We start from the raw sequence: 115,343 nt of genomic DNA on the forward strand, positions 1-115,343 counted from the left end.
TAGGTCATCGCCAGGCTCCAAATAAGAGAAAGCCCGATTCGAAAGAGTCGGGCTTTTTTGCGTTTGGAGCTGTCAGCTTTCAGCCGTCAGACGTCAGCTGAAACACAGAGATATCAGACGTCAGATGTTAGAGGTCAGTTGAACTGTGGGGTTGTTTAGTACAGTGCATCCCTCAGCAACAACCCCCGTAGGAGGCACTTCAGTGCCGAATTCAGACCATAACAAATACATTCATGGTTAAAGCCATTCCTACAAGTACACTTTGCCTAGAACCTAGAACCTAGAACCTAGAACCTAGAACCTAGAACCTAGAACCTAGAACCTAGAACCTTCGTTAGAGGAAGACGCAGCACCAAACACCCACACCGGGCGGCTGAACGCTGACGGCTGAAAGCTGATAGCTCTGTGATGTGTTGGGTTTCACTCCGCTCTACCCAACCTACGCCAGACCCTCAAACTTTACTCTTTCTAACTCGTATCTTTACCCTTTCTAACTTTCCCCTCGCTAACTCCCAAATCGTAATTCACGAACTCGCTCATCTCCCGTTCATTAAATTAACTTTGCTTTGTTTATGGCTTTGATTTAGGATCAAATCAGTTTAAAAGCAAGAACTAATGGCCTGTGTCTAGATTACTTATTTGTTTATTATTATTTTTTTCGAGTGCTTCAACTTTCGCTGTTGAGGTGACTAATTTATATCAAGATACTCTTAAAGTTGCAGACAAATCACGTGATGCTCGTTTGGCAGCAAGCCGTGAAGCACTGCTAAATGTGCTGGTGAAAGTCAGTGGTGATACAAGCGCAGATCAAAACCCTGTTGCTAAACAGCGCACTCGCGACATTTCAGATTACATGCTGAAATTCGAATATGACGAAAAAGCAGATGGTAGTTTAAATCTGGTTGTTAAGTTTGAAGCAAATAAGATTAATGCATTAATCAAAGATCTTGGCTTGCCATTGTGGGGGACACGTCGTCCTTTAGTGGCTATCTGGTTAGGCATTGAAGATAATTGGCGCCGTGAACTGGTTACCCAAGAGTCTTATCCGCAGCTTGAACAGCTTATATACGATAAAGCAGGTCGTCGTGGTTTACCTGTGGTTGTGCCATTACTTGATTTACAAGACCGCGCTATTGTTGGTATCCCAGAAGTGTGGGGTAATTTCTCTGAGCCTGTAGAGCGAGCCTCAAGTCGTTATAGTGCAGAGCGCAGTATTACTGCAAGAATGTATCAACAAGCTGATTCAGAAACCTGGATCCTTGATTGGCGATTCACTAATGCGGAATTATTCGATACAAATCGTTTGATGGGTGATAAGCAGCAAATTGTTGCAGATATGATTGACAGTTTAGCAGGTGGCTTAGCAGCAGAATATGCCATTGATCCAACAATGATTGGCCAACTTGCGACAGCTACTTTCTATCTCAAAGGTATCAATAACTTTGTTGATATTGAATTTGCTAAACGCCGTTTAGAGAGCTTAAGTGTTGTTACTCGCGCTGTGATATCTGTACGTACGCCTGATACCGTAAAATTTATAGTTAATCACACTGGCAGCATGAATGATTTTAGAAAAGCGTTAGAACTGGATAGTGCCTTTAAAGCGTATCAGGACCCGCGTGATTTTTATCAAGTGGTGAATAGCGACGAACTTGAATATCAGTGGCAGGGGCTTTAATCGAAGTGCAAGAACCAATGCAAATGGCATTGCCAGTTACTTTGCCTGATGATGAAACATTTACTTCTTATTTTGGTGGCGAAAACTCTCTTGAAGTGAGTCACCTTAAAGATGCGTTCACAAAGCTCAGTAATAAATTTCAATATACCTACTTATGCGGTTTAGGTGATTCTGGTAAATCCCACCTATTGTACGCGACCTGTATTCATGCCCAAGAGCGCGGTTTATCAACCATGTTACTTTCAATGCGTGAAGTGATTGATTTTGGTCCTGTAGTACTTGAGGGTCTGGAAAATCTTGATGTGTTATGTATCGATGACGTGCACTTAGTGGCAGGCAACGATGCATGGGAAAAAGGGTTATTTAATTTTTTCAATCGCTTTAATGAGCCGGGCAAATACCTTGTTGTCACAGCTGATTTATTACCCGACATGCTGCACATCAACTTACCGGATTTAGTATCGCGTTTGAAGTGGGGGACAACATTACAAATTCGCTCAATGAGCGATGATGATAAAGCCGAAGCCCTCGTACGCCGTGCTCATATGCGCGGCCTTGAACTAACCGATGAATGTGCGCGCTTTTTATTAACGCGATTAAGCCGCGATATGCGTGCATTATTAGACGTTTTAGACAAACTTGACCATGCCTCAATGGCTGCACAAAGAAAATTAACAATTCCTTTTATAAAATCAACGTTAAAGCTTTAGTAGGGCTAGAATCTAGTCCTTGCTTTCAGTTATCATTAGCTATTACAAAAATCCTTCTGTGAAAGACCAGGTACTCAATGAACTTAGAAAATATTTTAGCGCAAGCACTTGAGGCAGTTGCCAGTGCGAATGAAATCGCGCAACTAGAAGATATCAGGGTTAATTACCTTGGTAAAAAAGGTGAAATCACCAGCTTACTTAAAACGCTAGGCAAGATTGCCCCTGAAGAGCGTAAAGAAGCAGGTCAAGTGATTAACCAAGCAAAACAAGAAGTACAAACAGCCATTAACGAAAAGCGTGAGTTACTAGCAAGTAAGGCTCTTGAAGAGAAACTAGCTGCAGAAACGATCGACGTAACTTTACCGGGTCGTGTTATGCCAACAGGTGGCTTACACCCAGTAACTCGTACTATTGAACGTATTGAAAGCTTTTTTGGTGAGTTAGGTTTTGCGGTTAAATCAGGTCCTGAAGTTGAAGATGATTTTCATAACTTCGATGCGCTAAATATTCCTGAGCACCACCCAGCGCGAGCTGACCACGATACTTTCTATTTCAACCCTAAGCTTGTGTTACGTACGCAAACGAGTGGTGTACAAATCCGTACTATGGAAACTGAGCAGCCACCACTACGTATCATCTCTCCAGGTCGTGTTTATCGTAACGATTATGACCAAACACACACGCCAATGTTCCACCAAGTGGAAGGCTTAATGGTTGATACAGATGTAAGCTTCACTGAGTTAAAAGGTATTCTGCACGACTTCTTACGTAACTTCTTTGAAGAAGATATGGAAATTCGTTTCCGTCCTTCTTACTTCCCATTTACTGAACCATCAGCTGAGGTTGATGTTATGGGTAAAAACGGCAAGTGGTTAGAGGTATTAGGCTGTGGCATGGTTCACCCTAACGTTCTTAAATCAGTGGGTATTGATCCAGAAAAATACACAGGCTTCGCATTCGGTATGGGTGTAGAGCGCTTGACTATGTTGCGTTACGGCGTTAACGACTTACGTGCATTTTTCGAAAACGATTTAAAATTCCTAAACCAGTTCCGTTAAGAGTGAAGATATAAAATGAAATTTAGTGAAAAGTGGTTAAGAGAGTGGGTTAACCCAGCAATCGACACACAGGCTCTTTCGGAACAGTTATCAATGGCTGGTCTTGAAGTTGACGGTGTTGAGCCTGCAGCAGCAGAATTCTCTGGCGTTGTTGTTGGTGAAGTGGTTGAGTGTGGTCAACACCCTGATGCTGATAAGTTACGTGTAACTAAAGTAAACGTAGGTGGTGATGAGCTACTTGATATCGTGTGTGGTGCACCTAACTGCCGTCAAGGCATAAAAGTGGCTGTTGCCACAGTTGGCGCTGTATTACCTGGCGACTTCAAAATTAAAAAAGCCAAACTTCGTGGTCAACCTTCACACGGTATGCTGTGCGCATTCGTTGAGTTAGGTATCAGCGAAGAAGGTGATGGCATCATGGAATTACCAAGTGATGCACCAATCGGTACTGATTTACGTGAGTACTTAAGCCTAGACGACAACATTATTGATGTTGACTTAACACCTAACCGTGGTGATTGTTTAGGAATCAAAGGCCTAGCGCGTGAAGTAGGTGTACTTAACAGTGTTGATGTAAACACACTTGAAATCGCACCAGTTGCTGCAACGATTGATGACAAAGTATCGATTGAACTTGTTAATGATGAAGCGTGCCCTCGTTATTTAGGTCGTGTAATTAAAGGTATCAACCTTGATGCAGAAACACCTCTTTGGATGGTAGAGAAGCTTCGTCGCAGTGGTATTCGCTCAATTGACCCTGTTGTTGATGTAACAAACTACGTGTTATTAGAGCTAGGTCACCCAATGCACGCGTTTGATTTAAATGCGATTGAAGGTGGTATTAAAGTTCGTAGCGCAAACGCGGATGAAGAGTTAGTTCTGTTAGATGGCAACACAGCTAAACTAAACGAGTCTACGCTTGTTATTGCTGATCACAACAAAGCACTTGCTATTGCAGGTATTTTTGGTGGTGAAAAATCAGGTGTAACTGAAGCAACTTCAGACATCTTATTAGAAAGTGCGTTCTTTAACCCTGTCGCTATTGCGGGTCAAGCACGCAGCTACGGTTTACACACTGATGCGTCACACCGTTACGAGCGTGGTGTCGATTTTGCACTGCAAAAAGATGCAATGGAACGTGCGACAGCATTACTTCTTGAAATTGTTGGCGGTGAAGCAGGCCCAGTTGTTGAAGCAGTTGCAACTGACAAATTACCAAAAGTAACAGAAGTTCGTTTACGTCGTGAACGTTTAGACCGTGTAATTGGTCACCACATTGATGATGCAAAAGTAACTGATATCCTAACGCGTTTAGGTTTAGACGTGAAAATTGTTGATGGTGTATGGAGTGCTGACGTACCTAGCTATCGCTTTGATATTCGTATTGAAGAAGATTTAATTGAAGAAGTTGCGCGTGTTTACGGCTATAACAGTATTCCTAACGTTGCACCAACTGCTAAATTAAAAATGACTAACCATGACGAGTCTCATGTTGCGGTAACTAAATTCCGCAATACACTTGTAACTCGTGGTTACCAAGAAGCAATTACGTACAGCTTCGTTGATCCAAAAGCACAAGCAATTTTACACCCGCAAAGTGATGCGCTTGTATTGCCACACCCAATTTCGGTTGAAATGTCAGCAATGCGCGTGAGCTTAATGCCGGGTCTTTTAGCGTCTCTAGTTTATAACCAAAACCGTCAGCAACCACGTGTACGTTTATTTGAGCACGGCTTAAAATTCTTAAGTGACGAAAATGCTGAAAACGGTGTAAACCAAGTTGCAGTCATTGGTGGTGTAATCTCTGGTCTTGCACACGGTGAACATTGGGTTCAAGAAAAGCGTAGTGTTGATTTCTATGATTTAAAAGGTGATGTTGAAGCACTTTTAGCAATTAGTAACGATTCATCACGTTTTGAGATAAAAGCAGAGCAGTCTGATGGCTTACACCCAGGCCAATCAGCCGTTATTTATGTTGATGGTAAAAAAGTAGGTTTCTTTGGTGCAGTGCACCCACAAGTGCAAAAGTCACTAGATATCAACAACACAGCATTTGTGTTTGAAATCGAAATGTCTGCACTAGAAAAAAGAAAATTACCAGAAGCTGTGGCAGTGTCGAAATTCCCGTCAAACCGCCGTGATATCGCGATTTTAGTGGAAGATCACGTAAAATCTGGCGATATTTTAAATGTCATAGAAAAAGTTGGCGGAAATCAATTGGTTGACCTAAACTTATTCGATGTGTATAAGGGCAAAGGTATTGAGCCAAATTATAAGAGTTTGGCGATTGCTCTAACACTGCAAGCGGTTGATAGAACGCTCGAAGAGAAAGATATCAATCAAGTAGTTGATAATGTGGTGGCCGCACTGGCCGAACAATTTAACGCATCGTTGAGGGACTAGATATGGCGCTTACTAAAGCCGACATAGCTGAACACCTATTTGAAAAACTCGGGATCAATAAAAAAGATGCCAAAGATTTAGTTGAAGCGTTTTTTGAAGAAATCCGCTCAGCGCTAGAAAAAGGCGAGCAGGTTAAGCTCTCTGGATTTGGTAACTTTGATCTTCGAGATAAGAAAGAACGTCCAGGCCGCAATCCGAAAACAGGTGAAGATATTCCTATTTCGGCGCGCCGAGTTGTGACTTTTAGACCAGGTCAGAAGCTAAAAACTCGTGTAGAAGTTGGCACAAGCAAAGCAAAATAAGAAAAGGCAGCGTTAGCTGCCTTTTTTATTTGTCTGAGTACTGCACATTAGCGAGTTGGAATTATCAAAACCCGCGTGGTGATACGAAGCTTCCTTCTTGGATACTGTCGTAAGTTTTTTGTGCTAAATCATCTAAGCTGTCTAGGCTTTTGCCTGCGGCAGCGAGTTGATGCTCGATAGGTAAAATATCGACATCTTCATACCCTGACAATTGTGCTACACGTGCAAAGGTGTAGGCATGCTTATACTTTTCATGTTTGTAAAATAAGCTCACAAGAGTAGGGTAGATCTCAGGGTTGGGAGTTTCACCAGCTTTATTTAGCTCTAGCGTTTTGTAAAGCAGATCAATGGTTTTTTCATCATCAAACTTTACGTAATAGCTTGCTAAGAAAAACTGCATTTCGGCATCTTCAGTCACCCGTTTATCTTGTTTTTCTTCAAGGGCGAGTAACTTAGTTAACGCAGACTGGTCGTTATTACGTGACCAATGGAAATACAGCAAGCCTGGGTGGTCAGTGTTTTTGGTATCTTGAAAAATTCGTGTCATTTCTTTGATGCTTGTTAAATGACCCTCAACACGAGACGTGGTTTTTTCTTTTAGTTTTATATGCTCAATCTTGGCGGCAAGCGACACACATTGATCGTATTTCTCAAAATCCTTTAATAATTGGTATTTGTTTTCGTCTGTTGGTGACTTATATTCAACATAACGTTGAATGATGACCTCGGCACGTTGCTCTTTACAGTGACTATCTTTATTTAAATCACTGCAGAAGCCAGGTGTTTCGTCGCACACTTTCGCTAGTGTAAGCGGATCTTCACAGCCTGCTAATGCCAATAAACCAAGCAACACGCTTGCTCTTAATAACATTCCTTAACCTCTACTTAATTTGTACTACTTTATTCTAGCGCAATGATTTGTTCTGTAACAGTGGAGAATCGTTCGAGTTTAAATTAGAATACCCCTGCCTGAGATGTGTTGCTCTCAAATCACAACACATTTTTTAAGGCTATCCGTTCAAAATTGTTTAATTAGGTAAAAAAAATGACCTCATCTCACGAGTTAGAATACACAAGCAGCTGGCAAGAACGTCAAGATTACGCAGAAAGTATGCAACCTATCATTGGTAGACTTTACCGTAATCGTGGTATCGAAATCGCTGTATATGGCCGTCCTCTCGTTAATGCCAGTACAATCGATATCATCAAAGCGCACAAAACAGTTGCTCAGTTTGAAGGTACAAAATTACGTTTACGTGAAAGCTTCCCTTTCTTAGAAGCAATTAGCAAAATGGATTTAAACTCAGCACGTATCGATATTGGTAAACTAGCGTATGGTTATTTATTTAACGATGCTGCGAAAGGTCGCTCAGTTGAAGAATACTTAACTGACGAATTAGCAGAAATCGCAAACTCAGAGCGCAAAGAGCCACGTGATGTTGTGTTATACGGTTTCGGTCGTATCGGTCGTTTATTAGCACGTCTATTAATCGAAAAGTCAGGCCCTTATGCAGACCTACGTTTACGTGCAATCGTTGTACGTGGCGGTAAAGACGGCGACTTAGAAAAGCGTGCAAGCTTACTTCGCCGTGACTCTATCCACGGTCCATTCAATGGCTCAATCACAATTGATAAAGAGCGCAATGCGATTAAAGCTAACGGTAGCTACATTCAAGTTATCTATGCTAACTCTCCTAGCGAAGTTGATTACACAGCTTACGGCATCGAGAATGCACTTGTTGTTGATAACACTGGTATCTGGAAAGACGAAGCAGGTCTTGGTCAGCACTTAGAAGCAAAAGGCGCAGCAAAAGTATTATTAACTGCACCAGCTAAAGGCAACATCAAAAACATCGTATACGGTGTAAACAACCAAGATATCAAATCTGAAGATAAGATTGTCTGTGCAGCAAGCTGTACAACCAATGCTATTACCCCTACGTTAAAAGCACTTAACGATAAGTTTGGTATCAAGAATGGTCACGTTGAAACAGTTCACTCGTACACAAATGACCAAAACTTAATTGATAACTACCACAAAGCTGAGCGTCGTGGCCGTGCTGCTGCACTTAACATGGTTATCACTTCAACAGGTGCTGCAAAAGCGGTTTCTAAAGCTTTACCTGAGCTTGAAGGTAAACTAACTGGTAACGCTATCCGTGTTCCTACACCAAACGTATCAATGGCTATCTTGAACTTAAACCTTGAAAAAGGTACAACTGTTGAAGAACTAAATGCGTTCTTACGTGAAACAGCACTTCATTCAGACCTTCGTGATCAAATCGATTACACAGCGTCTACTGAAATCGTATCGACTGATTTAGTAGGTAGCCGTTATGCAGGTGTTGTTGATTCACAAGCGACAATCGTAGATGACAACCGCGTTGTACTTTACGTTTGGTACGATAATGAATTTGGTTATAGCTGTCAGGTAGTACGTTGTATGCGTGATATGGCTGAAGTAACTTTCCCAAGCTTACCTCGCTAATACATAAGTTATAAAGAATCTAGAAGCCAGCATTATGCTGGCTTTTTTAGTCGTGAAAGTTTTTGCAAATTTTCAGCATGTGGTAGGCTGTTAAGGGTCTACACCATATTACTAACAAAACGTTCTAACTACAGAGCGTTGACTTAATTCTTAACTAACAAGCGAATAGCTAAGAATTATTTTTAACCAATAGGTTTATAGAATGAAAATCACCAGCAATTTTGACAGTGGTAATATCAAGGTTATTGAAGCCGTTGATCCACTGAATATTCAATTAGAAATCAATAAAGACAATCAGTCTGATTTTTTCCAGTGGTTTCACTTTCGTCTTGAAACAACTGCGTTTCAAAACCATAAATTACACATTAATAACCTAGAGAACTCAGCATACCCTGATGGCTGGGAAGGTTATCATGCGGTTGCATCATACGACCGTCAAACTTGGTTCCGTGTACCATCTGAGTACGCAAACGGCACACTATCATTTGAAGTAGAGCCTGAGTGTAGCAGCATGTACTTTGCTTACTTTGCGCCATACAGCTATGACCGCCATCTAGATTTACTAGCATGGGCACAAAGCCAGCATGCTTGTGAATTAGAAACATTAGGCGAAACCCTTGATGGTCGTGACATGAGTGTTTTACGTGTGGGTATTCCTAGCAGTGAGAAGAAAAAAATCTGGATCACGGCGCGCCAGCACCCAGGCGAAACTATGGCTGAGTGGTACGTTGAAGGTTTACTTCATAAATTACTTGATGATGAAGACCCACATGCAGCGGCACTATTATCTAAAGCGGTATTCTACATTGTGCCAAATATGAACCCGGATGGCAGTGTGCGTGGTCACCTACGTACTAACGCTAAAGGCGTTAACTTGAACCGTGAATGGCAAACACCTAGCATGGAAAATAGCCCTGAAGTTTTCTTAGTGCTTAACAAAATGCGTGAGACGGGCCTTGATATGCACTTAGATATTCATGGTGACGAAGCAATTCCTTATAACTTTGTTGCGGGTAGTGAAGGTATCCCAGGCTACGATGATCGCTTAAAAGAGTTAGAAGATAGTTTTAAAGCTGCGCTTTTAACTGTAACGCCTGAGTTCCAAGACGAACATGGTTATCCAAAAGATGAGCCGGGCCAGGCTAACCTAACTGTCGGTTCTTCTGCTGTCGCGCATGAATTTAATGCATTAGCTTACACGGTAGAGATGCCATTTAAAGATAACGATGATTTACCAGATCCAGATTACGGCTGGTCAGATCGTCGCTCGTATCAATTTGGTCAAGATACGTTAGCGGCTATCGTTAACGTGGTTGATAAATTAAGATAACGAACCTTACGGGCATCAGCAAAACTGATGCCCGTAATTGTATCTGTTGACTGAAAAATGACGGTGTAGAGCAGGATGCATCAAATGTTAACGAGGTAGGTACATTTAGCATATTGAAAATTAACTGTTAACAAACTTGGTGGGTTTAAGTTAATATTCAATATGTTCAGCTGTGAAGTAACAAAATCTCATTTTTATTTCTCACAGTCATCGTGTCGCGCATTCTCACAAGCTCACGCTGAGTATCGTAACTAACAATAAAAAATATAATCATAGAGGATATCCATGGAAGCTTTAGTAAGCGCCGTTAATGACATAATTTGGAGTAGTGCACTCATTTATTTATGTCTAGGTGCAGGTCTGTTTTATTCCGTTTTAACCCGATTCGCACAAGTTAGACATTTTAAAGAAATGTGTAAATTATTGCTTAGCTCTAATAATTCAGATACGGGTATTTCTTCATTCCAAGCACTTGCTGTATCGTTATCAGGCCGTGTAGGTGTCGGTAATATTGCCGGGGTGGCTGCTGCAATCGGCTTTGGTGGCCCGGGTGCGATTTTCTGGATGTGGATAGTTGCGTTCCTTGGCGCAAGTACTGCGTATGCCGAGTCAACTCTTGGTCAGATTTATAAATCAGAAGAAGATGGTCAATATCGCGGTGGTCCAGCATTTTACTTCGACCGCTGCTTACAGCAAAAGTGGTTAGCCGTATTATTTGCAGTATCGGCGATTATTGCTTGTGGTGTGTTCCTTCCGGGCGTTCAAGCGAATGCGGTAGGTAATGCATTTACACAAGTTTTTGGTGAAGGCACATTGGTTAGCACCAGCTTTGGTGAAGTAGGTAGCTTTAAGCTTGTTGCGCTTGCAATCATCTTAATTGTGCTTGCATTTATCATCTTTGGTGGCATTAAACGTATCGCAAACTTCACACAAATCGTGGTGCCATTTATGGCGCTAGGTTACATCGTGTTAGCTTTAATCGTGGTGTTCTTGAACCTAGATAAAGTGCCAGGTATCTTCTCAATGATCTTATCTGATGCATTCACCGCGCAAGCAGGCTTTGGTGCTGCTATTGGTTGGGGTGTTAAACGTGGTATTTACTCAAACGAAGCAGGTCAAGGTACGGGTCCACATGCAGCATCAGCTGCTGAAGTTGATCACCCAGCTCAACAAGGCTTAGTGCAAGCATTTTCTGTTTATGTTGATACCATTTTTGTTTGTACAGCAACGGCGTTAATGATTCTAATCACTAAACAATACAACATTGTGGGTGAGTTACCTGCAGGTCAATTCATTGTGCAAAACGTTGATGCTGCAACAGAAGTAGGCTCTGCTGCTTTCACACAAATGGCATTATTTAGCGTATTTGGTGGCTTTGGTGAAGCATTCGTTGGTATTGCTTTATTCTTCTTCGCATTTACCACAATTCTTGCTTATTACTACATTGCTGAAACGAACGTTGCTTACTTAAACCGTTATTTCAAAGGCAATATTCCACTGGTTATTGTTAAGCTTGTCATCATGTTTATGGTGGCTTACGGCATGGTAAACAGTTCTGGTTATATCTGGAATATTGGTGATATTGGCGTAGGCTTAATGGCCTGGATCAACATTGTCGGTATTTTGGCTATTTTCTTTGTCGCAAAACCTGCTCTTAACTGCTTACGTGATTACGAAGATCAAAAGAAAGCCGGTGGCGAAATCACTTTTGATCCAGTTAAATTAGGCATTAAAAATGCGACTTTCTGGGAAAAGCGTCTAGCTGAAAAGGCGAAACAGAAACAATAAATCAGGTTTTTGAGTTTTTGTAGTGAATTTAGTTGTGCAGGTTTTCGAATCTTCACAAATGAATGAAATTCAAATAAGACATCGACTCATAAAACAAGTACAATAAAGGGCGCCTAAAGGCGCCTTTTTTATGCGTAGTATGGAGAAAGATATGGCGATTATTAGTTGCCCGCAGTGTGCAAAATCAATATCTGACAAACATAAGCAATGCCCGCATTGTGAATGCCAAGTCACCGATCTAAGCAATGAGCAATTGCAGCAAATGCAAAAAGAAACGCGCATTCGTAGACAACAAAAGTTTATGAATCAGTCTTTCCTCGCACTGATTTTATTTTTAGGGGGCTTTTTCTGTTATTACTTTATGCACCCCGAAGCAAAGTCTCTTGAGTGGTATGCCTATACATCGGCAATGGCAGTAGGTTTTGTGTGGTATCTTGTAAGCCGCATCTATTTAGTTGTTTTAAAAAAGAAAAAGTAACATGAATATTGATCACATCGTTAAAAATATCACCCCAGAAGTATTTGAACGTCTTCAGTATGGTGCCTCAACGGGTAAGTGGCCTGACGGCACGCCTTTGTCTGAAGAACAAAAACAACAAACCGTTCAACTCGTGATGCTTTATCAAGCTAAAGTTTCGCAAAGCAATGAGCAGTTTACCATTGGCGCAAATGGTGAAATGGTGCAAAAGAGCAAAGCTCAATTGCAAAAAGAATTCGCATCAGAAAATGAAATAGCTAGGTTTAGTGAAAATGATCTTTAAACACCTGTTTACTCCAAAGTGGAAGCATCCTAAAAACCAAGTGCGTTTAGCTGCGGTTGAACGTCTTGATACAGAGCGTGACCTTAGCATCTTAAATAGCATTGCCCTTGAAGACAGCTCAGCTGAGATCCGCAAAAAAGCATTAAACAAAGTGAACGATATTGTTTTATGGTGGCAAGCATACAAGCAAGACCAAGCACTTAAAGACGTTGCAGAACAGCATATAAACCAAGCGGTTTTAAATACCGATAGCCAGCTAGATGCAAATATCAAAAATGAGTTTATTGAGCGTTATGCACCTGTCAAAACTCTTGAGAAACTCGCCTTTGCAGAAAAAGAACTTCAAGTTCGCGTTAAGTTATTAAAGCGTTTAGCAAACCCAAGCCTAATTGATAAAGCTTTTAAAGAAGGCCGTGAAGAGCTGCAATTGCAGCTTGTTGAGCTTGTGATTAATCATCAACTTGCTAAATCATTATTAAAGCATGCAAAAGGTGAGGCACACACACAACTGGCGACTCATCTTGACAATGAACGCTTAGCGATAGAAATGCCTGCCAAAGTAGAAGCTGATACACGTGTGGTATTAGCAAAGCTTAATGCGCTTCGTGATAAAAATGACTTTCAGTTAGTGTCGATGCAACATGCTGAGTTATTACAGCAGTGGCAAGCTATCGAACTAAAATGGCTGAGCGATGAGCAAGTAAGCACGTTAGATAAGAAGTATTCAGCGATTACGCAAAAGCTTGAGTCTCATATTGCACTTCTAAGTAAAGAGCATGAAGCCGCGCAGCAAGCGTTAGCTGAACAACAACGTCAGGTATTAGCACTGGCAAGCCTTGAAGCAATTGGCGAAGAAATTGAAAATGCATTGCAATTAGGCTTAGAAACGCCAGAGCAAATTCAGCAAGATTGGCTCGAGGCAAAAGTTGCAGAGGCAAAAGATGCGTTAGCAGAGGCGGACTTAGCTGATAACAAAACTGTGCGTGATGTAAAGCAACATTTAACAAATTTATTTAACCAAGTTGAGCAGTTACCGCAACTGGTTAGTGCTATTGCTGAGTTTAAAGAGGCATTTGATCAATTAAACTCAGTTGCGACAACTGAAGACGAAAGCGAGTTTGACGGGCTAAAACAGCAGTTTGAGCAACAACAAAAATTAGCACGCAAAAAGCTGGCTAGTATTCCTAGTCGTTTACAAGGTCGCTTTAAAGCCAATTTAGCTGAAACAGTAAACCGCTGGCAGCAAGCGATGGCACCGCTGACCAATAAATTTGAGAAAAATCAGCAAACAGCGAAGCGTAAAGCTCGTGATGTAAAACGCTTAATTGATCAAGGTCGCTTTAATGTTGCCTTTGGTGTGTTTAAAGGCTTTGAAGAGCTATACGCAACACTTACAGACTATTATAAGCAGCCATTAAATAGCTTGAAAGCTGATTTAGAAGCGCAATTAGCAGAAGCAAAAGATTGGCAAAAATACGCATCAGCGCCAAAGCGTGATGCATTACTTGTTGAAGTAAATGAACTTGTTGCAACCGAGTGCACTGACCCTAAACAACGCGCAGAGCAAGTTAAACAGTTACGTCGTCGTTGGAATGAGTTAGGGCGTTTAGATACTGATGCAGAAAAGCAACAAGGCGAGTTATTCGATCAACAAATTGAATTACTGTTTGCGCCGTGTCGTGAGTATTTTGCAGAGCAGGAGCAGCAACGTGAACAAGCTAAAGCACAGCGCGTTGAAATAATCTCGCAAATGCAGCAGTTAACAGAGCTTGATACCTCTTCTGATGAGTTTGATTGGAAGCAGTTTGAAAGCAAGTTCAACCGTACCGCAAAAGCGTGGCGTTCTGCAGGTAACGTCGATCCTAAAACATACCGTGAACTACAAGCGCAATTTAAAGCTGCGCAATCACAAGTTCAAGGTCAACTTGCTGCATTTCATAAAGCAAATGCTGAGCAAAAAGCTGCACTTGTTGAGCAAGCAACACAGTTATCACAAAGCGATGATTTAGCTGCTGCATGCCAGGAGCTAAAAGCACTTCAACAAACATGGCAGACTATTGGCTTTGCTGGAATGAAAGCTGAAAACACTTTATGGCAGCAATTCAGACGAGTTAATGACGACACCTTTGCTAAGCGCAGTGCCGAGTTTGAACAGCAAAAGCAAGTTCAGCAACAAAATGACGAAGTTGCCGCAGAGCAATTAAGTGAGCTTGAGTCTGCACTTGAGACCGTGGTGCACCTTGCACAGCTTAAAGATTTAACAGTGAAGCTAGCAGAGCTTGAATACTCAAAAGCATTATCGGCACGCGTGACTCAGTTAGAGACAGCGATTAGCGCAAAAACAGCGCAAATCAGCAAGCAAGCAGAGCAGTCTAAATTAACGGCTTTATTTGCAGCTCTTGAGAGCCACAGTGAACTGCCTTCGCAGTTCCAAGCTTCATTAATAACTAATCTAAACGCTGCGCAGCTGTTAACTCGTATCGAAATTCTAGCGGGCGTTGAATCGGCTGATAGCCAGTTACGTATGACAGAGCAAGTTGCGATGTTAGATGATAAACACCGTGGCGAGCACGCAGATGTTTATTATTACTTAAAGCAATTACTTGCAGTCAGTGAGGGTTCAGTTTCAGCTGACACACTAGCAAGGCTTAAAGCAATATTTGCAATTTAACGAATAAAACCGCTTTTTTAAGCGGTTTTTTTCCGTGTGTTTTTGAGGAAAACAATGAGAATTTTATTACTACTTACCTGTTTATTTTTAGGGGCATGTAAAAGTACAGATCAAGGGATGTCTGTTTACTCGTTTACCAATTCTGAAATTGAAGCAGCCCTTGCTAATCAATTACCAAAACTAAGTGAACAGATTAAGCTGATGGGCTTACCAGTAGATTTTGCGGTAAACGACCTGAGTGTCAATGTTGGCCCAGATAAGCGTGATGTGGTGGTTTTAGGGGCCGATTCTAGTGCTGTTGTCAAAGCGTTTGCGCTTAAGTATCCAGTACGCTTAAAACTACAAATTGAAGGCAGCCCATTTTATGACAGCGAGAAAAAAGCGGTCTTTTTACGTAATGTAAAACTGGTTGATACAACAATCGACACCGCGGGTTTCAAGGGCAGCTTAAACTTATTAGATGATCAAGCAATGCAAGTGATTAACGGCTTTTTAGCGGTTAACCCTGTCTACAAGCTAAATATGAATGACCCTAAAGTCGCACTATTAAGTAAATTGCCATTAGATATGAAAGTATCTCAGGGTGAAATTATTTTAGTGCCCACACTGTAAAGCTATTTGATATTTTAAAGCGGCTTCTAGCCGCTTTTTTTGTAATTGCTTGTTAAGCATGTTCAACCTTGCCATAATTGCTCGTGATATTTCGCGAATTGAGTGATGGCTATGATCAAGGAATTTTTAAACGACCCCACATTACTGCTAAATGCCGTTGGTGAAGGTATTTATGGCTTCGATTTATCGGGTAATGCAGTTTTTGTAAACCCTGCTGCGGAGCGCATGACGGGCTGGAAAGCAGACGAACTCCTTGGTAAAAAAATACACCAATATCATCATCATACTCGTAAAGATGGCTCACCATACCCGGCGGATGAATGCCAAATATATTGCACTATGTTCGATGGCAAACACCGTCATGTAAACGATGAAGTATTCTGGCGTAAAGATGGAAGCTATTTTGCTGTTGAGTATACTTCAACGCCAGTTTATAAAAATGGTGCCTTGATTGGGGCAGTCGCGATTTTTCGCGATGTATCCAAACAACAGCAAACAGAAGTGGCGTTACGTGATGCCTTAGCACAAGTTCAGCACTTATCTGAGCAGCTACAAGCTGAAAATGCTTACCTTATTTCAGAGTTAAACGAAGATTGGCAAGACTCTGGTTTAGTTGGGCAAAGTCATTCATTTCAAAGTATGCTCGAGCAAATTACCTTGGTAAGCCAAACCAATAGTACGGTTTTGATTTTAGGTGAAAACGGCACGGGTAAAGAGCTAGTAGCTCGAAACCTTCATCGTTTGAGCAACCGTTCTGAGCAACCTTTCATAAAAGTAAACTGCGCGGCGTTTTCCGCCAACTTAATTGAGTCTGAGTTATTTGGTCATGAGAAAGGGGCGTTTACTGGCGCTAATGAACGCAGAAAAGGGCGTTTTGAACTGGCTGATAAAGGCACTTTATTTTTAGATGAAGTGGCAGAGCTGCCATTAGAGGCGCAAAGTAAATTACTGCGGGTCCTACAAGAGCAAGAGTTTGAGCGTGTCGGGGGCAGCCAAACCATAAAAGTCGATATTCGAGTATTGGCTGCAACAAACCGTAACTTGTGGCAAATGGTTGAGCAGGGTAGCTTTCGAATGGACTTGTATTATCGCCTAAATGTCTTTCCTATTCGTGTGCCTGCGCTTCGTGAACGCAAGGAAGATATTCCACTACTTGCAGCAAATATTATTACGCAGCTGAACAAGCGCTTAGGTAAACAGTTAAAAGGGCTTAGCAAAGCAACAATCACGAAGTTAGCTAATTACGATTGGCCTGGTAATATTCGTGAGTTACAAAATATTCTAGAACGTGAAGCTATTCTGTCTAAGCAAGCTGTATTACAGCTGTCTGCACCTTTGAGTAACGAGCAATCAAATGAGCAGGTGGTTTCTCTTGATGCTGTACAAAAGCAGCATATTTGTGAGGTGCTAAAACGCTGTAACGGGCAAATATCAGGTGAAAATGGTGCTGCAACCTTGCTGGGCCTGCCAGAAAGTACCCTTAGATCAAAGATGAAAAAGCTAGCGATAAAGCGCTAATTCGTGATATATCGCGAGTGTTCGCGATATATCGTGCTTTTGAACGTTTAAATATAAATTTAATCATTTAATATCAATAGTTTATCTTTAATTTGTGTTGGCCTGATTGTTGCTCTATCAGGTTATTACCGACACAAAAGTAAGTAGCAAAATGAAATTTGATATTAAAGAGCAAGACTTAATCATCAAGCCCTACAACCAAGAAGGGCCAATTTATATTCGTGAGCAAAAGGGGTATTTTCAACGTATCCGTCGTTACTTAGGCTGGGTGCTAATGCTGACGTTCATCGCCATTCCGTGGATCCCCTATGATGGCCGTCAAGCTGTATTACTCGACGTAGCCAGCCAAAAATTTACTTTGTTTGGCTTAACGCTATTACCACAAGATTTTATGATCTTAGCCATGTTATTTATGACAGGGGCGTTTGCTTTGTTTTTCGTCACTAACTGGTTAGGCCGTGTCTGGTGTGGTTACACTTGCCCGCAAACAATTTGGATGCTGATGTTTACTTGGGTCGAACATAAAGTGGAAGGTAACCGTAATCAGCGTATTAAACTTGATAAAGCTGATTGGTCAGTGAGTAAATGGCAAAAGAAAATCACTAAGCATGCAGCTTGGCTGGTGATCTCTTTGCTTACATCTATGTCATTTATGGCTTATTTCATCCCTGCTAAGTCTCTATACATGAGCTTATTTACCTTAGAAATGTCTGGGATCGTCAGCTTTTGGGTATTCCTGTTCGCTTTTTGTACCTATGGCAATGCGGGATTCTTACGTGAAAAAATGTGTACTGTCGCATGCCCTTATTCACGTTTTCAATCAGTAATGTTTGATAAAGACACGTTAGTTGTTACCTACGATCAAGCGCGAGGGGAGTCTCGTGGTGCGCGTAAGCGTAAAGCCGATCCTAAAGAGTTAGGCTTAGGTGACTGCGTAGACTGTAACTTATGTGTTGAAGTATGCCCAGCCGGTATCGATATTCGTAATGGCTTGCAGTATGAATGCATAAACTGTGGCTTATGTATTGATGCGTGCGATAGCACTATGGAAAAATTCAACTATCAAAAAGGCCTGATCAGGTACGCCTCTGAAAAACAAATGGAAGGCAAAACGACCAACCCATTTAGGTTAAAACTGCTTGGCTATGGTGGTTTAACAGCGCTGTTTGTCGTTGGCATGGTTGTGTGGATGGCAATGCGTACACCTATTGAGGCTTCTGTCATTCGTGACCGTAATGCCCTGTACCGCGTTAATTTTGAAGGTTTAGTAGAAAATCCATATACCTTATCAATTATCAACAAAACACAGCATAGCTTGAGCTATTCAATCGGCATCAGTGGTATCGAAGAAGCAAGCTTACAAGTGCCTGAAACGATAACTGTTGAGGCTGGGCAGATGAAGCGTGTGCCTGTCACTGTGGTTGCAGATGGCTACGAACTGAAATCGAAAGTAACGCCTATCAGTTTTCATATTCAAGCATTAGAAGATGCTGATATCGCAATAACTAAAGAAACTAAGTTTTACCGAGATTAACCTCAATCACGGCTCCAGAAACGAAAATGGCTTGTTTTTAACAAGCCATTTCTGCAAATTCGAGCTGTTTAAGGACATAAGCCTTAGCGCTGTCTAAATCATCAAATAAACAGTCCATTATTTGAATCGGTGATTGCGCTTGTGCAATGATGCGTTTCATCTGATTAAGCACAATAGACGAGCTAAACATATAAGCAGTGGCTATACAGTTAGTGCCTTGCAGGGCACGAAATAAATGCGTGAAACCACGTTCAGCATCAGGGGTGGTAGCAAGTAATTGGGTAGAATGACTAATATATGCCCACGGCTTTCCAGCTAAAGCAGAAATATGCTTTTTTAAATCGACTGCAAAGTCATTGACCAAACGTGCGTTAATATTACCAGAAAATTGTCCAATAATAATTGGACCATCAGTGATGATACTGACACTGCCATAGTGATTCTTAAATTCCAATTTGCTTCCCTTTTGAATTAAAAAGAGCGCGAATTTTATACAATTCTATGTATGTGTCTAGTTATTTAGTATACAAATTTCAAAAAACATAACTTTTTCATTAAATTTGTATATATTTGTATTTTATCTAACTATTTAGGTTTGAGGTGAATAAATCATTCACCTCAGATTTAAAATATAACTAACTATTCGTTAACAATATAGTTCAAAGCACCGGTAATTGAGGCTACTTGTGCATCAATACAAATTTCGTCATTGGCCTGTGGGCTATCAGGGTAAACCTCTGTTGTTGTGACATATTCTGCATCGGTTAAGCCCATACATAACCCCAGTTTTTTCGCTTGGTAATTAATTACACCAAATTGAGTTTGTGGCACACCAATCAACTGGTTATTCTCATCACTTGGTGCGATGTGGGTTACTTTTTCAACTGATTTTATAATCGCTGTTTGAAATGCATCATGCGGGCGCTCGCTATCAGCAACAAGATAAAAGCCGTCTGGGATGTTCCAGTTATCGTGGGTCGTTGCATCACGTGCTGCTAGCGCAGGGCGAAACTCACTATTATCAGTGTCAGTCGTCTCATGTAAGTCAATATGCACATAAGGTGCAATAGCGTTGTCGGCTAAATATCGCATAATTGCTGCTGACTCTTCAGCTGGGCTATCTGCATAGAAAGAGCGATTTGGATCCGTGGCATTTGGATTCCAGCGGTTAATCGTTTCATAACCCCATGGGCTGATACACGGAGCCACTAAAATATTAAAATCAGCAAAGTAGTCTTTGGCACTTCTCTTAGCAAACGCTAAAGCACCATGCACACCACTTGTTTCGTAACCATGAACACCACCGGTAACCAGCACAACAGGTTTATCAGCTTGCCACTGCTTGCTCTTTAAAATGTAAAGTGGGTATTTGTCGCTGTCGTAACTTAATGCGCCATATTGCTCAATATTGAAATCGCTTGATAAAGAGTCTAGTTGCGATACAACATCATCTAAATAGCTACGCTTTACTGACTGTAATTCAAACCATGCTTTCTTATCTTCTTCGTTCCACGGCTTACCTGGGGTTCCAATAGGGTAACTCATAAAATACCTTGTTGTGACTTGCTGCAAAACGCCAAGCTTATCTAAGCTGTTAAGCTGCTGCAACTAGATAAGCTCAGTAGTAAAGTTACCTTGCTCGTACAGCTTTGCATGATGGTGCTTATGGGTCTCAAATAAGTACTTACGCAGTGCATCTTCACCCTGACACACTTTCACTATCTTTCCGGCAATTCCTTTGCTGGTCGTTCGTATAGGCTTTACGCTAAGGATAACGTGTTCTTCACTAGGTAAATTAAATGCCAACAGTATCTCTTTATTAAGATCGGGTGATTGACGCTTTGGCTTGAGTAACACGCCTGTGCTTGATAAAGACAATATTTGAAATTGTTCTGTGTGTATTTCAAGATCAGGCGTACGCCAGCTGCGCTCAATACCTTTGGTATCTATTACTTCTGGTGCGCTAAGTACTGGGATCAGCTGGCCATTCTTGTCCTTGGTAAATTCAAGCGGAAACCACAACTGGTAAATTCCTACTTCAGCAAGTAGTGTCAGTTTGGCATTGGTAAGTAAGCCGTTTAATTTATCAGGCAAATTAAGCCTAACAGACATTTTTGTGTCGGTTGGATCGCCATCGTGCCGCTCTGCCTCGAATAAACGGTTGAAAAAAGAGAGTTCTTGTTCGGATAAATGTGCCATATAAAGCTCCTTTTAAAGCACGCTTACTTATATGTATCATAAATTGTTCAAATTATGCACGTATAATGAGCATTAATTGTGCCAGTTGCTTTGTGATTTCTTTTGCGGCGTATTTCACTTACACTGATAAAAAAACTAACAAGGATTTTATTTTGTCGAGCCTGACTGGTGTAAATAAAAGTTTAGTGATATTTGCTGCTTTAGTCGTTGTTTTAGCGGGTATTAAAGCTGCAAGTGTGATTGTTATCCCATTTGTGTTGGCAGCCTTTATTGCCATTATTTGTAATCCCTTAATTCGTTTCTTTGCCAAATACGGTATCCCTAAAGGGATTGCTGTTGTGTTTGTGATATTGATGATTGTTGGTGTAGGGATAAGCCTTGCCGGGTTGGTTGGGCAATCGATGACCGATTTCTCTGAAAAGCTGCCTGAGTACAAAGCACAACTAAAAGAAGAGTTTGTCTGGGTGGTTAATGTTGCAGCGAGTTATAACATCCTGATTGATAAAGAACAGATTATTTCTTTATTCGATCCTGGCAAAATGATTGATGTTGCAACCAACATGCTCACAGGCCTAGGTGGCGTGATGGCGAACCTGTTTTTGATCATCCTAACCGTAGTGTTCATGTTGTTTGAAGGACCTATGCTGAGTAAAAAAGTGCATTTAGCACTGGACGATCCTGAAATGAAAATGCAGCAGGTTGACCGATTCTTAGATTCAATTAATTCTTATCTGGCTATTAAAACGCTGGTTAGCTTAGGCACAGGTATGCTTGCAGGCTTTATGCTTTGGGCTCTTGATGTTGATTATTTTATACTTTGGGCTGTAGTGGCCTTTATGCTTAACTACATTCCTAATATTGGCTCTATCATTGCAGCTGTGCCTCCTGTGTTACTTGCTTTGATCACTCAAGGCCCACTGGTTGCAGGGTTTATTGCTGGTGGCTATTTAGTTATAAACACGGTGATGGGTAATATCGTCGAGCCGCGTTTTATGGGTAAAGGGCTGGGTTTATCGACGCTGGTGGTGTTTTTATCCTTGATTTTTTGGGGCTGGCTGATGGGGACCGTGGGCATGTTGTTGTCGGTTCCATTGACCATGATAGTTAAAATAGCCTTAGAGACTAGTCAAGAAGGGCGGTGGCTTGCTACCTTGCTCGGCAATGGCGAAGAGCTAAAACTTGAAGATTAAAAAAGGCGCTTAAGCGCCTTTTTATCTTTCAAAATGATTAAGTATTATTGCGGATTGGTATTATTACTTTAGAGGTCGCTGTAAAACCTGCACATGGTTTTTTAGGATCTCAATTTCGCATTGCTTGTAGGCAATAGCGGCTTTTGTACCATTTGGCATTTTTTGTAAATAACGCCAACGACAGCTGTCTTCTAAATAACGCTCTTGGTTCTTGATGCTGCGATTAAAAATCGGTAGCAATTGGCTGTTACCGGTATCTTCTTTGATTTTCTCAAGATCCATAGTGAGCTTATTAATCCACATCTTTTGGTCACGCTGAATATCAGCGATAACTTGATCAAGACATTGAATATAGCGTTTTGTGTCATCGGTATTATTGCTTGCAAGCTCACACGTTTGCTCTGCTTGAGCCTGCGATGCGCTTGCAATTAAAGCTAAAAAGAAACCTTTAGCGAGTATTGATGTTTTATTTTTTATCATGGTAATTAAACTCTAATATAAACTCAGCACCGGCTAGTTTCTCTGCATCTTTAATGGTTAATGTGCCATTATAAGAGTTGACTAAATCCGACACGATAGCCATGCCGACACCATGGCCGCTTTCGTAGGTATCGAGTCTGGTACCGCGAGTTAGTAATGATTCACGCTTATGCTCAGGAACACCTGGGCCATCATCACTTATACTGAGCGTTAACTTTTTGTTCTGCTTAACCTTTATATCGACCTGTGAACGGCAAGCTTTACAGGCATTATCGATTAAATTACCTAGTAGTTCCATCAAATCTGTTTTATCACCTAAGAAATAGTCTTTTTCACTAACCTCAGAGGTAAAAATAATATCTTTATCGCGATAAACCTTGCTCATCGCGCTTAAGATTGAATCAATAACAGGCTTGATATGGGTTTGTTTTTTCCAAGTGTCAGACGCACCTGTTGCAGCGCGCTTTAACTGGTGTTCGATCATCACATTAATACGGTCTAGCTGCTCTTGTGCATCCGCATCATTGGCCAATGGGCTTGATTTAAGCACTGCCAATGGCGTTTTTAATGCATGAGCAAGGTCGCTTAACGATGCACGATAACGCTCTTTTTGGCGCTGCTGCGATTCAAGCAATAAGTTTAAATCGGCTTTAATGGTTTGTAGTTCAACTGGGTAAAGACCTTTAATTTGTTGGTTATCACCCGACTCAATGGCTTTAATTTCTTTATCGAGTCGTTGCAGTGGCCTTGCGCTCCAAACAAAACCAATCGCCATAAGTGCTGCAATGGCCACACCCATGACATACATCCAATTTACGAGTGTTTGCTTAAAGCCATCCATCAGCCTCAGTAGGGCATCATTGCGCTTTAATAGAATAAAACGTGCATGCTCTGATTGGTCAATGTTTTCTAAAATAACAGTAAGCGTTAATTGCCAGTAAACAGTATTGTTGTATTCAACACGGCGAAAGTCAGCAGAGCCTGCGGGGGCTTCAAAGTTATCAGGAATAAAGTTGATATTGGTCGCCGATTCAGAGTACCAAACCGGCAAGTCACCGCGATAAACCATTGCATAGGTATCTGAGTTTAGTCGGTTTAGCTCTGGTGTTAAGATAGTACTTGGCATAACGATGCCGCGTTCAGTGAAATCAACTTCAGAGATTAATGAATATAAGTGAGCTTCGAGGGTTTTTTCGGTCGCTTCGACCAAAGAGGCGTAGTAAGCCTTACCAATTGAGAAAAACAGAATTGGTAGGGCGACTAATAAAACAAAGACAAGGATAAATCCTTGCCTTACTTTAAGCGGTATTTGCGATGCTACCACTGACTTTTAAGCCTATAACCACGGCCGCGTAATGTTTCAACTGGGTTAAGGGTACCATCAGGGTCAAGCTTCTTACGTAAACGCAATACGAAAACTTCAATAACGTTTGAGTCAAGGTCGAAGTCTTGGTCGTAAATGTGTTCTGTTAGTTCAGATTTAGAAATTACCTTTTGTGGATTAACCATTAGGTACTCTAAAACTTTGTATTCGTATGCTGTTAAGCTAAGTTCTTTATCGTTTACCCATACTTGCTGTGAGCGAGTATGAATTTTAATAGGGCCAGCTGTCATTTCTGGGTTTGCTTTACCTGCGCTGCGGCGGATAAGTGCATTACAGCGGGCAATTAGCTCTTCAACGTGGAAAGGTTTAGTTAGGTAGTCATCTGCACCTGCATCTAAGCCTTCTACTTTATCTTGCCAACGGTCACGTGCCGTTAAAATCAAAATAGGAATAGTAATACCTTGTGCACGTGCTTTGGTAATTAATTCAATACCATCAACTTTAGGTAAGCCTAAATCGACTACCGCCATATCTAGCGGGTATTCGGTAATATGGAATAAACCAGCTTCACCATCGTGACAAAGGTCAACGCTGTAACGCTCTTTTTCTAGGGCATTACGAAGGTTATCTGCTAAGTGTAAATCATCTTCAATAACTAAAATTCGCATTCTTAATCCTTTTTCACTTCGCCAGTCTTTTTGTTCACATGGACATCAACCACGTGGCCGTTCGTTTTTAAAATTCTTACGGTAAATACTTTATCTTGCTCTGTGATTTTTAGGGTTCGGCCGTCTTCAGATTTTTTGGCGATCGTCACAGCCTGCTTTTTAGTCACCTGTTGGGCTTGCTTCTTATTGGCATCAGCATGAAAGCTTGATAATGCAAATAAAAGACTAAAACTGAAGGCTAATAATATGCGCATGACGGGGAACTCCTAAACCAGACCCATTTAGTTTAATTAACCAAATAACTAAAATTCAAGTAATTACGTTAAATTCTGTAATTCAATAGCCAAATCTTAGTTAATAAGCCGTGAACAAACACTGAATTATTGATTCAGTTAAGTTCAGAGGTTAACCAAATACTTTTTTAAATGGTTTTACTACTGAGTTGTCGTAAACACCCGCAGCAATATACGGATCGTTTGCAGCCCATTCGCGTGCTGCTTCTAACGACTCAAACTCAGCAACCACTAATGAACCAGTAAAACCAGCGTCAGATGGGTCTTCACTATCAATGGCTGGTAATGGACCTGCCGTAAATAAACGATTTTGATCGTCTAACTCTTGAAGGCGTGCTAAGTGAGCAGGGCGTGCAGATTTGCGAGCTTCTAAACTATTTTCAACATCAGTTGAATAAATCATATACAGCATGGTGTGTTCTCAATGTTATTTTTAAAAAATAGTAGCATATTCTAAGCAATAGACGAGAGATTATTCGCGTAATAATCTTTACACAACCCCATATAACTTTAACTTATAAAGCTTGAAATACGCGGTGTAACACTGGTAGAGTCGCTGGGTTGAGAAAATAATAATAAGGTTTTTAAATGAGCGAAAAACGCGAGCATTTTAGCTCCCGCCTCGGTTTTATTTTAGCGGCAGCCGGTTCTGCTGTAGGTATCGGAAACTTAGTGGGTTTTCCGGTTTCAGCTACAAAAAACGGCGGTGGTGCTTTCCTTTTAGTCTATGCATTGTTTGTCATTTTCATCTGTTTGCCAGTGATGATGGCTGAAATGGCCATGGGTCGTAAAGCGCAAAAAGATCCACTTGGTTCATACAAATTTTTAGCGGGCAATGATCCAAAATGGAACTTTGCTGGCTTTTTAGCCGTATTAACGCCATTTATGATTGCTGTTTTTTATATGGTGATCACAGTATGGATTTTCGGTTATTTATCGCAAACCGCTTTTGGTAATCTAGATGCCTTGGCCCAGCCAGATAACTTTGGCACTTTTATCAATAGCTACACCGTGTTTGGTTACATGGCCGTGGTTGCCATCATCGTTAACTTGATTTTAGTGGGTGGTGTTAAAGAAGGTATTGAAAAAGCGGCTAAGTTTATGATGCCAGCTTTATTTGTACTACTCACTGCATTGGTTGTATACGTACTAACTCTTGATAACGCAATGGCCGGTGTTAAGTACTATGTTGTGCCTGACTTTTCAAAAATGGATGCCAGCGTATTAAATGGTGCATTAGCTCAAGCGTTTTTCTCGTTGTCACTGGGTATGGGTATCTTAATGACCTATGCATCTTATATTTCTAAGAAAGATGACATTGTTGGTAGTGCAAAAATGGTTGCAGTTACTGACTCGATGGTGGCATTTATTGCTGGTCTAATGGTGCTTCCAGCTATTTTCAGTTTTAACCCAGATACTGACCCAAGTACTTTATCTGACTCGTCAGTATCGATGATTTTTGTATACCTACCAAAAATTTTATTAGCGTTACAAGCTGATATTGGTTACGTGGGTGCATCAATTGTTGCGTTTGTATTCTTCTTACTTGTCTTTTTTGCTGCAATTACGTCACTTGTATCAATTGTAGAGGTGCCAACAGCAACATTAAGTGACCGCAAAGGTATCAGCCGTAAAAAAGCACTGGCTATCTTAACCTTATCTACAGGTGTATTGACTGTGCTATGTACCATGTCATTTGGTATGGTTGACTCGCTTACAAAGTTTGTTAGCTATGGCGGTGCAGATAAGAGCTTATTTGATATTGTTTATGATGTTTTTTACGACACGATTTTACCGCTTAATGGTTTAATGGTGTGTTTATTCGTTATGTATCGTTGGAAAAAAGCGAACTTATCGGCAGAGCTAAGCCAAGGCTGTGAAGGCTATATTGGTAGCTTTACAGAGAAGTATGTGAACTTCTCGCTATCAACGTTTATCCCTGCCATTTTATTACTAATCTTTGTAAATACGGTGGCGACTAAGTTTTTTGCATTTAGTATTTTCGGATTTTAAAAACCAGTTCAATACTTAGCCGCGCACTTTGCGCGGCTTTTTTATGCCTACCTTTTTTATTTTAAAAGGCCCCGGCATCAAGCACATCACCTAAGCCAAGGGTAAACATCCAAAGTCCCCATAAGCTATGTTCAATCACACACACGAAGGTCGAGCGGCTTTGCGCATACGTATAAGAAAAAAGCAGCCCCCCTAAAAATGCCAACAATACGGCCAATACATTTGCATAGACAATGTGAGCTAACGCAAATACTGATGCGCTGACAAGAATACGCACAGTTTTACTTGGCATAATGCGTTTATAACGATGGAAAAAATAGGTTCTAAAAATAAGTTCTTGCGGCATCACCGATAAGATAGGGTAGAGCAATAACAACATTAGCCAATCGTTAAATGAGTTTCGTGGCAGTGAAAACCAGTTTTCTTGATTCATAATGCCGTAAAACATTCCAGAGAATAGCGCCCCTAAAAAGAAGAAACTAAATAAGCGACGTTTTACCGCACTAAATTGCCCAAGGCTTGTTAAACGAAAGCGTTTAAAATGGGGATCAGATAAAAGCAACATGCCGCACACAGCCATTAAAATAATAAGGGCAGGAATAAGCCAGTTAGCGAGGTAGGCACGAAGAAAGAAGCCTAATAGCGGCAAAGAAACAAATATGAGGGTAAATTCAAGCCAGCGGTATTGGTTAGCGTTCAATGTCGTCTCAGCGTGTTTTTTGTTTACGCTAACAAGCTAAGACGACAGATTTATGACATTAAGATTGCTTTGGATCTTTCTCTTCGTCATCTTCAGGTAAGTATTTGAATAGGGTGATGATCGTTGCTAACACGCAAACAAAGGTAATGCCCATTAAGCCAAACACTTTAAAGTTAACCCAAAAGTCGAGCGAGAAGTTATAAGCAATGTAGATATTCAGCGCCGAGATACCTGCAGTCACCGCAACCCAAAATAGGTTAAGCTTATTCCAGAGCGCTTCAGGTACGTTGATTTCTTGTTTACTCTCAGAGGCATTTTCTAAAATCGAGCTAAGTGCTTTTTTCACTAGGTTTTTGCCAAGTACATAGCGGCTTACTAACAAAGTAACACTGAAAATGGCATACACAATGGTGGCTTTCCATTTCACAAACTGCTCATCGTGGAACACTAAGGTGAGGGTACCTAACACCACCGCTATAGCAAAAAACACCCAGTGACGGGTTGGAACTTTACCATCTTTAAAATAACAGTAAGCAACTTGAATTAAGGTGGTTAGCATCAGCAAGGCTGTTGCCCAAAAAATATCAACTAACTTGAAAACCGCAAAAAATAAAATCAGCGGGATGTATTCAATAATCGCATGCATAAATTTATAAATGCTCTAATTTAAAAAGATACTGGGTTGTATCAAGTTATCACGCAAGATACAAGGTTGACTTAGCAGCCCTGAAAGCTTAGCCTCCCGAGCCAATCTGGCCTAAACCTGCGTTTAGGTTGTTTTACCTTATCTTTTTCCGCTTAACCTCAGATGATTAAGCGGCGTATTTTGGAGCACTTTTTATGAATAAAGCCGCGTTAGTATCGCAAATGGCTGCCCACAGTGAATTAACAAAAAAAGACACACAAGCTGCCTTAACCAGCATGTTAAATGCTATCGAAAAGTCTCTTTCTGAGGGCGACCAAGTGCAAATTAATGGCTTTGGTACGTTTGCTCTGAGTTATTACCCAGCACGCAAAGGACGCAACCCACAAACCGGTGAAGAAATTGAAATAGAAGGCGCTAACAAGCCAGTTTTTAAACCTGCTAAAGCACTCAAAGACGCTTTATAAGCAGGATTTGCAAAGCTGTTGTAGTATTTACAGAGCATAAATAGAACACCTGAGAATTTATTCAATATTTTCAATCTATTAAGTTTGGCATGTTGTCTGCTGTTAATCGTTTAGGTTTACCTAAATAAGGAGATAACATGTCAAATTTAAATAGCCAACTTAATGGTAAAAAGATTGCCATTCTTGCAACCAATGGTTTTGAGCAAAGCGAGCTATTGTCACCACGAAGCGCATTATTAGAAGCTGGTGCACTTGTCGAAGTTGTGTCACTTGAGCGTGGCGATATCACAGCATGGGATGAAAACCAATGGGGTGAGCGAGTCAGTGTTGACCGTGTAGTCAGCGAAGCAGACTCTGCAGAGTATGACGCGTTACTTCTGCCTGGTGGCTTATTCAACCCAGATACGTTACGTCAAGATAGCGAAGCAAAAGCCTTTGTTGATGGTTTTTTCAGTGCCGGTAAAAACAAACCTATCGCCGCGATTTGCCACGGTCCATGGTTATTAGCCGAAATTAACAAACTACGGGAGCGCAAAGTAACCTCATACCCAAGTATCAAAACAGATTTGATCAATGCAGGAGCTAATTGGGTTGATCAAGAAGTATGTGTTGATGAGGGTATAGTCACAAGCCGAAGCCCAGCCGACCTGGAAGCCTTTAATCGTAAGTTTATCGAAGAGATTAAAGAGGGTGTGCACCGCCATCATTGATCATAAATTGTTAAGTACAAAAAAGGGCCTTTATGGCCCTTTTTTAAGTAATAAAACAAACTTACTTTGTAGCTGCTTTCATACTGGCTACAAACTCTTTTAAACCAGTTAGCATTGCTGCTTGATCATCAAGATTTGCCTCGATGATTTTAACAACCGCAGAGCCTGAAATCGCACCAGCGGCCCCTGAATCGAGTGCTGATTTAACATCTTCTGGTGTTGATACACCAAAACCAAGTAATGCCGGTGCAGCATGGTAATCTTTTAGTTTCTTAACTAATGAATCTGCTGGCATTTGTGCCTTGGTTTCTGTGCCTGTTACACCTGCGCGTGAAAGAAGGTATGTGTAACCACGACCATATGACGCACACTCTCGTAAAGTGTCATCATCAGCATTCGGTGTAGCAATAAAAATTGGGTCGATGCCATTTTTCATTGCTGTTTGGCGAAATAGCTTTGACTCATGTAGCGGCACGTCAGCCACTAAAATTGAATCGACACCGGCCTCTTTAGCATCTTGATAAAATTTTTCGATGCCACGCTTAAACACTAGGTTTGAATACAATAATAGGCCAATTGGAATATCGGCATTGTACTGGCGCACTTGCTTAATGATATCAAAGCAATCTTGGGTATTGATGTTTTCATCAAGTGCACGAATGTTGGCCGCTTGGATCACCGGGCCATCTGCAATCGGATCTGAAAATGGAATACCTAGCTCAAGAGCATCGGCGCCGCCATCAATTAAGCTTTTGATGATTTCTACGCTTAGTGCTTTATTAGGATCGCCAATAGTAACAAAGGGTACAAAAGCACCTTGGTTGGTTTCATTTAATGTGGCGAACAGTTGTCCGTAACGGTTAGTCTGGCTCATAGTGCGCCTCCTTCTGATAAAACACTGTGTACGTGAGCCAAATCTTTATCGCCTCGGCCGCTTAGGTTAACCACTAAAATAGTGTCTTCGGTTTGTTGCTCGGCATATTTAAGGGCATATGCTAGGGCATGGCTTGATTCAAGCGCTGGAATGATCCCTTCGTTTTTAGCCAGTAGTTGGAATGCTTCAAGCGCTTCAGTATCGCTAATTCCAACGTACTCAGCACGGCCAGTTTCATGCAAATGAGCATGCTGTGGGCCAACAGCTGGGTAATCAAGACCTGCTGACACAGAGTAAGACTCTTCAATTTGACCATCATCATCTTGCATAATATAGGTATAGGTACCGTGTAAAATGCCTTTTGTGCCTTTACATAAGGTTGCACCATGCTGGTGGGTGTCTAAGCCTTTACCAGCAGGCTCTACACCAATTAGTTTTACGCTTGGCTCATCAATAAAGTCTGTGAACATACCAATGGCGTTTGAGCCACCACCCACACAAGCAAGCACCGCATCTGGTAAGCGACCTTCAGCTTTGAGCACTTGTTGTTTTGCTTCTTCACCAATCATTTTTTGGAACTCACGTACCATGGTTGGGAATGGGTGAGGGCCTGCTGCAGTGCCTAGTAGATAGTGAGCATCTTTGTAATTTGCTGACCAGTCACGAAGGGCTTCGTTTACGGCATCTTTTAAGGTGCCAGAGCCCGCAGTGACGGGTATTACCTCTGCGCCCATTAGTTTCATACGAAATACATTTGGTTGCTGACGTTCAACATCTTTTGCACCCATGTAAACGCGGCATTTTAAGCCAAGTAGGGCACAGGCAAGGGCCGTTGCAACACCGTGTTGGCCGGCACCTGTTTCTGCAATAACTTCTTTTTTACCCATGCGTTTGGTAAGGAGTGCTTGACCAAGTACTTGATTGGTTTTGTGCGCACCACCATGGAGTAAATCTTCACGCTTTAAATACAGTTTTACCTTAGGGTTTTTAACTAAGTTACGTGTCAGTGTTAATGGTGTAGGGCGACCTGCGTATTCATTTAATAGTTTTTCAAACTCAGCCTGAAAAGCTGGATCGTTTTGTGATTTATTAAACTCTGTTTCTAGTTGCTTGAGTGCAGGCACAAGCAGCTGTGGTACAAACATACCACCGAATTCACCGAAATAAGCTGGATTTTGCATTCTAACCTCAATAATTTCTGATATGCGAAAACGCATTTTGTAATTTTGTTTGGCACTTTTTACCCGCTGACGCTTCAACGCCAGAATTTAGGTCAAGGCCGTTAGCACCGCGATAAAGCGCTGCATGGATATTTTCTGGGTTTAAACCCCCGGCTAACATGAACGGCACGGTTGCTGTCTCTAGCACTGACCAATCAAATGCTTCGCCTGTGCCGCCTTTTTGGCTTTTGCTGTAAGTGTCGTATAAATGGCGATCAACCCCTTCAAGCGGTTTAGGTAATTCGCCTTTAACAGCTTGGGCTTTCCAAATTTCACAGCCAAGCGGTAATTGCTTTCTGAGACTTTGAATATACTCGCTATTCTCATCGCCATGTAATTGCACGGCAGCTAATTTTAAGCTTTGTGCATAATCGACCACTTGTTCAAGCGGTGCATTGACAAACACACCCACATACGCGAGCGGGGCACTTTGCGTAACTTGCTTGGCACAGTCTATATCGACATAGCGCGGTGACTTAGGATAAAAAATTAAGCCACCATACACAGCACCACTGGCGTAGGCTGCCATCGCATCTTGTGAACGGGTTAAACCGCACACTTTGTTCTCACCTAAAATCACTTTACGACACGCGGCTTCTAAGTCGCGTTCAGCCATCAGTGAGCTGCCAATTAAAAAGCCATCGCATAATGGCGAAAGGCGTTTTACATCTTTATGGGTATAAATGCCCGACTCTGAGATCACCACTTTGTCATTTGGGATAAGCTGACGTAAACGCTCTGTTGTTGCAAGGTCAGTACTTAAATCACGAAGGTCACGGTTATTAATACCGATAAGGCTGGCATTAAGTGCAAGTGCACGACTGACTTCTTGCTCATTGCTAACTTCAGTGAGTACCGACATATTTAAAGAATCAGCCACCTTATGAAGCGCTAAATATTGCTCGTCATCAAGGACTGAGAGCATTAATAAAATGGCATCACCACCAGATAAGCGTGCTAAATAAACTTGGTACTCATCAATAAAGAAGTCTTTACAAATAAGCGGCTGTTCAACTTGGCTGCGCACATACTCAAGGTACTGATAGCTGCCTTGGAAATATTTTTCATCCGTTAGTACGCTCATACAGGTTGCGTACTTTTTATAAACCGACGTAATTTCCTCTAAATTGAATGGTTCACGAATAAGCCCTTTTGACGGTGAGGCCTTTTTACATTCTAAAATAAACTGCGTGCCGGTTGCTGCTAATGCGCCTTCAAAGTCTCGCTTGGTTGGCACAACCTCGCTAATGAATGACTCAAGCGGGCGCTGTGCTTTTCTTTGTTCTAATTCAATACGTTTGTCGGCAACAATTTTGTCTAACACGTTAGCCATGACTTACCTCAATAATTGCGTTCAATGTGTCCATCGCTTTGCCTGATGCTAATAATTCGCTTACTTGATCTGCGGCTGCTTTTAAATCACTTGCTTTATCGGTTAAATAAAGAAGAGCGGCAACGTTGGCTATAATGGCTGCGTTATGCGCCATTTCACCTTGACCTTGTAAAATCGCTAAGCTTGCTTTTGCGTTATATTCTGGGCCTTGGCCTGCTAGTTGTTCAAGTGAATAGTTTGCAAGACCAAAATCGCTCGCTGTTAGCGTGTATTCGCTCAGTTCACCGTTATTAAGTTCAACCACTTTGGTTGACCCGTGTAAGGCAATTTCGTCAGTGCCTGAACCATGAACCACCATAGCGCGTTTTGTGCCAAGGGTTTTTAAGGTTTCGGCCATTGGTAAACACAGCGAAGGGTCATAAACACCAAGCAATTGCACCTCAGGGGCAGCGGGGTTCGCCAGTGGCCCTAAAATATTAAAAATTGTGCGGCTTTTAAGGGCCGTACGCACACCCATCGCATGGCGCACACCACTGTGATAATGCGGCGCAAATAAAAATGTAAAGCCAGTATTTTCTAAACAATGGGCAGCTTGCTCAGGGCTCATATCAATATTGATACCCAAGGCTTTTAGTAAATCCGCAGAGCCCGAATTACTCGACACACTGCGATTACCATGTTTGACCATGTTGATGCCCGCAGCGGCGGCAACAATAGCAGCCGTGGTACTAATATTAATTGTGTTTGAGCCATCGCCACCGGTACCACAGCTATCGGCAAGCAAGGTTTTGCTGGTTGGAAATGGCACGGCATTGGCGCGCATTGATGCCGCAGCACCGGCGATTTCATCACTTGTTTCGCCTTTTAGTTTTAGGGCTATAAGTGCTGCAGTTAATTCAATGTCATTAAGCTTGCCATTCATGATGGCGTCAAACAATTCAGTTGCTTGCGAAAACGATAAATCTTGCTTTGCTAATAATTGGTTTAACTGGGTTTGAGTTGTTGCTTCCATGTTATTCCTCTACTGCACGCGTGCGGTTAAAAATTCAATGCTTTGCTGTAATAGCAATGCGCCATTCGGCGTTAAAATTGACTCAGGATGAAACTGATAGCCAAGGGCATTATCTTGTTGATGGTAAATTGCCATCGGAATATTTTCATAACAAGCAATTACTTCAACGTCATCAGGGACTTTGGTTGCCATTAATGAATGATAACGAGCAACCGGCATTTTATCGCCCATACCCGCGAATACTGGGTGCTCAGTCAAAGAAATAATTGATGACTTGCCATGCACAGTTTCGCCTGCATGACCAATAACCCCACCGTAGCTTTGTGTTAGTGCTTGCTGCCCTAAACAGATACCCAGCATCGGAAAGCGGCCTTTACACAGCTCAATGAGTTCCATTAAACAACCCGCATCTGATGGTGCGCCGGGGCCAGGTGATAGCACTAGTAACACAGGTACGGTCTCTTGGCACATTTTGTCAAAGATACTTTGTGCACTGATGTTATTACGGTATACCACTAACTGGCACCCTAACATAGAAAGTTCATCGACTAAGTTATAACTAAATGAATCAAAGTTATCTAAAAAGTAGATTTTATAGGCTGATGTTGTCGTCATTATTGTGCCTCGTAAGTCGATTGAATCGCAGTGATCACAGCTTGTGCTTTAGCACGGGTTTCATTGGCTTCTGATTGTGGATCTGAATCAAACACCACACCTGCACCTGCTTGTACGTAGGCCGTGCCGTTTTTAACAAAGGCAGAGCGAATAACAATACAGCTATCCATGGCGCCATCGCCCGTTAAATAACCCACAGCACCGCCATAGCTGCCGCGGCGTTTTTGTTCGGTTTGACGAACTAACTCAGCAGCGCGTACTTTAGGTGCACCCACTAAGGTGCCCATGTTCATACAAGCTTGGTAAGCATGTAGCGCATCGAGTTCAGGTTTTAAAGTACCCACCACGCGTGAAACTAAATGCATCACTTGTGAGTAGCGGTCTACTTTTAATAACTCTTTAGCGTGACGTGTGCCTGGTACGCTAATACGGGCTACATCATTTCGCGCTAAATCAACTAACATAAGGTGCTCGGCACGTTCTTTTTGGTCGTTACGAAGTTCAAGCTCAATGCGGCTGTCTAGGTCTGGATTAATTTGCCCGTTAGCAAACTTGCCACGAGGGCGAGTACCAGCAATTGGGTATACCTCAACTTGTTTACTCTCTGCGCAATATTTGAGGGCTGACTCGGGTGATGCGCCGAATAACACAAAGTCTTCATCGCGCATGTAAAACATATATGGGCTTGGGTTTTGTTGTTTTAGTTGGCTGTAAGCATGAAGTGAGTCAGGGCAGGCGAGAGAAAAAGTACGTGATGGAACAACTTGGAAAATATCGCCATCAACGATGTTGTTTTTTAACTTGATGACATGTTCGCAGTAATGCTCGTCGCTAACATCAACAGAAATTGGGTTTGAGCCTGTTTGCTTTTGCCCTTGGTAGCTTTGTGCATTGTCACATACGGCATTTAAACGCTCTAACTGTTGACCAACCTCAAAGCAATTAGCATGGACTTCAGGGCCGTTAAATACATTGCCAATTAGCTCGGTTGTTTTTGCTTGATGGTCGATGACAACTAACGTTTCGGCAAGGTAGAAAACATAATCTGGACAGCTGTTTTCGCCGTCAGGCACATCAGAAAGAGTTTCGAAATTAGCAACCATATCGTAGGCAAATACACCGCCTAAGAACACAGAAAATGGGTTATCTGTGGTGCTTTTAATACTATTAATACAGCTACGTAGCGCGCTAAATGCGTTATCTGCTACTAATTTACTGGCTTCATCAATGTCGCTTGCTACCTCGTTGTAGGTTAACGTTAATGTGTCTTCTACAAGCTCAGCAGAGCAGTTTTGCACATGAGTTTGTAAATAAGGCAGTAATTGTTTGCCGTTATTTGACTGTGCGGTGAGTGTGACCTGTTTGCCTTGGCAAACAATACGTAGCGCTGAGTCAACCAAAATTAGACTTTTTACACTGTCTTTAGAATCAATTTCAGCAGACTCTAACAGCAGTGAATTAGGCTTATCGAGTAAACTGTATAACGCAAGTGGGCTACTGATGTAGTCGCGCACTTGAGTGATACTGGTTACTTCACCCGGTGTCGTTGTTATATGACTAAAAATCAAACCTCATTCTCCCTCATTCCCAAAAACTCTTTAAAAAACAAAACCCCGCGAAGCTATGCTTGGCGGGGTTCGTATAAAGATGCCTATAAATTAGATAGACCCTTACCGTCCCGCTAAGCCAGGCGCCACCACCAATGATGTGTAAGAGTTGCTATGTAATTCATTATAAAACCTTAAAATTTAGATATAAAAAAACCCGCTACATGAGCGGGTTTTGAAATCGTTAGACACGACAATTCGTCACCCGCTAGTTACGAGTGCCACCACCAAATTGTGATTTGAATTGTTTTGTTCATTGTTATTTCTTATTTAACGTGTCTGAAAGTGCATACAGTAAAGCGTACCTAAGCCGATACTGTCAAGCATTAATTTACATATTAGTACGAGTTCGGCATTTACCCATCGCAATTGCCCATTTATGAGGGTATATATGTCTAACCTAAAAAGATAATCACGCCCTGACACTAAATTTTTGTTATACTCACATCATTGATTCAAGAACTTACGTAAAGCAGTCTTTCCCTTTGATAAAATACGATTTACATAGCCACACCACATACTCAGATGGTCAGCTATCAGTCGAGCAATTGTTACACCGCGCGGTTGAGAAAAACATAGATGTGTTTGCAATTACCGATCACGACACGTTAAGTGCGATAAAACCAGCTCGCCAAGTCATTGCAGATGATAATTTACCGCTTAAATTAATTGCTGGCGTTGAAGTATCAACAAAATGGGAAAGCTTTGAAATTCATATTGTTGGTTTAAATGTTGATGATGAAAATGACGCACTGTTGTCATTGTTACAGGCGCAACAAGCTAAGCGTGAAGAGCGCGCTTTAGAGATCGGTCGTCGCCTTGCGAAAAATGGTTTTGAAGGCATTTACGACCAAGCAAAAACATTTGCCGAAAACGCACAGATCACACGGGCGCATTTTGCCCGTGCACTGATTGAACGTGGTGTAGCTAAAAACTTCCCGGGGGTATTTAAGAAATACTTAGGGCGAGGAAAAACAGGATATGTACCAAGTAGTTGGTGTGATATGCAAACCGCAATTGCTGCCATTCACCAGGCCGGTGGGGTTGCCGTTCTTGCTCATCCTGGGCGTTATCAAATGTCTAACAAGTGGCTACGTAAGTTAATTATTGAGTTTAAAGACGCAGGTGGCGATGCGATGGAAGTTGCACAACCACAGCAAGCACCCAGTGAGCGCCAGTTTTTAGGTGAACTGAGTCGTGAATATGGCTTACTTGCGTCACAAGGGTCAGATTTTCATTTTCCGACCAGTTGGTTGGAGTTAGGTAAAAATTTATACTTACCAAAAGATTGCCAAGGGGTTTGGCAAGCATGGGAAGGGCAATAGGAGCGTGTAATGAGTCAGTTTTTTCATATTCATCCAGATAATCCGCAACCACGCTTAATCAGCCAAGCGGTTGATATTATCAAGCAGGGCGGTGTTATCGTATACCCAACCGACTCGGGTTATGCACTTGGCTGTAACATTGGTAATAAGCAAGCAAAAGAGCGAATCGAGCGTATTCGTGGTATTGAAAAACACCATAACTTTACTTTAGTCTGCCGTGACTTATCAGAGCTATCTACTTATGCTCGTGTTGATAATCAGTTATTCAGATTGATTAAAAATAACACCCCTGGGCCTTATACGTTCATCTTTAAAGGCACTAAAGAAGTACCAAAGCGTTTATTAAACGAAAAGAAAAAAACCATTGGTATTCGTGTTATCGAACACCCAATTACCTGTGCTTTATTGGCTGAATTAGGTGAGCCGTTAATGTCGTGTTCTTTAATTTTACCGGGTGAGCAATATACCGAGGCTGATCCTGATGAAATTCGCGATCGCATTGAAAAGCAAGTTGATTTAATTATTCATGGTGGTTATCTTCCTGAACAGGCAACCACAGTAATTGACTTGTCGGATGATGATATCGAAATCTTACGTGTGGGTTGTGGTGATACTAAACCATTTGAGTAGAGACTTAATTGACTAGCCCAGAGCTTGACGCGCCAGATAATTTACAAGAGCCAGTACAGCAAAAGCTGCCACTGGCTTTTTTGCATGGCAAAGCGGTGGTTGATAAACCTGAAGACTTATACATTCCACCCGATGCATTAGAGATCATTTTAGAAACCTTTGAAGGTCCTCTCGATTTACTTTTGTATTTAATCAAAAAACATAAACTCGATGTATTAGAGCTCTCTATTTTTAGTATTACAGAGCAATACGTTAGTTATGTTGAAATGATGAGCGAGTTTCAGCTTGAACTGGCTGGTGAATACCTTGTGATGGCGGCGTTATTAGCACAAATTAAATCACGATTATTACTACCAAAACATGAAGAGCTTGAAGAGGAAGAAGATCCACGAGCTGAGCTTGTAAGACGTTTACAAGAATACGAACAATTTAAAAAAGCTGCAGAAAATCTTGATGAGATCCCTCGCGAAGGCCGCGATATCTTTGTTGCTGAAGCACTGGTGCCAGAACTCAGTGAGCGTGAGGTACTGTTACCTGACGTTGACATGAAAGACTTGTTAGTTGCGCTAAGCGACGTTATGGCCCGAGCTAAAACATTTGAACACCATCATATCACCGCAGAAGCCTTATCGACCCGCGAACGCATGAGCTTAATCTTAGATAAGCTCTCAGAGGCCCAATCACAGCTGCCTTTTAGTACTCTTTTTACAGTAGAAGAGGGCAGAAGTGGTGTTGTCGTTAGCTTTATCGCAATGTTAGAGCTGGTTAAAGAAAACCTGATCAGCTGCTTTCAGGTAGATGCCAATAGCCAGATTTATGTTGGTTTGATTGAAGAAGGCGAATAGCTGGAGGTTAATAGCTTTAAGCGGTAAGTTTTAAGTTAGCTGTCATAGTAAACTGAAAATATAAGGAAAGCAGATGCAAAATAAACATTTTACAATCAAAACCATGACCAAGAAGGAAGTTGAGCTCATGATTGATTGGGCTGCAGCAGAAGGCTGGAATCCAGGCCTTAATGATGCAGATTGTTATTTTGTTGCTGATCCTGAAGGATTTCTTGTTGGTTTTCTTGACGATGAGCCTATTGCTACAATTTCTGCCATTAATTACCACGATGCATTTGGCTTTATCGGCTTTTACATTGTTAAACCTGATTACCGTGGCAAAGGTTACGGAATACAAATTTGGAATGCCGCGTTAAAGCGCCTTGAAGGGTTGAATATTGGACTTGATGGTGTGGTGGAGCAGCAAGAGAACTACAAAAAGTCTGGTTTTAATCTGGCCTATCGCAATATCCGTTTTGCAGGAGTCGGCGGTGGTAGTTCACCTCAAAATTCAGACATTGTTGATCTTAACACTGTTCCATTCGAAATTTTTGACGCATACGAACAGGCTTTTTTCCCTGCTAATAGAGCAAACTTTACTAAAGCATGGTTAAACCAACCCCAGAGCGACGCTTTGGGCGTAATGAGCAATGGGGAATTGGCAGGATACGGGGTAATTCGCAAATGCCAGAACGGCTTTAAAATTGGTCCTTTATTTGCCGACTCACCAGAATTAGCTGAATCTTTGTTCCTCGCTTTAAAATCTAAAGCGAGCGCATCTGAAGCTATTTTCCTTGATACGCCAGAAATCAACCAAGCTGCTGTTGCTTTAGCACAGAAGTACAACATGCAAGTGTCGTTCGAAACCGCCCGAATGTATACCGGCGAATGTCCGAGCTTGCCATTAAACCGTATTTTCGGTGTGACTTCTTTTGAAATCGGCTGAGTTTATTGGGTTGAGTGATTAAACGGTTGTGAGTAAAACTAAAAATTTATCACGTTAAGAATTAAACGCTTTTATCAACGAGTATTCATAATATTGCTAGCACCTAGCACCTAGCACCTAGCACCTAGCACCTAGCACCTAGCACCATCTGTTTTTTCCTTTCCACTTTCCCCTTTACCCTTTCAACTTTCACTAAGGGTGTGCATATACGCACAGAAGCTGTTCGTTTTACGCTATTTTCATTATATAAATCCTAAGCTAAGCTGTACTTAGTTTCGTAATTCTCATGGGAAATGAGTATGTTAAAGAATTCAAAGGCAAGTTATGGCTGGGTGGCCATCCTATTGCACTGGTTAATGGCACTTGGGGTGTTTGGTTTGTTTGGCTTAGGCGTGTATATGGTTGAGCTAACCTATTACGACGCTTGGTACAAAGGCTCTTTGGACTTACATAAAAGCGTGGGCATTACCTTAGCGGCATTATTGTTGTTTCGTTTTGGTTGGCGCTTATTAGGCACCCAACCTGAGCCTGTTGCAGGTAGTTCAAAAGCTATGAATCGAGTTGCACACTCAGTCCATAAACTAATTTATTTAGCTTTAATTGTCATTGTGACATCTGGCTATTTAATCTCTACGGCTGATGGCCGTGCAATTGAAGTATTTAATTTATTTGCTGTACCGGCATTACCAGAGTCGGTCGCAAACCAAGAAGATATTGCAGGTAAAATTCACTTTTATGCCGCGTATGGGCTAATAGCTGTGGTTGTTTTACATGCTTTAGGGGCACTAAAACATCATTTTATCGATAAAGATAAAACCTTAATTAGAATGATCAAACCATTGAAGGATGATTAAAATGAAAAAATTACTATTAGGCACAGCACTAAGTGCTGCACTTTTCTCAACAGCAAACGCAAATGCAGCTGACTACGTTATTGATACAGACGGTGCCCACGCATTCGTTACATTTAAAATTAAGCACTTAGGTTACAGCTGGTTACATGGTCGTTTTAATACTTTCTCAGGTGATTTTAGCTATGACGATAAAGCGCCTAATGCATCTAAAATCAATGTAACGATTGATACTAAAAGCATTGACTCAAACCATGCTGAGCGTGACAAGCACTTACGCGGTAAAGACTTCTTAAATGTTGATAAATACCCAACTGCAACATTTAAAAGTACCTCAATCAAGTTTGATGAAGACGGCGACGAAGCAGATGTAACTGGCGAATTTACCTTAAATGGTGTAACCAAAACCATTACTTTTGAAATCGACAAAATTGGTGAAGGTAAAGATCCGTGGGGCGGTTACCGTGTTGGTTTTGAAGGCGAAACAAGTCTTAAATTAACTGACTATGGTATTGACTACAACCTTGGTCCGGCTTCAACGCATGTTGATATTGGTTTATTCATTGAAGGTGTACGTAAGTAAGCACCGTTAATACGACCGCCAATTTGCATAACTGTAGGTTGGTAAACTTAAAAGTGCCGCTTAATGAGCGGCACTTTCGTTTCTATCTTTTAATCTCTTTTCTAAAATGGGCTGCAAATTATCCGGTAGCCAGCGAACTAACACATCATGAAAAGCATCTGTATGAGCGATTTTCTCAAGAGCTTCATCTAATAATTTTACCGTTACTTCACCTTGCTTGTTTTTAGTGCAGCCTATATAGCCAATGCTTAACGCCGGAGCTTCAGTAAGTGATAGTTGAGTTAAGTCATCTTCAAAGCCCATGGAATGAGCCAAGTAATAATGTTCGCTAGGGTAGCCAAGTAATATATCAATACGCTTTTTTTGTAGCATATAAGTCAAACTTGCGAGGGTGTCTCTGCCGGGACGTGAGATAATATTAGCGTCATGACTTTCGTTAATCACTTTGTCGATATTTTCTCCAAAAGAGCGACTCATAGAGACCCCTAAAGCAAGGTTTTCGGCTAGTAATGATTTAAGTGACACAGGTTTTGTTGAGTCTAGCTTAAGTTTTGTGGCTAACTCTTTACGTATTGCAATAGACGGAGACAAACCTACAGTTGATGAATGTTCAGTAAACTGAATATGCTGCTTGCGGTGCTCGCTTTGATATAACGACAGCATACAGTAATTATTTTGTGGGTTTGATAGTTCATGCACAGCACGACTGGCTGGCAATAAAGTGCGTTTAAATGAAACCTCAGGCAGTGCTTTTTCTAATAATTTGATCACACTTTCATCACGACCTGTGCCTTCATATTTATCATGCATGATGTAGTAGGGGGCAAAATCAACCATGATCCACTCAATGGCTTTAGGTTGCTTATTTGCATAAGCTGGCAAGCAAAAAAGTAATAGTAAAATAGACCACACACTACGCATAGTTACTACCTATTTAGGAACTAAAATATAAGTGTAGCAGGAATATAGGCTTATGCTGGCTGGTGGTGAAAACTAAAACGCCAGCTTGTTGGCTGGCGTTTATCGGTTGGGTTTAGTTGGCTTTTAACCACTTCACAAATTGGCGTGCATCACTAGCCTTTTGGAAGATGGCATTTTTTAAGCCCTGCGTGTCACTAAAAATTACACGCTGTTTATTTACCGAGATTGATTGCACTGGATGTGCGATCTGGATCAAAGATCCGTTGTATTTATATGACATAATAAAACTCACTTTTTCTTTTGTCTGTGTCTGTAGAGCTTTAATAGGCATTTAAAAAATACAGACCGACATTTGTTGTCTTGCTAACAGTGTCGACTAAGTTTGTGACAGTTTGGTGATGATTTGAAAATTCATCAAAATGTCATTTAGTGAACAAGCTGCAAGTATTTATACGAATATGCGGGAATTACTGGATCAAGGTAAGGGGTTAACCGCGTGGTTTCTAAAAACCAGACAATCAGAGTACTGTAAGAATCAATTAAGCGCAAGGTTTATTTTTTAAACATCAAAAATAATCTCTGGATGTTTAACAGAAACAGGCGTATTGTGATTAGGCACAAAATAACAATAAGAAGTATGCTTATGAATTACCTTTTGGTATCAGATATATTCGGTAAAACAGCGCATTTATCGCTGCTTGCTCAGCAGCTTCGCGGTAAAGTGAGTCTTTGTGACCCTTACATGGGGGAAATTCAGCTCCCCATAAATGAGCAGTTTCAATATCAACATTTTATGACTCAATGCGGCCATGACAGTTATTTTGAGCTTGTGCATTTAAAAATGGCTACTATTCGTCAGCCAACCACGATTATTGCATTTAGTGCAGGCGCTGCCGCTGTGTGGCGTGCCCAAGCAGAATTAAAAAATTCGTTCATTAAAAAAATCATTGCCTTTTATCCATCCCAAGTTAGACATCATCTTGAGCTTGAGGCTAACGTTCCCTGTCGATTTATTTTTCCTCACAGTGAAGAGCATTTTGATATTAAGCCTGTGATTGCTTCATTAGAAAGTAAAGCCAAGGTGAGCTGTGAAATAGCCGACTATGGTCATGGGTTTATGAACCCGCTATCTGAGAATTTTAATCAGCTCGGTTATCAGCAATTTACCGAACAGCTATTAAAAGAGTGTTGCAACTCAGAACTTGTACCCAACGATTAAAAAACTAGTCTATAGTCATTACTAAACAACAATATAAGTAATGACTATGACGGACCAAACAAATTACAGCCACTTCTTATCTAACCCGGTTGCTAAACCACCTTGTCGAATGATCAATGCGCAAATGTATGGTTTTTTTGTGTCTGGCTGTGAGCAAAAAATGCAGCAGTATGTTGATGCAACTTTAAATCTACTAGCAACCGAGTCAACCTCGTTTAATGTGATAGGGAGTACTTGTTTACTTACCTTCACTGATATCGAACAAATTTCTTCATTAACGCCACCGTTTTCAGAGCATGGCTGGATGCAAGAAACCGATATTATTATTTGGCTGCCGGTAGCAAAAATGCAAGATGGTGATATTAGCCATTTATATTGGTATCCGGCATTTATTAGCGTTAATAACATTTATGCCTTAATTAATGGTCGAGAAGCTTGGGGCTATAACAAATACCTCTGTGAATACCAAATGCCAACTGCTGTGAGTGATGCGGGCGATTTTAGTATTTCTTTAGAATGTTTTGATGTGTTTAACCCAGACTCTAAATTAGCGATGCATGAGCTATTAACCATTGAGCAAACACAAGCAAGTACCAAGGAAAACTTACTCGATAACTTATCGCAATTTTCTAAACACGTTACAGATTTGTTTGATGCGCAAATTAATGGCATTGATTTATCGCTTCTTAAACAATTATTAGACGGGTTTATTCATCCACAGATGGATCAGATTTTGTTTAAACAATTTCCCGATGGCCAAGGAGATAAAGCCGTTTATCAAAGCGTGGTTCACTCACCATCGCTAATCAAAAAAATTCATCAATTAAAACTTTTACACAATGATTTTAGCTTGGATGTAAAAGCTCTTGCGAGCTTTCCTCTAAATGACATGTTTGGCATTGCACTTGGCAAACAAGCGGTTCATTTACCTTTTTACGTCAATATGGACTTTGACCAGCTTGGCGCAACACAACTGTTACCAGCACAGGGGTAACCATGGAAAAAGAAAAAATCACCATTGTCGGTGGCGGTGTTGCAGCGATGACTGCGGCAGTGTATTTGACCGAGCAAACTAATTGGCAAAGCCAGCGCGAAATTACCGTTTATCAACAGGGGTGGCGTCTTGGCGGTAAAGGGGCGAGTGGTCGAAACGCCCATTTTGGACAGCGAATCGAAGAGCATGGTTTACATGTTTGGTTTGGCGCCTATGTGAATAGCTTTCGCACCTTAGAAGGGGTGTATAACTCACTCAATCGACCTGCTAGTTGTTCATTAGCTACTTGGCAACAGGCATTTAAACCACACAGTTTTATTGCCTTACAAGAGTTTATTGATAACGAATGGCAAACTTGGCCAATTGATTTTCCTACCGTAGAAGGTAACCCCGCTGATGGCAGCCTAGATATAACAGTGTGGGACTTTGTCACCATGACATTAGCATGGCTAAAAAAATGGACCGAAGGCATTGAGCATGTTTGTCAGCAGCAAGATGCTAAAACCATTTTAGTGACTAATAAATCACGGGATCAATCGTTACTCAAACACATGTATCAAGAGATCAAATCAGACATTGATACCCATTTGGATGGTGCAAAGCAATTCATTGATGATATTGAAGCAGGCGCAGCTGAAATTGCCTCGACCCCACGAACATTGATAACTCATTTGCTGCAGTTCACCGAAAAGCAGGCCACCCATACAGATAAACAGGCCGATCGGCTGGTTATTTGGTATATCGTCAGAAAGTTAAAACGCTGGTTTAAAGACCAAGTTATTGATCTACTGGATGACAACCCAGAGCTGCGCAGACTTTTTATTTGTGCCGATCTTGCGATTGCAATGCTCACCGGATTGATTAAAGACAAAGTATATCGCGACGGTTTTGGTGTCATTAATTGCTACGATTTTCGTCAGTGGCTCGAAAAAAATGGTGCGAATAAAACTTACAGTGTCGATTCAGCGCCAGTGCGCGGCTTTTATGATTTGGTGTTCGCTTACCCTAAAGGTGACTTTAGTAAACCCAATGTTGAAGCCGGCGTTGCCGCCCTTGCTATGCTTCGTATAGGGCTTTGCTATAAAGGTGGCGTGATGTGGAAAATGCAAGCAGGCATGGGCGATGTCATTTTCGGACCAATTTATGAACTTTTAAAGCAGCGCGGCGTTAAGTTTAAGTTCTTCCATCAGTTAACTAACTTGTCTGCTGGGCAAACTGACCAAGGTGAGCCGCAGGTAAGTGAGATTGAGCTTTGCCAACAGGTGAGTTTAGTTGGCCAAGAATATCAACCGCTCATTGATGTAAAACAGCTGCCATGCTGGCCAAGTGAGCCACTGTATGAGCAAATCAGCCCTGAACAAGCGCACTTATTGCAAGAATATCAAATTAATTTAGAGTCTTTTTGGAGCAATTGGCCCGAGGTGTATCAAGAACACTTTAATACCCCAGTGCCAACAGTGACGCTTCGCCATGGTATTGATTTTGATACGCTTATTCTAGGTGTCTCGGTAGCCTCTCTTGAACACGTTGCCTCTGAACTTTTAGCTGTAGATTACGCGCTTTCTCAACAAGCAACAAAAGTGCAAAGTGTGGCGACTCAGGCTTGCCAAGTATGGCTGAATAAAACCGACGCACAACTTGGCTTTACGCAAACTAATGCTGCTCATGAAGGGCCTATTTTAAGTGGCTTTGTCGAGCCGTTTGATACTTGGGCCGCAATGGGCAACTTGCTCGATAAAGAAGATTGGCCAAGTGACAACTCACCAGTTAATGTTGCCTATTTTTGCAGTGCGTTTAGCTGCGAAAACTACCCTCCTGCCAGTGCACATCAATTCCCAGAGCAAATGAAAGCCGAAGTAAAATTGAATATGCATAATTTGTTTAGCTCAGATATGCGGCCACTTTGGCCTGAAGCCTATATTGATAACAAGTTTGATTGGCAGGTTTTTTACAGTGATCCGCATAGCATTTTACCTGTACTAGAGCAGCAATATTGGCGCGTTAATGTCGATCCCAGTGAGCGCTATGTTCTATCTGTAGTTGATTCGAGTAAATACCGCTTGGCTACAGATGGCAGTCAGTTTGTTAATTTGCGCATTACTGGTGACTGGATAAAAACAGGGGTTAATGCGGGCTGCGTTGAGGCTGCTGTCATGGCCGGTATGCAAACAGCCCGGGCAATATGTGGTTGGCCAAATGAAATCAGCGGAGAGCATGCATTCGAAAAAGGTTAGTGTGAGCATAGTTGTAAATAAGTATGCGTATAAGTCATGAATTTTCATGATTTATATGCGACTTTAATCTATTGTTTGGTCTATACTTACCACTAAATTACAACAATTTAACAAGTTTCCCTCTTTTAAGGTCTAAAAGCCAATGAAGCGTCCTTTTCTTAAAGATCCAAAGTTTATGATGTTGTCGAGCTCAAGCTTGGCGGCATGTGTAATGGCAAGCGCTGTTGCACAAGGAGCTGAGACTGAAAAAGACATGGAAGTTATTAGCGTTTATGCACAAAAGCGTCCGCAAGCAATTGAAGACGTGAGTGTGGCGGTAAGCCAAGTGAATGGCGAAATTTTAAAAGCTCAGCATTTTAAAGATTCAACTGAAATTGGTTTGTTTGCGCCAAACGTTAAAATCACCCAAAACGCCGCAGAAGGGACGCCTCCCGCTGTGAGTATCCGTGGGGTGGGGTTACTTGATTATAATACGGCGAACACTTCACCTGTTGCCATGTATATTGATGGCGTTGCGGTGGGGTCTGCCAATAATCAAATTGTTAACTTGTACGATATTGAACAGCTCGATATTTTACGCGGCCCGCAAGGTACCTTGTTTGGTCGTAATTCTACCGGTGGTGCAATACTTATACGCTCAAATCGCCCTGAGTTTGATAGCTATGGCTCGCTAACATTAGGTGCTGCCAATAACAACGCCACCAGCGTCGATGGTATGTGGAACCAGCGACTCTCAGACTCCAGCGCAATGCGTATTGCTGTTAACTATCAAGACTACGAATATTCAACAAAAAATACTTATGCAGACTCACCAACAGCAGGCATGGAGCAAAAAAATGCACGTGTGTCTTTTTTGTCTGAGTGGGATGACGTTGATCTTTACCTGCAAGCGCATATTGAAGATTGGGATGGTATTGCCCAGCCAGTTGGTAGTATTGGTATTGTCGCGAACCCTTTAACGGGTGAGCTGTGTTCACCAGCAGATGCGGGCTCAACACGCTGTTTTGATAACTTTGGTTTTAATGATGGCAGTGATGACTTCTTTGCTGTGAGCGTCAATAACGACTCACCTCATAAATCTGATGGCTACGGTTTTATTGCCGAAGTGAATTGGCATTTTAACGAGCAAAGTACATTTACCTCACTGTCGAGCTTTAACAATTTAGAGAGAAGCCATGCCTTTAACTGCGATGGCTCGCCAGCTCGTTTGTGCGAAGGAGTATTAGGGTTAGATACTCAACTATTTAGCCAAGAATTCAGGTTATTAAACGAATTTGTTGATTACACACTCACCAGTGGTGTTTATTTTGCCGATGAGACGATTGAGCAAGATAATCTAAATGATATTTTGCGTGATTTTAGAGGTATTTTACCGACAAACTTAACCGCGACCTTTATTTACGATAACGAAATCAAAATGCAAAATTTGGCTGTATTTAGCCAAATTGAAGTGCCTGTCGCAGATAGATGGATGATCACAGCCGGTCTTAGATATGACTATGAGTCACTTGAATATGACTCAATCGCCACGTTAAATGCGGTGGTTGATGTGAATGACTTAGACGGAGTGCTTGTACCATTTTATCGCGTTACCGATGAGCAATCAGACAATGGCTTTACTGGTCAATTTGCAGTTAATTATCGCTATTCAGATGCAAGCAATCTTTATTATCGTTTTGCTAATGGTAGTAAAAGTGGTGGCTACAACGGCGGCTTTTTGTCATCTGAAGAGCAAGCAATCTTAGCAAACTACGGTAAAGAGCGCTTAAATGCCCATGAAGTTGGCTTAAAGTCGTTCTGGCCTGGCAAGCAACTTAGAATGAATTGGGCGGCGTTTTATTATGACTATAACGACCAACAAGTGTTTATGAACCAAGCGTCAGAAACACCGCAAATGCCACCTGTACAATTGCTTGAAAATGTCGCTGATTCAACTATTTATGGTCTTGAAACTGAAATCAATTACCAAGCAACTAAGCAATTAGCCATGCTACTTTCAGTTGGCTATATCCCTCATGCTGAGTTTGAAGAATACGTTGACCCACTTGGCAATAGTATTACCGATAACCAACTACCATTTACTTCTAAATGGAATGTATCTGCGGGATTAAAATATGATACCAGTTTGGCGTCATATCCGTTATCGGCCAATATTATTTACGATTATCAGTCTGAGTTTTATTTTGATCAGAACATGAACCCTTATGCCCGCCAAGACGGCTTTAGCATTGTTAATGCGCATCTAAAATATGATGTTGATAATTGGTCATTTACTTTATGGGGCAAAAATTTATTTGATACTGAATACAGTCAGTTAAAGTTCGATTTAAGCTCGTTCTTAGGCATGCTTGAAGACTTTAAAGGGGAAGGGCGTCGCTATGGCTTTGATGTTTCAATGCAATTCTAGTCGTTGCCAGCTCCACGATGGTACAGGGGTTTTGTGAATGCGGTTAAAGCTGTATTTTAGCACTCTGCTGTTTGTGGTTTTATTAAGTGTTTCGGCTAATGCACAAGATACGTTTGTCTACACCGACGCTGTAGCTGAGCAAAACCTTCATGATGTCGGTGAAGTGTTTACGGCAAATGATAATATGTTTCCGCAATCTGTGGCTGCGATTGATGCTTGGCGAGCCAGCAAAAAACCACAATCAAGAATAAGCTCTGTCGGCGGTAGCTATTGGTTAATTGTTGAAATTGAAAATCTAAGTGATATCGAAGATTTAGTTCTCTACCCGTATAACACCCTGGTTTCGAAAATAGAAAGCCGCATTTACGATATAACTGATCCAACAGCCCCGATACAGCACTTTGTAACCGGCGGGGTCGAGCCAAATCAATTTGCTTTTCACTATGGTAATCGCTTATCTCTTGAAAAAGGTAAGCACTATACGCTAATCACTTATTTTGAGAGTGACTACTTTTATACTCCCGCAAAGCTGGTATTAACGCCTTATCAAGACTATTTTCAGAACATAACCGTCGAAAATATGATCATGATGCTGTGCTTTGGGGTGGGCATTGCACTTGGTTTATATAATTTATTAATTTACTTGGTTTCCCGTGATGTTACACACCTGTATTACGCATTATTTACAGCATCCTGGGTGTTTGCTTGGAGCCATTTTTTCCATATTTCTGATCAGCTGTTTGGTTACTATAATCCTCATCTTCACTGGCTCGGCTTTGCCCTCACACCATTAACCAATATTCTGTTTTACAACAACTTACTTAAACTCAAAGAAACATTTCCGAAACTGGCGCAATTATCACTCACGGTGGGTGTAATCGCCACTTTGGGTATTCCGTTTTGTATTTTATGGCCAAGCTTTGGTTTTTATTGGTCAACGTTAGTAACGGGTGTTGCTTTATGTTTAGGCTTATACATAGGTATTCGCTGTATGCTCATTGGCTTTAAGCCAGCACGCTATTTTGTGCTGGCTTACATTGCCATGATGCTACCAAATATGGTGGGTAATTTAACTAATTTAGGCTTGCTGCCTGCTACCTCCATTAATTTATATTTATTGGGGTTGATAGGCACAGCCATGGACGCCATGTTGCTGGCGTTTGCTGTGGCCGATAAGTTTAGGTTGCTTCACGATGACAACGTAGAGCTCAACAAAAATCTAGAAGAAAAAGTACATTTAAGAACCTTGGAGCTCGAAGATCTTGCCTCTGAGCTTCGCGATGCGAATGAAGCCAAAAGTCGCTTTTTAGCGAATATCAGTCATGAGATTCGCACCCCAATGACATCAATCATTGGCTATGCAGATGGCATTATGCTCGGGGACATTAAGCCTCATGAGCGCAACCATGGGATTGGCGTTATTTTGCAAAATAGCCGCCATGTCCTTGGATTAATAAACGATATACTCGATATGTCGAAGATTGAAGCCAACAAGCTAGAAATAGATTTAGTCGAAACAGACTTGTTTGCCACGATTGCCAATATTGAGTCACTTATTGGCAAGCAAATCCGTGATAAGGGCTTAAAGTTCAGTGTTGATTATCAGTTCCCTTTGCCAGACTACCTAATTACCGATCCGAGTCGTTTAAGGCAAATCTTATTAAACTTAACAACCAATGCCCTTAAGTTCACTCAAGTGGGGCGTATCACTTTAACGGTAAGCTGTCATAACGATAAGTTGTCGATAAGCGTAAAAGACACCGGTATTGGCATGACAGACAAAGAGCAACAAGCCTTGTTTAGTGCCTTTTATCAAGCGGATTCAAGTATTTCTAGGCAGTATGGTGGCACGGGTCTTGGCCTTAATATTTCAAAGAGCCTTGCGCAGAAATTGGATGGAGATATTAGCGTTAAAAGTAATGTCGGCTCTGGCAGTGAGTTTATTTTCACCATGTCGATTTATACTACAGATAATACACGCTGGCTTAATGATATGAGCGAAGTGAAGCTCGTTGAAACCTCACCGTTTAGTAAGCTTGATGCACCAGAGAACTTAAAGGGCAGAGTATTACTTGCCGAAGACCACCCAGACAACCGACGCTTAATTGCGCGAATATTAGAGCGTATGGGACTAACAGTGACCACTGTTGAAAATGGTAAAGACGCAGTGCAAGCAACCCTCGAAGACAGCTTTGATCTTATTTTACTCGATATTCAAATGCCGATTATGGACGGTCAAGAGGCATTGAAAATGATGCAAGCAACGGGAGTGAGTGCGCCAATCATTGCACTGACAGCGAATACCATGAAGCATGAAATTGCCCGTTATATGAAGCAAGGCTTCAATGATTTAATCGCCAAACCAATTGATAGAAACGCGTTTAGCCATAAAATTGCCAGTTACTTAGATTGCGATGAGTTAGCCGATATCAAGTTACCTGAAAAAGAGTTTCAGGCGCTTAAAGATGACTACATAAAAGGTCTTGAAGAACAATATAGAGAAATGCGCGAGCAATACAAAAATATGGACATTGATGGCTTAAGCAGAAACGTTCATATGCTTAAGGGCGCTGCGAACATGTTCGAATGTGAAACGCTTTATGTTAAAGCGGTTGCCGTTGATGCTGCGCTCAAAAAAGATACCGTCACGCTCGATACGCAGCTTATTGCATCCTTATTTTGTGCCATGCAAGACGAGATAACCAAGGTAACGCATTGATTGCTTGAATAGCGGCTATTTCTTTGTAAGCACAGACAAATTAGCTATTTCTTGATATTAATATTATTAAAACACCTTGCTGGGAAGGCATGATGCAGTATCAACACATTTCGGTACCCTCGAATGGCGCGCAAATTACTATCGATAGTAAGGGTCAATGGTATATTCCTGATAACCCGGTTATTGCTTACATTGAAGGCGATGGTGTTGGTCAAGATATCAGCCCGGTGATGCGAGATATTGTTGATGCTGCAGTGAATCAGGCTTATCAAGGCGATAAACAAATACATTGGATGGAAGTGTTCAATGGCGAAAAAGCAGCTGCGCTTTACGATGGCGACTGGTTCCCGCAAGAAACCCTGCATGCGGTTAGACACTATAAAATTGCCATAAAAGGGCCGCTAACAACCCCCCTTGGCGGTGGTTTTCGCTCTTTAAATGTGGCTCTTCGTCATGAGATGGATTTATTTGTTAACATGCGGCCCATTCGCAGTTATCCGCATTTACCATCGCCCTTAAAAGAGCCTGAAAAAACCCAAATCACAGTAATACGCGACAGCTCAGAAGACGTTTACTCAGGCATTGAGTGGCAGGCTGGCAGTATCGATAACGAGCGTATGCTTGATTTTCTGTGTCAAGAAATGGGTGTCACCCGACTTCGCTTTGATAACCAATGCGGTATTGGCATTAAAAATAGCTCGAAAGAGGCAGCAGAGCGACTAATGCGTTACGCCCTAAACTTTGCCCTCAAAGAGCACAGTGAATCATTGACTGTGGTGCACAAAGGCAATGTACTTAAATTTACCGATGGCGCCTTTAAACGCTGGGCATTTGCCCTTGCTGAGCAAGAGTTTAACGCTGTAGCGCATGAAAATGGTCGTTGGTTAGTGATCAAGCGTGACAAGCAAGATGATTTAATCATCAAAGAAGTCATTGCAGATAACATGCTACAACAAGCGCTACTCACCCCAGAGCAATTTGATGTGGTGGTAACAACCAATCAAAACGGCGATTACTTGGCTGATATGCTTACCGCACAAGTCGGTGGGGTAGGTATTATGCCTGCGGCAAACTTAAATAATGAAGTGGCCTTTTTTGAACCGACTCATGGCACATTTAATCGCATTGCCGGGGAAGACAGTGCAAATCCAACAAGCAGTATTTTAAGTGCGGTTATGATGCTACGTTTTATGGGCTGGCACGAAGCGGCGAATAAAATAGAAAAAGCCCTAGAGCAGACGCTTAGTGCAAATGAAATGACGTTTGATTTGGCTAACCTAGTAGCCGATGCGACGATGCTTAGTTGCAGTGATTTTGCAACAAGCATCATCGCGCGAATAAGTAACTCAAATAATGAACCATATTAAGCGGCATTGGCGCTTTTAACTGCGTAGACACATGGTTTACCTGTTAACTGTGCTGCACGTTGGTAAATGTGCTCTGCACCAGGTTCGTTGCTTGTCATGCCTGTTAATGTATCCATTAACGCAACCACTAAAATAGCTGGTACTTGGCAGCAGTATTCATCTAGCACTGCAGTTGTTGTTTGTGCATCAACATGACAGTGCGGGTGAGTACGAACTGTGCTATATGCTTTTAACAGTGTGTCTGCTTGTAAAACATCATCATCTTGATGTTTGGTTTTACGGCATTGGCAACCAAACTCATCAACCATTGTTGCCAGTGTTTGGTAAATCTCATCGCAGGCTAAATCGCTTTTTTTACAAAGCTGCTGCTCGATGAATGAGTGTAATTGACCATTGATGTAAAGGCCGTCCTGTTGAGTGAATTGCGCTGAAGTTTCCATAATCATTTTCTCTTTGTTTATGTGCTTAACTTCACTCTAGCCCTTCACTCATTATTAATGAAATTGTTGTTTTCAATAACTGATATTGATTTTATCAATATTATGCTGTTTTTAACGATCAGCCACGGTGCTGGCAAATGCAAGTAGCTCTCTACGCAGCCACTGATGCGGGTTTGCGTGATGTAGCAAAGGGCTCCATAACATTTTTACTTCAATAGGAACTATTTGAAATGGCACTGGACTTATTACCAAATCAGTGTGTTTTGCAAGTAACATGGCTTGGCGGCGGGGCAGTGTGGCAATGAGTTGAGGTGATTGGCATAGTAGGCTCGCTACCATGTAATGGCGGGTGAATACGCGAATATTGCGGGTTTGTTCTAGTTGCCATAATGCCTCATCGACCCAGCCGAGTTTTTGGCTGCCTGATTTATTTGTTACGGCTGCTTCTACGCCCCAACCAGCCCGATTCACCCAAATGTGTTCTTGAGCAAGGTAGCCTTCAAGGTTTTGCTGTTGTAAGTAAGGGTTGTCTGGGTGTGTTAAGCAGCAGTAATTGTCTCGCCACACACTGGCTTGGTGGAATGAGCGGGGCAGGCCGTTAAAGCGATTAATGGCAAGGTCGATGGTGCCTTTTTCCATATCATGTAGGTTAACATCGCTTGGGCTCAAAATATCAAAATTAAGCCCCGGGTTTTTTGCTAGCTGCTGAGTGATAAACGGCGCAATTAGGGTTGATTCAAGGTAGTCGTTTGCCATTATCCGAAACGTAATATTGGCTGTGCTCGGGTCGAATACCTCACTTGGCTGAGTAATTTCTTCGGCCATTTTTAACAGTGATTCTATTTCAGGTTTAAGGCTGAGCGCTTTTGCTGTTGGCGTCATTGTGCCTGCGGCTCTCACTAATAATGGATCATCAAACAAATCTCGTAAACGCTTTAGGGCATTACTCATTGCAGGTTGAGTCAAAGCTAGTTTATTAGCGGCTTTAGACACACTTTGTTCATCAATGAGGACATTTAAATACACTAATAGGTTGAGGTCGACGTGCCTAATATTCATTTGATCAATCTTATTTATTATCTTTATTAATTACCTAAATTAAAGCGCGCTTGCTATTGTGTGTAAACAAGGCGACTAAAATAATCAGCATAAGCGATAAAAATAATGCCACAGCAAAGTTCACATTTGGCTTTTAAATCACACAGCGAACAGTTAAATCAGGTCGTAGCGACTAAGCTTGCCCGTGCGGTGTATGCTGGCTTTGAGGCTATGTTTGCAGAGTTTTTAAATATTACCCTAGGTGCACAAAGTCGTTTTGAACAGCGCCAGTGGCATCAAGTTCAAGGGGCTATGAAATCGCGACTGCAAGTTTACGAAGGGCAAGTAAAAAAAGTATGCCAAGCAGTAAAAATTATTGCTTATAGCGAAGTAGACGACCCAGCGCTTTGGCTATTAGCCAAACAAATATACGCAGAAATGGTGCAAAGCCATGAAAACCAGCCCATTGCTCATACCTTTTTTAACTCAACCTTCGGTGCAATATGGGACTCACGAAAAATTCGCAATGTGCACTTGTTTGTACTAAAAGCACGTTATCAACTGGGGCCAAGACCCTTTGATTCACTGGTAAGCCGCATTTCCCTGCAAAATGGCTTTGAAAGTGCGATTAGTAGCTTGATCAAGCGCCATGTGTTTCGTTCGCAGTATGCTAACTTTGCTGATGATGTGGCCATGTTACAGCGCACTTTGATTGCTGGAGCGAAACAACAATGCCCACAAGTTTATGAGCTGCTTGCACTCAACGACGGTTATATTGAATACGCTAATTCATTGTTTTTCAGAAATAAAGCGTGCTACATCATAGGCCGCTGTATTGCTAAAAATGGTGATAACATGCCATTTGCGATTGCGCTATTAAACAGTGAAAAAGGTCTTCACATTGATGCTGTGATGATGGGAGCTGATCAACTCAGCTTGTTGTTTGGCTTTGCGCGTACTTATTTTATGGTCGACACTGACCAACCCGCCCGTTACGTAGATTACCTCAGTGTTTTAATGCCTCATAAGCAACGTTTTGAGCTGTTTAATGCCATAGGCTTTATCAAACACGCGAAAACCGAGTTTTATCGTTATAAAGTTGATACCACCCGTAATAGCCCTGTTGACGATAAATACACACTTGCGCCGGGTACGCCGGGCATGGTGATGCTGGTATTTACCACCCCAGGCTCAGATTATGTGTATAAGGTAATAAAGGATAAATTTAGTGGGCCAAAAACGGCCACCAAACAACAAGTAATGGCTAAGTACGACTTTGTTAAACAAGCCGACCGAGTAGGCCGGCTAGTTGATACCCACGAATTTCGTTATTTAGCGTTTGATTTAAGCCGATTTAGTGATGAGCTTATACAAATAATGCAGCAGCAAATTGGCGATAGCTTAGTGATCTCGGGTAATGCACTTATTTTGCGCCATGTTTATGTAGAGCGCAAAATGACGCCGCTTAATTTGTATATCAACGACTGTGATGAGCGAAAACTGCAGCAAGTAATGGTTGATTACGGTAAAGCGATAAAAGAGCTTGCGGGGGCTAATATTTTCCCCGGTGATATGCTGATGAAAAACTTTGGTGTAACCCGTTGGGGAAGAGTGGTGTTCTACGACTATGATGAAATTTGCCCGATGACAGAGTGTCAATTTAGAGAGCTGCCAAAAACCGATGACTCATTAGATGAGCTAAGCAGCGAAAGCTACTTTGATATCGCCGAAAACGACGTATTTCCAAGCCAGTTTAAAGTATTTTTTAGCGCTAATAAGCGAGCGTTTGAGCATTTCAATGCTGCACATCAAGATATTTTTACTGCCACGATGTGGCAGCAATTACAAGCTGCGATAAACGATGGGCAATTGCTTGATGTTTATCCTTATAAGCAGTCCTGGCGCTTTTCGTCGATGAGAGCTCAAATGAAAAAATCTCAACCTATAACAGTTTAATAGGAACATAGTGTTAGCGTATGCTATTGAAAAAATTGCTAAGGAACGCACTATGAAAAACACATTGTTATTATCGAGTTTATTTATTTCGTCTATGGTAAGCGCCAATCCGTTATTAGGTAGCTGGCAATTTGTTGAAGGCAAATATGCAACCAATGACGGCTATGTGACGGCAAAAGCGCCAGAAATAACCTCTGTTAAACTGATTACACCCAGTCATTTTAGCTATATCACCCAAAAGCAAGGCAACTTTCATTATGCTGGTGGCGGCAAATATGTTTTGCAAGACCAGCAATTTATCGAAACTTTTTCCTATGGTAATGTACCTTCACTACTTGGTAAGACCATGGCATTTGATTACAAAATAGAAGGTGACTTGTGGCACCACACCTTGTATGAAAATGGCAAATTAGTTGAAGCTGAGATCTGGCAACGAATTAAATAGAAGGTGATATGCGTTATATTAAGCACGAAGACTCACAGTTACATTTTGCGCAAACAGATAAACCTGCCCTAAAAGATAACGAAGTTCTTATTGCTGTTGCAGCAATCGGCGTTAATCGGGCAGATTGTTTACAGCGACAAGGTAAATACCCTGCGCCCAAAGGTGACAGTGAAATTCTAGGGTTAGAATGCGCCGGTACCATTGTTGAGCAAGGTAGTGCAGTATCGGGAGATTGGCTTAATAAACGCGTTTTTGCCTTGTGTGCGGGCGGTGCTTACAGTGAGTATGTTGCCGTTGATGCTGCGCAAGTGATGCCGTTACCAGATGAAATGACAATGGCCCAAGGCGCTGCTATCAGTGAAGTATATTTAACGGCTTTTTCTGCCTTATTTCAATTTGGTCAGCTCAAAGCGGGGCAAACGGCACTGATCCATGCGGGAGCTAGTGGTGTCGGAGGGGCGGCAATTCAAATGGCAAAACGCGCAGGCGCTCAAGTGGTGATCACTGCAGGTAGTGATGAAAAGTGTGAGCATGCCAAACAGCTTGGTGCAGACCACACCATTAATTATAAAACCACTGATTTTGTAGAGTACTTCAAAGCCAATAATTTACAGGCTAATACCATTGTTGATCCTGTCTCAGGAAGCTATTTAAATAAAAATGCCGCCGTTGCAGCAATGGATTGCCAAATTGTGATGTTAGCGTTTTTAGATGCTCGCTTTGCTGAGGTTGACTTTGCAAGGCTGCTTAGTAAGCGCATATCATTTCACGCATCAACTTTGCGTAATCGTTCAATTGAATTTAAACGTGATTTAAAAGAGCAGTTTATTTCGCGCTTTTATAATGACTTGGCCAACGGGCTGTTCGATTGCAATATCTATAAAACCTTAAATTGGCAAGAAGCGAATGAGGCGCACCGTATTTTAGATAACAACGAAAACTCGGGAAAAGTGGTGATGTTAGTTGAATAACATCAATTTGCCCATATTATTGGTTTTATTAGTAGTTAAAAGTAAAGGTTAATATGAACCCTATTATTGCAATGCTCAAAGAGCACAATGTCAGTGACGAGAAAGTGCGTGAGCTGTTTCAAGCGTTTATGGAAAACCCAATGATGGCAATGGGTCTGGTCCAACAGTTAGGTATCCCACCAGAAAAGCTTCAACAATTGATGGCATTAGTGATGACGCAGCCACACCTTATTAAAGAAGCGGCTGAATCAGTGGGTATCAGTGATGATGAAGTTGAGCAAGCCAAAGCGCAGTTCAAAAATCAGCAGTCATAAAATTAAATGATACGAATGTAAAAAAGGTTAGCTATTTGGCTAACCTTTTTTGTTTATTACTGATACGAAAACACGTCGTCTAGTTTTTTATCAAACAGTTGAGCAATCTTAAAAGCCACTTCGAGCGACGGAGAATACTTACCTTTTTCAATCGCTACTATGGTTTGCCTTGAAACCCCAACAGCCTCTGCCAATGCTTGCTGAGTCATTTCATTGTGATGAAATCGAAGTTCCCGAATAGTATTACTGAGCTGTTTTGTCATCTAGCTGTCTCTTCGATATAAATAGGCTTTGCTGGCAATAGTAATAATTTCACTGACTAAAAAACCAATAATAAGAAAGTGCATAATATTATATAGATCAGAGACCTCAGGTAACAGCATGCGCCCTGATACACGTTCAATTTGCGTCGCTAAAAATACACACATTAAGATAGTTGCAGAGCAGAACCAGTGACCAAGTTTGGTGCTTTTTAGCTCAATGAGCTTATCACGCTCATCATCCCCTAAGTCTGCTTCTTTATGTTTAATACCAGCAAGCACAGATTGCATAATGATCTCTAAGATCACCGCAACCACGACAACCTTATACAAATAAGACACCATAGTATCTTGGCTAAGATCACCCGCAGCTTGTAGCGAACTAATGCCTAACAGGTAATAGCTTAAAAGGCCTATGGTTACCACCAAAGTGCCCCAAATTGTCATTTCTTTGTAGCTCATTTTATATCACTCTATGTAAAAAATATTTGACTTGGTGTTAAGTAAACTACTCATTGGTTGTTGTGTCAAATATTTTTAACATCATGTATGGTATTTTTATCATTGACGTATTTCGTTACATTTAGTTAAGAACTAATTCCTACTGCACAGACTCCTATTAAAACAAACAACAAATAAGGAACGAATATGAACTGGCTTTTGAAGGTATGGAAAAATAATCGCTCATTGATTTTATTCATCTGTTTGATGAGTGTTTTTAGAAGTGCGGTGGCTGATTGGTATGAAGTGCCAACAGGTTCAATGAACCCGACTATTGTGGAAGGGGACCGTATTTTAACGGATAAAATGGCTTATGATCTGCGTGTGCCATTTAGTCATATTTCGCTAATGCGTACTGATGAGCCAAAAGCCGGTGATATCATTGTATTTGACTCTAAGGCTGCAAATAATCGCTTAATAAAGCGTGTTATTGGCGTGCCGGGCGATACAGTGACTTTAGTCGATAATAAATTGATCGTTAACGGTAAAGCGCTTGATTACGCATTAACTGATGATGAGCAAGAGCAGCAAACACTCATTGAAAATCTTGCCGGTGTTCAGCACGCTATTCAGGTATCAAAAACGCCCTCGGTGATGCAGCATTTTGCCCCTGTCGTTATTCCCAAAGATATGTATCTAGCGATGGGCGATAACCGTGATAATAGTGCAGACTCACGAGTGATTGGTTTAGTGCCTCGCAGTGAGTTATTAGGCAAAGCTAAAAGAGTCATAGTGTCACTTGATTATGATGATTATTACTTACCTCGAAAAGAGCGAGTTTTACATGATTTGTACTTAGCACCCTAGATAAAAATCGTACAAAAATTGGCAATTTAGAGTTTTATGTTTCAATATTAACGACATAAAAATAATAAGCCAAAAGGTAAAGTATGATAAATGATAAGTTTGCGAGATTAATTCGATGTTATTTTTTACTCGTCTTTTCGATCAGTCTGGTTGCATGTGGTTCGAGCTCAAAAAACGAATCTACAAAAGTTGATGACACTAACAGCTCAACACCGGATACAGGTGTTGAGCTTGTCGATAACAGTGGCAGTGCTGACTATCATATTATTATTTATGGCAATAGCCATAGCGCTAGATTAGGGGATTTGCTTGAACAGCTTATTTCCAGTGAGTTAACCAACGCTCAAGTTTCAACTCTTACCGTCAGTGGTCGCTTTTTAGATGAGATCGTTAACGCATCAGGCAATGTTGAAAAGCTACAGCAAGACAATTGGAGCCATGCTATTTTTCAAGGTCAAAAGTATTCTCAGTCTGGCTCTGTTAATTATTCTACAAGTGAGGCTGAGCGATTAATTGCCAGTGCAAAAGAGCTGGAAATTACACCTATTTTGTTTCCTGAGCATCCGCAAAGGGGTGATAGCAAAGAAGGGGAGCTTGTCTATCAATTACATTTGTCGATTAGCGAAAAAGAGGCAAGCTGTGTTGCACCAATCGGCTTAGTTTGGGACAAAGCAATCGCCGCATTACCGGAGCTTAATTTTTACAGTGCAGATGGAAATCATGCTTCAGATGCAGGGCACTTACTGACCGCGATGACTTTTTATGAAGTTATAACAGGTGAGCTTGCAGATACCCTAGCTTACAATGCTGCTTTTGCGATTACCGAACAACAGCACCAGCAGTTTGGGCAAATAATTACTCAAGTACTGACTGAATATCCTGCATGCCCCAGCTCTTAAGCTAACAACATTAATCTAAAGTATTCATTAAATACAAAAAAACCGTTGTGTCTGAAACACAACGGTTTTTTATATTAACTTGCAATTGTGTAATTACATTACACGCATGCCAGGCTCTGAGCCTTCATCTGGGTTAAGAATATAAATTTCTTTACCGCCAGGACCTGCCGCTAATACCATGCCTTCAGACATACCGAAACGCATCTTACGAGGCTTAAGGTTCGCTACCATTACCGTTAGCTTGCCTTCGATATCTTCTGGTGCATACGCAGATTTAATGCCTGCGAATACTTGTCGCGTTTCGCCACCTAAATCTAAAGTTAGTTTTAATAACTTATCTGCGCCTTCAACGTGTTCTGCTTTAGCAATTTTTGCTACGCGTAAATCAACTTTCGCAAAATCATCAAATTCGATTTCTGGGCTGATTGGCTCTTTTGCTAGTGGGCTGTTTGGATCAATCTTGTCTTTTTCAGCAACTAGGCTTTCTTTAGATTCTTCAATCATTTTATTTACTTTATCCATTTCAACACGCTGCATTAGCGGTTTGAACTTATTAATTGCGTGACCAACAAGCGCAGTTTGCGCGCCTTGCCATGTTAAATCGTCGTTTAAGAAAGCTTCAACGTTTGCAGCCATACCTGGAAGAACAGGTTTTAAGTAAGTGATAAGTACACGGAACATATTTAAGCCAAGTGAACAAACATCGTGTGTTTCTTGTTGTTTTGTTTCGTCTTTAATCAATACCCAAGGCGCTTTAGCGTCGATAAATTGGTTTGCTTTATCAGCAAGTGCCATGATTTCACGAATTGCACGGCTGTAATCACGGTTTTCATAGTGATTTGCGATGCTTGCAGAAGCTGCTTGGAACTCACCTAATAGTGCTTCGTCCATTACGGTGTCGCTAAGCTTACCGTCAAACTTCTTGGTGATGAAACTTGCACAACGGCTTGCGATATTAACTACTTTACCTACTAAGTCAGAGTTAACACGTAGTGCAAAGTCTTCAAGGTTTAAATCAAGGTCAGTAATACCGTTGTTTAATTTTGCTGCGTAGTAATAACGAAGATATTCAGGATCTAGGTTATCAAGGTAAGTACGCGCCTTAACAAAGGTGCCTTTTGATTTAGACATCTTAGCGCCATTCACAGTCACAAAACCATGGGCAAATACGTTTGTTGGCTTTCTGAATTTTGCACCATCTAACATTGCCGGCCAGAATAAGCTGTGGAAATAGATGATGTCTTTACCAATGAAGTGGTAAAGCTCTGCATCTGAGTCTTCGCTCCAGAATGCATCAAAATCAATCCCTTTTTTATCACACAGGTTTTTAAAGCTCGCCATGTAGCCAATAGGTGCGTCTAACCAAACGTAGAAGTATTTACCCGGTGCACCTGGGATTTCAAAACCAAAGTAAGGTGCGTCACGGCTGATATCCCACTGCTGTAGGCCATCTGCAAACCATTCATCTAGCTTGTTCGCCATTTCTTGTTGAATCGTACCTGAGTGTAACCACTCTTTAAGCATGTCTTCAAAAGCAGGTAGATCGAAGAAGTAATGCTCAGAATCTTTTAAGATTGGCTCAGCACCCGACATTACAGAGCGTGGGTTGATAAGCTCAGTTGGGCTGTAAGTTGCACCACAAGAATCACAGCTGTCACCGTTTTGATCTTCAGACTTACACGTTGGGCAAGTACCTGTTACAAAGCGATCTGGTAAGAAGATACCTTTCTCTGGGTCGAAAAGTTGAGAAATAGTGTGCTTTTTAATGTGACCCGCTTCATTTAAACGATTGTAGATTAGCTCGCTGAAATGGCGGTTTTCTTCACTGTGCGTGCTGTGATAGTTATCAAACTCAATATTGAAATCAGCAAAGTCACGTTGACGTTCAACACTGACGTTTTTAACCATCTCTTCTGGCGTGATCCCTTGCTTTTGCGCATTAAGCATAATTGGTGTGCCGTGAGCATCATCCGCGCAAACGTAGTAGGTTTCATGACCTTGTTGTTTTTGGAAACGCGCCCAAATATCAGTTTGGATATATTCTAGTAAATGACCTAAGTGAGTCGGGCCATTGGCATAAGGTAATGCGCTAGTAATCAGGATCTTTCGCTGTGCCATAATCATTCCGAATTGAGATTAGTTCGATGCAAATATGCTCGAATATCATTATTTAATTCATTGTGAGTTGCTTATATACAACCTAAAGCAATGATATTATCTAATTGTCTGGTTTTAATGCCATGAATGTTACATAATTCCGCAGCACTTTTCATCAAAGAAACGCTAATTTATTGCTATGTTTGGACTGTCAAAACTATTCTCAAGTAAATCGGCTGAAAAAGCACCTATCATTGCTGCCTTAGCCGCCTACCGTAGTAGCGCATTTGCCATTGGCATTGAGCAAGACTGGCTCGAAGAGCTTAATCAAAACAGCGATAAAAGCTGGCAGGTAAAACTTAGCCTACCTTTCGCTGGCTGTGGCGAAATCAACGAGATTGAAAAATTTGTCGCTGATAAACTATCAGTGCCTGTGTCAATTAGCGCTAAAGTTAAATTACCTAGTACATATAGTTTTAAGCAAATTAAACATATTGTGCTCGTTGCGTCAGGTAAGGGCGGCGTCGGAAAATCAACCACCGCGGTGAACCTTGCCTCAGCTTTAGAGCAAGAGGGTACCAAAGTGGGTATTCTTGATGCCGATATTTATGGTCCGTCTATTCCATTGCTTTTAGGTTTGCAAGGGGCAGAGCCGAAAACAGCCGATAATAAAAACTTACTTCCTTTTGAAGCGCATAACCTCAAAGCGCAATCGATCGGCTTTTTAGTACCTAGCGATGATGCAACCGTTTGGCGCGGGCCAATGGCATCAGGTGCACTTAATCAATTAATGAACGAAACCGCCTGGGGAGAGCTTGATTATCTTATCGTAGATATGCCTCCAGGCACCGGTGACATTCAATTAACCATGAGCCAAAAAGTGCCAGCCAGTGGTGCAGTGATCGTTACCACGCCTCAAGATTTGGCCTTAGCTGATGCACAAAAGGGCATTGCTATGTTCAATAAAGTGAACGTGCCTGTGCTTGGTTTAATTGAAAACATGAGTTATTTCTTGTGTGGACATTGTGGTGAGCCCAATCATGTATTTGGTAAAGATGGCGCTGTGACGTTAGCTCATCGTCATGGTGTACCGGTGCTTGCTAATATTCCGCTGGCTATTGAAATTCGCGAAAGCTCAGAGCAGGGCAATTTAATAGCCAAAGACAACGCGGCTCAAATAAGCGAAACATACAAAACTGCGGCACGTGTGCTTGCTAGTAGCTTGTATTATCAGCAATCGCAGTCAAGTTCAGTTGAAATCATCATTACCGAAGACTGATCGCAGCAAATATTTTTACAGCGAGACTTTTTAATTAATAAAGTTGTTATTAGTGATTTGTCTTGCTGTGAGGGTACTTCCTCATTTTTTGTTCACGTCTTGTCTTGTTAACCACCTAGACTAAAAACAATTTCGCAGTAAATGTTAATATTTTATTGACGTTTTAGTAACCGTGTCATACTCTAATGAAAGCGCTTACATTGAAAGGGCTTTTTATTTGACCTTCAATGTAAGCGCTTACAATTGACTGATTAAAACTATACTCTATATATATCAGTTGAGTACTAACAAACACATAATGTTAGGGTTCAATGCAATGAACAAATTCAAAACACACTTAACACAACTAGCAATGGCGCTTTCTGTAGCGACTTTAGCTGGCTGCGGTGGCTCTGCCACAGATACAAAAATAGATACTGTTGATCCAACTGAACCAGTTTCAGATTGGGTGATGGTTTGGGAAGATAACTTTGACGGCGATGCCATTGATGACAACAAATGGAATTTCGAAATAGACTGTGCGGGTGGCGGTAATAACGAAAAACAATGTTATACCGACAGTGAAGAAAACGCTTTCGTTGCAGACGGTATTCTTAATATTGTTGCATTACCTGCAGAAGAGGGTGCAGCAAAACCTTATACGTCTGCACGTATCAATACTCGCTATAAAGCTGATTTTAAATATGGTCGCTTTGAAGTACGTGCAAAGCTACCTAGTGGGCAAGGATCTTGGCCTGCGTTCTGGATGATGCCAACCGATGAAGTTTACGGTGGCTGGCCTCGTTCTGGTGAAATTGACATTGTTGAGTCGGTTAACTTGAAAGTTCCAACCGAAGATGGTGTCGAGTCAAATATTTACGGCACGCTTCACTATGGTAAAGAGTGGCCAAATAATGATAGCAGTGGTAAGGCTTATGCATTTGACCAAGAGTCAAACCCTGCTGATGACTTTCATACTTATGCTATTGAGTGGCAAGAAGGTGAAATTCGCTGGTACGTTGATGACTACCTATACGCGACACAGCGTAAATCAGAGCTACTTTACAATGCAAATGGTGAAGCGCTGGCTCTAAAACATAAAGGTTGGTATACAGAGTACTTTGACCAAACAACTGGTGAGTTAAAAACGTTTTGGGATGAATCTCCTTATGACCAAGAGTTTTATTTAATTCTTAACTTCGCAGTTGGCGGTGATTGGCCTGAAAACGTTAATGCAACCGGTATTGATGCTAGTGCATTCGAAAATGGTCAGGCATTTGAAGTTGACTATGTTCGTGTTTATGAATGTGCACAAGACCCTGACACAGGCAAAGGTTGTGAAACAGTTCGCCCTGGTTACGACAATTTAGAAGATGCACTTGTGCAAGGTGCAGCACCAGCTCCAACACCACCAAGTGATGGCACAGTCACACCACTTACTATCTTTGATAGCAGCTTTAACCCTAACTGGCCTGCATGGGACTGTTGTGGTGGCACAACGCCAGGGTTAGTTGAAGATGCAGACCGTGGTAATGTAGTTGAATTTAGTGTGGGTGCAGAGCCTACAGTAAATGGCTTTATTAGCCGTGATGCCTTTATTACCGATGAAAATGGTGAAGCCTCTCCTTATGATGCTAGTGCAATGCTAGAAGACGGCTATGTAACGTTTGATATGCAAGTGACTTCGCTGCCTGCCACACCAGATGCACCTTGGTTATTTAAAATCGAAAGTGATGAAGGCGCGACAGCCGTTGAGCTTAACCTAAGTGATAGCACTGAAGGTGTTAGCCCAGTTGCTGGTGAATGGCAAACATATACCTTCCCACTGCAAACATTAGCTGACGCAGGTTTAAATGTATCGCTAATTGATGTAATCATGATTTTCCCTGCATGGGGTCAAGGTGAGGGTGCTGTTTACCGTGTTGATAATGTTGAAATTACCAATGGCGGCACAACAACATTACCTTCATTAACTTTATTCACTGATGAAACTAATCTTGATTGGCCGCTATGGGATTGTTGTGGTGGTTCAACACCTGTTGAAGTAGTCGACGACGAAGAACATGGTGTTACTGCTGAGTTCTCTATTGGTGCAACTCCTACGGTAATGGGCTTTATTAACCGTACTTCATCTGGTGGTAGTGGTTCTCAATTTGATGCATCAGCACTGGTTGATGATGGCATGCTGCAGTTTGAGATGAAGATTACTTCTTTACCATCAACACCAGATGCGCCTTGGCTATTAAAAGTTGAGTCTAATGAAGGTGCAACAGCAGTAGAAGTTAACCTTAACACAAGCTCAGAAGGTGTTGACCCTGTTGCTGGTGAATGGCAAACATACACGTTCCCAATCAGTACTTTATTAAACGCAGGTTTAGATGTAAGTGCTATTGATGTAATCATGATTTTCCCTGCATGGGGTCAAGGTGAAGGCGCAGTTTACCGTGTCGACAATGCTCGCATTTATGCACCAGAGCAAGAATCGGCAGCATCAGAGCTGACGCTGTTTGCCGAAAACGTGGCTGATCAGTGGAGCATTTGGGATTGTTGTGCTGGCAGCACGCCAACAGTCGAAACTGACGATGAAACTCATGGCTCTGTGGCAGAATTTCAAATTGGTTCTACCGCTACGGTAATGGGCTTTTTAGCTGATGATGGCGTGAGCTTTGATGCATCGCACTTATTATCTGAAGGTGTGGTTCGTTTTGAAATGAAGATTGTTTCAAACGCCAGCAACCAAGATGCTCAGTGGTTATTCAAAATTGAATCAAACGATGCAGGTCAAGCTGTGGAGCTTGCGTTAAGTGCAAGCCAAGAAGGTGTCGAGCCTGTGGTTGGTGAGTGGCAAACCTATACTTATACACTTGCCGATTTACTAAGTGCAGGTCTTGATATTAGTGCAATCGACGTTGTTATGGTGTTCCCGTCATGGGGGATGGGTGAAGGTGCGGTTTACCGTATTGATAATGCAGTTATTGCAAACCCGTAATTAACATTGGCAACAAGTGATGGGTGCTGATTACAGCACCCAGTATCCATGACAACATATTGCAAAAGCAGGTATATCATGAAAAGCACAAAATTTATTAAAACACCTCTTGCAGCGTCAGTTGCGATGATTTTAACCGCAGGGCTAGGCACTATGTCTGCTTATGCACAGGATGAGCAAGAGAAAGCTGATAACGATATTGAAGTTATCGAAATTAAAGGTATTCGTGGCAGTATGATCCGCGCCATGGATATGAAACGTGATGCAACAGGTGTTGTAGATGCGATTTCAGCAGAAGAGATGGGTAAATTCCCAGATACTAACTTAGCTGAATCATTACAGCGTATTACCGGTGTATCAGTGAGCCGTTCAAACGGCGAAGGTAGCGAAATTACGGTACGTGGTTTTGGCCCTGAGTTTAACCTAGTAATGCTGAATGGCCGTCAAATGCCTGGCACGGGTTATACACGTTCATACGCCCTTGAGAATATTGCCGCTGACGGTGTAAGTGCACTTGAAGTTGCAAAATCAGGTCAAGCTGATGTACCAAGTGGTGGTCTAGGTGCTACCGTAAATATTATTACAACTCGCCCATTAAATAGCCCAGGCGAAAAGTTTAGCTCGTCTATTAAAGCTATTCATGACTCGTCAAATGAAAAAGGTGATGATGTAACGCCAGAGTTTTCAGCGATGTACAGCAATACCTATGCTGATGATACATTTGGTTTTGCGGCATCATTCTCTCATCAAGAACGTGATTTTCAACAGCAAAGTGCCAATATTCAAGGTTGGCAGGCCAATGTTGACTTACCAACCCTTGATGAAGGTGACTACATTGACCCACGTGCAGTAGATAGCGAAGGCAACCGTGTCGGTAATCATTTCTTTCCGAAAGACATGAACTACAGTATTGCTGATGTTGAACGTGAGCGTACTAATGGCCAAGTGACGTTACAGTACTCGCCAATTGAAAGCTTTACTGCAACGGTTGATTACACCGCAAGTCGTGCAATCACCGGTGTTGAAACTGCCGGTTGGGGTATTTGGAATGAGTTTGGCAGTAACATTAATAGTTATGAGCTTGATGAAAATGGTACAGCGCTTTATGCCGATATCAGTGGTAATGATGGTTCATTCACGGCAAGCCGTGCCACTACAGAAGTTAAAGCACGTTCAATTGGTTTAAACCTAGAATGGCAAATCAATGACCAGTGGGAAGTTGAGTTCGATTATCATGATTCGAAAAACGAAACAGATAACGGCGCAGATGATGGCTTAGGTTCTGATGGCCAAATCATTCTTGGCTCTGACCAGTTACAGAGCAAAGTATATGATTATCGCACTGGTGAAGTTCCGCATGCCTATGTTAATTGGAACAATGGCTCAACAGTGCTAGATCCAAGTGAAATAGATTCGAACTTCAGTCAGTTTATTTACTCTCCAGGTGAGTCTAATGTTGAGCAAGCTCAGCTTCATGCAACTTGGTTCAATGAAAGCTTTGAAATTCCACTTGTTAAAGTGAAATTCGGTGCTGCCAATACTAAGCAAACCATGGGTGGTTTTACTGCATGGAGTGGCTTACGTGGCGGCCCTGGTTTTAATCCATCATTCACCGAAATCTTCCCTGATGGCATGTTCACTTATAATGATACTGGCGATATGCTAGATCAGTTTGCCGGTGGTGGTAGTGCCCTTGAGCCAAATTATTACTACACCTATAGCTTTGAAGAAGCGTTAGCTCGTCAGCTTGCTTATTTAAACGAAGATTTATTAGGCGATAATCAATATTCAATTGACCCATTCTTTGATGGTATCGACAGTGAAAGCTACGTAGAAGAGAAGACACAAAGCTTCTACGTGAATAGCTTATGGGAATTTGAATTATCTGATTACTTTGTTCAAATCAACGCAGGTCTTCGTTATGAAGAAACGGATGTGACCAGTACGGTTCGTCAACGTGTTGAAAGTCAAGTTAACTGGGTGAGTGCATCTGAGTGGATCATGCAGTACGAAACTGGCGGTACAGATAACTTTTATCAAGAAGAAGGTAATTATGATATCTGGTTACCAAATATCGACGTAAAAGTTGAAATTACAGACGAGCTTGTAGGTCGTGTTTCTTGGGGTAAAACCATGGCTCGCGCACCGCTTGGTAATTTGGCTGGTGGCCGAAGCTTAACGGGTAGCCCTAAACCAGGTTCACGTACTGGTGGCCAAGGTAATACTAACTTGCTGCCATTTGAATCAACTAACCTCGATTTATCGCTTGAGTATTACTACGGTGAAGGTAGCTACGCGTCGGTTGGTTACTTCAAAAAAGACGTAGATAACTTTATTCAAACGCAAATCACTGAAACAACGATTGATGGTTTATACGATATCTTAAATGGTCCTCGTTACCTTGAAGCTGTTGCATCTGTAGAAGCACGTGGCGAGCAGGCTACGAGTGACGCAGTATTCAATGAAATGCTGGCATTAGGTTATGGTAATGCAGATGGTGCCATTGAGCCAACGAGTTCAGATCCACTGATGGTATGGAATATTTCTCAGCCACAAAATACTGATAGTAAATCAGTTGATGGCTTTGAACTTGCTGTTCAACACTTATTTGGTGAAAGCGGCTTTGGTTTAGGGGTTAATGCTACGTTTGTTGATGGTGATGTTGAATTTGATGTAGCAAGTTTGACTCAACAAGCTCCTTTATCAGGCTTAAGTGACTCAGCTAACTTCCAAGCTTTTTACGATAAAGATGGTTTATCTGTGAAAGTGACTTACGCATGGCGTGACTCTTACTTAATTGGTGTTGGTCAAGCGCAAGGCTCGTCTGATGCTCCGCCACAGTTTGGCGATACTTACGGTCAATGGGACTTAAGTGTTAACTACGACATCAACGAAAACATGACTGTTTTCTTTGAAGGTATAAACCTTAATAACGAAACTGAGCGTGGCTACGGTCGTTACGAAGAGCAGTTCTTATTTGCTCGTCAATACGGACCTCGTTACACAATTGGTGCCCGTTATAGCTTTTAATATGTGATCCCGATGGAACAAAAGCCGCTCAATGAGCGGCTTTTTTTATTTTAAATCTGATAATTAAGACGTTTTTAAAGAGGCTTCTTGCGATAAAGTAAGTAGCCAAAAAAATAGCAAAAAATAGCAATACCAGGATTAATTAATAAATTAGGCATGAACACAATATCGGTTTCACCAAAACAGTAGAAGTAAAAGGCAATAGTGAGTAATGAAGGTAGCGGGAAAAAGAAAGTTTCGTTAGCAACTAAGCCCACTACCGACCAGCTAGTTAATAGTAGTGAACCTACAAAAACGAGAAAGCCATGCCATAAATCGTGCTTTTTAGCATAGTGTTTGGCTATTAAAATTGCTACAACGCATGCTGGCAATGTTATTACGGATAAAATAACGTAATCCATAACAACTTATCCTCATTCTCCTTGTAATCGCGTAATTAAAACAAAACCCAGTACTTTTGATATATCAGAAAACACTGATCTTATTACCTGAGATGGCTTATCTTATTTTGTTGAGAATAATTCGCGCAACACGCTGATGATTTGTGTAATATATGCCACACTATATCCACCCCATTTGGCTTTACTGATACACACTCGACTTTTATTGTGTTTCAACTAGAGCTTAGCGTGTTTTTTCAACTTAAAATCAATTGTTTAAGTTGTATTAGGTAGAATAATAAATGAGATTATCAGATACCCATATTCAGCAGTATATTGACGAAGGCCGCATTGTTATTGAGCCAACACCGAGTAAAGAGATGATTTCAGGTGTGACGGTAGACTTGCGTTTGGGCAACAAGTTTCGAGTTTTCCAAGATCATACCGCAGCCTATGTTGACTTAAGTGGTCCAAAAGATCAGCTTAACAAGGCGATGGAATCAATTATGAGTGATGAAATTGTGCTTGCTGAAGAAGAAGCATTTTTCCTTCACCCAGGTGAATTGGCACTGGCTATCACCCATGAAAAAGTCACATTACCAGCAGATATTGTTGGTTGGTTAGATGGTCGTTCATCGTTAGCACGTCTTGGTTTGATGGTTCATGTAACAGCACATCGTATTGATCCAGGCTGGTCGGGTAATATCGTGTTAGAGTTTTACAATTCAGGTAAATTGCCATTAGCGCTACGCCCAATGATGAAAATTGGTGCTATGAGTTTTGAAACCATGACAAGTCCTGCTGAAAACCCATACAACGTTCGTAAAGACGCAAAATATAAAGATCAAAATTCGGCAGTAGCGAGCCGTATTAGTGATGACAATAAATAACTCCAGTTTATGTGGCCTAAGCGCCACATAATATATTTCCGAACTTTTTACTTAATTTAGCTCACTATAATTGGCAATTTAAGCTTATCGGCCCCATACTTTTAGCTGGTGTTAAAAGCACGGAGCTAAAATGCACATTGTTGGCAAGCAAGTTAATTGGATTATCACAAAGCTGCTCATAATATTGTGTTGTGTATTGATACACTGCACCAGTGTTTTTGCTGCTGATGATGACTTATCTGTTTGGTTGCTTGATTCAGAACAACCACTTGCCAAACTTAGCCAATCTCTTGAAGAATCGTTACAAAACGCAGAAAAACTAAATGCGCTTGAAACAAGCTCAGTCCGTCTTACAGCTAAAACGTCCCACTGGTTAGTCATTGATTTATACCAACTACCTGACAATAAAAACTATGTTGTTTTTCTTGGCGAACCCAATTTAAGCTGGGCTAAGTTTTATCTTTTAGATGAAAACTTTCAGGCTACTAATAATCAACGAATCGCTTCACTAGAAAGTTTATCGAACGTTCGTCCTCATTGGTTGATTGAGCATAGCCAAGGACATCGCTGGGCTTTAGTTAACTTTGTGCATGATAGGGCGCTGACGATAGAAGTTGGGGTGGTGGCTGCGAAAATATTTGAAGCCAATTTACACCAAACTATTTTAGGTTATGGTGCTATTTTGGGTGTGCTAATTTTATGTATGTTCGTGTGCGCAGTATATTTCTTTGTCTCGCAGCAACCAAAGTATATGGTGTTAAGTGCCTACTTTTTGCTTGTTACGGTTGGATTTCTCATAGATAACGGTTTAATCAACTATCTAGTTGATGGCTTAGATTGGGAAGCAAAATGGCCGGTTAATGAATTTGCACTGTGTTTTGTTAGCTACTTTTTATATCATTTTTTAGCCATTCATACATACAAACCTATTTTTAAAAAAGCATGGCAAGCAATGATTGCGTGTTTGTTAATTGCAGCTTTACTGTCATCAATTCAACCACAGTTCAATCGCCAGTGGTTATTTATCATTTCTTGCGTTGGATTTTTGAGTTTTGCTGGCGCTCTATTTTTTAGTTTAATGGAGCGTAAAAACAACCGTACTCACCTGCGTGTTTTTATGCTTTTAACTATTGTTATTCAAGTGCTTAGTCTATTTATTTGGAATGGCTTTGGCATTGGTTACCATGGTGTCCATAACACCATCTTACTTATCACATCATTGGCGATATGTTCCGTTCTATTGTTAAAAGATCGCCAGCAAATATCAGCATTTAATTATTCGATGCTGCATGATGCAGATACTAAACTGCCAAATAAGCAATTTTTGCTCGCGCAGATAGTGAAAAAAGTTTCGAAAAAACAACACTTCTCAGTTTTATTATTTAAGGCTCATGTACTTTCAAATGCCCGTTCTACCTTTGGCTTTGAACAGGCTAATATTTGTATCAATGAAAGATTAAGTATCTTAAATACTCAGTTGCAGAGTATGAATGCACTAAAGCTTGAAATCCAATCGAGCAGAAGTGCTTGGCTTGCACATGTTGATGACAGCACATTTGGCTGTTTAATTATGGGAGAGCTTGAACTAAGTCACATTGAGCAGTTTGCATGTTTGATCCATGGTGTGTTTGAAGAAGGGCTCACCCATGAAGAAATTAATTTAGTCGACAGTGTTGATATCGGCGTTGCTTATTACCCAATGCACGGTAATACCGCAAAACAAATTTTTCAATGTGCGATACAAGCAATGTCTGAAAAGCGTTTACAAGGTGAGCGTTGGCGCATGTTTGATTCAGAAACTGCACGCCTGTCTGAGCAAAGGTTATCGATTGCTGCAGCGCTTAAAATAGCGATTGATGAAGACCAACTCAGCTTGCATTTTCAGCCACAGATTTGCTTAAAAACAGGCAAAGTTGTTGGCTGTGAAGCATTGCTGCGTTGGCAGCATCCCGTATTTGGTGCAGTAAGCCCTGATGTGTTTATCCCAATTGCAGAGTCAGCCGGGGTGATCAATCAGCTAACTGAATGGGTTGTTGAAAGAGGCATTGAGTGGCAAGCGAAGTTTTGCAAACTGATACCCGATCACGTTATTTCTATAAATATTTCAGCAAAAGATTTATTAAATAAAGACTTACCCGTGCTGTTAATTACTATTTTAAATGAGCAAAAAGTAGCGGCTGAATCTGTGATGTTGGAGCTTACAGAATCAGCGACTTTGGAAGAAAGTAAAAAGATTAAAGCAACACTTGATGACTACCGCTTAATCGGCTTAAAGCTTGCGATTGATGATTTTGGTACCGGCTACTCATCGCTTGCTTATCTGAGCCAGCTAGGTTTTGATGAAGTTAAAATAGATAAACAATTTGTGTTAAATCTACCGTTTTCAGTGAACGATCAGAGTATTTGTCGGGCTACCTGTGATATTGCAACTACTTTGGGTGCACATGTTGTTGCTGAGGGGATTGAAGATGAGCAAAGCCTAGCAATGCTGCAAAGTTATGGTTGCCAGTTTGGGCAAGGGTATTATTTTTCTAAACCACTTTGTGCAGATGATTACTTAGCTTGGATAAGCGAGGTTCAGAAAGTTGAGATTAGTCTTGATGCAACAGCGAACCTAACTGATTAAAGTAATTCAGCAGTGCTGAAAAGCAGCGCATTGTATGCTGCTCATCTGGGTAGATTAAGCCACTTGTCGATAACCCACTCACTAAAAAGCTATTTTTTATATCAGGGTGCATGGCAATACATTTTTCAAAACAGCGAGCTGCTAGTTCTTCAGGCATACTCATATAAAGTTGCTTTACCTGCTGATCAAAAGCGATAGATTGCTTCACGAACGCATTTGGGTTTTCACCTGAGGAGTCTAAAAATACCTGATGATAAAACTCATTTAAGCGTTGATTAAGTGGGTGGCTTAAATCCGGTGATTGTTCGAGCCACAGTGCCGAGCAAAATTGCATGCTCTTTCTGCCTTTGAATAAATGCTGACAAATATGATGATCAAACGCATGAAACCATTCATGGGCGAGAGCGCCTCCGCCGGCATTTTTTGCAAGCGCAAGGGTTTGGCTGTGGGCATTGTAATGAGCCTGCACACCTTTTTGCCCACCATGACCAAAGGCAAAATTAAGCTTACCCCTAAGGCCAATTGCTGTTGGGGGTAAAGCCAGTATTTGCGCTAGATCAGCTAAGGCATCGTAAATTAAATTCGCCGCTAATAGCCGCTCTTGCTTATTAACCCAATTGCCAACCACCATGGTACGAAAACCAAAGGTATCGCGAATATCGTCAAAATCGACCTGATCATCAAAGCGATAATCTGGTCCCTGACGGTGAAAACCGGCACTAAGCCGTTTTGATACACGCATTATAAATAGCGTGCCTTAACATCATCTGGCATATGTTGGGTTTGCTTATCGACCAGTGCTGCTAATAATCTGTATAGCGGTGTTACATCAAGGCCTTCAATCAGTTTAAGGCTATGAGCCACTGCTTCTAAGGTTGATAAACTATCTGCGCGTGGTGCTTTACGAATGACGTATTTGTTTTGTGGTATTTGCTTAAAACTCACAGCCTGAAACCCCTGAAGGCTTGGAGTTAATTGCAGCATTTTGTAGGCTTTTTTCCACGTACCATCAATCACAATTAAATGAGTTAAAGACTGTTTGAAAGCATCTGAAGTGGCAGTGTGTTCATCTAAACGTAATGCATTATCAGCAGGATAGAGTACCGCAGTTGTTGCTTTTGGCAATGTTGCGAGCTGTAAAAAGTCTTGTTCTGACTCACCCGCAATGATTTGGCAGTTATCTAAGCCTAAATTCAGTAAATTAGCGGTGTTCTTAGTAACTTTTTCCTCACTAGGATGGCGTAATATAATGATTTTTAGTTTATTATTGATTATGCTTATTGAATCACATAAACAGGTTTTAACTGAAAAGCCACAATGTGAGCACAATTCTCTAGCCATACGAACTCAGGTGTAAATCAAAACTATGCCTAGTATACATGAGCTTAACTCGCAAAGCAGGTTTGCTTTTTAGCTATGAACGGCTAAAGTTGCGATTTATATAATTACGTTTTTGATTAAGGGATAAAGATGACGACAATCACAATTGATGAGAGTGCACTTGAAGGGATGGAATCACTTTTAGGTGACCAATTTGCCGACACCTTGACCTTTTGTTGTAGTGAATTTCAGCGTTTAGGTTCTGAAGTACTTGCAAATCTTGGTTCAGATAACGAAGCAGCTGCAAGGCATGCACACAGTTTAAAATCAAATGCAGCTCAATTTGGTGCTGCAAGTTTATCATCGCTTGCGCAAGAAATTGAACTGACCTTGAACCAAGGTGATGTAGCCACTGCACAAGAGAAATCACAAACCCTTGATGAACAAGTTTCAGGTTCTGTAGAAAAATTACAAGCTTGGTTCGCTACTCGCTAAAAACTTGAATTTATTTCAGTTATAACCGCAATAATCCTCTGGCGTGGTGGCCCCTTACTGGGTTAGTCTTAAGGCTAATTAGTAGAGGTAACCATGTCACAAATCAAAAAGAGTCACAAACTAGACGGTGTCTGTTATGACATACGTGGGCCTGTGCTTGCACAAGCTCGAAAAATGGAAGACGAAGGGCAAAAAGTATTAAAGCTAAACATTGGCAACCCAGCTGCCTTTGGCTTTGATATGCCTGAAGATATGCACAAAGATATCATTCGTAACTTATATTCAGCCCAAGGCTACTGTGACTCTAAAGGCCTCTACTCAGCCCGTGTGGCTGTCTATCAACACTATCAGCAACGCGGTTTATTTAATCTTGATGTCGATAATATCTACATCGGCAATGGGGTCAGCGAATTAATTCAAATGACCACACAAGCATTACTTGATAATGACGATGAAGTGCTTATTCCTGCACCGGATTATCCGCTATGGACAGCATCAGTTAAATTAGCAGGGGGTAACCCTGTGCATTATCTTTGTGATGAAGAACAAGATTGGTTTCCTGATATTGCTGATATTAAATCGAAGATCACCTCAAAGACCAAAGCATTGGTGCTTATTAACCCAAATAACCCAACCGGTGCGGTGTATAGCGATGATCTGTTGATGGAGCTTATCAATATTGCTCGTGAACACAAACTTTTGTTATTGAGCGATGAAATTTACGAGAAAATCTTGTATGACGGTGTCAGCCACAGCTCTATTGGTGCACTGTGTGATGATGTGCCAATTATCACCTTTAATGGCTTAGCCAAAACGTACCGCGCTGCAGGTTTGCGAATGGGCTGGATGGTGTTAAGCGGCCGTACTAGCATGATGGACGACTTAAGCCGTGGCCTTGATATGCTGGCATCAATGCGTTTATGTGCCAATGTACCTGCACAATATGCTATTCAACAAGCTTTAGGCGGTGTGCAGTCAATCGATAACTTGATAAACCCAGGTGGCCGGCTGTACGTTCAGCGTGATATTGCATGGCGTGGTTTAAATGCCATTGATGGTATTAGCTGTAAAAAGCCTAAAGGGGCACTTTACGCTTTTGCGAAAGTGGATACGGCGCACTTTAACATTAAAGATGATGAGCGCATGATTTTAGATTTACTCAAAGCTGAGAAAATCTTATTAGTGCATGGTCGCGCATTTAACTGGCCTGATCCTGATCATTTCAGATTGGTGTTTTTACCAAACAAAGATGATTTAACAGAAGCCATGAGCAAGATGCAGCGATTCTTCGCTGATTATCGACAAAGCTAAAAAAAAGCGAGCCGAGGCTCGCTTTTTTAATAAGCTTTATCAACACGCACCGTGTTATCGGTGAGGTAGACCAAACGTACTTTATCACCTTGGTTAAACAGCATTTGGTTGTCTTTATCTTGTACAACCATAAACTGTTCGCCGCTTTCTACTTTGATCATCAATTCAACGAGCTGATATTGTATAACGCGACTGTTTTGTTGACGGTTGTGAGCAACAGAGCCACCAATCATTGAGCCTAAAATGGTTGCTACAGTGCGGCCACTGCCGCCACCAAACTGATTACCAATAACACCGCCAATTAGCGCACCACCAAACGTTTCCCAGCCGTTGGTTTTATCTCTGACCAGCTCTTGTTCGGTAATGGTTCGCACTGATTGTACTGAGCCGAACAACACCTGCTGTACTGGTACTGCTTTGTTACGCTGATAATCAGCATAACTTGGCGAGCTCAGTAATAAACAGCTTGCTAGGATTGCTACTAGGTATTTCATAAACCCTCCTGACTACCAGCCAAAAGTTGATTTCTCACGTGTTTTACGGATTTCAGTTTCATCAGCCCATTCAACTAGGCCGCTTTTTAAATCCATTAAACGCATAGTGAATTTATAATACACATCAGCCTTGTCAGCATTCGATTTAACAATGCTCGATAAGTTACCGTATAACATGTATTGCGCACCAACTTGCTGGCCAAAGGCAATAGCGGTATTTGGGTTTACAAGTGGGTCAACGTTTTGGAAATTAAGTTGCTCGCGCACAGCTTCAACGCGGGTCATATCAACAAAGCGGAACTTACCACTGCGTAATAACTGTGTTGAGATTGAATCAGTAATTGATTCAGTATCAATATGCTCGCTCGTTTTGTTTTTAATACGCTCAACAAACACGATAGGGCGGGTATTTGCTGTCATGGTACCAACCACAGGTGAAGCAAGTAACGAGTCTGTCATTTGGCTTGCTACTTTTTGTAGATCCGTTGAACCAAAGTTGATATCTGTGGTTTCTACGGCTTGCGCATCACCATAGCTAACAACGGCTTTGTTAGCACAACCAGACAGCAACAAAGCGCTTGTCATCGCAACGGCCGCAGCCGACTTAACAGAAAGTAATTTCATTGTAGTATCCTTAATCTTCAAATTCTTGTGCTTCTGTTGACACTTCACGAACTGCAAGCGAGAAGGTGACAGCATTTGCTGTCGGGGCTAGGCCCGGTAATTGGGTCTTAGCAAATCCAAATAATGTAATAGCTTGCCAAGGTGAGTGGTTGCCGCGAATAACAAAGCCATCAGCGTCATACCAAGTAAATTGATACTGTAAGTATTGAGACTTTTTATACTGGCTTGCCAGTGTCACAACAACATCTGTTAAGCCATTTGTTTGGCGTGTTTTTACATCTGTAATGGCTAATTTCTTGCCAAGTTCAGGGTTATTAACAATCAGTTGTTGGTTATACTGTTGTGATGCCTGCTCAACACCAATGCCAGAAGTGGTAGGGCGTGAGGAGCAAGCCGCAACAAGTAAAATGGTTAATAGTGGCACTAAGTATTTCATCATTGCTCCTAGAGTTGTACGACATGTGTGTCGTAGTAGTTATTTATAGAGGTTAGAAAAATCAAGGTTAACCCTTGCTTACTAACCGTAAAGTCTATTTCGCCGTGCCCTGGCACGGTTAAAGCGTGCTGACCTGCTGGCATCGCGTGCTGCGCAATACTCAGTTGACTAGGTAAAGTCGACCAGCTACGCGTATCAGCCTGCTCTGATGCAATGTTATAAATATTCGCTAAAATATTACCGACATCGCCTCCGCTTCTTGCCAATTCTGCGCGCATCTTTTCTTTCGCAACCAAACGCATAACTTGGCGGGTTATTCTGCCAGCACTTTGATCTTTCAAAGTTTTTGCTGCCAACGCTTCAAGCCTAACAATGGGCGTCAGTGGTAAATTTTCGCCATCGAATGTCACTGTTTTATCACTGCCCGCATAAGGCGCATCGCGATAAACTGGCATGGCAATACTGTAAAAGCGTGCATCACCCCGGGAGGTATAAATGGGTAATCGTAAATGAAACTCTTGCCTTGCTGGTATCAAACCTTGCTCTGCAATTACAATTACTTGGCCCTTGTTTACTTGAGTCTGCTTTAGCTTGCCAAAGCGTTTGCTAAATTCTTCAAAGTCCTGATCAAACCCTTGTTTTTTGGCAAGGCGTAACACTGTTTGCTGTAAGTAGCTATTTTCGCTATTTATTTCGAGTGCTTTTTTATAATCGATATAGGCATCATCAAACTGTTTATCCGCTTCATAAAGTAGGCCAGACAAATAAAACGTAAAGGCATTTTGAAAGCCATTTTTGACATTACCAATTAGCTCAGCCATATCAGGGTAACCTTCAGCGGCCTTTTCTGCTTGTTCATCAAGTACAGCTTGGTTGTCTTTTAGTGCATCTTCTTGCACTTTATTAGCACGCCTAACTTCAACTAATGCAGATTCAAGTTGTTTATCAAATACATAACTCAGTGCTTTGTAGCTATGCAGCATCGTCATTTCATAGGCTGCTGGCTCATAACCAATCACTGAGTCATTGGTTAATAATGAATTTGTTTGCTCAAGGCCTGCGCTCAGCTGTACTTTGGCTGCTTGACGTTTTTTTTCCATATTTTGATAAACAGCTTCAAAGGTCTCATTGGCCTGAGAATTTTGTTTAGCTAAAAACTCAAGACGGGCCGTTTCAAGCTGATTTAATAAATAGTTACTATGGCCTCGGCTGTTACTTGGCAAAAGCTGCTGTGCACTTGCTATGTTATTTTGAGAAACAGCTTGGCGCACAGGTCTTAGCTGCGTCGCATAATCTTGGAATAGATCAGTAATACCTATGGTACTGCAACCAGATAACAGTAAAGCAGCTCCAATAAATAAACGTCGATGCACTGAACACTCCTTTTAAACAATGTAATGAGATTAGCATACGCGGCTTAACCTTCTATGATAAATTATGTAAAAAATCGTAAGTTAATTGTCTAATTTTAGGTCTTATCTTTTTTAAAACCAAAAGGATAACTCATTTGTTGAGCACCGTACTGTATACCTTGATTGCACTTTGTGCGTTTGCAGCTAACTCTTTGCTGTGCCGAATGGCATTACAAAGTGGTGATATAGATCCGTTAAGTTTTACTGCCATTCGCTTAGCCAGTGGAGCGTTTATGTTGCTTTGCTTACTTTTATGGCAAACAAAGCTAAAGCAAACAAAATCACAATCAGCTAAACCTTTAACCGATAAAGGTAACAATATCAGTGCCCTTAGTTTATTTGTTTACGCGCTGTGCTTTTCAGTTGCCTATGTTGATTTAAACACAGGCACAGGCGCACTTATCTTATTTTCGGCAGTGCAGTTAACCATGATAGGTCATAGTGTTTTAAATAAAGAGCCACTCAGTAAAGTACAGTGGGGAGCTTTGTTTGTTGCTTTTGCGGGTTTTATTTACTTAATGCTGCCCTCAGCCACCGTGCCTTCTTTCATACCAGCAATGCTTATGGCGTTAAGTGGTGTGGCGTGGGGTGTTTACAGTATTCGCGGAAAATCATGCAGCTCACCTTTGCAAGCAACCAGCTTTAACTTTCTAAGAAGTTTAATACTTGTGCCAATTTTAGTCTTACTAGCCATGGTTGATTGGCAAGGTATTACTGCGAGTGGGGTTTATTTGGCGATAGCTTCAGGAGCGCTTGCATCCGGGCTTGGTTATAGCATTTGGTACATAGCATTACCTAGGCTTAAAAGTAGCCAAGCAGGGGTGGTGCAGCTAACCGTGCCTGTGCTTGCCACATTAGCTGGGGTGGTGGTTTTAGATGAGCAATTAACAGCGCGTTTAGTTGTAGCCAGCGCCTTAATTCTTGGCGCTGTACTGGTGTTTTTAATGGCTAAAATTAGGGCGTATTAATATTTAATACGTAGCGTTCATACAGGGTGTTAAGTTCAGCTAGTATCGCTTGTTTACCGCTGAGCTCATTTTGTTCAATAGATTGCTGTAATGTTGCAACTGACAAATACTCCATCATCTTAGCAGATACAGCGATATGGCTGATATGCCAAGGCTCAGGGGCAACCCCACCTTTGTACTCTTGATAAGGGCGATAAAAACCATACTTCTCTAGGTTATCATCAAGCCATGCAGCAAGCTTGGCAAAGGGCCCTGTGAGTGAATACTCATCAGGCGTTAATTGCAGCTGGTAATCATCGTCAATCGGGCGGGTATCGTAAATGTCGAGGTCGGTACCAAAGTGGTGCCTACTTGCCCCCGGAAGTGCTGAGTAAAGCATAATAGCGTGGCACTTTTCAGTATCACTTAGGCTTTCTAAATCTACCGTTTGTTGCTCAAGGGTGTAAACCGGTCGAAGGCCCTGAAATTTAGCATTCCAAATAGCACTTTGACGATGAAAATCGCGAAAGCTAGAGGCAATTGTTAGATCAATACCTGCTTCTTTTGCTCCCTGCTGCAGAGCTAAAAAATCATTAACAATATCACGATGCAAGCGATGATTTTGTAGCTCAACTAAATGTGAGCTACTTAATCCCGTGGCGCATTGTTTAAGCTCGGTTTGGTTCATGTAAGCAGTTGCTCTAAAATCACTTCGTAAATATCAGCTAGTTGAATTAAATCATCCGTGCTAACACATTCATCTACTTTATGAATGGTTTCATTACGTGGACCAAGCTCAATGACCTTGGCACCTGTTTGTGCGATAAAGCGACCATCAGAAGTACCGCCGGTGGTTTCAAGCGCGGTGTCGCGTCCAGTCACCTGCTTAATAGCGTGCACGGTGGCATCAACTAACGGGCCATGATCGGTTAAAAACGGCAGTCCATTAACAATCCAATTTAGCTCGTAATTCAGGTTGTGTTTCTCAACAATTTCTACGACTCGCTGTTGTAGTTCTTGGTGAGTTACTTCGGTGCTAAAGCGAAAGTTAAATTGAATTTCAAGCTCACCTGGGATCACATTACCGGCACCAGTACCGCCGTTAATATTCGAAACTTGAAAGCTGGTTGCAGGGAAAAATTCGTTACCTAGATCCCACTCGGTTTGACTCAGCTCAGTTAACGCAGGAGCAGCTAAATGAATTGGGTTTTGCGCTAAATGCGGGTAAGCAACATGGCCTTGCACACCTTTAACAGTTAAAAAGCCAGTTAAAGAACCGCGACGACCATTTTTTACTACATCGCCAAGCACATCTCGTGAAGATGGTTCGCCAACTAGGCATAAATCAATCTTTTCGCCTCGTGCTTCAAGAGTATCGATAACACGGGTTGTGCCGTTGATAAACGGGCCTTCTTCATCAGAAGTAATTAAAAACGAAATTGACCCTTTATGATCTGGGTGCTTAGCCACAAAACGCTCTGTGGCAACTACCATGGCAGCTAAAGAACCTTTCATATCGGCTGCACCGCGACCATGTAACATACCGTCTTTTACCAGTGCAGAAAAAGGCGGGTGCTTCCAATTTTTTGCAGGACCTGTTGGTACAACATCTGTGTGACCAGCAAAACAAAAATGCGGTGACGCATCTCCCTTACGAGCCCAAGTATTCAAGGTATCAGTGAAAAACAGTGATTCAATATTAAAGCCTAGTTTTTCAAGGCGTTCGTTCATTAGCGCTTGGCAACCAGCATCTTCAGGCGTTACTGATTCACGCTGAATAAGCGCTTGAGCAAGTTCAATAACAGGGTGAGTCATTAGGCAAAAATCTCATCGTATTGAGCTGCTTTAAAACCTAAGTGGTATTGGCCGTTGTACACAAGTACCGGGCGCTTGATCATCGCAGGTTGCTCAACCAGCAATGCTAATGCAGATTCTTTATCTAGGTTTTGCTTTTGCTCATCAGATAATTGGCGGTATGTTGTGCCGCGTTTATTAACTAAATCTTGCCAATCAATGTGCGCTGCAAATTCGTTAACTAGCTCAGCACTAATGCCGTCTTTACGGTAATCATGGAAAGTAAATTCTTGATTGTTATCAGTTAAATATTTCTTGGCTTTTTTGATTGTATCGCAATTGCTGATACCGTACATGATAGTCATAAATTCTACTTTTTAGTTACAGTGAGTAATGTGTCCACCCCAGCAGTGACCTGAGATAGTGAATAATATAGGGGTCCAAGGTGTTGGCTATTGAGAACGCACAGTGTGCCAAGCATAGGGCTGCTCAGCTCGCGTAAATCAAAATAGGCTAATCGTTCACCTTTGCTAATTTTACTGCCATTTAATTTAGCAATATTGGTGTGGTTGATATGTTCTTCAACCGAAGAAAACGATAAGTTTAATAAAACTTTTAAACCGTTTTTTGCCTGTAAAATGTATTCTTTACCGGCATTTTTAACTTGTAATAGGGTGCCATCGAATGGCGCGATGATGTTGTGGCTAGTTAGTTCAACACTAATCCCCGGACCAAGGGTAGCAAAACGAAAAAAAGGCTCAGGGTGCTCGCTAATGCTTTTTACACGCCCAGTAAATGGGCTTTTAATGGCCATGCAGCGCGCTTTTCTGAGGCTGCGTTCGGGTAAGTATTGAACTTCGTTAGTCATGGCTTATTTAACATCACCTAGCACATGGTAACCGTCTTTTTTCAGGGCTGTAATAGCTTTGGCCATACTTTGCTTTTTCACCAATACATAATCTGTATCGTAGGTTGATAAAGCAAAAATCGAGATCGACGCTTTTGCTAGTACGCCAGAAATATTCGCCATAATACCAGTTAACGAAAAACCAAGTGGGCCAATTACTTCAAGTGCTTGCCAGTCGGTTTCTTGATCAAGACTGTCGAGTTGGAAGCTACTAGGGCAGACAATAGACAGCTCATCAGCCGTTTTTGCAATAAAGAAAATAGCTTGTTGGAGTAAGGCAGGATCAATCGTCGAATCGACATCTAAACTATGAATGGTAAGTTCTTCACTATGAAGTTGTAACGTTTGTTTTGACATCTGCGATCCTATCTTTGAAGCCTTTGAATTTATAGTATAGGTAAACAAAGTTAAGATAAAGCGCAATAATTTTGATTGCTGAGGTTTTACTCAATATCGCTGTCGAGGTTGTCCACAGATTCTGTGGATAAATATGGGAATAGGTACGTATAAAGAAGCTAATAGGCTAATTTATAAGGGTTTTATAAATTAGCCTAAATTTTGAAGGGTTAATTTTATAAGCTTTCAACTTGCTTAGCTTGAATCGCTGTTAGGGCAATGGTGTAAACAATATCGTCTACTAATGCACCACGACTCAAGTCATTTACCGGCTTACGCATACCTTGCAGCATTGGGCCAATACTAATTAAATCGGCACTACGTTGTACGGCTTTATAGGTTGTATTACCCGTATTTAAATCAGGGAATACAAACACTGTTGCTTTACCTGCAACCGGGCTGTCAGGTGCTTTCTTAAGTGCTACGTTTTCCATAATTGCAGCGTCGTACTGAAGAGGGCCATCAATTACTAAATCAGGGCGCTTTTGCTGGGCAAGTTTGGTGGCTTCACGGACTTTTTCTACGTCAGCACCTGAACCCGAGGTACCCGTACTGTAGCTGATCATTGCAACACGCGGTTCAATACCAAACGCAGCCGCTGAATCCGCTGATTGAATCGCGATATCGGCCAGTTGCTCTGCCGTTGGGTCTGGGTTGATAGCACAGTCACCGTAAACTAGAACTTGATCAGGTAACAACATAAAGAAGACTGATGATACTAACGATGAACCCGGTGCAGTTTTAATTAACTGTAGTGGTGGGCGAATCGTATTCGCTGTGGTGTTAACAGCACCTGACACTAGGCCATCTACTTTGCCTTGCTCAAGCATCATAGTACCAAGCACCACGTTATCCAGTAATTGCTCTTGGGCAACCACTTCTGTTAAGCCTTTGTTTTTACGAATTTCTACCATAGGCGCAACGTAATCGTTGATCACATCACCTGGTTCAACAATGGTTACGTTATCGTTAAGCTCAACACCTTGTTGCTCAGCAATACGTAAAATTTCTTCTTTGTCACCAAGTAGGATTGTTTTTGCAATACCACGTTGGCCACAAATTGCTGCGGCTTTAATCGTGCGCGGCTCATTACCTTCAGGTAAAACAACCGTTTTCTTAGCTTGACGGGCTTTATCTGTTAGTAAGAAGCGAAACGCTGGTGGAGACATTTTACGAGTACGACCAACACTTTGTGCAAGGCTGTCTAACCAGTCAGAGTCAATGTTACTAGCGTTGTGATCTTTTACTTTATCGATACGTTGGTCATCATCGCACGGTACTTCCATATTGAAGTTGTGCAGTAATAAAGACGTACGCCACGTATCTTCTTGTGTTGCAAGAATCGGCAGGCCGGTATTCATAGCTTGTTCGCATAATTTCATGATGCGATCTTCAGGTTTAAAGCCACCGGTTAATAAAATAGCCCCAAGCTTAGTACCATTCATGGCTGATAAACAAGCTGCAACGAGTACATCAGAGCGATCGCCCGGAGTTACCAGTAATGCACCTGGGGTAAAGTGGCTTAAAATATTCGATACAGTACGAGCACAGAAAGTAACGCGACGTAAACGACGGTGAGCCATGTCGCCTTCGTTAATAACTTCAGCCTTTAGATATTCACATAAATCACGCACACGCGGCGCTACTAGGTCAAAATCCCACGGGATGGAGCCTAATAACTTAAATGGGTGCTTTCTGAAAATAGGCAGTGATGCTAAACGGTTTAATTCGTTTTCAAGTTGCTCAGGCTCATGGGCTTCAACAAGATCAGCACGAGCACGACCTTCTTCATCTAGAGGTGCATTAACTTTATTGAAAATACAGCCTAACACGCGCGGGTGATTAACACCGCCATAGTTGCCAGAGGCAATTTCTAAACGGTCTTCAATTTGGTCATTGCTATCGTTACTTGGCGTTAAAACAAAAACAATATCAGCGCCCAGTGTTTGTGCGATTTCACGGTTTACACGGCCAGCATACGGCTGACGACGTGTTGGCACCATACCTTCGATAATAGCAATTTCATCTTCTTTAATGGTGCTTTCAAAGCGCTCTACAATTTCTTCAAGTAAGTCGTCGCCTTTACCATCACCAATCATTTGCTCTGCATAGCTCAAATCGAATGGTGTCGGCGGATTAATTGGCGAGCCATGGGTGACAATTTGCGTCGACTTTTCAGGACCTGTATCGCCAGAGCGCGGCTGTGCAATTGGCTTGAAAAAGTTCACTTTAAGCGCTTTTTGCTCAAGTGCACGCACTAAACCAACAGAAACAGATGTTAAACCAACCCCTGTTGAAATAGGGATCAACATAATTCTACGTGCCATTTACTTAACCCTCCTTTGCAATGCGGGCTGCATCGTTAGCAATAACCCATTCTTCGTTAGTCGGGATCACAAACGCTTTAGCATGCGCTTGGCCTTTTGAAATTAAGCCTTCTTTACCAAAACGTGCCGCTAGGTTTGCAGCTTCGTCACACTCAAGGCCTAAAAAGCCTAATTGGGTGATTACTTTGTCACGAATGATATCTGAGTTTTCACCAATACCACCGGTGAAAATAAGTGCATCAAGGCGTTGTACAGGTACTAAGAATGCGGCGATTTGCTTTGCTAAACGGTAGCAGAAAATATCGAGTGCAAGGTTCGCTTGCGGGTGGCCTTCAACAGCGGCTTCTTCAATAGTGCGACAATCATTTGATAATTCACTAATACCTAGTAAGCCACTTTGCTTATTAAGTAAGTCATCAATTTCTTGTACTGAATAATTAAGTTGCTGAGTTAAAAACGTAAATAAACCAGGGTCGATGCTACCACTGCGGGTACCCATCACTAAGCCTTCAAGCGGTGTAAGGCCCATACTGGTATCAACACTTTTACCATCTTTAATCGCACATACTGAACAACCATTACCTAAGTGTGCACTGATCACATTGGTTTGCTCGCGCTCTTTACCTAATAATTTTGCAGCTTCACCAGCAACATAATAATGGCTTGTACCATGGAACCCATAACGTCTTACGCCGTGCTCTTTATAAAGCGAGTAAGGTAGGGCGTATAAGTAAGCAATATTTGGCATGCTTTGGTGAAATGCCGTATCAAATACAGCAATTTGTGGCAGCGCTGAGAACGCTTGCTGTGCAGTACGAATGCCTAATAAGTTGGCTGGGTTATGAAGTGGTGCTAGTGCGGCTGTTTTTTCGATAGCTGCAAGTACATCATCGTCAATAAGCACAGATTCAGTGAAATGCTCACCACCATGCACAACACGATGACCCACAGCAATTAAATTATCCGCAAGGCCTAGCTCATTAACTAGCTTCACAAGCTCAGCAATTGCTGCATCGTGGGCTTGGCCCTTTGCAAGCTCAATAAGTTGTTTTTCACCATTATATTTATATTTGATTGAAGGCGTGTCTGAGCCAAGGCGCTCAGCTAAACCAGAAATAACTTCGTCAGAAGTGGCTGCATCTAAAATGGCAAATTTTAAACTTGAACTACCACAGTTCAGTACTAAAACATGTTGTGGTGAGCAAAGGGGCGTCGACATAGCTAGGTCCTAAAAGTACGATATCAGTCAGTGTATATTAAGGCTTGATAATTAGAATTCTTTGCCAGTATAGTAAATAAGTATTTTGTTGCTACACTTAACAAAGCTAGGCTGTAATTATACTAAAGTCTGGTTGACTTAAGCCGATAACATTTTATCTCATTTAGACTTTAAACGTTAGTCTCCTAACCATTAATTTGGTATTAAAACTAGGACAGGTTTTGCAGGGATTGTATCCGGGAGTGTGTTACACTCGGTTGTGAAACAAGTTGAAAACCCTAGGAGTGATGATGCAAAAAGGTGTCATGTCACAAGTGCAAACAGGTCGTCAGTACGCTAAAAAATGGCCGATGCGACAAGAGCTCGCTCCATTGTTTGCCGAATTTAGAGTGATCAAAGCCACTGATCTGGCAATTACAGTGATGCCAATTTTGGCAATGCTGACCGTTTTTATGCAAGTTAATTACTTAGGTAGTGATTATTTTCCACAAGCTATCACTATCGCGCTTTTCTTTTTATCACTACCGCTGCAAGGTTTGTTGTGGCTAGGCCGCCGTGCAGAAACCCGTTTAGAGCCAGCAATGCTAAGTTGGTATACCGAGCTGCACAGTAAAATGAAGGCGCATGGTTATCAGTCACAATTAACGACTGAAAAACCACGCTACACTGACTTAGCTCAATTATTAAAAGATATGTTCGAAAAAATGGATAAAGCCTTCACTAAAGAACACTTCTAATCGCGAACAAACTGGCTCACATAAAACGATAACGTTACTTTTTGTGGGCCTTGTTGCTCTATCTGCTGCCAATGCTCTGGGCGAAACTTCCACGCAAATGGCGTCATCATAATTAAATGTTTAATCTCATCGACCGACAACAGTACCTGTTGCTCTAACAAGTTTATCGACTCTTTGCTGAAGCCTGCTGGTGGTTCTATCTCTGTATGTGGTTTCACATCAGCATAAATAAACGCTTTTAACTCTTTAAGGTGCCAAGGGCCAGGGCTTGCAACAATTAAACTAGCTTGCGGTTTGGCAAGGCGAGCAAGTTCTTCTGCAAATAAAGGGGCAAAAACACTAACAAGCACATCAGCCTGCGCACCTGCAAAAGGGGCTTGGCTAATCGACGCGACACTAAAATGCGCATTTTCGTAGCGCTTAGCGGCGTATTTTACCGCGGGCTTAGAAATATCGACACCATATACATCGGCACTCGACTGCGCTGCAATTGCTTGAGTGTAAAAGCCTTCACCACAGCCTAAATCAATCACTGAACTTGGTTCGAGAGATGCTACTAGCTCTGCTAAAGCTTGCTGTAAAAACAAATAGTGCCCGGCACTTAAAAAAGCGCGGCGAGCTTGCACCATTTCAAGGTTATCGCCTGGTTGTTTAGACTTTTTATTTTGCACGGGAAGTAAATTGACATAACCCTCTTTGGCGATATCAAAACTGTGGTTGTTGTCACAACGGTAAGTTTTGTCGTTTAGAGTAAGTTCAAGTTTGCAAAGCGGGCAGTGATAGTGAAGACTCATGAGTCTAAATAGTCCTTATCATAAAAGGTTTTAACCCAATGAGGGCGATACGTGATCATCAAGGTAATGGCCATGCCATTGAGCATTGCTTCAGGAAACCAAATTATGGCACACAGGATCAGATAGTTTTCTGAAATCTCAATAAAACTGTAATCACCAAGCAAGTAATAAAACACACCGCTAGTAAGTATTTTAATACAGGCGATAACAGCAGCGGTTAAAAACGCGCATAAAAAGATATAAATAAAAAAGTGTCTCGGCAGGTAGCTATAGCAAAGCACAAAACACAAATAGCTCAATGTAATTGGTAAAAAAGCAGTAAACAATAAATGCACTGGCAGTATTGATACTGGCAACTGAGCGACTAATACCAAGAGTAAGCTTGCAAGAAGGCTTGCAAAAATAGCCAGTCGCCAACCTAAAATCAGGGTCACTGCAGTGACCCCTAAAATATGCAATTCGAGGCCTGGCAATATCCCCGCTTTAATGCGCCACAGTACCGCAAGTACTAAAGCACATGCGAGCACACCCACTTGTCTTATTGGCGTTGCCAATAATTGTGATGCGCTTTGCTTATCAAAGCTGAGCCAAAGTATTAGAGCCACACAGCTCCACAAAGGGAGCTGCCATTGCAGTGTGTCTATCATGCGTTAAATGTTGACCAAATTGGCGCATGATCAGATGGTTTTTCGATACCACGTAATTCGTAATCGATACCAGACTCAACACAACGCTCAGCAAGAGCAGGGGTTGCTAAGATCACATCAATACGTAGACCACGGTTGTCATCAAAACCTTTTGAGCGGTAATCAAACCACGAGTATTGCTCGGTTTTTTCTGGGTAAAGTTCGCGGAAGGTATCTTTAAAGCCCCAGTTTAATAAAGTGCTTAACCATTCACGCTCTTCTGGTTGGAACGAACACTTACCTGTTTTTAACCAGCGCTTACGGTTTGGTTCACCAATACCAATGTCGAGATCGGTCGGCGAAATATTAATGTCGCCCATCACAATAACATCTTGCTCTGGCGTGTGGTTATCTTCTAAGTGAGTCATTAAATCTTTATAGAATTGACGCTTATAAGGGAATTTGGTTTCGTGAGCAATATTATCGCCTTGCGGGAAGTAGCCATTCATCACCGTTAGGTCACGACCATTTTCTTGTGTCACGGTAACACTGATCATACGACGTTGTGATTCGTCGGTATCGGTTGCAAAGCCTTTTACAACTGATTTTGGCTCTTGTTTACATAACATTGCCACGCCGTAATGCGCTTTTTGACCGTGAAAATAAACGTGATAACCCATTTTTTGTACGTCTTCGAGAGGGAAGGCCTCATCATGTACTTTGATTTCTTGTAAGCCAATAATATCTGGTTGATGTTTATCAATTACGGCTTGCAATTGGTGTAAACGAGCGCGCAGGCCGTTAATGTTAAATGAGATTACCTTCATGGTGCACCTATTATTTTTGTTTCAGTGTTTAGCGCAATTCTATCATCAAACTAGGGCTTATTCATGAGCTAATTACGAAAATCAAATTGAGTAAATGTTGATCAATTGCTGCTTAATTTAAAAACATTGTTAACTCACTATTAATAATTAAATTAAATAAATAATTCAGTTGATCTACTGATTTTTGTTTATATAATGCGCGCAAACCATCCGTTCATATTATGTACTATTTAAAGGTAAACCATGAAAAAACAATTAGTGATGCTTTCTCTTGCATGTATCTCATTTGGCTCATTAGCAAGCAACCCGCACTACTTTTCAGCTGATAACCGTATTGAATCAAAGTTATGTAGCTTAAGTGCGAACGAAGGGTTTACCGCTGCACGTAAAGAAGCAGCAAAGCATGGCATTTCAATGTCACGTTTTTCAAAAAGCATTTTATGTAACGGTACTGACATCCGTGAAATTGCTAAAAAAGCACAATCACAAGAAGCAGCTAAAGCAGCTGTTGAAGTGTTTGCTAAAAATGAGCAAAAAGAAACTCAACTTTGCATCACTGCACTTAAAAAAGGTTTAACACCTGTGCGTGAAAAAATTGGTAACTTAAATACGTTAAAATGTAATGGCGAAGCAGTAACAGACTTCGTTAAGCGTTACCAAAACGCAGCTATCTAATAGCGGCATTTTTGTTATTTGTAAAAAGCGCTCTTCGGAGCGCTTTTTTTATGAAAAAATTACAGTGCTCCATGAAAAGCTTGCTAAATCATAGGCTTAACCGCAACTTAACTGAGCTGTAAGTGCTTGATTTTAGCCAATAAGGCATTTTGGCATTCAACTTGTAACAGTCGAAGTGAATCTAATCGACTACAAGGAAATGTCTTATGAACAAGTTAACTTTAGCATCAACAATTTTAGCAGCACTAAGTCTTTCAGCATGTTCTGCGAGTAACTCTTTAGCAAAAATCGACAGTGATTTTGGCAGCCTAGATAATGACAATGACGGTTATATCTCTAAGGTAGAAGCTGACGATGATGCTATTTGGGATCATTTTTCAAATATCGATACCAATATGGATGAGCAAATCAGCCGTACTGAATTTAATGCATACATGCAGCTAAATACAGGCAAAGTGGCAACTGATAGTGAGGTATCTGAATCAGCATTTAAAGCTGAAATCGCTAAATTTGACCCAATCGAAAATGACTTTAAATCGTTAGATAACGACAAAAATGGTTATGTTTCTATTGAAGAAGCCGATGACGACGATATCGCAAATCACTTTGGCTATATGGATAGCAACAAAGATAAGCGTGTAAGCCGCACTGAGTTTGTTAATTACATTAGCAAATATGGCAGCGACGTTGCCGAAGATGATGCCCTTGAAATGGTTAAAAATAGCTAATTTCAACATTCATTCATAAATATCCCCCAAAGCCAGTGTTTTACACTGGCTTTTTTACAATAATTTTTCCAACCTTGGCCGACTTCTGTCATAATATAGCGTTAGTGATTTAAAATGACCTTTAGTAGCGATGGCCACAAAACGTATCAGTGATGAACAGTTAGTCGAAATCATAGAAGCCGCGATTTTTGTTGCTGGAAAACCTGTGTCTAAACGTCATTTAAAAGAGACAGTATTAGCTGATTTAAGCGTTTCTATGCCGCGCATTAATAATGCAATTGAACAAATTCAAACGCATTATCAAACCCGAGGCATTAAGCTTGTTGCAGTAGGCAGCGGTTACAGGTTTCAAGCCTGCGCTAGTTTAGCGCCCTGGCTGGCAAACTTATGGCAAGAGCGCGCACCTAAATACTCACGAGCACTACTAGAAACTTTATCCTTGATTGCCTATAGACAACCTATTACCCGTGGTGAAATTGAACAAGTACGGGGGGTTGCTGTTGGCTCAGGAATAATTAAAACCTTATTAGAAAGAGAGTGGGTTAGAGTTGTTGGCCATAAAGAGGTGCCCGGGCGCCCAGCGTTGTATGCCACAACATCCGCTTTCTTAGATTATTTTTCATTAGCTGGTTTAGATGAATTACCGCCGTTACCTGAACTTCAGGAGAGTAAAATCAACCAGCTATTGAGCGATCCTTCTGTGAGAGAACTATCTGAATGAGTAATGTAGAAACTGAAAAGTTACAAAAAGTATTAGCCCGTGCTGGCGTGGGTTCACGTCGTGAAATGGAAAAATACATCGATGCCAACCGTGTGAGCGTGAATGGTAAAGTGGCACGTTTAGGCGACCGTGTTGAAGCAACCGATGTAATTCGAGTTGACGGTCACGTAGTAAAAATTGAAGACAAAGCCGACCGTATTTGTCGTGTGCTTATGTATAACAAACCAGAAGGCGAGTTATGTACACGTAAAGACCCTGAAGGACGTCGTACGGTATTTGACCGTTTACCACGTGTTGATGGCGAACGTTGGATTGCAGTTGGCCGACTAGATATTAATACCGCTGGTTTAATGCTGTTTACTAACGATGGTGAACTTGCTAACCGTTTAATGCACCCAAGCTACGAAGTAGAGCGTGAGTACTCAGCTCGTGTGTTTGGTGAAGTGACTAACGAAACGCTACGCACTTTAACAAATGGCGTTGAGCTTGAAGATGGTCCTGCAAAATTCTTGAACATCAAACCTATGGGTGGTGAAGGTATCAACCGTTGGTTCAATGTAACTTTAACAGAAGGTCGTAACCGCGAAGTACGTCGTTTATGGCAATCACAAGATGTTGAAGTATCGCGTCTTATCCGTATTCGTTACGGTAAGTTAGAGCTTGATAAGCGCTTGCCACAAGGTGGTTGGGCTGAGCTTGATTTAGACACGGTTAACTATTTACGTAAAACAGTACAGTTAGGCCGCGAAACACAAACTAAGCTGTCGGTGATGCCAGAAAAGCGTAAAGACAAGCGTGCTAAAATTAACCAAATCCGTAAGGCGGTTAAAAAGCACAATCAACGTGCTAAACAAACTAAGCGTCGTTAAAAACTATTTTCAAACTTGTTTGTAAGTAGAGCACTTCACTTGCAAACAGGCATAAAAAAAGCAGCGATATCGCTGCTTTTTTTGTTTTACAATGCTAATTAAGCATTTTCAACTGCTGTACGTGGGTCAACATATTCCATGTTGAAAGCTTCAGCTACTTCTTTATAAGTAACTTTACCTTTGATCACGTTTAAGCCTTCTAAGAAGTTTGCGTCGTCAAGAAGCGCTTTCTTATAGCCTTTGTTAGCAAGGTTGATGATGAACGGTAATGTTGCGTTGTTAAGTGCGAACGTAGAAGTACGTGGAACAGCACCTGGCATGTTAGCAACACAGTAGTGAACAACGTCATCAACGATGTATGTAGGATCAGCGTGAGTTGTCGCTTTAGAAGTTGCGATACAACCACCTTGGTCGATTGCAACGTCTACGATTGCAGAACCAGGCTTCATTGCTTTGATGTGCTCAGCTGTTACTAGTTTAGGCGCTGCTGCACCTGGGATTAGTACGCCACCGATCACAAGGTCAGCTTCTAGTACGTGTTTTTCTAGTGCGTCAGCAGTAGAGTAGATAGCTTTAACTTTATTACCGAACTGTGCGTCTAATGCACGTAGTACGTCGATATTACGGTCAAGAACAACAACATCAGCACCTAGGCCAACAGCCATTTGCGCTGCGCTACGACCAACCATGCCGCCGCCGATAACAACAACTTTAGCTGGCTCAACACCTGGTACACCACCAAGTAACATACCACGGCCGTGGTTTGATTTTTCAAGCGCTTGTGCACCAGCTTGGATAGACATACGACCAGCAACTTCACTCATAGGAGCAAGAAGAGGTAAACCGCCACGTGAATCAGTTACTGTTTCGTAAGCGATACACACTGCGCCACTTTTAACTAGGTCTTCAGTTTGTGGAAGATCCGGTGCTAAGTGAAGGTAAGTAAATAGAATTTGGTCTTCGCGTAACATTGCACGCTCAACAGCTTGAGGCTCTTTTACTTTAACGATCATTTCTGCTTTAGCAAAAACGTCTGCTGCTGTAGGTAAAATTTCAGCACCAGCTGTAACATAATCTTCGTTAGTGAAGCCAATGCCCATACCAGCATCAGTTTCAACAAACACTTGGTGGCCATGGTTTACTAGTTCACGAACACTCGCAGGAACCATACCTACACGGTATTCATGGTTTTTGATTTCTTTAGGTACACCAATAATCATAGTTTTTCGCCTTAATAGAACGGGATAAAATTTTTGACTATTATATTCATGACCAGCCAGTGTGTCTCACCTTTTTTAAGTGGTAGTCTAGTGATATAATCTAAAAATACATTTTAAACAGTGCAAAACTCTGGTTTGGCTTATGCATCAATTACTCGACAGAATAGACCGTAAAATTTTAATGGAATTACAGCTCGATGGTCGGATCTCTAACGTAGAGCTGGCAAGGCGTGTAGGGCTAAGTGCCACCCCTTGTTTGGAACGGGTAAAAAAGCTCGAAAGAGAGGGTTATATACTCGGATATAAAGCAGTAGTGGATCCTGCTAAACTTGGCCAAGGTTTGTCGGTTTATGTAGAAGTAACCATCACTAAAACCTCACCAGATGTTTTCGAAGAGTTTAACGCTGCCGTTAAAAAGCACGACGAAATAATCGAGTGCCATCTAGTATCGGGTAATTTCGACTTTTTATTAAAAACACGTGTAAATGATATGTCGGAATATCGAAATGTACTGGGTGATATTCTACTAAAACTACCAAATGTCAGTGAAAGCCGAACTTATGTGGTAATGGAAGAAGTAAAAGGTGAAGAAGGGGTCATTATTCGCCCATATATTGCCTAAACTGTTAAAATACATATTGAGTAACAAAAACTTGTTCATTATCAGTCCATCAAGGCTAAGATAAAGTGCATCAAACGGCATTTCCTGCTAAGGTATTTCACTGCTAATCGATCAGTAAAGAATAATAAGGAATAGGGAGCTATGCGCCTAAATGGTGTTCAAAGACTGTTAGAAACGGGGCTAATCATCAGCACCTTTGCTGCAGTATTTATTTTATGTGCATTAATCAGTTTTGATCCTGCGGACCCTTCATGGTCGCAAACCGGTGAATTTGTTAATGTTAAGAATATTACCGGCACAGCGGGAGCTTGGGTTGCAGATATCCTATTACTCACTTTTGGCTGGCTTGCTTATTTAGTGCCTGTTGCTATTCAATTGTTCGGTTATTTATTATTTAAACAACCACACCGTATTTTCCAGCTTGATTACACCACGCTTGCCTTACGAGTTATTGGTTTTGCGCTGTTTATTACTTCAGCGACAGCTATCAGCAGCATTAATTTTGATGATATTTATAACTTCTCATCTGGTGGGGTGGTGGGGGATGTTATTGCTACAGCAATGATGCCAACCTTTAATTTTACCGGCACCTCAATTTTATTACTGTGCTTTTTCTTTGCAGGTTTAACCCTATTAACCGGTATTTCGTGGGTGCAATTTGTCGATTTTGTCGGCAAGTGGGTAATGAAAGCATTCTACTTTTTACGTGAGCAATTTTCTGCTTGGCTGCATCGTGAAAAAGAAGCCGTTAAAGATATTGCTACTACAGAGCCAGACGCTAACTTTGTGGAACCAGAAAACGAGCCAGCAATTAGTTTTAATGATGCGGATGAAGAAGAACCAAAGCCTACTAAGCCTAAGCAAAAGCCTGCTGAAAAAGCCGATGATGACTTTAAAGGCTTTGACGAACTTGATGATATTCTTGACCAAGAAATTGGTTTCAGTGCCCTTGATGATGAATCATTCGATACCGTATCGGCACTGAATGCGCTTGATCAGAGCCCAGTCGTTGAGCCAGAAAAACCTGTTACAACGGTTGTTTCGCCTGCGCGCCCTATGCCTAAACCAAAACCTGCATATGAGCCACCGCCAACGGCAAAAGAAAAGTTTGAAGCACTGCTTGAAGAACAGCCGCCTGCAAACCCGTTACCGTCACTTGATTTATTAGACCGCCCAGACAAAGCGAAAAACCCATTATCTCAAGAAGAGCTTGATGGTATTTCGCGTTTAGTTGAAACCAAATTACTTGATTTTAACATTCAAGCTGCGGTTGTGGGTGTTTACCCAGGCCCGGTTGTAACGCGCTTTGAGCTTGATTTAGCGCCGGGTATTAAAGTAGCTAAAATCACTGGCCTAGCGAAAGATTTAGCGCGTTCACTGTCTGCTGTAAGCGTACGTGTGGTAGAAGTTATTCCGGGTAAAACCTATGTTGGTTTAGAGCTGCCAAACAAACACCGTGAAATAGTGCGTTTAAGCGAAGTTATTAACGCGCCTAAGTTCGAATCAAACCCATCACCACTGACTATGGTATTAGGTAAAGACATTGCTGGCGAGCCGGTGTGTGCTGACCTTGGCAAAATGCCACATTTACTTGTTGCGGGTACCACAGGTTCAGGTAAGTCAGTGGGCGTTAATGTAATGATATTAAGCTTACTGTACAAATCGGGCCCTGATGATGTTCGTATGATCATGATCGACCCGAAAATGCTTGAACTTTCTGTGTACGAAGGCATCCCACATTTATTATGTGAAGTTGTTACCGACATGAAAGAAGCAGCCAATGCATTGCGTTGGTGTGTAGGCGAAATGGAACGTCGTTATAAGCTAATGTCGGCACTTGGGGTGCGTAACTTAAAAGGTTACAACCAAAAAGTGTTGGATGCCAAAGAAGCGGGCCAACCGATTCTAGATCCACTGTTTAAAGACACCGACGGCATGGCCGATGGCCCTGAAGAGCTAGATAAACTGCCAAGTATTGTGGTGGTCATTGACGAATTTGCCGACATGATGATGATCGTGGGTAAAAAAGTGGAAGAGCTGATTGCACGTATCGCGCAAAAAGCCCGTGCTGCAGGTATTCACTTAGTGCTAGCAACACAACGCCCATCGGTTGACGTAATTACAGGTTTGATTAAAGCTAATATTCCAACACGAATGGCGTTCCAAGTTTCAAGTAAAATTGACTCGCGTACCATTTTAGATCAGCAAGGCGCTGAAAACTTACTTGGTATGGGTGACATGCTTTACTTACCGCCGGGTACCAGTGTACCAGTGCGTGTGCATGGCGCGTTTGTTGACGACCACGAAGTACATGCGGTTGTAGACGATTGGAAAAAACGTGGCAAACCAAATTATATTGATGAAATTTTAAGTGGCGATGCTACAGAAGAAATTTTACTACCAGGAGAAACCAGTGAAGACGGTGATGAAGAGTCAGATCCGCTTTACGATGAAGCAGTATCATTTGTAATTGAAACCGGCAAAGTGTCGGTATCGAGTGTACAGCGTAAGCTTCGCGTTGGTTATAACCGCGCAGCTCGCTTAGTTGAACAAATGGAAACATCAGGCATTGTTAGCGCACCAGGACATAACGGTGCCCGCGAAGTCTTAGTGCCAAATGGTGGAGCAAATTAATGAAAAAAATTAAATACCTAGCCCTAATTATGGGTTGTTTATTAAGCGGTCAAAGTTTTGCAGACGACAGCGAAGCGTTGCAACAACAACTGGCTGCGATTAAAAGTTTTAAAGCTGAGTTTTCACAGCAGGTTACCGATTCGCAAGGCGAAGCTATCATGCAAGGTGAGGGGAATATTGCCCTTCAGCAACCTATGATGATCCGCTGGCAGCAACAAAGCCCAGACGATACTTTATTTGTATCTAATGGCGACAAAACGTATTACTTCGACAGCTTTGCTGAGCAAGTAACGATTATGAATACTCACAGCCTGATTGATTCAACACCGTTTGTATTGTTGACCTCAAAAGATCCAGAGCAGTGGGCTAAATACCAAGTTCTGGCAACTGATGCAGGTTTTAGCGTCACACCAAACAAAGGCGTTGAGAGCCAAGTTGAAAAGTTAGACATTAGCTTTAATACTCAAGAGCAAGGCCTAGCATCACTGACAGTATTAGATACCTCTGGTCAGCAGTCTTTATTTACCTTTAAAGATGCTAAAGTAAACGAAGCACTTGCAACTCAAACCTTTGAATTTACCATTCCAGAAGGTGTTGAAGTTGACGACCAAAGCCAAGGTGATTAAGGCTTGAGTAATCTCGGATTTAATTTTGGTCCTGATGTGCGCCCACTTGCGGCGCGCATGCGACCCGAAACACTCAATGACTACATAGGTCAGCAACACCTTTTAAGCCCCGATAAACCTCTTTACCAAGCGATTCTTGCAGGTCGATGCCACAGCCTCATTTTGTGGGGGCCGCCAGGCGTTGGTAAAACCACGTTAGCGCAGATTATTGCAAATCATGCCGACGCCAGCCTTATTCAAATGTCGGCAGTCACAGCAGGTGTAAAAGACATTCGTGAGGCCGTAAGCGAAGCAAAAGCAAACCTTGCAGGGCGTGGGCAGCGCACCTTATTGTTTGTTGACGAAGTACACCGTTTTAATAAATCTCAGCAAGATGCATTTTTACCACATATCGAAGACGGTACTTTTATTTTTGTTGGCGCAACCACCGAAAACCCATCATTTGCACTTAATAACGCGATACTGTCTCGTGCCCGTGTATATGTATTAAAAGCACTTGAGCAAGCCGATTTATTTAACGTAATTGAGCGCGCCTTACGTGAAGACGTAGAGCTCAGCCAAAAACACATTGAAATTGCCGAAAACGCTAAGCAAGCGCTTTGCCAAGCAAGTGATGGCGATGCACGTAAAGTACTTAACCTGTTAGAACAAGCGGTTGACTTAACCACGGAGCAGCAGGGTAAATACCTTGTTGATCAACATGTTTTAAGCCAAGTGCTGCCAACTCACTTAGCCAAATACGACAAAGGCGGCGATGAGTTTTACGACTTGATTTCAGCGTTTCATAAGTCAGTGCGAGGTAGTTCACCTGATGGTGCTTTGTATTGGTACTGCCGTATTTTAGCAGGTGGCGGCGACCCACTTTATGTTGCAAGGCGCTTATTAGCGATTGCTACAGAAGATATTGGCAATGCCGACCCGCGAGCAATGGAAGTGGCACTCAATGCGTGGGATATTTTTCAACGTGTTGGCCCAAGTGAAGGTGAGCGCGCTATTGCACAAGCCACCATTTATTTAGCCAGTGCCCCGAAAAGTAACGCTGTGTATATGGCGTTTAATCAAGCTATGCAAGATGCTAAAAATGAGCCGAGCCATCCGGTGCCAGAGCATCTACGCAATGCACCAACTAGCTTAATGAAAGACTTAGGCTACGGCGCTGAATATCGTTATGCACACAATGAAGAAGGGGCATTTGCTGCAGGCGAAAAGTATTTCCCTGAGGCAATTAATGATCGCCAGTATTACTTCCCAACCGACCGCGGGCTTGAACAAAAAATAAAACAAAAGCTGGAATATTTAACTCAGCGCAACGAGCAAAGTGATATTAAACGTTATGAATAGTTTGAAACTTTACATGATGATTGCAATGGGTGGCGCTTCAGGGGCATGTTTACGCTATTTTCTTAGCGAAACCATGCTAAAACTGCTCGGTAGGGGATTCCCTTTTGGCACGTTGACAGTTAATATTCTTGGTTCATTGTTAATGGGCATTTTATACGGCTTGATTGAAAAAGAAATAATCGCTGTTAGCCCCGCTAAAACCTTAATTGGTATTGGCTTTTTAGGTGCATTGACCACCTTTTCAACATTCTCAATGGATTCGTTGTTGCTCTTGCAACAAGGTCACTTTTTTAAAATGGCCCTCAATATCACCTTAAACGTGGTGGTGTGTATATTTATGGCTTGGCTGGGCCTTCAGCTGGTAATGCAAAAAGGTTAAAAATCGAACATGTTAGATTCTAAATATTTACGTCAAGATATCGAACAAGCGGCTGCACGTTTAGCATCACGCGGTTACGAACTTGATACTGCAGCGGTAACTGCACTTGAAGAAAAACGCAAAACATTACAAGTAAAAACGCAAGAACTTCAAAGCGAGCGTAATGCAAGTTCCAAAGCTATCGGCCAAGCAAAAGCGAAAGGCGAGCACGAAAAAGCACAGCAGCTGCTTGATTCAGTGAGTAATCTTGGCGATCAATTAGACAGCGTTAAAGCAGAACAAGACGCAGTATTAGAAGAGCTTAAGCAAATTGCACTTGCTATTCCGAACCTACCTGATGAGTCTGTTCCAGTAGGTGAAGACGAAGATCAAAACGTTGAAATTTCAACCTGGGGTACGCCTAAGTCGTATGACTTTGAAGTAAAAGATCACGTTGATGTTGGTCAAGACGTAAACGGCCTAGACTTTGAAATGGGCGTTAAGATCAGTGGCGCACGCTTTACTGTTATGCGTGGTCAAGTTGCACGTATGCACCGTGCTCTTACGCAGTTCATGCTTGATACGCACACAGAGCAAAACGGCTATACAGAAATGTATGTGCCTTACCTAGTTAATAGCGCAAGCTTATACGGCACAAGCCAATTACCTAAGTTTGCTGGTGACTTATTCCACACATTAGGTTTAGTGGATGACGACGGTCAGCAACAACCTGGTTTTAGCTTAATTCCTACAGCTGAAGTACCACTTACGAACAGTGCTCGCGACGAAATCTACGACGAAAGCGACTTACCAATTCGTTTAACAGCGCACACACCTTGTTTCCGTAGTGAAGCAGGTAGCTATGGTCGTGATACACGTGGTCTTATTCGTCAGCACCAATTCGACAAAGTTGAATTAGTACAACTAGTAAAACCAGAAGATTCAATGCAAGCGCTAGAAGAGCTAACAGGTCATGCTGAGCAAATCTTACAAGCATTAGAACTTCCATACCGTAAAGTGATTTTATGTACGGGTGATATGGGCTTTGGCGCTGCTAAAACTTACGATTTAGAAGTATGGTTACCTGCACAAAACACTTATCGTGAAATCTCATCATGTTCTAACATGGTTGATTTCCAAGCGCGTCGTATGCAAGCGCGTTTCCGTCGTCAAGGCGAGAAAAAGCCAGAGCTACTTCATACACTAAATGGTTCAGGTTTAGCGGTTGGTCGTACACTGGTAGCAATCTTAGAGAACTACCAACAAGCAGACGGCTCAATTGTTGTACCAGAAGTATTACGCCCTTACATGGGTGGCTTAGAAGTTATTAAATAACATTTAAGCTTATAGCGTTTAAAAACCGTATTTGTGAAAGCAAATACGGTTTTTTTGTGTTTAAAGTTAATAATTAATTGCGGTACATAGCAGTTTTAGTAGACTAAAAAAAGTACTATTCGTTTTATCAGTAAATGACATAGTATTTTTTACAATACACGAAGGACTGCTGTTATGAAAAAACTACTCGCCGTAGCATCCGCTGCTTTATATTTAGCAAGCTCTGTCGCTTTTGCTAAAGACAAACCTAATATTCTGATCATATTCCCCGACGATGTTGGTTGGCAAAACGTAAGTGCTTATGGACTTGGTACCATGGGTTACAAAACGCCAAATATCGATAAGCTCGCCCATGAAGGTACCATGTTTACCGACCATTATGCGCAACCATCTTGCACAGCCGGGCGCGCAGCCCTTATTACCGGTCAATATCCAATTCGTAGTGGCATGACAACGGTAGGCCGACCAGGCGGCGAGCTTGGTTTAAAAGCGGGCTCTTATACGCTTGCTGAGGTTTTAAAAGAGCAGGGTTATGCAACAGGGCAATTTGGTAAAAACCACTTAGGTGATCGCAACGAGCACCTACCTACAGTTCATGGCTTTGATGAATTTTTCGGAAATTTATACCATTTGAATACTCAAGAAGAGTTTGAACAACGTGATTACCCGAAAGATCCTGAATTTTTCAAAAAGTATGGTACGCGAGGTGTTTTACATACTTACGCCACAAATATAGATGACAAAACAGTTTATCCACGCTTTGGTAAAGTAGGTAAACAAAAAATTAAAGATACTGGCCAGCTTTCTCGTGAGCGAATGAAAACCGTTGATAAAGAGTTTATGGACGCAAGCATAGACTTTATTAAACGAGCGCAAAAAGCTGATAAACCTTTCTTTGTATGGTTTAACCCAAGCCGTATGCATATGTACACGCGTTTAAGTGATGAAAGCCGTTACCTAGCAGCAGACTACACCACTGAGCATGATTTATACGGCAGTGGCTTGATTGAGCATGACCAACAAGTGGGTGAGTTAATGGCTACTCTGGAAGAGATGGGTGCCCTAGATAACACCATTGTGATTTATTCTACTGATAATGGCCCAGAGCACAGCGCTCGATTACATGGCGGTACAACACCGTTCCGCGGTGAAAAAATGACAACATACGAAGGCGGTGTACGTGTTCCTATGATTGTTCGTTGGCCAGGTAAAGTACCAGCAAATACCATACTAACGGGTATTCAATCGCACATGGATATTTACACAACACTTGCAGCTGCTGCGGGTGAACCAAATATCGCGAAAAAAGCGCTGAAAGAGCACAAGCAACCGATTGATGGCGTAAACAACTTAGATTATTGGTTAGGTAAAACAGACGAAAGTGCGCGTGATAGTTTTCTGTATTATTACGAATCAAGCATTAAAGCTATTCGTTACAAACAGTGGAAACTTCATTTCGAAACGAGCGAAAATTATTATGCCCAGTATGAAAAGCAAAAATTTCCAATTTTTTATAACTTACGTATGGACCCGTTTGAAAGCTTTGATGGCCTGACTGACCGCTCAGACATAGTGCAAGCTAAACAATGGCTAAATGAGCCTGTGCAACACATACTTGGTGAGCACATCAAGTCGCTGTCAGAATATCCACCACTGCAAAAAGCGGCTAGCTTCGACTTTAGTCAGTTAATGGAACAATTGATGTCTGGAAAGCAGTAACACTCAATAAAACGATTTATTAAGTTGTTAATTTAATTAAAAGCCGCATTGGGAAGCCATGCGGCTTTTTATTTTTCGGCCGAAAAGGTTATAGATAGTAAAAGCTAAAGTGGATCTAAACCTGAACAATCAACGTATTCAAAGCATTCAAAGCATTAAGTTAATAGTGTTAAGCAATATGAGTAATAAACAAAAGTCAGTGCCAACATCACGGTTTTCACGCGCTGCTCGGCTTGGTTCTTTAGCTGGAAAGGTCGCGGGTAATATGTTGTTTGAAGGCACAAAAGCATGGGCGACGGGCAAGCAAACATCACGAGAAGAGTTATTGTTACAGCCAAAAAATATTCAGCGCTTTGCAGAGCAGCTTGCAAATCTGCGTGGAGCAGCAATGAAATTGGGGCAGTTGCTATCAATGGATAGTGGCGAATTACTCTCTCCTGAGCTATCTGCAATTTTAGCAAGGCTGCGTTCAGAAGCGACACCTATGCCGCAAAAGCAGCTAGTTAAAGTAATGCGTGAGCATTGGGGGGATGCGTGGCTAGAGCAATTATCGCATTTTGAACTCAGACCATTTGCTGCGGCATCAATAGGGCAAGTGCATATTGCTTACCGCGAATCGGGCGAAAAGTTAGCAGTTAAAGTGCAATACCCAGGTATTGCAAAAGGCATCGCTAGTGATGTTGATAACTTAGCTTACCTTCTGAAACTCAGTGGCTTATTACCCAAAGAGGTAGAAATACAACCTCTTATAGATGAAACAAAACAACAGCTTATAAACGAAGCTGACTACGAGTTAGAAGCTAATTATTTAAAACGCTACAGCGAGTGTTTAAAAGGTGACGACAATTACCTTATCCCAACTGTGGTAGATTCGCTTAGTTCTTCTCAAGTTTTAGTCATGAGTTTTGTTGAGGGACAAGAGCTAGATGAACTGGCAAACACTGAGCAAGCGCTACGTAATAAAGCGGTTGAACAGTTACTCAGTTTATTCTTACGCGAATTATTTAGCTTTAAACTAGTTCAAACAGATCCAAACTTTGCTAATTATCAATATCAAATCGACAATCAACGCTTAGTGCTTTTAGATTTTGGCGCCACCCGCGAACTACCTCAGCATATTAGTGATGGCTACTTACAGTTATTATCTGGTGCGATTAATAATGATAGGGCAGATGTTGCAACAGCTGCACAACAAATTGGCTATTTTCAACAAGGGCTTGCTCAAGAGTATATAGATAATGTCGTCGATATATTTCTTCTCGCTTGCGAACCACTGCGCCACCAAGGTGAGTATGATTTTGCGAATAGCGACTTACCAAAACGCATTAAAGAACTCGGCCTAAAAATGAGTACCGCCTCAGAGCATTGGCACGCACCACCCGTAGATGCCTTGTTCGTTCACAGAAAACTAGCAGGCCTCTTTTTAATCGCTGCAAAGCTAGGCGCAAAAGTGAATGTGAACAGTGTTTTTAAGGAGTTTGTAGTACTGAGGGATAAGTAATTGAACGGGAGTTTGGGGTAACTCATTTATGGCCCAAGATGTGCGACTAGCGCATTTTCTTTTTCTGAATATCTTTAGTTCCAATAAAAATTAGAGTTGGCGATGCCTTAAGTTATTTGTTACTAATAGACTTATTAATACATGCGCGTAGCATCGGCAGAATGATGCGCGACGCGCGAACAATAAAGTTGTTACAGGCCAAAGGAAGATATGAGGTTACCGAGGCATCAATTAGCTAAAGTTAGAACTCCTTTTAGGGTGCTTGCGGTTTTCATCTTTGTACTCTCATTGTTTGCTATTTTAGCTACGGTAACTTTTGCGTTCACTGAACCACATGATCATAGTATTTGGCTATTAGGTATCGTGACGTTTGGTATGTCATATATATCAGGGCATGTTGTATTTACGGGTTATGCCCCCAAGTTTTTACTGTTTACGCATGGTGCTAAAGATGGCTTATAACAAGTTGCTCAAGTTCGTTCGTAAACTCACTGGGACAATTAACAATTGGCTTGGCGCTTCGCGCAAGTATTGCCAACAGTCAATTGCCCCTTAGCAAAGCGTTAGCTTGAAATGGAAGTTTGGTGTTAAATTGGAAAATAAATCAAAACCGAGAGCAAATACTGCGTTCCTAAAAGGAATGCGCTACTCACTTTCGTTTTTCCTAATTGTACTTTCTTGCCTTTATTTTTTTATGGTTGGTTTGCGAGCTGAAGAACCGATTATACTCATTAATCTCTTACTAGGTTATGCGGGCATTGTCTTTACCGCATTTTTTATATCATTTCTGGTTTGTTACGTAGGTACCAAACGTGGAATTGAGGCTGGAGAATCAGCTGATGATAAAATCTTTACACGTGACGGCAAGCTGAATATAAATATATTTAAAAAGCCTCTGGATTAATTTTCAAGCTAACAAGTTACTCAAAAGGACGCAAAACGCTTGGCTTGCGCTCCTTCGTCGCTAATTTTAGCCAAGCTTTTGTGCGCCCCATATTGCGGCGTTACTGATTAAATACTCTAACGTGTTTTTGTCCAGAAATGAGTTAACTCAAATACCCTAAATATCAATTCTCAGAGATAGTTAGACATTGAGATTGGCTTAAAATAAGAGTTGGCGATGCCTTAAGTTATTTGTTACTAATAGACTTATTAATAAATGCGCGTAACATCGACAGAAAGATGCGCGGGACGAGCGCACTATAAAATTGTTATATACCAAGGGAAATATGGTTCAACATTCTAACTCTGTTCAAATAATGGCTTATATTTGTGGAGTCATACTTTTGCCTGTTTATGCGCTAGGTCCTCTATCTATGACTTACTTATCAAGCAATAGAATTGCGGATGGTGATTGGCAAACTTTAATTTTTTTATTTTTCTTATGTAGCGCTTTGGTTTATTTTTGTGGCAAATATTTCTTTCTATTGGTTCGTTTCCTTCGGAGTTTAAAGTTTAGTTTTACCTTCGATGCTAAAGGAATTGTTCTATGTAAAAACGGGCAATCATCATTCTATGCTTGGAGTGATTTAAAAAACTCGAAAGAATATGCTAATTGCCAAATGTATTGTTTAGTCGACTCAGATGGAGAACACTTATTTTCTATTTGGGAGTATGCTGACAACTATCAAGAATTCCGAGATGCGGCTCTGGTACATATTGGTATATAACATGTAAATTATGTGTGGGACGTCTAAAGCTCGACTGGCGCCTGTTCCTTGCTAATTTTAGCCAAGCTTAATCCGCCCATTATGTGGGCGTTCTGTGCTCTAACAGGTCAGTGATGGATATACCAATTGAAGATGAATTAAAATCTATTTGTATTGAGGTAGTTAACCAAGACTACTCAACTCATCAATGGCTTGAAATAGAGTCGAGCGATATGTTTCAGTCTCCATCGTTTGTTGATGGCTTTGACGCTGATGAAGTGGAGTTTTGTTTTAGTTATTTCGATGAGAATCGCACTGAATTTTGGTTTCAGTTTACTTTAGACCAAGCAAAGTCAATTTCAAAAGGTGAAAGCGTTAAGTTGTCAGGTTTAAAACCTGAATAAAAGTACATAACAAGTGCCCAAACCAAAGGACGCAAAACAGCAGGCTTGTGCTTCTTTGTCGCCAATTTTAGCCTGCTATTTTGTGCTGTTTACGGCAAGCGTTATATTGCAAGGGGAGCTATGCGTAATCTAATCATTATTTTAGTCGCTTCGGCACTAATATCTTGCGTTGGAATTCCTGCTGAAATTTTAAAATCCAAATCAGCTGAGTATCAATTTCCTATTCTGCCTAGTACCGAAAGTACAATCGTATATCTAATATCTCCCGTTGCATACCAAGAACCGAGTGCGTACCAACAAGTAAAAGTTAACGGCATTAATAGTAAGCTATATTTTGGAGCCTACAGTTCAATTACATTAGCCGAAGATGCAACTATACAATATCGCTTCAATCACCATTCAAACTTGGTTGATGCTGGTCAATGGAATCAACTTAAAGTAGCAGCTAATAAAAATGAGCTATTTTATGTATTAAAGAATGGTTTATTTACTCAAGTATCTAAAGGGCAAGCTATCGCTCACATTGTAACCATTGAATATTGGTATTGTGAATATAAACCAAAGCCTTGTGAGCCCATGGTTTACAATGCAATATAACAATCACATTAAGGGTGGACGCAAAAAGCTTGGCTTGCGCTCCTTCGTCGATAACTTTAGCCAAGCTTTATCCGCCCTCTACACGGCGTTAGGTACACAGGAGGCGAATTTGAAATTTCTCGCTCTTTTTTTGCTATCAATACTTTCTGGCTGTAGCGTCGTTGTACACGATAAAACTAATGATCCAATAGCGCTTTCCTTGATAGGAAGTTATTACCAAACAGTTAAAGATGGCTTTTTATACGAAGCAAGGTGCGCGGACATCAATGCGTCTATCCAATCAACAGAATGGTGTACTGGGGTACAAGCTTTTGATTCTGGCAACGAATACTCTAAAACACCTACCAACTATCAGGCATATAAATCAGCTCAAGAAGAGTGGGATACCAAGCTATTTACTAAGTTAGCTTTTGAGAAACAGCGCTCAATAATTTCGGCCTTATCAAAAGGTACTGTTATTAAAATTACTAAGTTAGTTCAGTACCCTTGGGGTACTAACGGTTATTATTGGGCTATTAGAGCTGAATTGATTAACACCGAAGGCAACCTGATAGAAGTAGAATTGCCAACAAATAGTGCGTTAGCTTTCCCTAGTTGGCTACAAGGTTATGGTGTGCAAGCGTTACCACAGTTGAAGCATGAGTATTTAATGCAATGTAAAAATGCTAAGTGCACCTAACAAGCAACTGAAGTCGTACCCTGGCGCTCATTGGGCGTTAGGTTTTACGGAAAGAAAGGACCCAACATGAAAAAATTTATTCTCTCCACTTTTTTTATTATTACTGTAGGGTGTGCAAGCACTGAACAAGGTGCTAGTTTTTCAGGAGCCTCGTTTGAATATATTGAACCAATAGGTTCTGATATTGCCTATTTACAGCTGGAAACTGAAGAAAAAACAGATGGTTTTGGGTTTGCTCCTTATCCCCATACCGCAATTATTTACGAGCTGTGTTCACGCGAAGGTGAAAATGGCACCTTTGGTTACGCTGGAGATATTAAGGTGTCTACAGAGTTAAAGTTAGGAAACCCCGCAACTGTAAAAGTAGCGTCTGGAAAACCTATTTTTGTAGCTTTTGGTTTAATACACCCCGTTAATGGCTATGAATGTACATCAAAATATATATTTACACCTGAGAGAGGTAAAACGTATTCAATGGTTAATTCTGTTAGTTGGTCTGAGTGTCCAACTAAGGTAGGAGTTATCTCAAACGATAATCAAGTTTTACCTATTAACGGTTTACAAGTTTTAGACAAAGCTACAAATTTACAGTTGGAAAATAAAGGCGTAAATGTAATTCGAAAGAAGTGTAAAACTTAACAAGCTGTTTAAGCGTGGGACTGCTAAAGCTTGGCTAAGTTCCACTTTGTAACACAAGTTTAGCCAAGCATTTATCAGCCCCTACTTGGGGCTTATATGGCTAGGGAAGTATGCAGAAAATTTTAGTTTTATTAGTGTTTTTAGTTTCCTGCATTGTAAGAGCAGAAACCGATCCTTGTGAGTCAAACCAATACCCAGTTAAATGGAAATCCAATTTAAGCCACCCTGAATCTTTCGAGTTACCTGCTATTTTCTATAAAACTAACAACTCAAAAGTTATTGTCTCTGTTTCAAAAGCAATAAACTTTGTTGAGAAAAATATGGCAACTCATAAACCTTATTTAAAAAATGCAAAAGCATTCATAATTCGTAGCTTGTCTGAATTACCCAAAAACAAACTTGTTGATAATTCAAGCCTTTGGATACCAACTGAAGGATTGCAAGGGCAAGAATTAAATAAAGCAATTCATGTAATGGCAGGTTACCAAGGCTTATTCGAAGGCTTATTATTAAACAATGAAGCATCGATAAGAATTAATGAAATATTGATTACCTCATCTAATATAGTTTATATGATTGGTAAAGACCCAGAACCTGTCCATGGTTTGGATTATATCCATAAACTTGTTGTTTCAAGCTCTAGTAACATAGTATTTTCTAAATGTTGGCTTGACAGCAAATAGATATATAACAAGTTACTCAAAAGGACGCAAAAGCTTGGCTTGCGCTCCTTCGTTGCTAATTTTAGCCAAGCTTTATCCGCCCTCTATACGGCGTTAGGGTTACAATCAGACAATGAAGTGGACTGAACCTTGGGTTAAATCAATCCAAAATCAAGAAAGATATAGCCTTATTTCAAAAGGGATCTTAATCAGTTACCTTCTTTGGACGTTGTTTTTCGTTTTTTTGGCAGTTGTAAGTCTGTTGACTAAAGATGACTTTATCAATCATCTGGTTAAAACTATTTGGATTGCGCCTGTAGGAGGTTTCATTTTAGCTTGGGGCATGTACACGATCAGGTGGTTATCACCAGTGAAAATTGATTCGGGCCCCAAAGGTCTTATTAGAATCAAAGCAGATAATATAACTTCGATACCTTGGGATCTGATATCTTCGTATACGTTTATTGTTGACGGCATAGTTTTTAAGTTTACAGATGATAGTGAAATTACATTTTTATTACCTAAAGATATAGATCGAGATTTAATAGCAAAAGAACTTGAAGCACACACAATCAAAAAAGGTGCTTTATAACCTTAACAAGGTAATTAAATCGAACACAAAATATCAGGCAGTGTACGCTCTAAATTGTAGCCTGCTATTTTGTTCCGTTTATCACGGCGTTAGGCATCAAGGAAAGTATGGACGATAATATTAAGGTCGGAGATTGGGTCAGAAGCTATGGTTCAGGGATATGGAGAGTTCATCGAATTCTAGAACTCAATGATTTTGATATTCAAAGTCAAACAAACAAACCTAGAACTGTTGTTTTCTCTTCACGCTTTGTAAACGACGCTTATAAGCGATCTTTTGCAACAGAATGCTGTGCTTCAATATTTGTTTATCATTTGCAACAAGCCGAGCAAGATGAGCTCGATTCATTTATCAATCAAAATCCTGATTTATATACTAAATTCAATGCTTATAAACCAATACCGATTAACGCTATCTACAACGCAAAAATAAATATTCCAGTTTCAAAAAGTAAATCTGAGTTAGAAGATTTCTTAATTAGTTACCAATCATTATTTTTAGAGCAACTCTTTTGTCAGTTGCATTCTTCAGGTTTAGCATCAAGTGATAACAAAGGTTGGACGGCACAATTTGTAGCTAAAGATCACGAGGCTGTTGATGGCAAACTAGTGTATAGCTTTTCAACGTTATTAACGTTTTAGATTTTATAGAAACTAAGAATAGTATGTAAGTGTTTGATAGGGATAAGGAAAAATGGTCGGCATAGCAGGATTTGAACCTGCGACCCCTGACACCCCATGACAGTGCGCTACCAAGCTGCGCTATATGCCGACGTTGCAAGCCATAGTACGGCTTTTTTTATAAAAATCAATATCTCCGCTGTTCGATTGCCTGTTAATTGTTCAGGCAATCGGTATTAAATCAATGGGCTAGAGGTTAATCTAGCCAATCGTTGATCGTTTTGTACATAAAGTCGCGTATTAATGGTTGAGCATCGGCATTAGGGTGCAGGTTATCGTTTTGCATAAGTTCTGGACGGCCTGCAATACTAAGCATGAAAAAGGGCATGAGCTCAGAATCTGTTTCATCGGCAATGGTTTTAAAGCTATCGGTGAAAAGTTTGGTATAACGCGGGCCATAGTTAGGTGGAATTTGCACTTCCATTACGGCGGTTTTCGCCCCGATTTGTTGGCTTTTTGTTATTAAATCACGTAGGTTAGCTTGTAGGCGTTTAATAGGGAAACCTCGTAAACCATCGTTTCCGCCAAGCTCAATGAGTACATGAGTGGGTTCAAATTCGCTCAGTAACGCGTCGAGTCGTCTTAGGGCACCGCCTGTGGTTTCACCGCTAATACTGGCGTTTACTAGGTATACAGATTGCTCTTTTTCATCGTACTTATCTTGTAACAATTTAACCCAGCCTTGCTCTTGTTTAAGACCGTAAGCGGCGCTTAAACTGTCACCTAAAATTAAAATTGTGTTGTCAGCTGCTGCCGTAAGTGGTTTGATTACTAACAGTAAAACGAATATAAAACGTAGGATTGGATGCATCATATGTCAGCGCTTTCTCAATTAAACATCATTCAAGTTAAAGGACTTTCTAAAACAGTCACCACGGTTGAGGGCGACCTGACCATCCTCAGTGACATCAGCTTTAATGTCAAGTCGGGCGACTCAGTTGCAGTGGTAGGCACCTCAGGTTCGGGTAAGTCTACTTTATTAAGTTTATTAGCAGGCCTTGACCAATCTACCGGTGGTAGTATCCATTTAGATGGAGCCGCATTACACGAATTAGATGAAGAAGCGCGGGCAGCACTTCGCGCTGAAAAAGTGGGCTTTGTGTTTCAGTCTTTTATGCTTGTACAAAGCTTAACAGCTCTTGAAAACGTGATGCTTCCTGCTGAACTTGCGGGTAGTGAAGATGCTAAACAACAAGCCCTAGAGCTACTTGAAAAAGTAGGTTTGAGCCATCGCGTGGGTCATTACCCGTCGCAATTATCTGGCGGTGAGCAGCAACGTGTAGCAATTGCGCGTGCATTTATTGGCACACCTAAAATTTTATTTGCCGATGAACCGTCAGCCAACCTAGATAGCAAAAACGGTAAGTTAATTGAGTCTTTATTATTTGAATTAAACAAAGAGCACGGCACGACACTTATTTTAGTAACCCATGATGAGCAGCTTGCACAAAAGTGTCAGCAAATTTTACATATCGAAGCAGGGCAGTTAGTAACTGTAAAAGAAAGCGAAGGAGTGCAAGCGAATGTGGGCTAAATTAGCACTAAAACTGTTTTCACGTGAGTTTAAGCGTGGCGAATTAACAGTGATCAGTGCAGCAATTGCCTTAGCTGTTCTCACTGTTTTAACATTGTCTATGGTTACCGACCGAATTGGTCAAAGTATTGAAGAAAAAAGCAGTGCCTTTATTGCCGCTGATCGCGTTTTAGCAAGTAACCATGCTTTACCTGCTGAGTTTTTAGAACAAGCCAACCAAGAAAACTTACGCACCGCTAAAATAACCTACTTCGATACCATGTTATTTGCCGGTGACGAAATGCAACTTGGCTCGGTTAAAGCGGTATCAAACACCTATCCGTTAAAAGGTGAGTTAAAAGTAAAAACCAGCCTGACTGACCAACCAAAAGTAACAACCGAGATCCCTAGTCGTGGTGAAGTGTGGTTAAGTGAATCTGTGTTTTATGCGCTGAATATTAAAGTGGGCGATAAAGTAGAGCTTGGCGCTGCTACGTTTACGGCTAGTCATGTTGTAGCCGAAGAGCCTGATGCACCGTTTAATGTGTTTTCAAGCAGCCAGCGCATTTTAATCAATGAAGCAGACATTGCTGTAACAGAGGTAATTCAGCCGGGGAGTCGGGTGTTTTACCGTCAACTTTATGCTGGCGACAAAGACAATTTAGATACCTTTTATGCGTGGTTAAAACCACAGATGAAAGAAAACCAGCGTTGGTATGGTGTTAAAGACCGCCAGTCACCTATTTCTAATAGTTTAAATCGTGCCGAAAGCTATTTATTGCTAGCTGGTTTGCTAGGCATTATTTTAGCTGCTGTTGCTATTGCGGTATCGGCAAAACGTTACTGTGAACGTCAGTACGACCCAGTTGCTATGATGAAAACGCTTGGCGGTAGCCGCGCGATGATCCGTAAAATTTATTTATTACATTTGAGCCTTGTATGTTCAATGTCGGTGATTGTCGGTTTACTGATTGGTTATGGTTTACAAGCGGTTGCCACTGATTATTTGGCACAAACCATGGGCTCAGCATTGCCGAGTGCATCGGCAAAGCCTTGGATCATTGCGATTAGCACGGGCTTGATTTGTGCGGTTATGTTTTCAATTAAACCGCTACTCGATTTATTTGATATTCCGCCGCTGCGTGTACTCCGTCGTAACTTAGGTGACCGTTTATTAGTAAGTAAAGTGCACCTTACTATGTCGGCCCTTACTGTGTTTTTACTGATGTGGTTATTTAGTAACAACATCAAAATTAGTGCAATTTTGTTCCTTTCGACGGCATTTTTAATTGCGGTGTTATTTGGTTTATCAAAGGTTATTTTTGGTGGTGGTCGTAAACTTGGCTTGAGTCCGGGCAACAGTTGGTCATTGGCGATTGCGTCAATTCAAAAGCGTGCCAATGTGAATGCGGTACAATTAATTAGCTTTGCGTTGGCTATCAAGTTATTACTGTTTTTAATTGTACTTAAGAACGACATGATTTCGGATTGGCAGTCTCAGCTTCCTGAAAATGCCCCTAATTCATTTTTAGTGAACATTACTGAGCAAGAGTTGGAGCCAATAACTAGCTTCTTAGCGCAAAACGATATGCCAACGTCTGATTTCTATCCGGTTGTTCGTGGCCGTGTAAACGCCGTAAATGGTGAGTTGGTTGCCCGCGAAGTATCGCAAGAAGACAACGAAAAGAAAGACGAAGAAGCCCGCTCTGGTATTGGTCGTGAGTTAAACCTAACTTGGCGTAAAGACTTGCCTAATCAAAACGAGCTTATCGACGGTACTTGGTTTAGTGAAGACTCAGTAGCCGAGGCATCGGTAGAAGAGTCGATGCTTGAACGTCTTGATGTACAAATTGGCGATACGCTTACTTTCTTAATTGGTGCGCAGTCGTTTGACGCAAAAATTACCAGTGTACGTAAGGTTAATTGGACCACACTTAAACCTAACTTCTTTATTATTTTAAGCCCTGATGTACTAGCGAGTTTTCCTGCTACTTATATTTCATCAGTGAATGTAAAAGCAGAGAAAAAACGAGAGTTTAATGAGCTAATGCGTCAATACCCTACGGTTAACGTGATAGATGTTGAGAGTTTCATTAAACAAATTCGCTCAACCATAGAGCAAGTATCGTTAGCTATTGGCTTTGTACTAGCGATTGTGGTTGCCTGTGGCGCTTTAGTACTGATTTCACAAGTGCAAGCAAGTTTGGGTGAGCGAATGCAAGAAATTGTTATTTTGCGAACTTTAGGTGCGAAAGGGCGCTTAATTAAAAATGCGACCTTATATGAGTTTTTACTATTAGGCGTTACAGCAGGTTTAGTCGCAGCGATTGTCAGTGACATCGCTCTGTTAATAGTGCAAAAACAAATGTTCGATTTAGCAGGTAAGTTCCACCCTCATATTTGGGTGATTGGCCCAGCAGTCGGTGGCTTATTTGTGGCATGTTTGGGCTATTTGATGATAGCCCGCACAATGCGAAAAAATACCCAAGGCTTATTACGCTCGCTCGCGTAAAAGTCACTTGAAGGTTGACTATAAAATGCTCGCAATTGCGGGCATTTTTTATGAATTGCAATTGGTTACTGGTAATTTATACAGTGCTCTGGCATTATTAACCGCAGATAATAATGATAATAGACGGTTCAGTTAGTTGGCGATTATTTTAGGGATTGATCCTGGTTCACGATTAACAGGGTACGGCGTGATTGCTCACCAAGGTGCTAAGTTCACTTATTTAGGTAGTGGCTGCATTAAATTGGCTGATCACGATTTTCCGGTACGCTTAAAAATGAT

At 41.4% G+C, this 115,343-nt stretch carries 113 protein-coding genes and 1 tRNA gene (1 of these 114 running past the window's edge); 70 read left to right on the forward strand and 44 right to left on the reverse strand.

The genetic code is table 11. The features are described from left to right. The first annotated feature begins 622 nt into the window (after positions 1-622). The 5 genes from MTF66_RS29720 to ihfA all read left to right on the forward strand — a co-directional run bounded on the left by MTF66_RS29720 (position 623) and on the right by ihfA (position 6,151). Complete coding sequence (locus tag MTF66_RS29720; protein ID WP_248529417.1) at positions 623-1,678, forward strand: DUF2066 domain-containing protein; 1,056 nt, start codon at positions 623-625, stop codon at positions 1,676-1,678. Further along, complete coding sequence (gene hda / locus MTF66_RS29725; protein ID WP_248529485.1) at positions 1,678-2,388, forward strand: DnaA regulatory inactivator Hda; 711 nt, start codon at positions 1,678-1,680, stop codon at positions 2,386-2,388. Before MTF66_RS29720 ends, hda begins: the two co-directional genes overlap by 1 nt. A gap of 77 nt (positions 2,389-2,465) precedes the next feature. Further along, positions 2,466-3,446, forward strand: coding sequence for a phenylalanine--tRNA ligase subunit alpha (pheS, locus tag MTF66_RS29730; protein ID WP_054552893.1), 981 nt, complete (start codon positions 2,466-2,468; stop codon positions 3,444-3,446). A 15-nt stretch (positions 3,447-3,461) separates the two neighbouring features. Continuing rightward, entirely contained in the window at positions 3,462-5,849 is a 2,388-nt protein-coding gene (gene pheT / locus MTF66_RS29735; RefSeq protein WP_248529418.1) for a phenylalanine--tRNA ligase subunit beta, read from the forward strand. Between the two features lie 2 nt (positions 5,850-5,851). Beyond that, the gene (gene ihfA, locus MTF66_RS29740) at positions 5,852-6,151 is read left to right on the forward strand and encodes an integration host factor subunit alpha (RefSeq protein WP_002960690.1); all 300 of its coding nucleotides are present in this window, start codon (positions 5,852-5,854) and stop codon (positions 6,149-6,151) included. A 64-nt stretch (positions 6,152-6,215) separates the two neighbouring features. Here the strand turns inward: ihfA and MTF66_RS29745 are convergent, their stop codons facing one another. Further along, the gene (locus MTF66_RS29745; protein WP_248529419.1) at positions 6,216-7,022 is read right to left on the reverse strand and encodes a DUF2989 domain-containing protein; all 807 of its coding nucleotides are present in this window, start codon (positions 7,020-7,022) and stop codon (positions 6,216-6,218) included. Positions 7,023-7,196: 174 nt separating this feature from the next. Here MTF66_RS29745 and MTF66_RS29750 point away from each other — a divergent pair, with 174 nt between their 5' ends. The 9 genes from MTF66_RS29750 to ccoG all read left to right on the forward strand — a co-directional run bounded on the left by MTF66_RS29750 (position 7,197) and on the right by ccoG (position 18,853). Beyond that, entirely contained in the window at positions 7,197-8,639 is a 1,443-nt protein-coding gene (locus tag MTF66_RS29750) for a glyceraldehyde-3-phosphate dehydrogenase (RefSeq protein ID WP_054561210.1), read from the forward strand. Positions 8,640-8,841: 202 nt separating this feature from the next. After that, positions 8,842-9,969, forward strand: coding sequence for a M14-type cytosolic carboxypeptidase (locus MTF66_RS29755; protein ID WP_054561211.1), 1,128 nt, complete (start codon positions 8,842-8,844; stop codon positions 9,967-9,969). 285 nt (positions 9,970-10,254) lie between these two features. Then, positions 10,255-11,757 (forward strand): sodium:alanine symporter family protein, encoded by a 1,503-nt coding sequence (locus tag MTF66_RS29760; RefSeq protein WP_054561212.1) that lies wholly within the window; start codon positions 10,255-10,257, stop codon positions 11,755-11,757. 151 nt (positions 11,758-11,908) lie between these two features. Then, positions 11,909-12,235: a hypothetical protein gene (locus tag MTF66_RS29765; RefSeq protein ID WP_054553080.1), complete on the forward strand. Its 327-nt coding sequence runs from the start codon at positions 11,909-11,911 to the stop codon at positions 12,233-12,235. A gap of 1 nt (position 12,236) precedes the next feature. Continuing rightward, positions 12,237-12,518: a YeaC family protein gene (locus tag MTF66_RS29770; RefSeq protein WP_054561213.1), complete on the forward strand. Its 282-nt coding sequence runs from the start codon at positions 12,237-12,239 to the stop codon at positions 12,516-12,518. Further along, positions 12,508-15,189 (forward strand): DUF349 domain-containing protein, encoded by a 2,682-nt coding sequence (locus MTF66_RS29775; protein WP_248529420.1) that lies wholly within the window; start codon positions 12,508-12,510, stop codon positions 15,187-15,189. The genes MTF66_RS29770 and MTF66_RS29775 overlap by 11 nt, the downstream gene beginning before the upstream one ends. A 54-nt stretch (positions 15,190-15,243) precedes the next feature. Next, positions 15,244-15,801, forward strand: coding sequence for a DUF1439 domain-containing protein (locus MTF66_RS29780; RefSeq protein WP_248529421.1), 558 nt, complete (start codon positions 15,244-15,246; stop codon positions 15,799-15,801). A gap of 111 nt (positions 15,802-15,912) precedes the next feature. Beyond that, on the forward strand, positions 15,913-17,319 hold the full coding sequence (locus MTF66_RS29785; protein WP_248529422.1) for a sigma-54-dependent Fis family transcriptional regulator: 1,407 nt from the start codon (positions 15,913-15,915) through the stop codon (positions 17,317-17,319). Between the two features lie 151 nt (positions 17,320-17,470). After that, positions 17,471-18,853 carry a cytochrome c oxidase accessory protein CcoG gene (gene ccoG, locus MTF66_RS29790; RefSeq protein WP_248529423.1) on the forward strand — a complete coding sequence of 461 codons (1,383 nt, stop codon included), beginning with the start codon at positions 17,471-17,473 and terminating at the stop codon, positions 18,851-18,853. Between the two features lie 37 nt (positions 18,854-18,890). Here the strand turns inward: ccoG and MTF66_RS29795 are convergent, their stop codons facing one another. The 3 genes from MTF66_RS29795 to MTF66_RS29805 form a co-directional block, all read right to left on the reverse strand. Next, positions 18,891-19,307 (reverse strand): hypothetical protein, encoded by a 417-nt coding sequence (locus MTF66_RS29795; protein WP_054561218.1) that lies wholly within the window; start codon positions 19,305-19,307, stop codon positions 18,891-18,893. Positions 19,308-19,492: 185 nt separating this feature from the next. Beyond that, positions 19,493-20,398, reverse strand: a complete 906-nt coding sequence (locus tag MTF66_RS29800) for a M14 family metallocarboxypeptidase (RefSeq protein ID WP_248529424.1) — start codon at positions 20,396-20,398, stop codon at positions 19,493-19,495. A gap of 63 nt (positions 20,399-20,461) precedes the next feature. Continuing rightward, positions 20,462-21,052, reverse strand: a complete 591-nt coding sequence (locus MTF66_RS29805) for a hypothetical protein (protein ID WP_248529425.1) — start codon at positions 21,050-21,052, stop codon at positions 20,462-20,464. 152 nt (positions 21,053-21,204) lie between these two features. Between MTF66_RS29805 and MTF66_RS29810 the strand changes: the two genes are divergently transcribed. After that, complete coding sequence (locus tag MTF66_RS29810; protein WP_248529426.1) at positions 21,205-22,242, forward strand: AI-2E family transporter; 1,038 nt, start codon at positions 21,205-21,207, stop codon at positions 22,240-22,242. 63 nt (positions 22,243-22,305) lie between these two features. Here the strand turns inward: MTF66_RS29810 and MTF66_RS29815 are convergent, their stop codons facing one another. From MTF66_RS29815 to MTF66_RS29835, 5 genes are all read right to left on the reverse strand, one after another. After that, positions 22,306-22,722 carry a hypothetical protein gene (locus MTF66_RS29815; RefSeq protein ID WP_248529427.1) on the reverse strand — a complete coding sequence of 139 codons (417 nt, stop codon included), beginning with the start codon at positions 22,720-22,722 and terminating at the stop codon, positions 22,306-22,308. After that, on the reverse strand, positions 22,709-24,046 hold the full coding sequence (locus MTF66_RS29820; RefSeq protein ID WP_058584761.1) for an ATP-binding protein: 1,338 nt from the start codon (positions 24,044-24,046) through the stop codon (positions 22,709-22,711). Before MTF66_RS29820 ends, MTF66_RS29815 begins: the two co-directional genes overlap by 14 nt. Next, on the reverse strand, positions 24,040-24,714 hold the full coding sequence (locus tag MTF66_RS29825; RefSeq protein WP_054552907.1) for a response regulator transcription factor: 675 nt from the start codon (positions 24,712-24,714) through the stop codon (positions 24,040-24,042). Before MTF66_RS29825 ends, MTF66_RS29820 begins: the two co-directional genes overlap by 7 nt. A 2-nt stretch (positions 24,715-24,716) precedes the next feature. Continuing rightward, on the reverse strand, positions 24,717-24,968 hold the full coding sequence (locus tag MTF66_RS29830; RefSeq protein ID WP_058584762.1) for a PepSY domain-containing protein: 252 nt from the start codon (positions 24,966-24,968) through the stop codon (positions 24,717-24,719). Between the two features lie 151 nt (positions 24,969-25,119). Further along, positions 25,120-25,419 (reverse strand): YciI family protein, encoded by a 300-nt coding sequence (locus MTF66_RS29835; RefSeq protein ID WP_248529428.1) that lies wholly within the window; start codon positions 25,417-25,419, stop codon positions 25,120-25,122. 176 nt (positions 25,420-25,595) lie between these two features. Here MTF66_RS29835 and MTF66_RS29840 point away from each other — a divergent pair, with 176 nt between their 5' ends. Continuing rightward, positions 25,596-27,020: a sodium-dependent transporter gene (locus tag MTF66_RS29840; protein WP_054561222.1), complete on the forward strand. Its 1,425-nt coding sequence runs from the start codon at positions 25,596-25,598 to the stop codon at positions 27,018-27,020. A gap of 61 nt (positions 27,021-27,081) precedes the next feature. On the opposite strand, the gene MTF66_RS29845 is transcribed toward MTF66_RS29840, so the two are convergent. Together MTF66_RS29845 and MTF66_RS29850 are read right to left on the reverse strand one after the other, a co-directional pair. Continuing rightward, positions 27,082-27,720, reverse strand: a complete 639-nt coding sequence (locus MTF66_RS29845; protein WP_248529429.1) for a type II CAAX prenyl endopeptidase Rce1 family protein — start codon at positions 27,718-27,720, stop codon at positions 27,082-27,084. A gap of 58 nt (positions 27,721-27,778) precedes the next feature. Then, a complete protein-coding gene (locus MTF66_RS29850; RefSeq protein WP_248529430.1) occupies positions 27,779-28,366 on the reverse strand; it encodes an inner membrane-spanning protein YciB in 588 nt (195 codons plus the stop codon). A 194-nt stretch (positions 28,367-28,560) separates the two neighbouring features. Between MTF66_RS29850 and MTF66_RS29855 the strand changes: the two genes are divergently transcribed. Together MTF66_RS29855 and MTF66_RS29860 are read left to right on the forward strand one after the other, a co-directional pair. Continuing rightward, positions 28,561-28,830 carry an HU family DNA-binding protein gene (locus tag MTF66_RS29855; protein ID WP_130051777.1) on the forward strand — a complete coding sequence of 90 codons (270 nt, stop codon included), beginning with the start codon at positions 28,561-28,563 and terminating at the stop codon, positions 28,828-28,830. A 137-nt stretch (positions 28,831-28,967) separates the two neighbouring features. Further along, entirely contained in the window at positions 28,968-29,540 is a 573-nt protein-coding gene (locus tag MTF66_RS29860) for a type 1 glutamine amidotransferase domain-containing protein (protein WP_054561226.1), read from the forward strand. Between the two features lie 61 nt (positions 29,541-29,601). Here the strand turns inward: MTF66_RS29860 and trpA are convergent, their stop codons facing one another. From trpA to MTF66_RS29890, 6 genes are read right to left on the reverse strand one after another with little or no spacing between them, the layout of a single operon-like run. Then, a complete protein-coding gene (gene trpA / locus MTF66_RS29865; protein WP_248529431.1) occupies positions 29,602-30,414 on the reverse strand; it encodes a tryptophan synthase subunit alpha in 813 nt (270 codons plus the stop codon). Continuing rightward, positions 30,411-31,595 carry a tryptophan synthase subunit beta gene (gene trpB, locus MTF66_RS29870; RefSeq protein ID WP_248529432.1) on the reverse strand — a complete coding sequence of 395 codons (1,185 nt, stop codon included), beginning with the start codon at positions 31,593-31,595 and terminating at the stop codon, positions 30,411-30,413. Before trpB ends, trpA begins: the two co-directional genes overlap by 4 nt. A 7-nt stretch (positions 31,596-31,602) precedes the next feature. Then, positions 31,603-32,967: a bifunctional indole-3-glycerol-phosphate synthase TrpC/phosphoribosylanthranilate isomerase TrpF gene (gene trpCF, locus MTF66_RS29875; protein WP_248529433.1), complete on the reverse strand. Its 1,365-nt coding sequence runs from the start codon at positions 32,965-32,967 to the stop codon at positions 31,603-31,605. Continuing rightward, the gene (trpD, locus tag MTF66_RS29880; protein ID WP_248529434.1) at positions 32,960-33,979 is read right to left on the reverse strand and encodes an anthranilate phosphoribosyltransferase; all 1,020 of its coding nucleotides are present in this window, start codon (positions 33,977-33,979) and stop codon (positions 32,960-32,962) included. The genes trpCF and trpD overlap by 8 nt, the downstream gene beginning before the upstream one ends. 9 nt (positions 33,980-33,988) lie before the next feature. Beyond that, a complete protein-coding gene (locus MTF66_RS29885; RefSeq protein ID WP_054552918.1) occupies positions 33,989-34,594 on the reverse strand; it encodes an aminodeoxychorismate/anthranilate synthase component II in 606 nt (201 codons plus the stop codon). After that, a complete protein-coding gene (locus MTF66_RS29890; RefSeq protein ID WP_248529435.1) occupies positions 34,594-36,162 on the reverse strand; it encodes an anthranilate synthase component 1 in 1,569 nt (522 codons plus the stop codon). The genes MTF66_RS29885 and MTF66_RS29890 overlap by 1 nt, the downstream gene beginning before the upstream one ends. A gap of 524 nt (positions 36,163-36,686) precedes the next feature. Between MTF66_RS29890 and MTF66_RS29895 the strand changes: the two genes are divergently transcribed. The 6 genes from MTF66_RS29895 (at position 36,687) to MTF66_RS29920 (ending at position 41,360) form a co-directional block, all read left to right on the forward strand. After that, complete coding sequence (locus MTF66_RS29895) at positions 36,687-37,526, forward strand: PHP domain-containing protein (protein WP_062565125.1); 840 nt, start codon at positions 36,687-36,689, stop codon at positions 37,524-37,526. 9 nt (positions 37,527-37,535) lie between these two features. Then, positions 37,536-38,156: an L-threonylcarbamoyladenylate synthase gene (locus MTF66_RS29900; protein ID WP_055021149.1), complete on the forward strand. Its 621-nt coding sequence runs from the start codon at positions 37,536-37,538 to the stop codon at positions 38,154-38,156. Between the two features lie 8 nt (positions 38,157-38,164). Further along, positions 38,165-39,001: a ScpA family protein gene (locus MTF66_RS29905; RefSeq protein ID WP_248529436.1), complete on the forward strand. Its 837-nt coding sequence runs from the start codon at positions 38,165-38,167 to the stop codon at positions 38,999-39,001. Positions 39,002-39,074: 73 nt separating this feature from the next. Then, positions 39,075-39,926 (forward strand): GNAT family N-acetyltransferase, encoded by an 852-nt coding sequence (locus tag MTF66_RS29910; RefSeq protein WP_248529437.1) that lies wholly within the window; start codon positions 39,075-39,077, stop codon positions 39,924-39,926. Positions 39,927-40,225: 299 nt separating this feature from the next. Next, entirely contained in the window at positions 40,226-40,780 is a 555-nt protein-coding gene (locus MTF66_RS29915; protein WP_248529438.1) for a cytochrome b, read from the forward strand. Between the two features lies 1 nt (position 40,781). Further along, positions 40,782-41,360, forward strand: a complete 579-nt coding sequence (locus MTF66_RS29920) for a YceI family protein (protein WP_054561236.1) — start codon at positions 40,782-40,784, stop codon at positions 41,358-41,360. Between the two features lie 60 nt (positions 41,361-41,420). Here MTF66_RS29920 and MTF66_RS29925 read toward each other — a convergent pair whose 3' ends face one another. Further along, entirely contained in the window at positions 41,421-42,281 is an 861-nt protein-coding gene (locus tag MTF66_RS29925; RefSeq protein WP_058584777.1) for a TIGR02285 family protein, read from the reverse strand. Positions 42,282-42,393: 112 nt separating this feature from the next. Continuing rightward, complete coding sequence (locus MTF66_RS29930) at positions 42,394-42,561, reverse strand: hypothetical protein (RefSeq protein ID WP_165381452.1); 168 nt, start codon at positions 42,559-42,561, stop codon at positions 42,394-42,396. A gap of 363 nt (positions 42,562-42,924) precedes the next feature. Between MTF66_RS29930 and MTF66_RS29935 the strand changes: the two genes are divergently transcribed. The 6 genes from MTF66_RS29935 to icd all read left to right on the forward strand — a co-directional run bounded on the left by MTF66_RS29935 (position 42,925) and on the right by icd (position 53,221). Then, entirely contained in the window at positions 42,925-43,500 is a 576-nt protein-coding gene (locus tag MTF66_RS29935; RefSeq protein ID WP_248529439.1) for a hypothetical protein, read from the forward strand. Between the two features lie 46 nt (positions 43,501-43,546). After that, on the forward strand, positions 43,547-44,494 hold the full coding sequence (locus tag MTF66_RS29940; protein WP_248529440.1) for an acetoacetate decarboxylase: 948 nt from the start codon (positions 43,547-43,549) through the stop codon (positions 44,492-44,494). Between the two features lie 2 nt (positions 44,495-44,496). Further along, the gene (locus tag MTF66_RS29945; RefSeq protein ID WP_248529441.1) at positions 44,497-46,728 is read left to right on the forward strand and encodes an NAD(P)-binding protein; all 2,232 of its coding nucleotides are present in this window, start codon (positions 44,497-44,499) and stop codon (positions 46,726-46,728) included. A 142-nt stretch (positions 46,729-46,870) separates the two neighbouring features. Next, positions 46,871-49,135 (forward strand): TonB-dependent receptor, encoded by a 2,265-nt coding sequence (locus tag MTF66_RS29950; protein ID WP_248529442.1) that lies wholly within the window; start codon positions 46,871-46,873, stop codon positions 49,133-49,135. Positions 49,136-49,172: 37 nt separating this feature from the next. Then, positions 49,173-51,854, forward strand: a complete 2,682-nt coding sequence (locus tag MTF66_RS29955) for a 7TM diverse intracellular signaling domain-containing protein (RefSeq protein WP_248529443.1) — start codon at positions 49,173-49,175, stop codon at positions 51,852-51,854. Positions 51,855-51,946: 92 nt separating this feature from the next. Further along, positions 51,947-53,221 (forward strand): NADP-dependent isocitrate dehydrogenase, encoded by a 1,275-nt coding sequence (icd, locus tag MTF66_RS29960; protein WP_248529444.1) that lies wholly within the window; start codon positions 51,947-51,949, stop codon positions 53,219-53,221. Here icd and MTF66_RS29965 read toward each other — a convergent pair. Then, positions 53,218-53,661, reverse strand: a complete 444-nt coding sequence (locus MTF66_RS29965) for a hypothetical protein (RefSeq protein WP_248529445.1) — start codon at positions 53,659-53,661, stop codon at positions 53,218-53,220. The genes icd and MTF66_RS29965 overlap by 4 nt on opposite strands. A gap of 111 nt (positions 53,662-53,772) precedes the next feature. Next, positions 53,773-54,720 (reverse strand): LysR family transcriptional regulator, encoded by a 948-nt coding sequence (locus MTF66_RS29970; protein ID WP_248529446.1) that lies wholly within the window; start codon positions 54,718-54,720, stop codon positions 53,773-53,775. Between the two features lie 105 nt (positions 54,721-54,825). Between MTF66_RS29970 and aceK the strand changes: the two genes are divergently transcribed. From aceK to MTF66_RS29990, 4 genes are read left to right on the forward strand one after another with little or no spacing between them, the layout of a single operon-like run. After that, positions 54,826-56,655 carry a bifunctional isocitrate dehydrogenase kinase/phosphatase gene (gene aceK, locus MTF66_RS29975; RefSeq protein WP_248529447.1) on the forward strand — a complete coding sequence of 610 codons (1,830 nt, stop codon included), beginning with the start codon at positions 54,826-54,828 and terminating at the stop codon, positions 56,653-56,655. 52 nt (positions 56,656-56,707) lie between these two features. After that, positions 56,708-57,100: a hypothetical protein gene (locus MTF66_RS29980; RefSeq protein ID WP_058584827.1), complete on the forward strand. Its 393-nt coding sequence runs from the start codon at positions 56,708-56,710 to the stop codon at positions 57,098-57,100. An 8-nt stretch (positions 57,101-57,108) separates the two neighbouring features. Next, on the forward strand, positions 57,109-58,071 hold the full coding sequence (locus tag MTF66_RS29985; RefSeq protein WP_248529448.1) for a zinc-binding dehydrogenase: 963 nt from the start codon (positions 57,109-57,111) through the stop codon (positions 58,069-58,071). Positions 58,072-58,124: 53 nt separating this feature from the next. Next, the gene (locus MTF66_RS29990; RefSeq protein WP_054561248.1) at positions 58,125-58,385 is read left to right on the forward strand and encodes a DUF2999 family protein; all 261 of its coding nucleotides are present in this window, start codon (positions 58,125-58,127) and stop codon (positions 58,383-58,385) included. A gap of 56 nt (positions 58,386-58,441) precedes the next feature. Here the strand turns inward: MTF66_RS29990 and MTF66_RS29995 are convergent, their stop codons facing one another. Together MTF66_RS29995 and MTF66_RS30000 are read right to left on the reverse strand one after the other, a co-directional pair. Next, positions 58,442-58,648, reverse strand: coding sequence for a helix-turn-helix transcriptional regulator (locus MTF66_RS29995; RefSeq protein ID WP_054552938.1), 207 nt, complete (start codon positions 58,646-58,648; stop codon positions 58,442-58,444). Next, positions 58,649-59,107: a hypothetical protein gene (locus MTF66_RS30000; protein WP_248529449.1), complete on the reverse strand. Its 459-nt coding sequence runs from the start codon at positions 59,105-59,107 to the stop codon at positions 58,649-58,651. A 186-nt stretch (positions 59,108-59,293) separates the two neighbouring features. On the opposite strand from MTF66_RS30000, the gene lepB reads away from it, so the two are divergent. Continuing rightward, positions 59,294-59,953 carry a signal peptidase I gene (gene lepB / locus MTF66_RS30005; protein WP_058584787.1) on the forward strand — a complete coding sequence of 220 codons (660 nt, stop codon included), beginning with the start codon at positions 59,294-59,296 and terminating at the stop codon, positions 59,951-59,953. 83 nt (positions 59,954-60,036) lie between these two features. After that, a complete protein-coding gene (locus MTF66_RS30010) occupies positions 60,037-60,852 on the forward strand; it encodes a hypothetical protein (protein ID WP_248529450.1) in 816 nt (271 codons plus the stop codon). A gap of 93 nt (positions 60,853-60,945) precedes the next feature. Here the strand turns inward: MTF66_RS30010 and metG are convergent, their stop codons facing one another. Continuing rightward, the gene (gene metG, locus MTF66_RS30015; RefSeq protein WP_055021133.1) at positions 60,946-62,970 is read right to left on the reverse strand and encodes a methionine--tRNA ligase; all 2,025 of its coding nucleotides are present in this window, start codon (positions 62,968-62,970) and stop codon (positions 60,946-60,948) included. Between the two features lie 178 nt (positions 62,971-63,148). Between metG and apbC the strand changes: the two genes are divergently transcribed. The 3 genes from apbC (at position 63,149) to MTF66_RS30030 (ending at position 70,226) form a co-directional block, all read left to right on the forward strand. After that, positions 63,149-64,228: an iron-sulfur cluster carrier protein ApbC gene (apbC, locus tag MTF66_RS30020; protein ID WP_248529451.1), complete on the forward strand. Its 1,080-nt coding sequence runs from the start codon at positions 63,149-63,151 to the stop codon at positions 64,226-64,228. Positions 64,229-64,544: 316 nt separating this feature from the next. Next, the gene (locus MTF66_RS30025; protein ID WP_248529452.1) at positions 64,545-67,196 is read left to right on the forward strand and encodes a glycoside hydrolase family 16 protein; all 2,652 of its coding nucleotides are present in this window, start codon (positions 64,545-64,547) and stop codon (positions 67,194-67,196) included. Positions 67,197-67,274: 78 nt separating this feature from the next. After that, on the forward strand, positions 67,275-70,226 hold the full coding sequence (locus MTF66_RS30030; protein ID WP_248529453.1) for a TonB-dependent receptor: 2,952 nt from the start codon (positions 67,275-67,277) through the stop codon (positions 70,224-70,226). A 74-nt stretch (positions 70,227-70,300) separates the two neighbouring features. Here MTF66_RS30030 and MTF66_RS30035 read toward each other — a convergent pair whose 3' ends face one another. Further along, complete coding sequence (locus MTF66_RS30035; RefSeq protein ID WP_175081763.1) at positions 70,301-70,627, reverse strand: hypothetical protein; 327 nt, start codon at positions 70,625-70,627, stop codon at positions 70,301-70,303. A gap of 281 nt (positions 70,628-70,908) precedes the next feature. On the opposite strand from MTF66_RS30035, the gene dcd reads away from it, so the two are divergent. Both dcd and MTF66_RS30045 read left to right on the forward strand, forming a co-directional pair. Continuing rightward, positions 70,909-71,496, forward strand: coding sequence for a dCTP deaminase (gene dcd / locus MTF66_RS30040; protein ID WP_055021131.1), 588 nt, complete (start codon positions 70,909-70,911; stop codon positions 71,494-71,496). A 130-nt stretch (positions 71,497-71,626) separates the two neighbouring features. Then, positions 71,627-74,122, forward strand: a complete 2,496-nt coding sequence (locus MTF66_RS30045) for an EAL domain-containing protein (protein ID WP_248529454.1) — start codon at positions 71,627-71,629, stop codon at positions 74,120-74,122. Here the strand turns inward: MTF66_RS30045 and MTF66_RS30050 are convergent. After that, complete coding sequence (locus MTF66_RS30050) at positions 74,088-74,864, reverse strand: CLCA_X family protein (protein ID WP_248529455.1); 777 nt, start codon at positions 74,862-74,864, stop codon at positions 74,088-74,090. The genes MTF66_RS30045 and MTF66_RS30050 overlap by 35 nt on opposite strands. Continuing rightward, a complete protein-coding gene (locus MTF66_RS30055; protein WP_248529456.1) occupies positions 74,864-75,463 on the reverse strand; it encodes a tRNA-uridine aminocarboxypropyltransferase in 600 nt (199 codons plus the stop codon). The genes MTF66_RS30050 and MTF66_RS30055 overlap by 1 nt, the downstream gene beginning before the upstream one ends. 129 nt (positions 75,464-75,592) lie before the next feature. Between MTF66_RS30055 and MTF66_RS30060 the strand changes: the two genes are divergently transcribed. Then, a complete protein-coding gene (locus MTF66_RS30060; RefSeq protein ID WP_058584795.1) occupies positions 75,593-75,937 on the forward strand; it encodes an Hpt domain-containing protein in 345 nt (114 codons plus the stop codon). Positions 75,938-76,030: 93 nt separating this feature from the next. Beyond that, a complete protein-coding gene (locus tag MTF66_RS30065; protein ID WP_054552951.1) occupies positions 76,031-77,248 on the forward strand; it encodes a pyridoxal phosphate-dependent aminotransferase in 1,218 nt (405 codons plus the stop codon). A gap of 26 nt (positions 77,249-77,274) precedes the next feature. On the opposite strand, the gene MTF66_RS30070 is transcribed toward MTF66_RS30065, so the two are convergent. From MTF66_RS30070 to MTF66_RS30085, 4 genes are read right to left on the reverse strand one after another with little or no spacing between them, the layout of a single operon-like run. Then, positions 77,275-77,742: a glycine zipper 2TM domain-containing protein gene (locus tag MTF66_RS30070; RefSeq protein ID WP_055021127.1), complete on the reverse strand. Its 468-nt coding sequence runs from the start codon at positions 77,740-77,742 to the stop codon at positions 77,275-77,277. Between the two features lie 12 nt (positions 77,743-77,754). After that, positions 77,755-78,366, reverse strand: coding sequence for a penicillin-binding protein activator LpoB (gene lpoB / locus MTF66_RS30075; RefSeq protein ID WP_054561262.1), 612 nt, complete (start codon positions 78,364-78,366; stop codon positions 77,755-77,757). A gap of 10 nt (positions 78,367-78,376) precedes the next feature. Continuing rightward, entirely contained in the window at positions 78,377-78,802 is a 426-nt protein-coding gene (locus MTF66_RS30080) for a YcfL family protein (RefSeq protein WP_248529457.1), read from the reverse strand. An 8-nt stretch (positions 78,803-78,810) separates the two neighbouring features. Continuing rightward, on the reverse strand, positions 78,811-80,175 hold the full coding sequence (locus tag MTF66_RS30085) for an adenine DNA methylase (RefSeq protein ID WP_248529458.1): 1,365 nt from the start codon (positions 80,173-80,175) through the stop codon (positions 78,811-78,813). A gap of 137 nt (positions 80,176-80,312) precedes the next feature. On the opposite strand from MTF66_RS30085, the gene MTF66_RS30090 reads away from it, so the two are divergent. Next, positions 80,313-81,182: a DMT family transporter gene (locus tag MTF66_RS30090; protein ID WP_248529486.1), complete on the forward strand. Its 870-nt coding sequence runs from the start codon at positions 80,313-80,315 to the stop codon at positions 81,180-81,182. Here MTF66_RS30090 and MTF66_RS30095 read toward each other — a convergent pair. From MTF66_RS30095 to MTF66_RS30125, 7 genes are all read right to left on the reverse strand, one after another. Further along, positions 81,169-81,849, reverse strand: coding sequence for a M15 family metallopeptidase (locus tag MTF66_RS30095; RefSeq protein ID WP_248529459.1), 681 nt, complete (start codon positions 81,847-81,849; stop codon positions 81,169-81,171). The two genes, MTF66_RS30090 and MTF66_RS30095, sit on opposite strands and share 14 nt — an antisense overlap. Next, positions 81,846-82,976 carry a succinyl-diaminopimelate desuccinylase gene (gene dapE / locus MTF66_RS30100; protein WP_248529460.1) on the reverse strand — a complete coding sequence of 377 codons (1,131 nt, stop codon included), beginning with the start codon at positions 82,974-82,976 and terminating at the stop codon, positions 81,846-81,848. The genes MTF66_RS30095 and dapE overlap by 4 nt, the downstream gene beginning before the upstream one ends. Beyond that, positions 82,976-83,320 (reverse strand): ArsC family reductase, encoded by a 345-nt coding sequence (locus tag MTF66_RS30105; protein ID WP_248529461.1) that lies wholly within the window; start codon positions 83,318-83,320, stop codon positions 82,976-82,978. Before MTF66_RS30105 ends, dapE begins: the two co-directional genes overlap by 1 nt. A gap of 5 nt (positions 83,321-83,325) precedes the next feature. Then, the gene (locus MTF66_RS30110) at positions 83,326-83,823 is read right to left on the reverse strand and encodes a PTS glucose transporter subunit IIA (protein WP_054561267.1); all 498 of its coding nucleotides are present in this window, start codon (positions 83,821-83,823) and stop codon (positions 83,326-83,328) included. A 3-nt stretch (positions 83,824-83,826) separates the two neighbouring features. Then, the gene (locus tag MTF66_RS30115; protein ID WP_248529462.1) at positions 83,827-84,219 is read right to left on the reverse strand and encodes an ACT domain-containing protein; all 393 of its coding nucleotides are present in this window, start codon (positions 84,217-84,219) and stop codon (positions 83,827-83,829) included. 215 nt (positions 84,220-84,434) lie between these two features. After that, the gene (gene pta, locus MTF66_RS30120) at positions 84,435-86,585 is read right to left on the reverse strand and encodes a phosphate acetyltransferase (RefSeq protein WP_248529463.1); all 2,151 of its coding nucleotides are present in this window, start codon (positions 86,583-86,585) and stop codon (positions 84,435-84,437) included. A 4-nt stretch (positions 86,586-86,589) separates the two neighbouring features. Further along, the gene (locus MTF66_RS30125; RefSeq protein ID WP_058584802.1) at positions 86,590-87,804 is read right to left on the reverse strand and encodes an acetate kinase; all 1,215 of its coding nucleotides are present in this window, start codon (positions 87,802-87,804) and stop codon (positions 86,590-86,592) included. Positions 87,805-88,094: 290 nt separating this feature from the next. Between MTF66_RS30125 and yfbV the strand changes: the two genes are divergently transcribed. After that, positions 88,095-88,541, forward strand: coding sequence for a terminus macrodomain insulation protein YfbV (yfbV, locus tag MTF66_RS30130; RefSeq protein WP_054552963.1), 447 nt, complete (start codon positions 88,095-88,097; stop codon positions 88,539-88,541). On the opposite strand, the gene MTF66_RS30135 is transcribed toward yfbV, so the two are convergent. The 3 genes from MTF66_RS30135 to xthA are packed head-to-tail and all read right to left on the reverse strand — an operon-like array spanning position 88,538 to position 90,788. Then, positions 88,538-89,335, reverse strand: a complete 798-nt coding sequence (locus MTF66_RS30135; RefSeq protein WP_248529464.1) for a putative RNA methyltransferase — start codon at positions 89,333-89,335, stop codon at positions 88,538-88,540. The two genes, yfbV and MTF66_RS30135, sit on opposite strands and share 4 nt — an antisense overlap. Next, entirely contained in the window at positions 89,332-89,982 is a 651-nt protein-coding gene (locus tag MTF66_RS30140; protein WP_152996508.1) for an energy-coupling factor ABC transporter permease, read from the reverse strand. The genes MTF66_RS30135 and MTF66_RS30140 overlap by 4 nt, the downstream gene beginning before the upstream one ends. Next, positions 89,979-90,788 carry an exodeoxyribonuclease III gene (gene xthA, locus MTF66_RS30145; protein ID WP_054552965.1) on the reverse strand — a complete coding sequence of 270 codons (810 nt, stop codon included), beginning with the start codon at positions 90,786-90,788 and terminating at the stop codon, positions 89,979-89,981. Before xthA ends, MTF66_RS30140 begins: the two co-directional genes overlap by 4 nt. A 243-nt stretch (positions 90,789-91,031) precedes the next feature. Between xthA and MTF66_RS30150 the strand changes: the two genes are divergently transcribed. The 4 genes from MTF66_RS30150 to rluB all read left to right on the forward strand — a co-directional run bounded on the left by MTF66_RS30150 (position 91,032) and on the right by rluB (position 93,781). Next, positions 91,032-91,463, forward strand: coding sequence for a hypothetical protein (locus tag MTF66_RS30150; RefSeq protein ID WP_054561271.1), 432 nt, complete (start codon positions 91,032-91,034; stop codon positions 91,461-91,463). Positions 91,464-91,669: 206 nt separating this feature from the next. Continuing rightward, entirely contained in the window at positions 91,670-92,191 is a 522-nt protein-coding gene (locus tag MTF66_RS30155) for an EF-hand domain-containing protein (RefSeq protein ID WP_054561272.1), read from the forward strand. Between the two features lie 130 nt (positions 92,192-92,321). Continuing rightward, a complete protein-coding gene (gene scpB, locus MTF66_RS30160; protein ID WP_054552968.1) occupies positions 92,322-92,912 on the forward strand; it encodes an SMC-Scp complex subunit ScpB in 591 nt (196 codons plus the stop codon). After that, positions 92,909-93,781, forward strand: a complete 873-nt coding sequence (gene rluB, locus MTF66_RS30165) for a 23S rRNA pseudouridine(2605) synthase RluB (RefSeq protein ID WP_248529465.1) — start codon at positions 92,909-92,911, stop codon at positions 93,779-93,781. Before scpB ends, rluB begins: the two co-directional genes overlap by 4 nt. A gap of 98 nt (positions 93,782-93,879) precedes the next feature. On the opposite strand, the gene ald is transcribed toward rluB, so the two are convergent. Then, a complete protein-coding gene (gene ald / locus MTF66_RS30170) occupies positions 93,880-95,001 on the reverse strand; it encodes an alanine dehydrogenase (RefSeq protein WP_248529466.1) in 1,122 nt (373 codons plus the stop codon). Positions 95,002-95,143: 142 nt separating this feature from the next. On the opposite strand from ald, the gene lrp reads away from it, so the two are divergent. The 18 genes from lrp to MTF66_RS30260 all read left to right on the forward strand — a co-directional run bounded on the left by lrp (position 95,144) and on the right by MTF66_RS30260 (position 111,000). Further along, positions 95,144-95,623 carry a leucine-responsive transcriptional regulator Lrp gene (gene lrp, locus MTF66_RS30175; RefSeq protein ID WP_054552971.1) on the forward strand — a complete coding sequence of 160 codons (480 nt, stop codon included), beginning with the start codon at positions 95,144-95,146 and terminating at the stop codon, positions 95,621-95,623. A gap of 141 nt (positions 95,624-95,764) precedes the next feature. Next, on the forward strand, positions 95,765-98,257 hold the full coding sequence (locus tag MTF66_RS30180; protein WP_054552972.1) for a DNA translocase FtsK: 2,493 nt from the start codon (positions 95,765-95,767) through the stop codon (positions 98,255-98,257). After that, the gene (lolA, locus tag MTF66_RS30185; protein ID WP_248529467.1) at positions 98,257-98,883 is read left to right on the forward strand and encodes an outer membrane lipoprotein chaperone LolA; all 627 of its coding nucleotides are present in this window, start codon (positions 98,257-98,259) and stop codon (positions 98,881-98,883) included. The genes MTF66_RS30180 and lolA overlap by 1 nt, the downstream gene beginning before the upstream one ends. A gap of 3 nt (positions 98,884-98,886) precedes the next feature. Beyond that, positions 98,887-100,224 (forward strand): replication-associated recombination protein A, encoded by a 1,338-nt coding sequence (locus MTF66_RS30190; protein ID WP_248529468.1) that lies wholly within the window; start codon positions 98,887-98,889, stop codon positions 100,222-100,224. Then, positions 100,217-100,603 carry a fluoride efflux transporter CrcB gene (gene crcB / locus MTF66_RS30195; protein WP_082389253.1) on the forward strand — a complete coding sequence of 129 codons (387 nt, stop codon included), beginning with the start codon at positions 100,217-100,219 and terminating at the stop codon, positions 100,601-100,603. The genes MTF66_RS30190 and crcB overlap by 8 nt, the downstream gene beginning before the upstream one ends. Before the next feature lie 9 nt (positions 100,604-100,612). Beyond that, the gene (serS, locus tag MTF66_RS30200; protein WP_054552975.1) at positions 100,613-101,917 is read left to right on the forward strand and encodes a serine--tRNA ligase; all 1,305 of its coding nucleotides are present in this window, start codon (positions 100,613-100,615) and stop codon (positions 101,915-101,917) included. Positions 101,918-102,091: 174 nt separating this feature from the next. Continuing rightward, complete coding sequence (locus tag MTF66_RS30205; RefSeq protein WP_248529469.1) at positions 102,092-103,636, forward strand: arylsulfatase; 1,545 nt, start codon at positions 102,092-102,094, stop codon at positions 103,634-103,636. Between the two features lie 178 nt (positions 103,637-103,814). Beyond that, complete coding sequence (locus MTF66_RS30210; protein ID WP_248529470.1) at positions 103,815-105,137, forward strand: AarF/ABC1/UbiB kinase family protein; 1,323 nt, start codon at positions 103,815-103,817, stop codon at positions 105,135-105,137. A 210-nt stretch (positions 105,138-105,347) separates the two neighbouring features. Further along, positions 105,348-105,599 (forward strand): hypothetical protein, encoded by a 252-nt coding sequence (locus MTF66_RS30215; protein WP_248529471.1) that lies wholly within the window; start codon positions 105,348-105,350, stop codon positions 105,597-105,599. A gap of 130 nt (positions 105,600-105,729) precedes the next feature. After that, positions 105,730-106,041, forward strand: coding sequence for a hypothetical protein (locus MTF66_RS30220; protein WP_248529472.1), 312 nt, complete (start codon positions 105,730-105,732; stop codon positions 106,039-106,041). 325 nt (positions 106,042-106,366) lie between these two features. Continuing rightward, positions 106,367-106,807, forward strand: a complete 441-nt coding sequence (locus MTF66_RS30225; RefSeq protein WP_248529473.1) for a hypothetical protein — start codon at positions 106,367-106,369, stop codon at positions 106,805-106,807. Positions 106,808-106,920: 113 nt separating this feature from the next. After that, positions 106,921-107,190, forward strand: coding sequence for a hypothetical protein (locus MTF66_RS30230; RefSeq protein ID WP_248529474.1), 270 nt, complete (start codon positions 106,921-106,923; stop codon positions 107,188-107,190). Positions 107,191-107,310: 120 nt separating this feature from the next. Next, positions 107,311-107,787: a hypothetical protein gene (locus MTF66_RS30235; protein ID WP_248529475.1), complete on the forward strand. Its 477-nt coding sequence runs from the start codon at positions 107,311-107,313 to the stop codon at positions 107,785-107,787. Further along, positions 107,777-108,466, forward strand: coding sequence for a hypothetical protein (locus tag MTF66_RS30240; RefSeq protein ID WP_248529476.1), 690 nt, complete (start codon positions 107,777-107,779; stop codon positions 108,464-108,466). Before MTF66_RS30235 ends, MTF66_RS30240 begins: the two co-directional genes overlap by 11 nt. Positions 108,467-108,532: 66 nt before the next feature. After that, positions 108,533-109,105 carry a hypothetical protein gene (locus MTF66_RS30245; protein WP_248529477.1) on the forward strand — a complete coding sequence of 191 codons (573 nt, stop codon included), beginning with the start codon at positions 108,533-108,535 and terminating at the stop codon, positions 109,103-109,105. A gap of 110 nt (positions 109,106-109,215) precedes the next feature. Then, the gene (locus MTF66_RS30250; protein ID WP_248529478.1) at positions 109,216-109,788 is read left to right on the forward strand and encodes a hypothetical protein; all 573 of its coding nucleotides are present in this window, start codon (positions 109,216-109,218) and stop codon (positions 109,786-109,788) included. Between the two features lie 112 nt (positions 109,789-109,900). Beyond that, positions 109,901-110,359, forward strand: coding sequence for a hypothetical protein (locus tag MTF66_RS30255; protein ID WP_248529479.1), 459 nt, complete (start codon positions 109,901-109,903; stop codon positions 110,357-110,359). Positions 110,360-110,466: 107 nt separating this feature from the next. Beyond that, complete coding sequence (locus MTF66_RS30260; protein ID WP_248529480.1) at positions 110,467-111,000, forward strand: hypothetical protein; 534 nt, start codon at positions 110,467-110,469, stop codon at positions 110,998-111,000. 53 nt (positions 111,001-111,053) lie between these two features. Here MTF66_RS30260 and MTF66_RS30265 read toward each other — a convergent pair. Next, a tRNA-Pro gene (locus tag MTF66_RS30265) sits at positions 111,054-111,130 on the reverse strand. Positions 111,131-111,235: 105 nt separating this feature from the next. Further along, positions 111,236-111,853, reverse strand: coding sequence for an arylesterase (locus tag MTF66_RS30270; protein ID WP_248529481.1), 618 nt, complete (start codon positions 111,851-111,853; stop codon positions 111,236-111,238). Between MTF66_RS30270 and MTF66_RS30275 the strand changes: the two genes are divergently transcribed. The 3 genes from MTF66_RS30275 to ruvC form a co-directional block, all read left to right on the forward strand. Further along, positions 111,854-112,573: an ABC transporter ATP-binding protein gene (locus tag MTF66_RS30275; protein WP_248529482.1), complete on the forward strand. Its 720-nt coding sequence runs from the start codon at positions 111,854-111,856 to the stop codon at positions 112,571-112,573. Then, the gene (locus MTF66_RS30280; RefSeq protein ID WP_248529483.1) at positions 112,563-115,064 is read left to right on the forward strand and encodes an ABC transporter permease; all 2,502 of its coding nucleotides are present in this window, start codon (positions 112,563-112,565) and stop codon (positions 115,062-115,064) included. The genes MTF66_RS30275 and MTF66_RS30280 overlap by 11 nt, the downstream gene beginning before the upstream one ends. A 136-nt stretch (positions 115,065-115,200) precedes the next feature. Continuing rightward, a protein-coding gene (ruvC, locus tag MTF66_RS30285) for a crossover junction endodeoxyribonuclease RuvC (RefSeq protein ID WP_054561285.1) crosses the window boundary here: on the forward strand, positions 115,201-115,343 show its start. 382 nt of this gene lie beyond the right edge of the window; the window shows 143 of its 525 coding nt (coding positions 1-143); its start codon is at positions 115,201-115,203; the stop codon falls past the right edge of the window.

This window comes from Pseudoalteromonas sp. 2CM39R (assembly GCF_023161845.1).

What these genes read in the sequence shown, in the direction of transcription:
- pheS (WP_054552893.1), top strand. Translation starts at nt 2,466, where the DNA reads ATGAACTTAGAAAATATTTTAGCGCAAGCACTTGAGGCAGTTGCCAGT.
- pheT (WP_248529418.1), top strand. Translation starts at nt 3,462, where the DNA reads ATGAAATTTAGTGAAAAGTGGTTAAGAGAGTGGGTTAACCCAGCAATC.
- ihfA (WP_002960690.1), top strand. Translation starts at nt 5,852, where the DNA reads ATGGCGCTTACTAAAGCCGACATAGCTGAACACCTATTTGAAAAACTC.
- MTF66_RS29745 (WP_248529419.1), bottom strand. Translation starts at nt 7,022, where the DNA reads ATGTTATTAAGAGCAAGCGTGTTGCTTGGTTTATTGGCATTAGCAGGC.
- MTF66_RS29750 (WP_054561210.1), top strand. Translation starts at nt 7,197, where the DNA reads ATGACCTCATCTCACGAGTTAGAATACACAAGCAGCTGGCAAGAACGT.
- MTF66_RS29755 (WP_054561211.1), top strand. Translation starts at nt 8,842, where the DNA reads ATGAAAATCACCAGCAATTTTGACAGTGGTAATATCAAGGTTATTGAA.
- MTF66_RS29760 (WP_054561212.1), top strand. Translation starts at nt 10,255, where the DNA reads ATGGAAGCTTTAGTAAGCGCCGTTAATGACATAATTTGGAGTAGTGCA.
- MTF66_RS29765 (WP_054553080.1), top strand. Translation starts at nt 11,909, where the DNA reads ATGGCGATTATTAGTTGCCCGCAGTGTGCAAAATCAATATCTGACAAA.
- MTF66_RS29770 (WP_054561213.1), top strand. Translation starts at nt 12,237, where the DNA reads ATGAATATTGATCACATCGTTAAAAATATCACCCCAGAAGTATTTGAA.
- MTF66_RS29775 (WP_248529420.1), top strand. Translation starts at nt 12,508, where the DNA reads ATGATCTTTAAACACCTGTTTACTCCAAAGTGGAAGCATCCTAAAAAC.
- MTF66_RS29780 (WP_248529421.1), top strand. Translation starts at nt 15,244, where the DNA reads ATGAGAATTTTATTACTACTTACCTGTTTATTTTTAGGGGCATGTAAA.
- MTF66_RS29785 (WP_248529422.1), top strand. Translation starts at nt 15,913, where the DNA reads ATGATCAAGGAATTTTTAAACGACCCCACATTACTGCTAAATGCCGTT.
- ccoG (WP_248529423.1), top strand. Translation starts at nt 17,471, where the DNA reads ATGAAATTTGATATTAAAGAGCAAGACTTAATCATCAAGCCCTACAAC.
- MTF66_RS29800 (WP_248529424.1), bottom strand. Translation starts at nt 20,398, where the DNA reads ATGAGTTACCCTATTGGAACCCCAGGTAAGCCGTGGAACGAAGAAGAT.
- MTF66_RS29805 (WP_248529425.1), bottom strand. Translation starts at nt 21,052, where the DNA reads ATGGCACATTTATCCGAACAAGAACTCTCTTTTTTCAACCGTTTATTC.
- MTF66_RS29815 (WP_248529427.1), bottom strand. Translation starts at nt 22,722, where the DNA reads ATGATAAAAAATAAAACATCAATACTCGCTAAAGGTTTCTTTTTAGCT.
- MTF66_RS29825 (WP_054552907.1), bottom strand. Translation starts at nt 24,714, where the DNA reads ATGCGAATTTTAGTTATTGAAGATGATTTACACTTAGCAGATAACCTT.
- MTF66_RS29830 (WP_058584762.1), bottom strand. Translation starts at nt 24,968, where the DNA reads ATGCGCATATTATTAGCCTTCAGTTTTAGTCTTTTATTTGCATTATCA.
- MTF66_RS29835 (WP_248529428.1), bottom strand. Translation starts at nt 25,419, where the DNA reads ATGCTGTATATGATTTATTCAACTGATGTTGAAAATAGTTTAGAAGCT.
- MTF66_RS29840 (WP_054561222.1), top strand. Translation starts at nt 25,596, where the DNA reads ATGAGCGAAAAACGCGAGCATTTTAGCTCCCGCCTCGGTTTTATTTTA.
- MTF66_RS29850 (WP_248529430.1), bottom strand. Translation starts at nt 28,366, where the DNA reads ATGCATGCGATTATTGAATACATCCCGCTGATTTTATTTTTTGCGGTT.
- MTF66_RS29855 (WP_130051777.1), top strand. Translation starts at nt 28,561, where the DNA reads ATGAATAAAGCCGCGTTAGTATCGCAAATGGCTGCCCACAGTGAATTA.
- MTF66_RS29860 (WP_054561226.1), top strand. Translation starts at nt 28,968, where the DNA reads ATGTCAAATTTAAATAGCCAACTTAATGGTAAAAAGATTGCCATTCTT.
- trpA (WP_248529431.1), bottom strand. Translation starts at nt 30,414, where the DNA reads ATGAGCCAGACTAACCGTTACGGACAACTGTTCGCCACATTAAATGAA.
- trpB (WP_248529432.1), bottom strand. Translation starts at nt 31,595, where the DNA reads ATGCAAAATCCAGCTTATTTCGGTGAATTCGGTGGTATGTTTGTACCA.
- trpCF (WP_248529433.1), bottom strand. Translation starts at nt 32,967, where the DNA reads ATGGCTAACGTGTTAGACAAAATTGTTGCCGACAAACGTATTGAATTA.
- trpD (WP_248529434.1), bottom strand. Translation starts at nt 33,979, where the DNA reads ATGGAAGCAACAACTCAAACCCAGTTAAACCAATTATTAGCAAAGCAA.
- MTF66_RS29885 (WP_054552918.1), bottom strand. Translation starts at nt 34,594, where the DNA reads ATGACGACAACATCAGCCTATAAAATCTACTTTTTAGATAACTTTGAT.
- MTF66_RS29900 (WP_055021149.1), top strand. Translation starts at nt 37,536, where the DNA reads ATGAGTCAGTTTTTTCATATTCATCCAGATAATCCGCAACCACGCTTA.
- MTF66_RS29910 (WP_248529437.1), top strand. Translation starts at nt 39,075, where the DNA reads ATGCAAAATAAACATTTTACAATCAAAACCATGACCAAGAAGGAAGTT.
- MTF66_RS29915 (WP_248529438.1), top strand. Translation starts at nt 40,226, where the DNA reads ATGTTAAAGAATTCAAAGGCAAGTTATGGCTGGGTGGCCATCCTATTG.
- MTF66_RS29920 (WP_054561236.1), top strand. Translation starts at nt 40,782, where the DNA reads ATGAAAAAATTACTATTAGGCACAGCACTAAGTGCTGCACTTTTCTCA.
- MTF66_RS29925 (WP_058584777.1), bottom strand. Translation starts at nt 42,281, where the DNA reads ATGCGTAGTGTGTGGTCTATTTTACTATTACTTTTTTGCTTGCCAGCT.
- MTF66_RS29930 (WP_165381452.1), bottom strand. Translation starts at nt 42,561, where the DNA reads ATGTCATATAAATACAACGGATCTTTGATCCAGATCGCACATCCAGTG.
- MTF66_RS29935 (WP_248529439.1), top strand. Translation starts at nt 42,925, where the DNA reads ATGAATTACCTTTTGGTATCAGATATATTCGGTAAAACAGCGCATTTA.
- MTF66_RS29940 (WP_248529440.1), top strand. Translation starts at nt 43,547, where the DNA reads ATGACGGACCAAACAAATTACAGCCACTTCTTATCTAACCCGGTTGCT.
- MTF66_RS29945 (WP_248529441.1), top strand. Translation starts at nt 44,497, where the DNA reads ATGGAAAAAGAAAAAATCACCATTGTCGGTGGCGGTGTTGCAGCGATG.
- MTF66_RS29950 (WP_248529442.1), top strand. Translation starts at nt 46,871, where the DNA reads ATGAAGCGTCCTTTTCTTAAAGATCCAAAGTTTATGATGTTGTCGAGC.
- MTF66_RS29955 (WP_248529443.1), top strand. Translation starts at nt 49,173, where the DNA reads ATGCGGTTAAAGCTGTATTTTAGCACTCTGCTGTTTGTGGTTTTATTA.
- icd (WP_248529444.1), top strand. Translation starts at nt 51,947, where the DNA reads ATGCAGTATCAACACATTTCGGTACCCTCGAATGGCGCGCAAATTACT.
- MTF66_RS29965 (WP_248529445.1), bottom strand. Translation starts at nt 53,661, where the DNA reads ATGGAAACTTCAGCGCAATTCACTCAACAGGACGGCCTTTACATCAAT.
- MTF66_RS29970 (WP_248529446.1), bottom strand. Translation starts at nt 54,720, where the DNA reads ATGAATATTAGGCACGTCGACCTCAACCTATTAGTGTATTTAAATGTC.
- aceK (WP_248529447.1), top strand. Translation starts at nt 54,826, where the DNA reads ATGCCACAGCAAAGTTCACATTTGGCTTTTAAATCACACAGCGAACAG.
- MTF66_RS29980 (WP_058584827.1), top strand. Translation starts at nt 56,708, where the DNA reads ATGAAAAACACATTGTTATTATCGAGTTTATTTATTTCGTCTATGGTA.
- MTF66_RS29985 (WP_248529448.1), top strand. Translation starts at nt 57,109, where the DNA reads ATGCGTTATATTAAGCACGAAGACTCACAGTTACATTTTGCGCAAACA.
- MTF66_RS29990 (WP_054561248.1), top strand. Translation starts at nt 58,125, where the DNA reads ATGAACCCTATTATTGCAATGCTCAAAGAGCACAATGTCAGTGACGAG.
- MTF66_RS29995 (WP_054552938.1), bottom strand. Translation starts at nt 58,648, where the DNA reads ATGACAAAACAGCTCAGTAATACTATTCGGGAACTTCGATTTCATCAC.
- MTF66_RS30000 (WP_248529449.1), bottom strand. Translation starts at nt 59,107, where the DNA reads ATGAGCTACAAAGAAATGACAATTTGGGGCACTTTGGTGGTAACCATA.
- lepB (WP_058584787.1), top strand. Translation starts at nt 59,294, where the DNA reads ATGAACTGGCTTTTGAAGGTATGGAAAAATAATCGCTCATTGATTTTA.
- MTF66_RS30010 (WP_248529450.1), top strand. Translation starts at nt 60,037, where the DNA reads ATGATAAATGATAAGTTTGCGAGATTAATTCGATGTTATTTTTTACTC.
- metG (WP_055021133.1), bottom strand. Translation starts at nt 62,970, where the DNA reads ATGGCACAGCGAAAGATCCTGATTACTAGCGCATTACCTTATGCCAAT.
- apbC (WP_248529451.1), top strand. Translation starts at nt 63,149, where the DNA reads ATGTTTGGACTGTCAAAACTATTCTCAAGTAAATCGGCTGAAAAAGCA.
- MTF66_RS30025 (WP_248529452.1), top strand. Translation starts at nt 64,545, where the DNA reads ATGAACAAATTCAAAACACACTTAACACAACTAGCAATGGCGCTTTCT.
- MTF66_RS30030 (WP_248529453.1), top strand. Translation starts at nt 67,275, where the DNA reads ATGAAAAGCACAAAATTTATTAAAACACCTCTTGCAGCGTCAGTTGCG.
- MTF66_RS30035 (WP_175081763.1), bottom strand. Translation starts at nt 70,627, where the DNA reads ATGGATTACGTTATTTTATCCGTAATAACATTGCCAGCATGCGTTGTA.
- dcd (WP_055021131.1), top strand. Translation starts at nt 70,909, where the DNA reads ATGAGATTATCAGATACCCATATTCAGCAGTATATTGACGAAGGCCGC.
- MTF66_RS30045 (WP_248529454.1), top strand. Translation starts at nt 71,627, where the DNA reads ATGCACATTGTTGGCAAGCAAGTTAATTGGATTATCACAAAGCTGCTC.
- MTF66_RS30050 (WP_248529455.1), bottom strand. Translation starts at nt 74,864, where the DNA reads ATGCGTGTATCAAAACGGCTTAGTGCCGGTTTTCACCGTCAGGGACCA.
- MTF66_RS30055 (WP_248529456.1), bottom strand. Translation starts at nt 75,463, where the DNA reads ATGGCTAGAGAATTGTGCTCACATTGTGGCTTTTCAGTTAAAACCTGT.
- MTF66_RS30060 (WP_058584795.1), top strand. Translation starts at nt 75,593, where the DNA reads ATGACGACAATCACAATTGATGAGAGTGCACTTGAAGGGATGGAATCA.
- MTF66_RS30065 (WP_054552951.1), top strand. Translation starts at nt 76,031, where the DNA reads ATGTCACAAATCAAAAAGAGTCACAAACTAGACGGTGTCTGTTATGAC.
- MTF66_RS30070 (WP_055021127.1), bottom strand. Translation starts at nt 77,742, where the DNA reads ATGAAATACCTAGTAGCAATCCTAGCAAGCTGTTTATTACTGAGCTCG.
- lpoB (WP_054561262.1), bottom strand. Translation starts at nt 78,366, where the DNA reads ATGAAATTACTTTCTGTTAAGTCGGCTGCGGCCGTTGCGATGACAAGC.
- MTF66_RS30080 (WP_248529457.1), bottom strand. Translation starts at nt 78,802, where the DNA reads ATGAAATACTTAGTGCCACTATTAACCATTTTACTTGTTGCGGCTTGC.
- MTF66_RS30095 (WP_248529459.1), bottom strand. Translation starts at nt 81,849, where the DNA reads ATGAACCAAACCGAGCTTAAACAATGCGCCACGGGATTAAGTAGCTCA.
- dapE (WP_248529460.1), bottom strand. Translation starts at nt 82,976, where the DNA reads ATGACTCACCCTGTTATTGAACTTGCTCAAGCGCTTATTCAGCGTGAA.
- MTF66_RS30105 (WP_248529461.1), bottom strand. Translation starts at nt 83,320, where the DNA reads ATGACTATCATGTACGGTATCAGCAATTGCGATACAATCAAAAAAGCC.
- MTF66_RS30110 (WP_054561267.1), bottom strand. Translation starts at nt 83,823, where the DNA reads ATGACTAACGAAGTTCAATACTTACCCGAACGCAGCCTCAGAAAAGCG.
- MTF66_RS30115 (WP_248529462.1), bottom strand. Translation starts at nt 84,219, where the DNA reads ATGTCAAAACAAACGTTACAACTTCATAGTGAAGAACTTACCATTCAT.
- pta (WP_248529463.1), bottom strand. Translation starts at nt 86,585, where the DNA reads ATGGCACGTAGAATTATGTTGATCCCTATTTCAACAGGGGTTGGTTTA.
- MTF66_RS30125 (WP_058584802.1), bottom strand. Translation starts at nt 87,804, where the DNA reads ATGTCGACGCCCCTTTGCTCACCACAACATGTTTTAGTACTGAACTGT.
- yfbV (WP_054552963.1), top strand. Translation starts at nt 88,095, where the DNA reads ATGCAAAAAGGTGTCATGTCACAAGTGCAAACAGGTCGTCAGTACGCT.
- MTF66_RS30135 (WP_248529464.1), bottom strand. Translation starts at nt 89,335, where the DNA reads ATGAGTCTTCACTATCACTGCCCGCTTTGCAAACTTGAACTTACTCTA.
- MTF66_RS30140 (WP_152996508.1), bottom strand. Translation starts at nt 89,982, where the DNA reads ATGATAGACACACTGCAATGGCAGCTCCCTTTGTGGAGCTGTGTGGCT.
- xthA (WP_054552965.1), bottom strand. Translation starts at nt 90,788, where the DNA reads ATGAAGGTAATCTCATTTAACATTAACGGCCTGCGCGCTCGTTTACAC.
- MTF66_RS30150 (WP_054561271.1), top strand. Translation starts at nt 91,032, where the DNA reads ATGAAAAAACAATTAGTGATGCTTTCTCTTGCATGTATCTCATTTGGC.
- MTF66_RS30155 (WP_054561272.1), top strand. Translation starts at nt 91,670, where the DNA reads ATGAACAAGTTAACTTTAGCATCAACAATTTTAGCAGCACTAAGTCTT.
- scpB (WP_054552968.1), top strand. Translation starts at nt 92,322, where the DNA reads ATGGCCACAAAACGTATCAGTGATGAACAGTTAGTCGAAATCATAGAA.
- rluB (WP_248529465.1), top strand. Translation starts at nt 92,909, where the DNA reads ATGAGTAATGTAGAAACTGAAAAGTTACAAAAAGTATTAGCCCGTGCT.
- ald (WP_248529466.1), bottom strand. Translation starts at nt 95,001, where the DNA reads ATGATTATTGGTGTACCTAAAGAAATCAAAAACCATGAATACCGTGTA.
- lrp (WP_054552971.1), top strand. Translation starts at nt 95,144, where the DNA reads ATGCATCAATTACTCGACAGAATAGACCGTAAAATTTTAATGGAATTA.
- MTF66_RS30180 (WP_054552972.1), top strand. Translation starts at nt 95,765, where the DNA reads ATGCGCCTAAATGGTGTTCAAAGACTGTTAGAAACGGGGCTAATCATC.
- lolA (WP_248529467.1), top strand. Translation starts at nt 98,257, where the DNA reads ATGAAAAAAATTAAATACCTAGCCCTAATTATGGGTTGTTTATTAAGC.
- crcB (WP_082389253.1), top strand. Translation starts at nt 100,217, where the DNA reads ATGAATAGTTTGAAACTTTACATGATGATTGCAATGGGTGGCGCTTCA.
- serS (WP_054552975.1), top strand. Translation starts at nt 100,613, where the DNA reads ATGTTAGATTCTAAATATTTACGTCAAGATATCGAACAAGCGGCTGCA.
- MTF66_RS30205 (WP_248529469.1), top strand. Translation starts at nt 102,092, where the DNA reads ATGAAAAAACTACTCGCCGTAGCATCCGCTGCTTTATATTTAGCAAGC.
- MTF66_RS30210 (WP_248529470.1), top strand. Translation starts at nt 103,815, where the DNA reads ATGAGTAATAAACAAAAGTCAGTGCCAACATCACGGTTTTCACGCGCT.
- MTF66_RS30215 (WP_248529471.1), top strand. Translation starts at nt 105,348, where the DNA reads ATGAGGTTACCGAGGCATCAATTAGCTAAAGTTAGAACTCCTTTTAGG.
- MTF66_RS30225 (WP_248529473.1), top strand. Translation starts at nt 106,367, where the DNA reads ATGGTTCAACATTCTAACTCTGTTCAAATAATGGCTTATATTTGTGGA.
- MTF66_RS30230 (WP_248529474.1), top strand. Translation starts at nt 106,921, where the DNA reads ATGGATATACCAATTGAAGATGAATTAAAATCTATTTGTATTGAGGTA.
- MTF66_RS30235 (WP_248529475.1), top strand. Translation starts at nt 107,311, where the DNA reads ATGCGTAATCTAATCATTATTTTAGTCGCTTCGGCACTAATATCTTGC.
- MTF66_RS30240 (WP_248529476.1), top strand. Translation starts at nt 107,777, where the DNA reads ATGCAATATAACAATCACATTAAGGGTGGACGCAAAAAGCTTGGCTTG.
- MTF66_RS30245 (WP_248529477.1), top strand. Translation starts at nt 108,533, where the DNA reads ATGAAAAAATTTATTCTCTCCACTTTTTTTATTATTACTGTAGGGTGT.
- MTF66_RS30250 (WP_248529478.1), top strand. Translation starts at nt 109,216, where the DNA reads ATGCAGAAAATTTTAGTTTTATTAGTGTTTTTAGTTTCCTGCATTGTA.
- MTF66_RS30255 (WP_248529479.1), top strand. Translation starts at nt 109,901, where the DNA reads ATGAAGTGGACTGAACCTTGGGTTAAATCAATCCAAAATCAAGAAAGA.
- MTF66_RS30260 (WP_248529480.1), top strand. Translation starts at nt 110,467, where the DNA reads ATGGACGATAATATTAAGGTCGGAGATTGGGTCAGAAGCTATGGTTCA.
- MTF66_RS30270 (WP_248529481.1), bottom strand. Translation starts at nt 111,853, where the DNA reads ATGATGCATCCAATCCTACGTTTTATATTCGTTTTACTGTTAGTAATC.
- MTF66_RS30275 (WP_248529482.1), top strand. Translation starts at nt 111,854, where the DNA reads ATGTCAGCGCTTTCTCAATTAAACATCATTCAAGTTAAAGGACTTTCT.
- MTF66_RS30280 (WP_248529483.1), top strand. Translation starts at nt 112,563, where the DNA reads ATGTGGGCTAAATTAGCACTAAAACTGTTTTCACGTGAGTTTAAGCGT.